Origin of the sequence: Burkholderia sp. AU27893, from assembly GCF_002223205.1 — a bacterium.
In the GTDB taxonomy this organism is placed as follows: Bacteria; Pseudomonadota; Gammaproteobacteria; order Burkholderiales; family Burkholderiaceae; genus Burkholderia.
On the sequence record NZ_NKFD01000001.1, the window covers coordinates 2,393,412 to 2,505,911 of the forward strand.

Annotated in this window: 104 protein-coding genes and 3 tRNA genes (2 of these 107 running past the window's edge); 47 read left to right on the forward strand and 60 right to left on the reverse strand. The window is 66.8% G+C overall.

Annotated features, from left to right (window positions below):
• Positions 1–156, forward strand: the 3' portion of a protein-coding gene (locus CFB47_RS11305) for a BolA family transcriptional regulator (protein ID WP_089440293.1). Its footprint begins 153 nt before the window's first position; only the last 156 of its 309 coding nucleotides appear in the window; the start codon falls outside the window, past its left edge; its stop codon occupies positions 154–156.
• Positions 157–174: 18 nt separating this feature from the next.
• Positions 175–957, forward strand: a complete 783-nt coding sequence (locus CFB47_RS11310; protein ID WP_089425616.1) for a peptidylprolyl isomerase — start codon at positions 175–177, stop codon at positions 955–957.
• 175 nt (positions 958–1,132) lie between these two features.
• Here the strand turns inward: CFB47_RS11310 and CFB47_RS11315 are convergent, their stop codons facing one another.
• A complete protein-coding gene (locus tag CFB47_RS11315) occupies positions 1,133–1,678 on the reverse strand; it encodes a GNAT family N-acetyltransferase (protein ID WP_089461416.1) in 546 nt (181 codons plus the stop codon).
• A gap of 5 nt (positions 1,679–1,683) precedes the next feature.
• The gene (gene purL / locus CFB47_RS11320) at positions 1,684–5,748 is read right to left on the reverse strand and encodes a phosphoribosylformylglycinamidine synthase (protein WP_089461189.1); all 4,065 of its coding nucleotides are present in this window, start codon (positions 5,746–5,748) and stop codon (positions 1,684–1,686) included.
• A gap of 331 nt (positions 5,749–6,079) precedes the next feature.
• Here purL and CFB47_RS11325 point away from each other — a divergent pair, with 331 nt between their 5' ends.
• The 3 genes from CFB47_RS11325 (at position 6,080) to pgi (ending at position 10,712) form a co-directional block, all read left to right on the forward strand.
• Entirely contained in the window at positions 6,080–7,381 is a 1,302-nt protein-coding gene (locus CFB47_RS11325; RefSeq protein ID WP_089461190.1) for an FAD-dependent oxidoreductase, read from the forward strand.
• 52 nt (positions 7,382–7,433) lie between these two features.
• Positions 7,434–8,978, forward strand: coding sequence for an NAD(P)H-hydrate dehydratase (locus CFB47_RS11330; RefSeq protein ID WP_089461191.1), 1,545 nt, complete (start codon positions 7,434–7,436; stop codon positions 8,976–8,978).
• 111 nt (positions 8,979–9,089) lie between these two features.
• Positions 9,090–10,712: a glucose-6-phosphate isomerase gene (pgi, locus tag CFB47_RS11335; protein WP_089461192.1), complete on the forward strand. Its 1,623-nt coding sequence runs from the start codon at positions 9,090–9,092 to the stop codon at positions 10,710–10,712.
• A 70-nt stretch (positions 10,713–10,782) separates the two neighbouring features.
• Here the strand turns inward: pgi and CFB47_RS11340 are convergent, their stop codons facing one another.
• Positions 10,783–11,496 carry an ABC transporter ATP-binding protein gene (locus CFB47_RS11340; protein ID WP_089456377.1) on the reverse strand — a complete coding sequence of 238 codons (714 nt, stop codon included), beginning with the start codon at positions 11,494–11,496 and terminating at the stop codon, positions 10,783–10,785.
• Here CFB47_RS11340 and CFB47_RS11345 point away from each other — a divergent pair.
• Entirely contained in the window at positions 11,495–12,169 is a 675-nt protein-coding gene (locus CFB47_RS11345) for an arylesterase (RefSeq protein WP_089440299.1), read from the forward strand. The genes CFB47_RS11340 and CFB47_RS11345 overlap by 2 nt on opposite strands.
• A 70-nt stretch (positions 12,170–12,239) precedes the next feature.
• On the opposite strand, the gene CFB47_RS11350 is transcribed toward CFB47_RS11345, so the two are convergent.
• From CFB47_RS11350 to tig, 7 genes are all read right to left on the reverse strand, one after another.
• Positions 12,240–14,174 carry a SurA N-terminal domain-containing protein gene (locus CFB47_RS11350; protein WP_089461193.1) on the reverse strand — a complete coding sequence of 645 codons (1,935 nt, stop codon included), beginning with the start codon at positions 14,172–14,174 and terminating at the stop codon, positions 12,240–12,242.
• Positions 14,175–14,607: 433 nt separating this feature from the next.
• Positions 14,608–14,684 (reverse strand) — tRNA-Asp (locus tag CFB47_RS11355).
• Positions 14,685–14,707: 23 nt separating this feature from the next.
• Positions 14,708–14,783 (reverse strand) — tRNA-Val (locus CFB47_RS11360).
• A gap of 204 nt (positions 14,784–14,987) precedes the next feature.
• On the reverse strand, positions 14,988–17,411 hold the full coding sequence (gene lon, locus CFB47_RS11365) for an endopeptidase La (protein WP_011352361.1): 2,424 nt from the start codon (positions 17,409–17,411) through the stop codon (positions 14,988–14,990).
• A 197-nt stretch (positions 17,412–17,608) separates the two neighbouring features.
• Entirely contained in the window at positions 17,609–18,880 is a 1,272-nt protein-coding gene (gene clpX / locus CFB47_RS11370) for an ATP-dependent Clp protease ATP-binding subunit ClpX (RefSeq protein WP_006489345.1), read from the reverse strand.
• A gap of 163 nt (positions 18,881–19,043) precedes the next feature.
• A complete protein-coding gene (gene clpP / locus CFB47_RS11375; protein WP_010092137.1) occupies positions 19,044–19,697 on the reverse strand; it encodes an ATP-dependent Clp endopeptidase proteolytic subunit ClpP in 654 nt (217 codons plus the stop codon).
• A 140-nt stretch (positions 19,698–19,837) separates the two neighbouring features.
• A complete protein-coding gene (gene tig, locus CFB47_RS11380; RefSeq protein ID WP_089461194.1) occupies positions 19,838–21,184 on the reverse strand; it encodes a trigger factor in 1,347 nt (448 codons plus the stop codon).
• A gap of 388 nt (positions 21,185–21,572) precedes the next feature.
• On the opposite strand from tig, the gene CFB47_RS11385 reads away from it, so the two are divergent.
• Both CFB47_RS11385 and CFB47_RS11390 read left to right on the forward strand, forming a co-directional pair.
• Positions 21,573–22,718: a glycerate kinase gene (locus tag CFB47_RS11385; protein ID WP_089461195.1), complete on the forward strand. Its 1,146-nt coding sequence runs from the start codon at positions 21,573–21,575 to the stop codon at positions 22,716–22,718.
• Between the two features lie 62 nt (positions 22,719–22,780).
• Positions 22,781–23,230 carry a MarR family winged helix-turn-helix transcriptional regulator gene (locus tag CFB47_RS11390; RefSeq protein ID WP_039367176.1) on the forward strand — a complete coding sequence of 150 codons (450 nt, stop codon included), beginning with the start codon at positions 22,781–22,783 and terminating at the stop codon, positions 23,228–23,230.
• A gap of 173 nt (positions 23,231–23,403) precedes the next feature.
• Here the strand turns inward: CFB47_RS11390 and CFB47_RS11395 are convergent, their stop codons facing one another.
• Together CFB47_RS11395 and CFB47_RS11400 are read right to left on the reverse strand one after the other, a co-directional pair.
• Positions 23,404–24,402, reverse strand: a complete 999-nt coding sequence (locus tag CFB47_RS11395) for a 2-dehydropantoate 2-reductase (protein WP_089461196.1) — start codon at positions 24,400–24,402, stop codon at positions 23,404–23,406.
• A 109-nt stretch (positions 24,403–24,511) separates the two neighbouring features.
• Positions 24,512–25,657: a helix-turn-helix transcriptional regulator gene (locus tag CFB47_RS11400; protein WP_089461197.1), complete on the reverse strand. Its 1,146-nt coding sequence runs from the start codon at positions 25,655–25,657 to the stop codon at positions 24,512–24,514.
• Between the two features lie 303 nt (positions 25,658–25,960).
• On the opposite strand from CFB47_RS11400, the gene CFB47_RS11410 reads away from it, so the two are divergent.
• From CFB47_RS11410 to CFB47_RS11425, 4 genes are all read left to right on the forward strand, one after another.
• On the forward strand, positions 25,961–27,007 hold the full coding sequence (locus CFB47_RS11410) for a porin (RefSeq protein ID WP_089456384.1): 1,047 nt from the start codon (positions 25,961–25,963) through the stop codon (positions 27,005–27,007).
• Between the two features lie 21 nt (positions 27,008–27,028).
• A complete protein-coding gene (locus tag CFB47_RS11415) occupies positions 27,029–28,255 on the forward strand; it encodes an MFS transporter (protein ID WP_089461198.1) in 1,227 nt (408 codons plus the stop codon).
• A 16-nt stretch (positions 28,256–28,271) separates the two neighbouring features.
• Positions 28,272–29,381, forward strand: a complete 1,110-nt coding sequence (locus tag CFB47_RS11420; RefSeq protein WP_089461199.1) for a class II histone deacetylase — start codon at positions 28,272–28,274, stop codon at positions 29,379–29,381.
• A gap of 114 nt (positions 29,382–29,495) precedes the next feature.
• Positions 29,496–29,726, forward strand: a complete 231-nt coding sequence (locus CFB47_RS11425) for a hypothetical protein (protein WP_089440309.1) — start codon at positions 29,496–29,498, stop codon at positions 29,724–29,726.
• Positions 29,727–29,830: 104 nt separating this feature from the next.
• Here the strand turns inward: CFB47_RS11425 and CFB47_RS11430 are convergent, their stop codons facing one another.
• Both CFB47_RS11430 and CFB47_RS11435 read right to left on the reverse strand, forming a co-directional pair.
• On the reverse strand, positions 29,831–30,124 hold the full coding sequence (locus CFB47_RS11430) for a hypothetical protein (RefSeq protein ID WP_089461200.1): 294 nt from the start codon (positions 30,122–30,124) through the stop codon (positions 29,831–29,833).
• A gap of 192 nt (positions 30,125–30,316) precedes the next feature.
• Positions 30,317–30,403 (reverse strand) — tRNA-Leu (locus CFB47_RS11435).
• Between the two features lie 236 nt (positions 30,404–30,639).
• Here CFB47_RS11435 and hpnD point away from each other — a divergent pair.
• Positions 30,640–31,473, forward strand: a complete 834-nt coding sequence (hpnD, locus tag CFB47_RS11440; RefSeq protein WP_089456388.1) for a presqualene diphosphate synthase HpnD — start codon at positions 30,640–30,642, stop codon at positions 31,471–31,473.
• Between the two features lie 23 nt (positions 31,474–31,496).
• Here hpnD and CFB47_RS11445 read toward each other — a convergent pair whose 3' ends face one another.
• The 3 genes from CFB47_RS11445 to CFB47_RS11455 all read right to left on the reverse strand — a co-directional run bounded on the left by CFB47_RS11445 (position 31,497) and on the right by CFB47_RS11455 (position 34,698).
• Entirely contained in the window at positions 31,497–32,717 is a 1,221-nt protein-coding gene (locus CFB47_RS11445; protein ID WP_089461201.1) for a DUF1501 domain-containing protein, read from the reverse strand.
• A gap of 67 nt (positions 32,718–32,784) precedes the next feature.
• Positions 32,785–34,287, reverse strand: a complete 1,503-nt coding sequence (locus CFB47_RS11450) for a DUF1800 family protein (RefSeq protein WP_089461417.1) — start codon at positions 34,285–34,287, stop codon at positions 32,785–32,787.
• 132 nt (positions 34,288–34,419) lie between these two features.
• On the reverse strand, positions 34,420–34,698 hold the full coding sequence (locus CFB47_RS11455) for a hypothetical protein (RefSeq protein WP_011352385.1): 279 nt from the start codon (positions 34,696–34,698) through the stop codon (positions 34,420–34,422).
• Between the two features lie 258 nt (positions 34,699–34,956).
• Here CFB47_RS11455 and ompR point away from each other — a divergent pair, with 258 nt between their 5' ends.
• From ompR to CFB47_RS11475, 4 genes are all read left to right on the forward strand, one after another.
• Positions 34,957–35,691, forward strand: coding sequence for a two-component system response regulator OmpR (ompR, locus tag CFB47_RS11460; protein WP_006478565.1), 735 nt, complete (start codon positions 34,957–34,959; stop codon positions 35,689–35,691).
• Between the two features lie 40 nt (positions 35,692–35,731).
• Entirely contained in the window at positions 35,732–37,093 is a 1,362-nt protein-coding gene (locus tag CFB47_RS11465; protein WP_043188038.1) for an ATP-binding protein, read from the forward strand.
• Between the two features lie 189 nt (positions 37,094–37,282).
• A complete protein-coding gene (locus CFB47_RS11470) occupies positions 37,283–37,831 on the forward strand; it encodes a peroxiredoxin (protein WP_006478563.1) in 549 nt (182 codons plus the stop codon).
• Positions 37,832–37,907: 76 nt separating this feature from the next.
• Positions 37,908–38,435: a carboxymuconolactone decarboxylase family protein gene (locus CFB47_RS11475; protein ID WP_011352388.1), complete on the forward strand. Its 528-nt coding sequence runs from the start codon at positions 37,908–37,910 to the stop codon at positions 38,433–38,435.
• Between the two features lie 133 nt (positions 38,436–38,568).
• Here the strand turns inward: CFB47_RS11475 and ispF are convergent, their stop codons facing one another.
• Positions 38,569–39,054: a 2-C-methyl-D-erythritol 2,4-cyclodiphosphate synthase gene (gene ispF, locus CFB47_RS11480; RefSeq protein WP_089461202.1), complete on the reverse strand. Its 486-nt coding sequence runs from the start codon at positions 39,052–39,054 to the stop codon at positions 38,569–38,571.
• A gap of 28 nt (positions 39,055–39,082) precedes the next feature.
• Positions 39,083–39,793, reverse strand: a complete 711-nt coding sequence (gene ispD / locus CFB47_RS11485) for a 2-C-methyl-D-erythritol 4-phosphate cytidylyltransferase (protein ID WP_011352390.1) — start codon at positions 39,791–39,793, stop codon at positions 39,083–39,085.
• Positions 39,794–39,900: 107 nt separating this feature from the next.
• Between ispD and mfd the strand changes: the two genes are divergently transcribed.
• The 4 genes from mfd (at position 39,901) to CFB47_RS11505 (ending at position 46,362) form a co-directional block, all read left to right on the forward strand.
• A complete protein-coding gene (gene mfd, locus CFB47_RS11490) occupies positions 39,901–43,371 on the forward strand; it encodes a transcription-repair coupling factor (RefSeq protein ID WP_089461203.1) in 3,471 nt (1,156 codons plus the stop codon).
• 113 nt (positions 43,372–43,484) lie between these two features.
• The gene (gene argE / locus CFB47_RS11495) at positions 43,485–44,705 is read left to right on the forward strand and encodes an acetylornithine deacetylase (RefSeq protein WP_089440315.1); all 1,221 of its coding nucleotides are present in this window, start codon (positions 43,485–43,487) and stop codon (positions 44,703–44,705) included.
• Between the two features lie 60 nt (positions 44,706–44,765).
• Positions 44,766–45,785 carry a threonine/serine dehydratase gene (locus CFB47_RS11500; RefSeq protein WP_089461204.1) on the forward strand — a complete coding sequence of 340 codons (1,020 nt, stop codon included), beginning with the start codon at positions 44,766–44,768 and terminating at the stop codon, positions 45,783–45,785.
• A 145-nt stretch (positions 45,786–45,930) separates the two neighbouring features.
• Complete coding sequence (locus tag CFB47_RS11505) at positions 45,931–46,362, forward strand: DUF3574 domain-containing protein (protein WP_089456392.1); 432 nt, start codon at positions 45,931–45,933, stop codon at positions 46,360–46,362.
• An 86-nt stretch (positions 46,363–46,448) separates the two neighbouring features.
• Here the strand turns inward: CFB47_RS11505 and CFB47_RS11510 are convergent, their stop codons facing one another.
• On the reverse strand, positions 46,449–48,965 hold the full coding sequence (locus tag CFB47_RS11510) for a penicillin-binding protein 1A (RefSeq protein ID WP_089461205.1): 2,517 nt from the start codon (positions 48,963–48,965) through the stop codon (positions 46,449–46,451).
• A gap of 444 nt (positions 48,966–49,409) precedes the next feature.
• On the opposite strand from CFB47_RS11510, the gene CFB47_RS11515 reads away from it, so the two are divergent.
• The 4 genes from CFB47_RS11515 to CFB47_RS11530 all read left to right on the forward strand — a co-directional run bounded on the left by CFB47_RS11515 (position 49,410) and on the right by CFB47_RS11530 (position 52,789).
• Positions 49,410–50,090 carry a PspA/IM30 family protein gene (locus CFB47_RS11515; protein ID WP_044843730.1) on the forward strand — a complete coding sequence of 227 codons (681 nt, stop codon included), beginning with the start codon at positions 49,410–49,412 and terminating at the stop codon, positions 50,088–50,090.
• An 88-nt stretch (positions 50,091–50,178) separates the two neighbouring features.
• A complete protein-coding gene (locus CFB47_RS11520; protein WP_089456394.1) occupies positions 50,179–51,345 on the forward strand; it encodes a M48 family metallopeptidase in 1,167 nt (388 codons plus the stop codon).
• 232 nt (positions 51,346–51,577) lie between these two features.
• On the forward strand, positions 51,578–52,009 hold the full coding sequence (gene mscL / locus CFB47_RS11525; protein ID WP_059233903.1) for a large conductance mechanosensitive channel protein MscL: 432 nt from the start codon (positions 51,578–51,580) through the stop codon (positions 52,007–52,009).
• A 333-nt stretch (positions 52,010–52,342) separates the two neighbouring features.
• A complete protein-coding gene (locus tag CFB47_RS11530; protein ID WP_027784713.1) occupies positions 52,343–52,789 on the forward strand; it encodes a hypothetical protein in 447 nt (148 codons plus the stop codon).
• Positions 52,790–52,855: 66 nt separating this feature from the next.
• Here the strand turns inward: CFB47_RS11530 and CFB47_RS11535 are convergent, their stop codons facing one another.
• Positions 52,856–53,749: an NAD(P)-dependent oxidoreductase gene (locus tag CFB47_RS11535; protein WP_089461206.1), complete on the reverse strand. Its 894-nt coding sequence runs from the start codon at positions 53,747–53,749 to the stop codon at positions 52,856–52,858.
• 135 nt (positions 53,750–53,884) lie between these two features.
• On the opposite strand from CFB47_RS11535, the gene CFB47_RS11540 reads away from it, so the two are divergent.
• Both CFB47_RS11540 and CFB47_RS11545 read left to right on the forward strand, forming a co-directional pair.
• Positions 53,885–54,094, forward strand: a complete 210-nt coding sequence (locus CFB47_RS11540) for a dodecin (RefSeq protein WP_011352399.1) — start codon at positions 53,885–53,887, stop codon at positions 54,092–54,094.
• A 220-nt stretch (positions 54,095–54,314) separates the two neighbouring features.
• On the forward strand, positions 54,315–55,244 hold the full coding sequence (locus CFB47_RS11545) for a LysR substrate-binding domain-containing protein (RefSeq protein WP_006762467.1): 930 nt from the start codon (positions 54,315–54,317) through the stop codon (positions 55,242–55,244).
• A 94-nt stretch (positions 55,245–55,338) separates the two neighbouring features.
• Here CFB47_RS11545 and CFB47_RS11550 read toward each other — a convergent pair whose 3' ends face one another.
• Positions 55,339–56,751 carry an 8-oxoguanine deaminase gene (locus CFB47_RS11550; RefSeq protein WP_089461207.1) on the reverse strand — a complete coding sequence of 471 codons (1,413 nt, stop codon included), beginning with the start codon at positions 56,749–56,751 and terminating at the stop codon, positions 55,339–55,341.
• A 508-nt stretch (positions 56,752–57,259) separates the two neighbouring features.
• Between CFB47_RS11550 and uraH the strand changes: the two genes are divergently transcribed.
• Both uraH and CFB47_RS11565 read left to right on the forward strand, forming a co-directional pair.
• Positions 57,260–57,613, forward strand: coding sequence for a hydroxyisourate hydrolase (gene uraH / locus CFB47_RS11560; protein ID WP_011352401.1), 354 nt, complete (start codon positions 57,260–57,262; stop codon positions 57,611–57,613).
• Between the two features lie 52 nt (positions 57,614–57,665).
• Complete coding sequence (locus CFB47_RS11565) at positions 57,666–58,859, forward strand: urate hydroxylase PuuD (RefSeq protein ID WP_039342830.1); 1,194 nt, start codon at positions 57,666–57,668, stop codon at positions 58,857–58,859.
• Positions 58,860–58,965: 106 nt separating this feature from the next.
• Here the strand turns inward: CFB47_RS11565 and CFB47_RS11570 are convergent, their stop codons facing one another.
• The 12 genes from CFB47_RS11570 to CFB47_RS11625 form a co-directional block, all read right to left on the reverse strand.
• Positions 58,966–59,382: an ACT domain-containing protein gene (locus CFB47_RS11570; protein WP_089456397.1), complete on the reverse strand. Its 417-nt coding sequence runs from the start codon at positions 59,380–59,382 to the stop codon at positions 58,966–58,968.
• Between the two features lie 377 nt (positions 59,383–59,759).
• Entirely contained in the window at positions 59,760–60,272 is a 513-nt protein-coding gene (locus CFB47_RS11575) for an ureidoglycolate lyase (protein ID WP_089440324.1), read from the reverse strand.
• Positions 60,269–61,282: an allantoicase gene (gene alc / locus CFB47_RS11580; protein WP_011352409.1), complete on the reverse strand. Its 1,014-nt coding sequence runs from the start codon at positions 61,280–61,282 to the stop codon at positions 60,269–60,271. The genes CFB47_RS11575 and alc overlap by 4 nt, the downstream gene beginning before the upstream one ends.
• 62 nt (positions 61,283–61,344) lie before the next feature.
• Positions 61,345–61,866 (reverse strand): 2-oxo-4-hydroxy-4-carboxy-5-ureidoimidazoline decarboxylase, encoded by a 522-nt coding sequence (gene uraD / locus CFB47_RS11585; RefSeq protein WP_089461208.1) that lies wholly within the window; start codon positions 61,864–61,866, stop codon positions 61,345–61,347.
• On the reverse strand, positions 61,863–62,816 hold the full coding sequence (gene puuE, locus CFB47_RS11590; protein ID WP_089456400.1) for an allantoinase PuuE: 954 nt from the start codon (positions 62,814–62,816) through the stop codon (positions 61,863–61,865). Before puuE ends, uraD begins: the two co-directional genes overlap by 4 nt.
• Before the next feature lie 148 nt (positions 62,817–62,964).
• Entirely contained in the window at positions 62,965–63,756 is a 792-nt protein-coding gene (locus CFB47_RS11595; protein ID WP_089461209.1) for an aspartate/glutamate racemase family protein, read from the reverse strand.
• Positions 63,757–63,766: 10 nt separating this feature from the next.
• Positions 63,767–65,251, reverse strand: coding sequence for an NCS1 family nucleobase:cation symporter-1 (locus CFB47_RS11600; protein ID WP_089440329.1), 1,485 nt, complete (start codon positions 65,249–65,251; stop codon positions 63,767–63,769).
• Positions 65,252–65,401: 150 nt separating this feature from the next.
• Positions 65,402–66,106 carry a GntR family transcriptional regulator gene (locus CFB47_RS11605; RefSeq protein ID WP_089456402.1) on the reverse strand — a complete coding sequence of 235 codons (705 nt, stop codon included), beginning with the start codon at positions 66,104–66,106 and terminating at the stop codon, positions 65,402–65,404.
• A gap of 308 nt (positions 66,107–66,414) precedes the next feature.
• A complete protein-coding gene (gene ldcA, locus CFB47_RS11610) occupies positions 66,415–67,353 on the reverse strand; it encodes a muramoyltetrapeptide carboxypeptidase (protein WP_089461210.1) in 939 nt (312 codons plus the stop codon).
• A 110-nt stretch (positions 67,354–67,463) separates the two neighbouring features.
• Positions 67,464–68,060: a tRNA adenosine(34) deaminase TadA gene (gene tadA / locus CFB47_RS11615; RefSeq protein ID WP_089461211.1), complete on the reverse strand. Its 597-nt coding sequence runs from the start codon at positions 68,058–68,060 to the stop codon at positions 67,464–67,466.
• The gene (locus CFB47_RS11620; protein ID WP_006478536.1) at positions 68,057–68,458 is read right to left on the reverse strand and encodes a DnaJ family domain-containing protein; all 402 of its coding nucleotides are present in this window, start codon (positions 68,456–68,458) and stop codon (positions 68,057–68,059) included. The genes tadA and CFB47_RS11620 overlap by 4 nt, the downstream gene beginning before the upstream one ends.
• Before the next feature lie 281 nt (positions 68,459–68,739).
• Positions 68,740–69,960, reverse strand: coding sequence for an MFS transporter (locus CFB47_RS11625; RefSeq protein WP_089461212.1), 1,221 nt, complete (start codon positions 69,958–69,960; stop codon positions 68,740–68,742).
• Between the two features lie 324 nt (positions 69,961–70,284).
• Between CFB47_RS11625 and CFB47_RS11630 the strand changes: the two genes are divergently transcribed.
• From CFB47_RS11630 to CFB47_RS11670, 9 genes are all read left to right on the forward strand, one after another.
• Positions 70,285–71,055 carry a GntR family transcriptional regulator gene (locus tag CFB47_RS11630; RefSeq protein WP_089461213.1) on the forward strand — a complete coding sequence of 257 codons (771 nt, stop codon included), beginning with the start codon at positions 70,285–70,287 and terminating at the stop codon, positions 71,053–71,055.
• Complete coding sequence (locus tag CFB47_RS11635; RefSeq protein ID WP_089461214.1) at positions 71,052–72,791, forward strand: fumarate reductase/succinate dehydrogenase flavoprotein subunit; 1,740 nt, start codon at positions 71,052–71,054, stop codon at positions 72,789–72,791. Before CFB47_RS11630 ends, CFB47_RS11635 begins: the two co-directional genes overlap by 4 nt.
• Positions 72,792–72,801: 10 nt before the next feature.
• A complete protein-coding gene (locus CFB47_RS11640; protein WP_089456406.1) occupies positions 72,802–73,047 on the forward strand; it encodes a ferredoxin family protein in 246 nt (81 codons plus the stop codon).
• A gap of 31 nt (positions 73,048–73,078) precedes the next feature.
• Complete coding sequence (locus CFB47_RS11645; protein ID WP_089461215.1) at positions 73,079–74,074, forward strand: HEAT repeat domain-containing protein; 996 nt, start codon at positions 73,079–73,081, stop codon at positions 74,072–74,074.
• Positions 74,071–74,358: a DUF971 domain-containing protein gene (locus tag CFB47_RS11650; protein WP_089461216.1), complete on the forward strand. Its 288-nt coding sequence runs from the start codon at positions 74,071–74,073 to the stop codon at positions 74,356–74,358. The genes CFB47_RS11645 and CFB47_RS11650 overlap by 4 nt, the downstream gene beginning before the upstream one ends.
• A gap of 97 nt (positions 74,359–74,455) precedes the next feature.
• On the forward strand, positions 74,456–75,340 hold the full coding sequence (locus CFB47_RS11655; protein ID WP_089461217.1) for an NAD(P)-dependent oxidoreductase: 885 nt from the start codon (positions 74,456–74,458) through the stop codon (positions 75,338–75,340).
• A 50-nt stretch (positions 75,341–75,390) separates the two neighbouring features.
• Complete coding sequence (locus CFB47_RS11660; RefSeq protein ID WP_089461218.1) at positions 75,391–75,882, forward strand: NUDIX hydrolase; 492 nt, start codon at positions 75,391–75,393, stop codon at positions 75,880–75,882.
• A 116-nt stretch (positions 75,883–75,998) separates the two neighbouring features.
• The gene (locus CFB47_RS11665; protein ID WP_089461219.1) at positions 75,999–76,463 is read left to right on the forward strand and encodes an acetyltransferase; all 465 of its coding nucleotides are present in this window, start codon (positions 75,999–76,001) and stop codon (positions 76,461–76,463) included.
• A 256-nt stretch (positions 76,464–76,719) separates the two neighbouring features.
• On the forward strand, positions 76,720–77,337 hold the full coding sequence (locus tag CFB47_RS11670; protein ID WP_089461220.1) for a PolC-type DNA polymerase III: 618 nt from the start codon (positions 76,720–76,722) through the stop codon (positions 77,335–77,337).
• A 393-nt stretch (positions 77,338–77,730) separates the two neighbouring features.
• Here CFB47_RS11670 and CFB47_RS11675 read toward each other — a convergent pair whose 3' ends face one another.
• Positions 77,731–78,645 carry a LysR family transcriptional regulator gene (locus CFB47_RS11675; RefSeq protein WP_089461418.1) on the reverse strand — a complete coding sequence of 305 codons (915 nt, stop codon included), beginning with the start codon at positions 78,643–78,645 and terminating at the stop codon, positions 77,731–77,733.
• 161 nt (positions 78,646–78,806) lie between these two features.
• Between CFB47_RS11675 and CFB47_RS11680 the strand changes: the two genes are divergently transcribed.
• From CFB47_RS11680 to CFB47_RS11695, 4 genes are all read left to right on the forward strand, one after another.
• A complete protein-coding gene (locus tag CFB47_RS11680) occupies positions 78,807–79,556 on the forward strand; it encodes an SDR family NAD(P)-dependent oxidoreductase (protein WP_089461221.1) in 750 nt (249 codons plus the stop codon).
• Positions 79,557–79,676: 120 nt separating this feature from the next.
• The gene (locus tag CFB47_RS11685; RefSeq protein ID WP_089461222.1) at positions 79,677–80,537 is read left to right on the forward strand and encodes an alpha/beta fold hydrolase; all 861 of its coding nucleotides are present in this window, start codon (positions 79,677–79,679) and stop codon (positions 80,535–80,537) included.
• A gap of 32 nt (positions 80,538–80,569) precedes the next feature.
• Positions 80,570–81,316 carry an SDR family NAD(P)-dependent oxidoreductase gene (locus CFB47_RS11690; RefSeq protein WP_089440344.1) on the forward strand — a complete coding sequence of 249 codons (747 nt, stop codon included), beginning with the start codon at positions 80,570–80,572 and terminating at the stop codon, positions 81,314–81,316.
• 34 nt (positions 81,317–81,350) lie between these two features.
• Complete coding sequence (locus CFB47_RS11695; protein ID WP_089461223.1) at positions 81,351–81,983, forward strand: glutathione S-transferase family protein; 633 nt, start codon at positions 81,351–81,353, stop codon at positions 81,981–81,983.
• A gap of 338 nt (positions 81,984–82,321) precedes the next feature.
• On the opposite strand, the gene guaA is transcribed toward CFB47_RS11695, so the two are convergent.
• From guaA to CFB47_RS11720, 5 genes are all read right to left on the reverse strand, one after another.
• Positions 82,322–83,941: a glutamine-hydrolyzing GMP synthase gene (gene guaA, locus CFB47_RS11700; RefSeq protein ID WP_069248259.1), complete on the reverse strand. Its 1,620-nt coding sequence runs from the start codon at positions 83,939–83,941 to the stop codon at positions 82,322–82,324.
• A gap of 116 nt (positions 83,942–84,057) precedes the next feature.
• Positions 84,058–84,675 carry a hypothetical protein gene (locus tag CFB47_RS11705; protein WP_089461224.1) on the reverse strand — a complete coding sequence of 206 codons (618 nt, stop codon included), beginning with the start codon at positions 84,673–84,675 and terminating at the stop codon, positions 84,058–84,060.
• 6 nt (positions 84,676–84,681) lie between these two features.
• Positions 84,682–86,142, reverse strand: coding sequence for an IMP dehydrogenase (guaB, locus tag CFB47_RS11710; protein WP_011352433.1), 1,461 nt, complete (start codon positions 86,140–86,142; stop codon positions 84,682–84,684).
• A 277-nt stretch (positions 86,143–86,419) separates the two neighbouring features.
• Positions 86,420–87,226 carry a DUF2182 domain-containing protein gene (locus CFB47_RS11715; protein WP_089461225.1) on the reverse strand — a complete coding sequence of 269 codons (807 nt, stop codon included), beginning with the start codon at positions 87,224–87,226 and terminating at the stop codon, positions 86,420–86,422.
• 28 nt (positions 87,227–87,254) lie between these two features.
• Positions 87,255–88,019 carry a DUF899 domain-containing protein gene (locus CFB47_RS11720; protein WP_089461226.1) on the reverse strand — a complete coding sequence of 255 codons (765 nt, stop codon included), beginning with the start codon at positions 88,017–88,019 and terminating at the stop codon, positions 87,255–87,257.
• A gap of 114 nt (positions 88,020–88,133) precedes the next feature.
• On the opposite strand from CFB47_RS11720, the gene CFB47_RS11725 reads away from it, so the two are divergent.
• From CFB47_RS11725 to CFB47_RS11735, 3 genes are all read left to right on the forward strand, one after another.
• Positions 88,134–89,354 (forward strand): helix-turn-helix domain-containing protein, encoded by a 1,221-nt coding sequence (locus tag CFB47_RS11725; RefSeq protein WP_089461227.1) that lies wholly within the window; start codon positions 88,134–88,136, stop codon positions 89,352–89,354.
• A 31-nt stretch (positions 89,355–89,385) separates the two neighbouring features.
• On the forward strand, positions 89,386–90,072 hold the full coding sequence (locus tag CFB47_RS11730) for a DUF5074 domain-containing protein (protein WP_089461419.1): 687 nt from the start codon (positions 89,386–89,388) through the stop codon (positions 90,070–90,072).
• A 136-nt stretch (positions 90,073–90,208) separates the two neighbouring features.
• A complete protein-coding gene (locus CFB47_RS11735; protein ID WP_089461420.1) occupies positions 90,209–91,192 on the forward strand; it encodes a DMT family transporter in 984 nt (327 codons plus the stop codon).
• A 56-nt stretch (positions 91,193–91,248) separates the two neighbouring features.
• Here CFB47_RS11735 and CFB47_RS11740 read toward each other — a convergent pair whose 3' ends face one another.
• Together CFB47_RS11740 and CFB47_RS11745 are read right to left on the reverse strand one after the other, a co-directional pair.
• Positions 91,249–91,572 (reverse strand): RnfH family protein, encoded by a 324-nt coding sequence (locus tag CFB47_RS11740; protein ID WP_089461228.1) that lies wholly within the window; start codon positions 91,570–91,572, stop codon positions 91,249–91,251.
• A 4-nt stretch (positions 91,573–91,576) separates the two neighbouring features.
• Positions 91,577–92,014 (reverse strand): type II toxin-antitoxin system RatA family toxin, encoded by a 438-nt coding sequence (locus CFB47_RS11745; RefSeq protein WP_034188832.1) that lies wholly within the window; start codon positions 92,012–92,014, stop codon positions 91,577–91,579.
• A 98-nt stretch (positions 92,015–92,112) separates the two neighbouring features.
• Between CFB47_RS11745 and smpB the strand changes: the two genes are divergently transcribed.
• Complete coding sequence (gene smpB / locus CFB47_RS11750; RefSeq protein ID WP_089440428.1) at positions 92,113–92,559, forward strand: SsrA-binding protein SmpB; 447 nt, start codon at positions 92,113–92,115, stop codon at positions 92,557–92,559.
• 235 nt (positions 92,560–92,794) lie between these two features.
• Here smpB and CFB47_RS11755 read toward each other — a convergent pair whose 3' ends face one another.
• From CFB47_RS11755 to ppsA, 3 genes are all read right to left on the reverse strand, one after another.
• Positions 92,795–93,730 (reverse strand): SPFH domain-containing protein, encoded by a 936-nt coding sequence (locus tag CFB47_RS11755; protein ID WP_039342757.1) that lies wholly within the window; start codon positions 93,728–93,730, stop codon positions 92,795–92,797.
• 33 nt (positions 93,731–93,763) lie between these two features.
• Positions 93,764–94,198 carry an NfeD family protein gene (locus CFB47_RS11760; protein WP_089440429.1) on the reverse strand — a complete coding sequence of 145 codons (435 nt, stop codon included), beginning with the start codon at positions 94,196–94,198 and terminating at the stop codon, positions 93,764–93,766.
• 252 nt (positions 94,199–94,450) lie between these two features.
• Entirely contained in the window at positions 94,451–96,850 is a 2,400-nt protein-coding gene (gene ppsA, locus CFB47_RS11765) for a phosphoenolpyruvate synthase (RefSeq protein WP_089456420.1), read from the reverse strand.
• A gap of 376 nt (positions 96,851–97,226) precedes the next feature.
• Between ppsA and CFB47_RS11770 the strand changes: the two genes are divergently transcribed.
• Positions 97,227–98,042: a pyruvate, water dikinase regulatory protein gene (locus CFB47_RS11770; protein WP_011352445.1), complete on the forward strand. Its 816-nt coding sequence runs from the start codon at positions 97,227–97,229 to the stop codon at positions 98,040–98,042.
• 96 nt (positions 98,043–98,138) lie between these two features.
• Here CFB47_RS11770 and CFB47_RS11775 read toward each other — a convergent pair whose 3' ends face one another.
• The 15 genes from CFB47_RS11775 to tsf all read right to left on the reverse strand — a co-directional run.
• Positions 98,139–98,921, reverse strand: coding sequence for an RNA methyltransferase (locus CFB47_RS11775; protein WP_069248269.1), 783 nt, complete (start codon positions 98,919–98,921; stop codon positions 98,139–98,141).
• Entirely contained in the window at positions 98,918–99,562 is a 645-nt protein-coding gene (gene rnhB / locus CFB47_RS11780) for a ribonuclease HII (protein WP_089461229.1), read from the reverse strand. Before rnhB ends, CFB47_RS11775 begins: the two co-directional genes overlap by 4 nt.
• Complete coding sequence (lpxB, locus tag CFB47_RS11785) at positions 99,559–100,728, reverse strand: lipid-A-disaccharide synthase (RefSeq protein ID WP_089456422.1); 1,170 nt, start codon at positions 100,726–100,728, stop codon at positions 99,559–99,561. The genes rnhB and lpxB overlap by 4 nt, the downstream gene beginning before the upstream one ends.
• Positions 100,729–100,731: 3 nt before the next feature.
• A complete protein-coding gene (gene lpxA, locus CFB47_RS11790; protein WP_089456423.1) occupies positions 100,732–101,520 on the reverse strand; it encodes an acyl-ACP--UDP-N-acetylglucosamine O-acyltransferase in 789 nt (262 codons plus the stop codon).
• A gap of 58 nt (positions 101,521–101,578) precedes the next feature.
• Complete coding sequence (gene fabZ, locus CFB47_RS11795; protein WP_011352450.1) at positions 101,579–102,046, reverse strand: 3-hydroxyacyl-ACP dehydratase FabZ; 468 nt, start codon at positions 102,044–102,046, stop codon at positions 101,579–101,581.
• A 129-nt stretch (positions 102,047–102,175) separates the two neighbouring features.
• Positions 102,176–103,255: a UDP-3-O-(3-hydroxymyristoyl)glucosamine N-acyltransferase gene (lpxD, locus tag CFB47_RS11800; protein ID WP_089461230.1), complete on the reverse strand. Its 1,080-nt coding sequence runs from the start codon at positions 103,253–103,255 to the stop codon at positions 102,176–102,178.
• 16 nt (positions 103,256–103,271) lie between these two features.
• The gene (locus CFB47_RS11805) at positions 103,272–103,769 is read right to left on the reverse strand and encodes an OmpH family outer membrane protein (protein WP_011352452.1); all 498 of its coding nucleotides are present in this window, start codon (positions 103,767–103,769) and stop codon (positions 103,272–103,274) included.
• Between the two features lie 64 nt (positions 103,770–103,833).
• Complete coding sequence (gene bamA, locus CFB47_RS11810) at positions 103,834–106,143, reverse strand: outer membrane protein assembly factor BamA (protein ID WP_089440436.1); 2,310 nt, start codon at positions 106,141–106,143, stop codon at positions 103,834–103,836.
• A gap of 61 nt (positions 106,144–106,204) precedes the next feature.
• Complete coding sequence (gene rseP / locus CFB47_RS11815) at positions 106,205–107,575, reverse strand: RIP metalloprotease RseP (protein WP_089440437.1); 1,371 nt, start codon at positions 107,573–107,575, stop codon at positions 106,205–106,207.
• An 11-nt stretch (positions 107,576–107,586) separates the two neighbouring features.
• Positions 107,587–108,783: a 1-deoxy-D-xylulose-5-phosphate reductoisomerase gene (locus CFB47_RS11820; RefSeq protein WP_089461231.1), complete on the reverse strand. Its 1,197-nt coding sequence runs from the start codon at positions 108,781–108,783 to the stop codon at positions 107,587–107,589.
• Positions 108,784–108,798: 15 nt separating this feature from the next.
• Positions 108,799–109,620 carry a phosphatidate cytidylyltransferase gene (locus CFB47_RS11825; RefSeq protein ID WP_089461232.1) on the reverse strand — a complete coding sequence of 274 codons (822 nt, stop codon included), beginning with the start codon at positions 109,618–109,620 and terminating at the stop codon, positions 108,799–108,801.
• Positions 109,614–110,396, reverse strand: a complete 783-nt coding sequence (gene uppS / locus CFB47_RS11830; protein WP_006478494.1) for a polyprenyl diphosphate synthase — start codon at positions 110,394–110,396, stop codon at positions 109,614–109,616. Before uppS ends, CFB47_RS11825 begins: the two co-directional genes overlap by 7 nt.
• A gap of 49 nt (positions 110,397–110,445) precedes the next feature.
• Complete coding sequence (frr, locus tag CFB47_RS11835; RefSeq protein ID WP_039342717.1) at positions 110,446–111,006, reverse strand: ribosome recycling factor; 561 nt, start codon at positions 111,004–111,006, stop codon at positions 110,446–110,448.
• Between the two features lie 91 nt (positions 111,007–111,097).
• Entirely contained in the window at positions 111,098–111,811 is a 714-nt protein-coding gene (gene pyrH, locus CFB47_RS11840; protein WP_011352459.1) for a UMP kinase, read from the reverse strand.
• A gap of 163 nt (positions 111,812–111,974) precedes the next feature.
• Positions 111,975–112,500, reverse strand: the 3' portion of a protein-coding gene (gene tsf, locus CFB47_RS11845; RefSeq protein WP_089440440.1) for a translation elongation factor Ts. Its footprint extends 356 nt past the window's final position; the window shows 526 of its 882 coding nt (coding positions 357–882); its start codon lies off the right edge, out of view; its stop codon occupies positions 111,975–111,977.

The window sequence follows — 112,500 nt, forward strand, 5'->3', positions numbered from 1 at the left end:
ACGGTCACGATCGTGTCGTCCGCCTTCGCGGGCAAGCCGCGCGTCGCGCGGCACCGGCTGGTGTATGATGCGCTCGCTGATGCGATGCAGCGCGGCATTCACGCGCTCGCGATCGTGGCTTACACGCCCGAAGAATTCAACGAATCTTCAATCTAGTCTCATTAGGAATTCCCGATGATCCTGAAATCCCCCCGCCTGTGGGTCGCGGCGGCTGCTTTTGCAGCGGCACCGGCATTTGCCCAGAACATCGCCGTCGTCAACGGCACGCCGATTCCGAAGTCGCGCGCCGACGCGATGGTGGCTCAGCTCGTCCAGCAAGGCCAGACCGACAGCCCGCAACTGCAGCAGGCCGTGCGCCAGGAACTCGTGAACCGCGAAATCCTGATGCAGGAAGCGATCCGTGAAGGCATCCCGAACCGTCCGGACGTGAAGGCGCAGGTCGCCGTCGCGCAGCAGACCGTCGTGCTGCGCTCGATGATCGAGAGCTTCCTGAAGAAGAACCAGCCGACCGACGCCGAAGTGAAGGCGCGTTACGACGACCTCGTCAAGGGCGCCGGCGGCAATCGCGAATACCACCTGCACCACATCCTCGTCAGCGACGAGCAGCAGGCGAAGGACCTGATCGCGAAGATCAAGGCCGGCGCGAAGTTCGAGGATCTCGCGAAGCAATACTCGAAGGATCCGGGTTCGGGCAAGAACGGCGGCGATCTCGACTGGTCCGACCCGAAGGCGTACGTGCCGGAATTCGCGGCGGCCGCGCAGAAGCTGCAGAAAGGCCAGATGACCGACACGCCGGTGAAGACCCAGTTCGGCTGGCACATCATCCGCGTCGACGACATCCGCGACATCGCCCCGCCGCCGCTCGAGCAGGTGAAGCAGCAGATCGCGCAGCAGCTCGTGCAGCAGAAGCTGCAGGCGTTCGAGGAAGGTCTGCGCCAGCAAGCCACTGTCAAGTAACGCCAGCACGCACCGCACGCGTATCGAAAGCCGCTCTTCGGAGCGGCTTTTTTATTGCCCGCGCACCCTGCCTGCAGACGCGTCACGATGCGCTTGCAGCCCGGCAAATGAAAAAGGCCGCTCCGAAGAGCGGCCTTTCCCGTGCCGGATTCACGCGCACCGCAAGCGCGGCAGGCTACGCAGGATAGAACACGTCGTGATAGCGAACGTCACCCGACGGCCGCGGCGCCGAAGCGTCGAGCGACAGCGCGAGGAAATACTCGGGCGGTACGCCCGGGAACACGATGTCGCCGGATGGCGCAAAGCCGAACCGCGTGTAGTACGCGGGTTCGCCGAGCAGCACGCAACCGCGCGCGCCAAGCCGGCGCAACGCGTCGAGCCCCGTGCGCACCAGTCCCGCACCGATGCTCTGCCGCTGGCAGTCGGGCAGCACCGCGAGCGGCGCCAGCCCGTACCAGCCCTGGCTGCCGGACGGTTCGCCACCGATCGACACCGGCGAGAACGCAACGTGCCCGATCAGGCGGCCGTCGCGCTCCGCGACGAGCGAGAGGCTCAACGCACCGTCCGCCCGCAGCGTATCGACGATCCGCCGTTCGAACTGGCCACCTTCCGGCTCGCTCGCGAACGCGGCGACGATCACGCGGCCGATCGCGTCGGCCTCGCTGGCACGCTCATCGCGCAGCGTGACGACCTCGACCGGCGCGTTCGGGTCGAACATCATCCCGATCAGCCGATCCAGCGGCGCGCGTTGCGGAACACGCGCATCCACGGGCTCGCTTCACCCCAGCTTTCCGGGTGCCAGCTCATCGCGACCGTGCGATGCACGCGCTCCATGTGCGGCATCAGCACCGAGAAGCGGCCGTCGGCCGTCGTGACCGACGTGATGCCGGCCGGCGAGCCGTTCGGGTTGAACGGATAACGCTCGGTCGCTTCGCCGCGGTGATCGACGAAACGCATCGCGACCGCGACGCGATCGATGTCGCCCTGCTGCGAGAAGTCCGCATAGCCTTCGCCGTGCGCGACCGCGACCGGAATCCGCGAACCTTCCATCCCCGCGAAGAAGATCGACGGCGACTTCTCCACTTCGACGAACGAGAAGCGCGCCTCGAACTGCTCGGACTTGTTGCGCGTGAACTTCGGCCACGCCTCCGCGCCCGGGATCATCGACGCGAGGCTCGACAGCATCTGGCAGCCGTTGCAGATGCCGAGCGCGAACGTGTCGGGACGTGCGAAGAAGGCCGAGAACATGTCGGCGAGGTTCGCGTTGAAGCGGATCGTCTTCGCCCAGCCTTCGCCCGCGCCCAGTACGTCACCGTACGAGAAGCCGCCGCATGCGACCGCACCCGCGAAATCGGCGAGCGTGGCACGGCCGGCGAGCAGGTCGCTCATGTGCACGTCGTGTGCATCGAAGCCCGCGCGGTCGAACGCGTAGGCCGTTTCCAGATGCGAGTTCACGCCCTGCTCGCGCAGGATCGCGACGCGCGGCCGTGCGCCCGTCGCGATGAACGGCGCGGCGATGTCGTCGGCCGGATCGAAACTCAGCACCGGCGAGATGCCCGGATCGGCCGCGTCGAGCAGTGCGTCGTATTCGGCATCCGCACACGCGGGGTTGTCGCGCAGGCGCGCGATGCGCCAGCTCACTTCGCTCCATGCGCGATGGAGTTCGGTGCGCGGTGCGTCGAAGATCTTCTTCGCGTCGCGGTACACCTCGATCACGTCGCGATCGTTGACCGAGCCGATCACGTGCGAGCACGCCGACAGGCCGAACTCGCGCAGCACGCCGAGCACCGCGTCGCGATCGGTCGCACGCACCTGCACGACAGCGCCGAGTTCCTCGGAGAACAGCGCGCGCAGCGTGCGATCCTCGCGGCGGCCGCTCGTCTGCTTCGCCCAGTCCTTCGCGTCGCCATAGTCGGATTCGTGATTCGGGTCGAGCGTCAGCATGTCGACGTTCAGCGACACGCCCGCGTGGCCCGCGAACGCCATTTCGCACACCGTCGCCCACAGGCCGCCGTCCGAGCGGTCGTGGTATGCCAGCAGCTTGTCTTGCGCATTGAGCGACTGGATCGCGTTGAAGAAGCGCTTCAGGTCTTCCGCATCGTCGACGTCCGGCGTCGTGTCGCCGACCTGCTGCGTGACCTGCGCGAAGATGCTGCCGCCCATCCGGTTCTTGCCGCGGCCGAGATCGATCGCGATCAGCACGCTGTCGCCCGCGTCGGCGATGCGGCGCAGTTGCGGCGTCAGGTGACGGCGCACGTCCTCGACCGGCGCGAACGCGGAGATGATCAGCGACACCGGCGACACCACTTCCTTCGCGACGCCCTGCTCGTCCCACTTCGTCTTCATCGACAGCGAATCCTTGCCGACCGGGATGCCGATCCCGAGCGCCGGGCACAGCTCCATGCCGATCGCCTTGACCGTGTCGAACAGCGCGGCGTCCTCGCCGGCCGTGCCGCATGCCGCCATCCAGTTCGCCGACAGCTTCAGCTTGTCGAGCGACGCGATCGGCGCGCTCGCGATGTTCGTGATCGCCTCGCCGACCGCCATGCGGCCCGATGCCGGTGCATTGATCACGGCGAGCGGCGTGCGCTCGGCCATCGTCATCGCCTCGCCCTTGAAGCCCGCGTAGTCGAGCGCGGTGACCGCGCAGTCGGCCACCGGCACTTGCCACGGGCCGACCATCTGGTCACGCACCGACGTGCCGCCGACCGAGCGGTCGCCGATCGTGATCAGGAACGACTTGCTGCCGACCGTCGGGTGCTTCAGCACGTCGACCGCGACCGCCGACAATGCGATGCCCGTCACGTCGACCGGCGCACGCTCGGTCGTCACGCGCGTGACGTCGCGATGCATGCGCGGCGGCTTGCCGAGCAGCACTTCCATCGGCATGTCGACCGGGTATTCGTCGGCGCCCGTCGCTTCGTCGTCGACGAGCTTCAGCTGGCGCTCGTCGGTCGCGACACCGACCACCGCGAACGGACAGCGCTCGCGGGCGCAAATCGCCTCGAAGCGCGGCAGGTCGGCCGGCGCGATCGCCAGCACGTAGCGCTCCTGCGCCTCGTTCGACCAGATTTCGCGCGGCGACAGGCCCGACTCCTCGAGCGCGACCTTGCGCAGTTCGAAGCGCGCGCCCTTGCCCGCACCGTCGACGATCTCGGGGAACGCGTTCGACAGGCCGCCCGCGCCGACGTCGTGGATGCTCAGGATCGGGTTTTCCGCGCCGAGCTGCCAGCAGCCGTTGATCACTTCCTGCGCGCGACGCTCGATTTCCGGGTTGCCGCGCTGCACCGAGTCGAAGTCGAGCTCGGCCGTGTTCGCACCGGTCGCCATCGAGCTCGCGGCGCCGCCGCCCATGCCGATGCGCATGCCCGGGCCGCCGATCTGGATCAGCAGCGAGCCGGCCGGCACGTCGTGCTTGTGCGTATGTTGGTCGGCGATGTTGCCGAGACCGCCCGCGATCATGATCGGCTTGTGATAGCCGTGCACCTTCCCGCCGACGTTCTGCTCGTACACGCGGAAATAGCCGCCGAGGTTCGGACGGCCGAATTCGTTGTTGAACGCGGCGCCGCCGAGCGGGCCGTCGATCATGATCTGCAGCGGCGACGCGATGCGGTCGGGGCGGCCGTACGGGCCGTGCGCCTCGTTCGGGTTGCGCTCGCCGACGGGCTGGGCCGCGTCGCGCGCGTTTTCCCACGACTGGCGTGCGTCGGGCAGATCGAGGTTCGACACGGTGAAGCCCGTGAGGCCGGCCTTCGGGCGCGCACCGCGGCCCGTCGCGCCTTCGTCGCGGATCTCGCCGCCCGCGCCGGTCGCCGCACCCGGGAACGGCGAGATCGCCGTCGGGTGGTTGTGCGTCTCGACCTTCATCAGCGTGTGCGTGAGCTCGGTGTGGCGGCCATAGCGTTCACCCGGCTCGCCGGCCGCGCCTGCGTTGCGCGGGAACCAGCGTTCGGCCTCAGCGCCGACCATGATCGACGAGTTGTCCGAATACGCGACGATCGTGCCCTGCGGGTTCAGCTTCTCGGTGTTGCGGATCATCGCGAACAGCGACATGTCCTGCGGTTCACCGTCGATCGTCCACTGCGCGTTGAAGATCTTGTGGCGGCAGTGCTCGCTGTTCGCCTGCGCGAACATCATCAGTTCCACGTCGGTCGGGTTGCGTTCGAGCTTGCGGAACGCGTCGACCAGGTAGTCGATCTCGTCGTCGGCGAGCGCGAGGCCCAGCTCGACGTTCGCGCGCTCGAGCGCGCCGCGGCCGACGCCCAGCACGTCGACGCGCGCGAGCGGCTTGGCCGGCAGTTCGTCGAACAGGTGCTTCGCGTCGTCGCGTGCCGCGACCACGCTTTCGGTCATCCGGTCATGCAGCGCGGCTGCCACGGCTGCGCGCGCGTCGTCCGACAGCGCCTTCTTGCCGCCGAGCAGGCCCGACTTCAGCGTGACCGTGAATTCGACGCCGCGCTCGATGCGGCGCACCTGCGTGAGGCCGCAGTGCTGCGCGATGTCGGTCGCCTTGCTCGCCCACGGCGAGACGGTGCCGAAGCGCGGCAGCACGACGAAGGTCTCGGCGGTGCCCTTCTCGGTCGCCGGCTCGAACGGCGCGCCGTAGTGCATCAGCGCGTCGATGCGCGCGCTGTCGTCGGCCGACAGCGGCTCGGCCGCATTGACGAAGTGCAGGAACTGCCCGCGCACCGCGACGATGTTGGCGTCGATTTGCTTGAGCGTGTCGAGCAGACGGGTTTGACGGAAATCGGAGAGGGCCGAAGCGCCGGGAAAACACGAGAAGTGAGCCATGGGCTGGACTGACGTCGATGAGTCGCGCGAGGTGGCGACGTGGGGCGAAAGGAAGGCCGTAATTATACCCGGAAGTCGGTCGCCCCAGACCGGCCAATCGGTAGCGTGCATGCACCGCAACGGTGCCACGGTGCGCGCCGCGCACAGCCCGCCCGCCGGGCCGTCCCGCGCGGGCGCGGCAGCCGGCGGCCGTGGCGCGGCTGCACGGTCCGTGCTCGCCCGGCGCCGGTTCGCGCGATTTTGGCGCTATCATTCCGGGTTCACCGGGCCGGGGCCCTCAGCGAATTCTCACCGGGCGGCGCCTGCGCGCCGCCCGTCATCGAAGCAATCCATGGATGTCATCGTCATCGGCGGCGGAATCAGCGGCGTCGCCACCGCCTACCAGTTGCGCGCGGCCGGCCATCGCGTGTGCGTGGTCGAACGTCACGCCACCGTCGCGCAGGGTGCGACCTACGGCGACGGCGGCGCGCTGCTGCCGAGCCCGCTCGACGTCTGGTTCGGCCCGACCTTCATGCGCCAGCGCCAGCCGCGCGACAGCGGCATCGTCTACAAGCCGGGCTTCAACGGCGGCGTGCGCCGCTTCGTCAAGCAGCTCGGCACGCTGCGCGAACCCGACGCGTTCGCCGCCCAGTACGCGCGGCTGCGCCCGCTGATCGATGCGTCGCGCGACACGCTCGCCGACATCGAGACGCGCCTCGAACTCGAATTCGAACAGAAGCCCGGCATCCTGCACGTGGTGCGCGATGCGCGCGACTGGGACGCGATGCAGCCGGCGCTCGACCTGCTGCGCACGCTCGACCAGCCGTACCGCCTGCTCTCCGCCGACGAATGCGCGACGCTCGAACCGTCGGTGCCGGCCGAACCCGGCTTCGCCGGCGGCGTGCTGCTCGAGACCGAACGCACCGGCAATTGCCCGCTGTTCGCGAAACTGGTCAAGCAGACGCTCGACGAGCACGGCGTGCAGTTCCGCTTCGGCGCGGAAGTCGCCGCGATCCGCGTCGACACCGGCCGTGCCGCGGTCGAGCTCGTCCCGCCCGGCGACCGGCGCGCGTCGAACGCACGCGAGGTCGACGTGATTTCCGCCGATGCGATCGTGGTCGCCGCCGGCGCCGGCAGCCTGCCGCTGCTCGACCGGCTCGGCTGGCGTCTGCCGCTGCACCCGGTGCGCGTCCATACGCTCACCGCACCCGTCGCGTACGAAGAACACGCGCCGCACTTGAACGTCATCGATTCGATCAAGCGGATCTCGATCACGCGCACGCACCAGCGCCTGCGCGTCGGCGGCGGCGCCGTGCTGCAGAGCCTGACCGATACCGCGAAGCCGCTCGCCGAGCCGCTGTCCGAGGCCGCGCTCGCGCTGCTCGGCCAGGCCGTCCACGACTGGGTGCCCGGCGCCGCGCGGATCTCGGCCGCGTTGTCGTGGCAAGGCACGCAGTTGCTGTCGCCGGACGGCCTGCCGGTCGTCGGTCCGACCCCGCATCCGCGCGTGTTCGTCAATTTCGGACACGGCCCGGCCGGCTGGGGGCTCGCATGCGGGTCTGCTAAAGTGGTGACCGACTACCTGGGCGGCGACGTGCAGCACTGGCCCGCCGACACGCTCGCCGCGCTACGCGCCGGGCGCTTCACGACCTGACCGCCGCGGGCCCGCTCCCGGCGGCCACCTAGCCAGCCGCCACGAACCCGCGATGACCGTTACCCGCCCGCTCCCCGATTCCGATCCGATCGCGCTGCTGCGCGTCACCGACCTGCGCACGGCAGAAACCGACGCGGCGGCGGCGCTGCCGCCGCATACGCTGATGGGCCGCGCCGGCGCCGCGGCCGCGCACTGGCTGTCCGAGCGCATGGCCGGCGACGACCGTCCCGTGTGGTTCGCGGTCGGCCCGGGGAACAACGGCGGTGACGCGCTGGTTGCCGCCGCTCACCTCCAGCAGCTCGGCGTCGCCACGCAAGCGTGGATGCCGGTGCCGGTGAAACCGGACGACGCGCAATGGGCGCTCGGCCTCGCGCGCGCAGCCGGCGTACCGCTGTCCGCCACACCGCCTGCTTCGCTGGACGGCTTTGCATGGGTCGTCGACGGGCTGTTCGGCATCGGTCTCGGCCGCGCGCTCGACGGCGCATTCGCCGAGCAGGCCCAGCGCATCGCCGCGCATACGCGCAGCGGCGGCCAGGTGCTCGCCCTCGATGTACCGAGCGGGCTCGACAGCGATACGGGCCAGATCGTCGGCGCGGGCGTCGCCGTCGCCGCTACCCATACGCTCACCTTCATCGCCGCGAAACCGGGCCTCTACACGGGCGAAGGCCGCGATCTCGCCGGCGAGATCGACATCGCCTCGCTCGACGTCGCGCCGCCCGCGGCGCCGGCCATCGTGCTGAACGCGCCCGCGCGGTTCGCCGCCGCGCTGCCCGCGCGCGCATTCGCGTCGCACAAGGGCACGTTCGGGAGTGTCGCCGTGCTCGGCGGCGACACGGGCATGTGCGGTGCGCCGATCCTGGCCGCCCGCGCCGCGCTGTTCGCCGGTGCCGGCAAGGTGCACGTCGGCTTCCTCGGCGCCGGTGCGCCGCCGTACGACCCGCCGTTCCCCGAACTGATGCTGCATCCGGCCGACGGCCTCGATCTCGGCGCGATGACCACCATCGCGGCCGGCTGCGGGCTGGGTACGCGCGAGGCGGCGGCGACGCTCGTGCGCGACTTGCTCGCACACGATGCCGCGACGCTGCTCGATGCCGATGCGCTGAACCTCGTCGCGACACATGCCGATCTCGCGACCGCCGTCGCCACGCGCGGTACGCGCGGCAATCCGTGCGTGCTGACGCCGCATCCGCTCGAAGCCGCCCGGTTGCTCGGCAGCGACACGGCGACCATCCAGCGCGACCGCGTGGCGGCCGCGCAGGCGCTCGCGGCTCGCTATGTGGCGAACGTCGTGCTGAAAGGCTCTGGCACGGTGATTGCGGCGCCCGACGGCCGCGTGACGATCAATCCGACCGGCAATGCGGCGCTCGCGACGGGCGGCACCGGCGACGTACTCGGCGGACTGATCGGCGCGTTGCTCGCGCAGCGCGTCGCACCGTACGAGGCAGCGCTCGCGGGCGTCTACCTGCACGGCCTCGCGGCCGACACGCTGACCGCACACGGCACCGGCCCGGCCGGACTCACGGCCGGCGAACTCGCGCCGATGGTGCGCACGCTGATCAATCGCCTTTTTTATGCGTCGCCGCGCGCCGACACATAAGGCCGCTATACTGACTGCCCCGCCGCACGGCGGGCCCTCTCGTCCGCCGGCCTTCCGATCCCGATGAGCCGGCGCGGCATTCCTCCCGATTCACGCTTCACTCGAACCGCCATGACGCTGAATTCGCTCCCCGCCTGGACTGCCCTTCAATCCCACTTCGAGCAAATCCGCCATGCTCGCCTGCGCGACTGGTTCGCGCCGGAAAACGACCACGCGCCGACGCGTGCCGAACGCTTCACGCTCGCAGGCGGCGGCCTCGCGGCCGATTTCTCGAAGAACCGCATCAATGACGAGACGCTGCGCCTGCTCGTCCAGCTCGCGCGCGACGCGGGCGTCGAAGCACGCCGCGACGCGATGTTCGCGGGCGAGATCGTCAACCCGACCGAAGGCCGTGCCGCGCTGCACACCGCACTGCGCGCGACCGATCCGCAAGCGCCGTTCCACGCACAGATCAGCGCCGAGCGCGCGAAGATGGCGACCTTCGCGCGCGCCGTGCGCAGCGGCACGTGGACGGGCTACACCGGCAAGCGCATCCGCCACGTGATCAACATCGGCATCGGCGGCTCCGATCTCGGGCCGAAGATGGTCGTGCATGCGCTGCATCACGTCGCGACGCCTGAAATCTCCACGCACTTCGTGTCGAACGTCGACGGCGCCGATCTCGCGCGCGTGCTCGAGCAGGTCGACCCGGAAGAAACGCTCGCGATCATCGTGTCGAAGACGTTCACGACGCTCGAGACGATGACGAACGCACGCTCGCTGCGCGACTGGTTCGTCGCGCGCGGCTGCCCCGAGGACGCGCTCGCGAAGCACTTCGTCGGCGTGTCGGCAAACCCGGCCGAAGTCGTGAAGTTCGGCATCGCCGCGGACAACGTGTTCGAAATGTGGGACTGGGTCGGCGGCCGCTATTCGCTGTGGTCGGCAGTCGGCCTGTCGATCATGATCGCGATCGGCCCCGAGCAGTTCGACGAGCTGCTGGCCGGCGCGAACGACATGGACCGTCATTTCCGCGAAGCGCCGCTCGAGCGCAACTTGCCCGTGCTGCTCGGCCTGATCGGCATCTGGTACCGGAATTTCTTCGGTTCGCAGAGCTATCTCGTCGCACCGTATTCGGAAGCGCTGCACTACCTGCCGTCGTACCTGCAGCAGCTCGAAATGGAGAGCAACGGCAAATCCGCGCGCCTGGACGGCACCTTCGTCGACTACCCGACCTCCGCCGTCACGTGGGGCGAGCCGGGCACCAACGGCCAGCACGCGTTCTTCCAGATGCTGCACCAGGGGCCGACGATCGTGCCGATCGACTTCATCGCGGTGCTGACGCCCGAGCATCCGCTCGCGAGCCATCATCCGAAGCTGCTGGCGAACTGCTTTGCGCAGAGCGAGGCGCTGATGCTCGGCCGCACGCTCGACGAAGCGCGCAAGGTGGCGGGCCCGGGCAAGGAAGCGCTCGCGCCGCACCTCACGTTCCCCGGCAACCGCCCGACGACGACGCTGCTCGTCGATGCGCTGACGCCGCGCACGCTCGGCGCGCTGATTGCGCTGTATGAACACAAGGTGCTCGTGCAGGCCACGGTGTGGGACATCAATCCGTTCGACCAGTGGGGCGTCGAGCTCGGCAAGATTCTCGGCAAGGTGGTGGAAGCCGACCTGACGGCCGAGTCGGTCGATCCGGCCAAGCATGACTCGTCGACCACCGCGCTGATCGAGCGCGCCCGCGCGGCGCTGAAGCGCTGACGCGCTGAGGTATCGCGGCACCATGCCGATGCCGGCCGCGCAGCCCTGCTTGCGCGGCCGGCCGCTCCATTCAGGTGCCGCGCTGCTCCGCGTGCGGCTCGACGATGCGTCCGGCGTCGATCGTCACGGTCGTCGCACAGCGGCGCGCGAGTTCGACATCGTGCGTGACGAGCACGAGCGTGGCACCGTGCGTGCGGTTCAGTTCGAACATCAGGTCGATAACGGCATGCCCGGTGGCCGCATCGAGGCTGCCGGTCGGCTCGTCGGCGAACAGAATCGCCGGGCGCGTGACGAATGCGCGTGCAAGCGCGACGCGCTGCTGCTCGCCCCCGGACAACAGCTTCGGATAATGCGCGGTGCGCTCACCGAGACCGACCTGCACGAGCAGCGCCCGGGCACGATCGGCTGCCTCACGCGCGCTGATGCCGCCCTGCAGCTCGAGCGGCAGCATCACGTTTTCGAGCGCCGTCAGGTGCGGCATCAACTGGAACGACTGGAACACGAAGCCGACTGCGCCGTTGCGCAGCGCCGCGCGCGCATCCTCGTCGAGCTGGTCGAGCGCGCGACCGAGCAGGCGAACCGTGCCGCTCGTCGCGCTGTCCAACCCGGCAAGCAGGCCGAGCAGCGTGGATTTGCCCGACCCCGACGCGCCGACGATCGCGAGGCTGCTGCCCGGCTGCACGGCAAGCGTGATGCCGTCGAGGATCGTCAGCTCGCCCGTTGCATCGGCGACCCGCTTGCATACGTCATGGACTTCGATGATCGGATCGGTAATCTTGAACATGGACACGACATTTCGCTGGAAAAGACGCGCGGCGGTCGCCGCGCTGCTGGGCACCCTGCTCGCTGCCACCGTGCCGGCGCGCGCCGCAACGACGCCGGCGGCGACATCAGGCCAGCCCGTGATCGTCGTGCTCGGCGACAGCCTGTCGGCCGAATACGGGCTACCGCGCGACACCGGCTGGGTGGCATTGCTGCGGCAACGGCTCGCGACCGAGCGAATCGATTATAGCGTCGCGAACGCCAGCGTCAGCGGCGACACCACGAGCGGCGGCCGCGCGCGGCTGCCCGCGGTGCTGCAACGGCTCAAGCCGTCGATCGTCGTCGTCGAGCTCGGGTCGAATGATGCGCTGCGCGGCGTGCCGCTCGCGACGACCGAGCAGAACCTGCGCGACATCATCGCCGGCGCGCGACAGGCGCGGGCGAAGGTCGTGCTGGTCGGCATGTATGTGCCACCCAATTACGGCCCCGACTATACGCAGAAGTTCCACGCCGTCTATACGCGGCTGTCGAAGGATCTCGGCGTGCCGCTCGTGCCGTTCCTGCTGGCCGGCATCGAGAACAAGCCGGAGTTGTTCCAGGCCGACCAGATGCATCCCGCGCAGCAGGCGCAAGGCATTCTGCTCGACAACGTCTGGCCTGCGCTGAAGCCGCTGCTCGGCAAGCCGCGCGGCTGACGCTGCCGCCCCGCCGGAAAACAAAAAGCCCCGCATGAAGCGGGGCTTTTTGTTGCGTGCGAAACGACGCTCAGTTGTCGCCGTCCTGCGACTGGCTGGCCGTCGAGCCGTACAGCTTCACCTTCGAGCGGTCACGCAGTGCGGCGAGATACGCTTCGCCTTCGCTCTGCGCGTCGACCTGCGCCATCTGCTGCTGCGCGGCGGCCAGTTGCTGCGGATCGACCGCCGACCCCGGGATCACCGCGTTCACGCGGTAGATCGCGTAGCCGTCCGCGCCGAGATCGACACCGACGTACGCCGGCAGCGTCTTCGCATCGACCTTGTACACGGCGCTCAGTGCAGCCGGCGTCAGGCCCTGCGACTGCGTGCGCGACACCTTCTGCGCGGCCGCGAACCCGTCGACCGACTTCGACTTCTGCAGTTCGGCAAGCTTCGCCGCGCCGTCCTTCTTCGCGAGCTCCGCAGCCTGTTCGGCCACGACCTTCTGGCGCACGACGTCCTTGATCGCGTCGAGCGCGGGCACGGCGGCCGGCTTGTAGTCGGTCACGCGCGCCGAGATCAGCGTGTTGTTGCCGACGTCGATCGCCTGCGTGTTGTTCTGGCTCTTCACCGAGTCGTTGGCGAACACCGCGGCCAGGAACTTCGGATTGTTCAGCGGGCTCGTCGGCGGCAGCTGCGGATTCGGCGTCGGCGTGACGGTGGCCGTCTGGATCGTCAGCTTGTACTTGTCCGCGGCCGGCTGCAGCGTCTTGGCCTTTTCATAGACGGTAGACGTGAAGCCTTCCGCGTTGTCCGTGAACGCCTTCGATGCGTACTGCTGCTTGAGCTCGACTGCGATCTGGTCCTTCACGTCGGCGAACGGCTTGACGGCGGCCGGCTTCACTTCCGTTGCCTTCAGGATGTGGAAGCCCAGATCCGACTGCACGACACCGCTCACGTCGCCCTGCTTGAGCGCGAACGCGGCATCGTCGAACGCCTTGCCGCCTGCCGTCGAGCCACGCGTGATGAAGCCGAGGTCGCCGCCCTTCGCGGCCGACGGTGCGTCCTGCGAGCTCTTCTGCGCGATCTGCGCGAACTGGTCCGGATGCGCCTTCACGTCGGCCAGCAGCTGCTCGGCCTTCGTCTTCGCCGCAGCCTTGTCGGCCGCGCTTGCGTTGCCCGGCGCGGCGATGAAGATGTGGCTCACGCGCACCTGTGCTTCGGTGCGGAAGTGCGTCGGGTTGTCGTCATAGAACTTCTTGATGTCCGCCTCGGTCGGCTGCGCGCCTGCGGCCGCTGCGGCGGGCGAATAGACGAGGTACTGGATCGTCGCGGTCTCCGGCGTCGCGAAGCTCTGCTTGTGCGCGTCATAGTACGCGGCGAGCTGCGCATCGGTCGGTTGAACCTTCGCGGCGAAGTCGCTCGTCTTCAGCACGAGCGCCTGCACTTCGCGCTGCTGCGCGGCGAGTTCGGACAGACGTTGCGCGAGGCTCTTCGGCGTGAATGCGCTCGACACGATGCTGGCCGGAATCTGTTGCAGCGCGAGGCTGTAGCGCACGCGCTCCTGGTACTGCTCGGGCGTCATCCCCTGGAACGACAGCAGTTGCGCATAGCGCTCGACATCGATCGAACCGTCGGGCTTCTTCAGCGACGCAATCATCGGGTCGCTCATCAGCGCGTCGCGCACGGCGTTGTCGGATGCGGTCAGGTGCAGACGTTGGGTCTCGTCGGCCAGCACGCGTTGCTGGATCAGGCCGTCGAGCACCTGCTTGCGGTGCTCGGGCGTATCGAACATCTTGATGTCGAACTGCCCGCCGAGCGCCTGACGCGCCTGGTCGATCTGCTGACGGAACGCGCCGTCGAATTCGACCCGCGTGATCTTGTGCCCGTTGACTGCCGCGACGTTCGCGCTGTCGTCGAAGAAGCCGCGGAAGCCTTGGATCCCGACGAAACCCAGCCCCGGCAACACGATCAGGAGCAGGAGCGCCATCATCAGGCGCTGGTGATTACGGAAGAAATCGAGCATGCGTGACGGGAAAATTGGACAAAACGACCGATATTACAACATACGGAGTGGGACGGGAGAAAAGCAGGCGTCGCGTGGGCGACTACGGCGCGGCAAACAGGCGCACAAAACAAAATGCCCGCACGCGGCGGGCACTTTGGTTCGTTTGGCGGAGCGGACGGGAGCCCACATGCTGCAGGCCGCGGCTGCGCTTGCAGGCGCCGCTAAACGCAAATGAAAAAGCCCGCACAAGGCGGGCTTCTTCATTTTCTGGCGGAGCGGACGGGACTCGCCTACATCCTGCAGGCCGCGGATGCGCGTGCACGCGCATCCCTTCGAGTCCCGCCGGAAGCCGCGCAGGCGGCTTCCTCCGCTCCGCAGTCTCGCGCCCGCCAGCGGGCGCAACCGGAAACGCAAATGAAAAAGCCCGCACAAGGCGGGCTTCTTCATTTTCTGGCGGAGCGGACGGGACTCGAACCCGCGACCCCCGGCGTGACAGGCCGGTATTCTAACCGACTGAACTACCGCTCCTTGGTCTGGCTGAATCAGGAAACTGGTGGGTGCTGAGGGGTTCGAACCCCCGACCTACGCCTTGTAAGGGCGCCGCTCTACCAGCTGAGCTAAGCACCCGTTTCCGATTCGTTCTGGCTGCGATCTGCGTTTCGGCATCAACAACCAGCGAGCCCGCAAGTTTAATTCATCCCCGATCATTTTGCAAAGCCCTGACGCGAGTTTTTTAAACGTTCGACCACACGATTCGGCGACGCATAAAAAAACCCGCGGCCATGCCGCGGGTTTCGTGAACAACCGTCAGGAGCGACGATGTCCCGATGCTTAGTGCTTGACGAATTCCGTCGAGCCGGCATCCTTCGCCGCATCGGCGACCGGTGCCGCCGCCTTCGCCTCTTCTTCCGGCGGCAGCGGGGTCGGCGAACGCTCGAGCGCGAGTTCCAGCACCTTGTCGATCCAGCGGACCGGCACGATCTCGATCGCGTTCTTCACGTTGTCCGGAATCTCGGCGAGATCCTTCACGTTCTCTTCCGGGATCAGCACGAGCTTGATGCCACCGCGATGCGCGGCGAGCAGCTTCTCCTTCAGGCCACCGATCGGCAGGACTTCACCACGCAGCGTGATTTCGCCCGTCATCGCGACATCGGCACGCACGGGGATACCCGTCAGCACCGACACCAGCGCGGTCGTCATCGCACCGCCTGCGGACGGACCGTCCTTCGGCGTCGCGCCTTCCGGCACGTGGATGTGGATGTCCTGCTTCTCGAACGCTTCGTCCTTGATGCCGAGACGACGCGAGCGCGAGCGCACGACCGAACGTGCCGCCTCGACCGACTCCTTCATCACGTCGCCGAGCGAACCCGTACGGATCACGTTGCCCTTGCCCGGCATCACCGCAGCTTCGATCGTCAGCAGATCGCCGCCGACTTCCGTCCACGCGAGGCCCGTCACCTGACCGACCTGGTTTTCCTTCGCCGCGAGGCCGAAGTCGTACTTGCGTACGCCGAGGAACGTATCGAGGTTTTCGCCGTCGACCTTGATCGCGCCCGATGCCTTCTTCAGCAGCAGCATCTTCACGACCTTGCGGCAGATCTTCGACACTTCCCGCTCGAGCGAACGCACACCGGCTTCACGCGTGTAGTAGCGGATGATGTCGCGGATCGCCTGTTCGGTGACCTCGATCTCGCCTTCCTTCAGCCCATTGTTCTTCTTCTGCTTCGGCAGCAGGTAACGCTGGGCGATGCTGACCTTCTCGTCTTCCGTGTAACCCGACAGGCGGATCACTTCCATCCGGTCGAGCAGCGGCGGCGGGATGTTCAGCGAGTTCGACGTCGCGACGAACATCACGTCCGACAGGTCGAAGTCGACTTCGATGTAGTGGTCGGCGAACGTGTGGTTCTGTTCCGGATCGAGCACTTCGAGCAGCGCCGACGACGGATCGCCGCGGAAATCCATGCCCATCTTGTCGACTTCGTCGAGCAGGAAGAGCGGATTGCGCACGCCGACCTTCGTGAGGCTCTGCAGGATCTTGCCCGGCATCGAACCGATGTACGTACGGCGGTGGCCACGGATCTCGGCTTCGTCACGCACGCCGCCGAGCGCCATCCGGACGAACTTGCGGTTCGTCGCGCGGGCGATCGACTGGCCGAGCGAGGTCTTGCCGACGCCCGGAGGCCCGACGAGGCACAGGATCGGCGCCTTCACCTTGTCGACGCGCTGTTGGACCGCGAGATACTCGAGGATACGTTCCTTCACCTTCTCGAGGCCGAAGTGATCCTCGTCGAGCACCTGCTCGGCGTTCGACAGGTCGTTGTTGACCTTGCTCTTCTTGCGCCACGGCAGGCCGATCAGCGTGTCGATGTAGTTGCGCACGACGGTGGCTTCCGCCGACATCGGCGACATCAGCTTCAGCTTCTTCAGCTCGGCGTCGGCCTTCTTCTTCGCTTCCTTCGGCATGCGCGCGGCGTTGATGCGCTTCTCGAGTTCCTCGAGATCCGCGCCCTCTTCGCCTTCGCCCAGTTCCTTCTGGATCGCCTTGACCTGTTCGTTCAGGTAGTACTCGCGCTGGCTCTTTTCCATCTGGCGCTTCACGCGCCCGCGGATGCGCTTTTCGACCTGCAGGATGTCGATCTCGGCTTCGAGCTGCGCGAGCAGGTGCTCGAGGCGCTCGATGACCGGGAACATCTCGAGGATGTGCTGCTTCTGGTCGAGCTTCAGCGGCAGGCGCTCGGCGATCATGTCGGCGAGGCGGCCTGCTTCGTCGATGCCCGACAGCGACGTGAGGATCTCCGGCGGGATCTTCTTGTTCAGCTTCACGTACTGGTCGAACTGCGACACGATCGCGCGGCGCAGCGCTTCCGTTTCAGCGCTGTCGGCGTGATCGGGCTCGAGCGGCATCACTTCGCAGGAGAATTGCGTTTCCTGCTCTTCGATCGACAACGCCTTCGCGCGCTGCAGGCCCTCGACGAGCACCTTCACGGTGCCGTCCGGCAGCTTCAGCATCTGCAGGATGTTGGCGATACAACCGACCTCGTACATGTCCTTTTCGGTCGGTTCGTCCTTGGCCGCGGTTTTCTGGGCGACGAGCATGATGTGCTTGCCGCCTTCCATCGCTGCTTCGAGGGCCTTGATCGATTTCGGCCGGCCCACGAAGAGCGGAATCACCATGTGCGGGAAAACGACGACATCCCGCAGCGGCAGCAGCGGGAGCGTGATGCGTTCCGGCGGGAGAAGTTGGGTGCCTGACATTTCATTTCCCCATGAGTGGAATCAATTGTTCGGTAATTGAGGCCGCCACAACGAATTGCAAGCCTTCAAGTGCGGGAAATATTCGGTAAGAAAGTAACCACCGCGTGTCGAGTCAGAGTTACCCACAAGATAAACGAAAAAAAGCCGCCCACGGTCTCATGAACGGCCTTTTTCGCAGAACATCGTCGGCAAGCCGGTCAGTTCGAACCCGCCACCTTCGGCGTGTCCTCGTAGATCAGCAAAGGCTTGCCGTCGCCATCGATGACGTTCTCGTCGATGATGACCTTGCTGACCCCTTTCATCGTCGGCAGCTCGTACATCACGTCGAGCAATGCCTGTTCGATGATCGAACGCAAACCGCGCGCGCCGGTCTTGCGGCGGATCGCCTTGCGGGCGACTGCCTGCAGTGCGCCCGGCCGGATCTCCAGCTCGACGCGCTCCATCGCGAACAGCTTGTGATACTGCTTGACGAGCGCGTTCTTCGGCTCGACCAGGATCTTCATCAGCGCGGCTTCATCGAGCTTGCCGAGCGTCGCGACCACCGGCAGGCGGCCGATCAATTCGGGGATCAGACCGAATTTGATCAGGTCTTCCGGTTCCGTTTCGCGCAGCACCTCGCCCGCGTCGCGTTCCTGCTTGCTCTTGACCGTCGCGCCGAAGCCGATACCGGTTTTCTCGGTACGGTCGGTGATCACCTTCTCGAGGCCGTCGAATGCACCGCCGCAGATGAACAGGATGTTGGTCGTGTCGACCTGGATGAAATCCTGGTTCGGGTGCTTGCGGCCGCCCTGCGGCGGCACCGACGCCATCGTGCCCTCGACGAGCTTCAGCAGCGCTTGCTGGACACCCTCGCCCGACACGTCGCGCGTGATCGACGGGTTGTCCGACTTGCGGCTGATCTTGTCGATTTCGTCGATGTAGACGATCCCGCGCTGGGCCTTGTCGACCTCGTAGTTGCAGTTCTGCAACAGCTTCTGGATGATGTTCTCGACGTCCTCGCCGACATAGCCGGCTTCGGTGAGCGTCGTCGCATCGGCGATCACGAACGGCACGTTGAGCAACCGCGCGAGCGTCTGCGCGAGCAGCGTCTTGCCGGAGCCCGTCGGGCCGATCAGCAGGATGTTGCTCTTCGACAGCTCGACGTCGTCCTTCTTGTCGAGATGCTTCAGGCGCTTGTAGTGGTTGTACACGGCCACCGCGAGGATCTTCTTCGCACGTTCCTGGCCGATCACGTACTGATCGAGGATGTCGCGAATTTCCTGCGGGCTCGGGAGATCCGACCGGGACAGGCTGGCCTCGACGCCGGCGGCAGCCGCCTCGTCGCGAATGATTTCGTTGCAGAGGTCGATGCATTCATCGCAGATGAACACCGACGGGCCCGCGATGAGTTTTTTCACCTCATGCTGACTCTTTCCGCAAAACGAGCAATACAACAGCTTCTCGCTGTTCGAACCTTTTTTGTCCGCCATGAATGTAGAGCCTCCGGACAGGTAAATGACATGATACGCCGATTGCTCCGGACGCCGCGCCTAGGGCGCGACCGGAGCCGGCTGGATGCGCTTGCCGCAGATGCTCAGGGCACTCGGGACGTTTGACGGCGCCGCCCGAATCGGGGCGGCACCCCGTTTAAGCTCACGGACGCTTCAGCAGCACCTGATCGATCAGCCCGTACGCCTTCGCGTCCTCGCTCGACATGAAGTTATCACGATCGGTGTCGCGCGCGATGCGCTCGACGTCCTGGCCCGTGTGCTGCGCGAGCAACTGGTTCAGCCGCTCCTTCAGGTAGAGGATTTCGCGTGCCTGGATCTCGATGTCGGATGCCTGGCCGCGTGCGCCGCCGAGCGGCTGGTGAATCATCACGCGCGAGTTCGGCAGCGCGAAACGCTTGCCCTTCGCACCCGACGCGAGCAGGAACGCACCCATGCTGGCCGCGAGGCCCATGCACAGCGTCGACACGTCCGGCTTGATGAACTGCATCGTGTCGTAGATCGCCATGCCGGCCGACACCGACCCGCCCGGGCTGTTGATGTACAGGCTGATGTCCTTGTCGGGATTCTCGCTCTCGAGGAACAGCAGCTGCGCAACCACGAGGTTGGCGGTCTGGTCGTTCACTTCGCCGACCATGAACACCAGGCGCTCCTTCAGGAGACGCGAGTAGATATCGTACGAACGCTCGCCGCGGCCGCTCGTTTCGACGACGATCGGCACCAGCCCCAGCGCTTGCGCCTCGAAACCCTGCGGCGCGTTCGAAGCAAGCATGTCCAGCAATTCAGCGCGAGTGATCATTCAATGAACCTTGTTCGAATGGAAAATTGAACGGAAGGAAGCCGCCCGCTCAATCGCCATATTAATGGCAACCGTGCGCTTGACGTAAAAACGGCGTGCGGGCCGTCGCTCCGACAGCCGGCACGCCGCTAGAGCAACACTTACGCTTGCGCCGATGCGCTCGCGAGTGCTTCGAAGCTCACTTCCTTGTCCGTCACCTTCGCCTTGCCCAGCACGAAATCGACGACGTTGCTTTCAACGACGAACGCTTCCATCTCGGCGAGGCGCTGCTGGTTCGAATAATACCAGCGGACCACTTCCTTCGGGTCTTCGTAGCTCTTCGCGAACTCGTCGACTTCCGCGCGGATCTGTTCCGGCTTCGCCTCGAGGCCGTTCGCCTTCACGAGCTCGGCCAGCACGAGGCCCAGCTTCACGCGACGTTCTGCCTGCTCGGTGAACATCTCGGCCGGGATCGGTGCGTCCTTCGCATTCGGCACGCCGCGCTGCGCCAGATCCTGGCGAGCCATTTCGACGAGGCGTTGCTGATCCTGTTCGATCAGCGCCTTCGGCACGTCGAGTTCGGAAATCTTCAGCAGCGCGTCCATCACCTGGTTCTTCACGATCGACTGCGTGCGGCGCTTCGCTTCACGCTCGAGGTTTTCCTTGATCTCGGCGCGCATCTTCGTGAGATCGCCGTCTTCGATGCCGAGCGACTTCGCGAATTCAGCGTCGATTTCCGGCAGGTGCGGCCACTCGATCTTCTTCATCGTGACCGTGAACTGCGCCGTCTTGCCCGCGACGTCCTTGCCGTGGTAGTCCTCCGGGAACGCCAGGTCGAACGTGCGCGATTCGCCGACCTTCAGGCCCAGCGCCGCGGTTTCGAATTCCGGCAGCATGCGGCCTTCGCCGAGCACGAACGGGAAATCTTCAGCCGTGCCGCCCTGGAACGCGACGTCGTCGATCTTGCCGACGAAGTCGACCGTCACGCGGTCGCCGTTCTTCGCTGCGGTGTCCGCGCCGCCGTCGCCGTGCTCGCCGGCTTCGCCACGTGCGTGGTAGTGCACGCGCTGCTTGCGCAGGATGTCCAGCGTGCGGTCGATTTCGGCGTCGCCGATCGACGTCGTCGAGCGCTCGACTTCAGCGGTCGCCAGATCGCCGATCTTGACTTCCGGGTAGACCTCGAACGTCGCATCGAACGCGTATGCATCTTCAGCCTGCTCCTGCTTCGGCTCGAAGCTCGGCTGACCAGCGACGCGCAGGTTTTCCGCGCGGCTGATCGTGAAGAATTCCTGGCCGATCTTGTCGCTCAGCACTTCCGCCTCGACCTGACCCGCGTACTGTTGCGCGACCATCTTCACCGGCACCTTGCCCGGGCGGAAACCCGGCATGCGCACGGTCTTCGCGAGTTTCTGGATACGGGCGTCGATTTCCTTCTGCACGGTGTCTTTCGGCAGGGAAATCGTCACGCGGCGTTCAAGCTTGCCGAGGTTCTCAACAACGTTAGCCATGGCTTCAATCGTCCTAAAATTATTCGAGCGAATCGGGTTTTCCTTGCCGTGCCTGCCTGCGGCATGATGTGTGTCACATCCACTCGCCGCGCCGGAGCGCCACGCCATCCCTGCACGCGCCGGATGGCTAGCGCAAGCGGCTCGGAGCACGGCTTTGGCCGGAAGAATCGACTATTCTAGCAAACAATTTTCATCACACCGCCAGATCGGCGCGACGCGCATGCGTCCGCGCCGCGTCAGCCGCCCTTTGCACGGCAATGCAAGCGGATCGCCGCTATGCCGAACGCCGTATCCACCACGGGCCCGCCATCCTGTAAGCTCCAATTGAGAGGTCGCCGCCGTCGCGGCCCCAATATTCGTCACACCAATCACGCCTTCCGGAGACACCATGCCGCAACACCCGTCCGCGCCTGTCGTCGTCATCGCGCCCGATTCGTTCAAAGGCTCGCTTTCCGCCGAGCAGGTCGCGGACGCGATCGCCACCGGCATCCGCCGCGCCCGGCCCGACGCCGTCGTGCGCTGCTGCCCGATGGCCGACGGCGGCGAAGGCACGCTCGACGCGATGCTGGCAGGCGGCGGCACGCGGCGCACGCTGCGGGTGGCCGGCGCGTCGCTCGCGGCACGCGATGCGGCGGTCGGCGTGATCGATGCGCGCACCGCGATCGTCGAGACCGCCGAGATCGTCGGCATTACGGATCCGGTCGGCATGAGCGTGCCGGTCGACGCGCGTAGCACGCGCGGGATGGGCGAGGCGATCCGCACGCTGCTCGACGAAGGCGTGCGCCGCTTCTTCGTCGCGCTCGGCGGCAGCAGCACCAACGACGCGGGCGCCGGGCTGCTCGCGGGCCTCGGCCTGCAGTGCTTCGACGCGGCCGGCCAGCCGGTCGAGCCCGTGCCGTCGCGGCTCGCCGACATCGCGCGCATCGACGCGTCGGGGCTCGACCCGCGCCTGAAGGAAACGGAATTCATCGGCATGTCCGACGTCGACAACCCGCTGACGGGCGCGCACGGCGCGACCGCCGTGTTCGGCCCGCAAAAGGGTGTGACGCCCGGGCAGGTTGCAACCCTCGACGCCGCCCTCGCCCGCTTCGCCGACCTCCTCGAAGCCGCGCTCGACCGTCGCGGCCGCGACTTGCCGGGGGCCGGCGCGGCAGGCGGCCTCGGTTTCGCGCTGCACATGCTCGGCGCGCAGTTCGAAGCGGGCGCCGAAGTGGTCGCGCGGCAGGTCGGGCTGGATGCGGCGCTCGCCGGCGCCGACTGGCTGATCACCGGCGAAGGCCGCTCGGACGTGCAGACGCTGCACGGCAAGGCGCCGTTCATCGCGTGCCGCCACGCGCAGGCCGCCGGCGTGCCCGCATCGCTGCTGTCGGGCGCGGTCGACCCGGCCGCGCTGCCGCGCCTGTCCGAACATTTTTCCGGCTGCTTCTCGCCGGCTCCCGGGCCGATCACGCTCGACGTCGCGATCCGCGACGCGGCCAATCTGCTCGCGAACGAAGCGGAGCAATTGACACGCCTGAAGTACGGCGCACACTGACCGTTGACCCGAGCGCGCGATACAGGAACAATCGGGCCCGCCCTTTTTCTTCAGGATTCGACATGAAAGGCCGTCAAGCCGGGCTCGATCAGTTTCTGACCTATCGCCTCCATGCGCTCACGAAGCGCTCCGACCGCGGGATCGGCGAGGTGTACCGGCACAAGCTCGACATCTCGCTGCCCGAGGCGCGCGTGATCGCCGCCGTCGGCGCCTTCGGCCCGTTCTCGATCATGGACCTCGCGCGCCACACCAATCTCGACAAGAGCCAGGCGAGCCGGGCAGCCGAGGCGCTGCTGCGCCAGGGGCTGCTCGAACGCAGCGCAAGCGAGGAGGATGGCCGGATCGTGCTGATCGCGCTCACCGCCGACGGCCGCGCGCTGCATCGCAAGATCATGCCGATCGTGCGCAAGTGGAACGACGGCTTGCTCGCGTGCCTGTCCGACAGCGAACGCCAGACGTTCGAACGGCTGCTCGACAAGGTCGTCGCGCACGCGACCGAGCGGGACGACTGAACCGCGACACGGGCACGGCGCCCGCAGGTTTGATCCGACGAATTCGACGGGCCGCCCCGGTCGCTTGATCCGCGACGTGGGCGGCCCGCTTTGCGTCATGCCGCGCTACGCGATGCAAACGAACCACAGCGCGCCGCCTTGCCTGCATCGAGCATGCAGCGGCCCGGCCTGCGCTACAGCCCGCTGTTCGTCGCGCGCTGTCGGAGCAGCCCGAGCACCGCGTCGCAATACGGGGTCGGCAAGCCGAGCTTGCGCCCGAGTTCAGGGAACACGCCGAGGATCGGCCCGATCTCGAGCGCGCGCCCCGCTTCGAAATCCTGCAACATCGACGTCTTGAACGCGCCGAGCTTGCGCGTGACCGCGATCCGCTCGGGCCCGCTCATCCCCGTCGACAGACCGAGCTTCGCGCCGATCGCGGCCGCCTCCTCCATCATCCGCAGCGCGAGATCCTGCGTGAACGGATCGTCGAGCAGCTGCTCGGCCGTCGACCCCGTCAGCGCGCTCAGCGGATTCATGTTCATGTTGCCCCACAGCTTCGTCCAGATCTCGGTCCGGATCGCGGGCGTCGACTCGACGTCGAAACCGCCCGCCGCGAGCGCCGCGGCAAACCTGGCCGTGGCGACGTCAAGCCGCGGATCGGGCGCACCGACGATCAGCCGGTTGCCGCGCCCGCGGCGCACGATGCCGGGCGCATCGGTACTCGACGACAGATGCACGACGCAACCGATCGCCTGCGCGGGTGGCAACGCCGCCGACACCACGCCGGCCGGATCGACCGCATCGAGCGGCACGCCGTCGAGCGCGCCTGCGAGCCCGTGCGTGAACCACCACGGCAGCCCGTTCATCGCCGCGACGATCACGGTGTCCGGCCCGACCAGCGGCGCGATGCGCGCGGCCAGCGCCGGCAACGCCTGCGCCTTCAGGGCGATCACCACGTAGTCCTGGACCCCGAGCGCGGCCGCATCGTCGCTCGCCCGCACCGGAACCGACGATGTCTCGCCCGCCTCGTCGATCACACGCACGCCATGCGCATTCAGCGCGTCGAGCGTCGCGCCGCGCGCATACGCGCTCACGGTCATGCCGGCCCGCGACAGCGCGGCCGCGAGCAATCCGCCGATCGCGCCGACCCCGACCACCGCCGCGCGCACCGACCCTGAATTCGTGTCGTTCATGATGAAATTCCGTCTCCTGGGAACTGACGAGCATAGCGCTCAATAGTTGCGGACACAACCATTCGCGCGACCGCATGCAACGTGCGGCGGTCGTGCGACTCAGCGCAACTCAGCGCGGCTCGCCATCGGCTTCCACCGGCTCGTCGTGGGCCGCGCTGCCCGTCGCGCCGAGCACGCCGGCGATCTGGCTCTTGTCGTGCATGCCGAGCTTGCGGTACGCGCAGCGCAGGTAGTGGCGCACGGTCGTCGGCGAAATCGCCATCTGTTGCGCGACTTCCTTGTGCGAGCGCCCGGCGCCGTAATAGCGGATTGCCGCGAGCTCGCGCGGGCTCAAGCGGTCGAGCAGCGAGCGCGGCCGCGCCTCGATCTGGAACAGCCCCGCAACCGGCACGCACTGGATTCGCAGCGCGTCGCCGACGAACGGCTGGCCCGGCTGTCGCCGCAAATGCGCGACGAGCGGCTCCGGCACGCGTGCACCGGCCCATGCCGGCCATTCGGTGCGCAGCACGTCGTCGAAACCGTGATCGGCGTGGTGAAGCACGCCGAAGTTGTCGCACAGTGCACGCGCCGCCGGTGCGACCGTTTCACCGCGTTCGCGCGTGAGCTGCGCGGCGCGATTGATCGTCAGCGCCGCCGCGAGATGCGGAATCACTTCCTCGAAGCGGCGTGCATCGTCATCGCTGAACGGGCGATTCAGGCCCTGGCGATAGATCGACATGAACGTCGTCAGGCCGAACCGGCGATCGAGCGTGCACACGCACATCAGTTGTGCGAGCCCGTACTTCACGCACCAGTCGCGAAACCGGGCATCGAGCCCCGGTTCGACGACCGACAACCGCACCGCATGGCCATACGCGCGCCGCAGCGTGCGGCGCGCGAGCGGGTCGCAATCGCGCACGCGCTTCCAGTCGCTGAAGAACGCGTGCGGCAGACGGTACAGGAAGCTGTTGTGCATCACCGGGCCGGTCGGCACGTGGGTCGCGACGCCCGTCCATGCGGCGTCGAACGGGATGAGCGCCTGCAACAGCGAAAAGAACCGGTATTCGAATTCGCCGATGCCGGACCGGGCAGCAACCGCGTACAGGTCGAGCAGCATCAGCCCGAGTTCGCGCTGCGATGCGTCGCCGCGCGTGACGCCGTCGAAATCGGCGCGCCGGCCCGGCAGCGGCGGCCACGCGAAGTCGTCGAGCACGATGGCGGCCGGCACGTCACGCAGCGCATCGAGATCCTGCCCGAAATCCGTCGTGATCCTCACCTTCCGCTCCCCTGCCCGATCCGGGCTGCTGATGTGCGCAACGACACCGGCCGATTATAGCGATCGGCTTTTTTGACGGGCCACGGTTCCGGAACGGGCGCCAGCCCCATCCATTTGAACGGTGCACGGCACGTTGCTGCTCCGCAGCACGCCGCGCGACGGCTACTCGCCGCTTGCGTGCCGCGCACCCCGGGGTTTCCACCCCGTTCATCTGTACGACTGTTCGACGGTTTTCCCGCTGCGGACACTGCGTCGCGACAACACCAACGACACACCGATGCAGGACGGTACGGAGAACCCCACGTGACGAAACCCCGCTTCCTCCGCACGGCCGCGGCCGTCGCGACATTTGCCGCGTGCGGCGCTGCCGCGCACGCGCAGTCGAGTCTCACGCTGTACGGCGCGCTCGACGCCGGCGTGCAATACCTGACGCACGCCGACGGGCACCACTCGGCCGTGCAGTTGCAGAACTACGGCATCCTGCCTTCGCAGATCGGGCTGAAAGGTCACGAAGATCTCGGCGGTGGCTGGCGTGCGCTGTTCAAGCTAGAACAGGGCCTCAACCTCAACGACGGCACCGCGACCGTGCCCGGCTATGCGTTCTTCCGCGGCGCATACGTCGGCATCGCCGGGCCCGTCGGCACCGTCACGCTCGGCCGGCAGTTCAGCGTGCTGTTCGACAAGACGCTGTTCTACGACCCGCTCTGGTATGCGTCGTACAGCGGCCAGGGCGTCATCGTGCCGCTGAACGCGAACTTCATCGACCACTCGGTCAAGTACCAGTCGCCGACGTTCGCCGGCTTCGACGTGGAGGCGCTTGCCGCGACATCCGGCGTCGCCGGCAATACACGCGCCGGACGCGTGCTCGAACTCGGCGGCCAGTTCACGAGCAACGGCCTGTCGGTCAGCGCGGTACTGCATCAGGCTCACGGCGATGTTTCGGCGGCCGACGACACGTCGGCACGCCGCCGCGAACTCGGCACGCTCGCCGCGCGCTATGCGTTCGCCGCACTGCCGCTCACCGTCTATGCAGGCGTCGAACGCCTGACCGGCGACCTCGACGCGGCACGCACGATCGTCTGGGGCGGTGCGCGCTACCAGATGTCGAGCGAGATCGGCCTGAACGCGGGCGTCTACCACACCGACTCGCGCACGCCGGCAATCGGCCACCCGACGCTGTTCATCGCGAGCACCACGTACGCGCTGTCGAAACGCACCGTCGCCTACGTGAACCTCGGCTACGCACGCAACAGCGGCCAGAGTTCGCAGACCGTCTACGAATACGACCCGACGCCGCTCGCCGGCGCATCGCAGTTCGGCGCGATGGTCGGCATGTACCACCTGTTCTGATTCCCCACACGAGAACCCGCCATGAAAACCCTTTCACCGGATGCAGCACTCCCGTCCGACGGCCGCGCATCGACCTTCGCGCGCTCGACGCTCGTCGCGCTCGTCGTGTTCGCGGCCATCACGCCGCTGCTGCTGCTCGTGGCACCCGCCGTCGCGGGCCAACTCGCGACGCAGCTCGGACTGTCCGCGTCGCAGATCGGCACTTACTTCTTCGTCGAACTCGGTGCGTTCAGTCTCGCAACCGTGCCGTCGTACCTGTGGCTCGGCCGGGTCGACGCGCGCCGCGTCGCCGCATTCGCCATCGCGCTGTTCGGCGCGGGCAACCTGCTGACCGCACTGTGGATGCCGGGTTTCGTCGCGCTGCTCGCGCTGCGCGCCGTCACCGCGCTCGGCGGCGGCTCGCTGATGGTGCTCTGCATGACGAGCGCCGCGACGAGCGAGAACAGCGACCGCGTGTACGGCCTGTGGGTCGTCGGCCAGTTGATTGCGGGGGCAATCGGCCTGTTCGTGCTGCCGCATGTGTTCGCGGCGTTCGGGTTGCGCGCGCTGTATATCGCGCTCGCCGCGCTCGCGCTGTTCGCGGCGCCGCTGTCGCGCGGCTTTCCGTCCACGCTGGGCACGCGGGCCGCACCCGCGCAGAACGCGCGCAACGCTGCAGAGCAGACACCGCAAAGCTTCGTCATGCTCGCGATCGGCGCGGTGCTCACGTTCTATCTCGCGATCGGCAGCGTGTGGACGTTCGCAAGCCGCGCCGCGACCGAAGCCGGGCTCGATCCGCAGTCGACCGGCAACGTACTCGCGATCGCAAGCGTGATGGGCATCGCCGGTGCGGCGCTCGCGTCGTGCGCAGGCGGCCGGCTCGCGCGGCGCGCGATGCTCGCGGCCGGTTACGCGTTGCTGGCGGCCTCGCTCGTCGCGCTCGCGGTGATGCGGCATGCCGGCGGCTACAGCGCGGCGATCTGCTACAGCGCGGCGATCTTCGCGTTCAAGTTCGCGTGGACGTTCGTGTTGCCGTTCATCCTCGCGACCGTCGCGCAGATCGACACGTCGGGCCGCCTCGTGGCCACGCTCAATTTCGTGATCGGCGCGGGCCTCGCGGCCGGCCCGTTGCTCGCCGGGCTGATGCTCGACGCCGGCGGCACGATGCGCGTGCTGTTCACGGCCGCGACGGCCGTCGCGATCGTGTCGTTCGTCGCGCTGCGCCACATCGACCGCCGCACGCGCGCTTCCATTTCCACCCACCCGTGACAGGTCACGCACATCCATGAATCGCACTGCCTTCTTCACCGACGAACGCACTTTCTGGCACACCGGCGGCACGCACGCGCTGTTCTTCCCGGTCGGCGGCTGGGTCCAGCCGCCGTCGAGCGCGGGCTACGCGGAATCGCCCGATTCGAAGCGCCGCTTCCTGTCGCTCGTGCTGGCCTCGGGCCTGGCCGCGCAACTCGACCTGCGCGGCGCCGAGCCGGCCTCGACCGCCGACCTGCTGCGCATTCACCCCGCACACTATCTCGACGCGTTCCGCGCACTCAGCGACGCGAACGGCGGCGACCTCGGCGACCTCGCGCCGTTCGGCAAGGGCAGCTACGAGATCGCTGCGCTGTCGGCCGGACTCGCGATCGCGGCCGTCGATACGGTCCTCGGCGAACGTGCGGCAAACGCCTTCTCGCTGTCGCGGCCGCCCGGCCATCATTGTCTGCGCGACCGCCCGATGGGTTTCTGCCTGCTGGCGAACATCCCGATCGCGATCGAGGCCGCCCGCGCGAAACACGGCATCGAGCGCGTCGCGGTGATCGATTGGGACGTGCACCACGGCAACGGCACGCAGTCGATCTACTACGACGATCCGGACACGCTGACGATCTCGCTGCACCAGGATTGCTGCTTCCCGCCCGGCTACAGCGGCGCCGACGACCGCGGCGAAGGCGCAGGCGTCGGCGCGAACCTGAACGTGCCGCTGCTCGCGGGCAGCGGCGACGATGCATATCGCTACGCGTTCGAACGAATCGTGCTGCCGGCGCTGGAGCGTTTCCGGCCCGAGCTCATCATCGTCGCGAGCGGGCTCGACGCAAGCGCGGTCGATCCGCTCGCGCGCATGCAGTTGCATACCGACAGCTACCGGTTCATGACGCGCGCGGTGAAGGAGGCTGCGCAACGCCATTGCGGCGGCCGGCTCGTGATCGTTCACGAAGGCGGCTATTCGGAGGCGTACGTGCCGTTCTGCGGGCTCGCGATCGTCGAGGCGCTGGCGGGTGTTCGCACCGACGTCGCCGATCCGATGCTCGACCTCGCGATCGCGCAGCAGCCGGGTGCGCGGTTCGTTGCGTTCCAGCGCGAATTGCTCGACGAACTGGCTACGTCGTTCGGGTTGTAGCGCGCGCCGGCGGACGCGACGAGGGCCGGCCGGCGCCCGCCCTCTTGCGCGATCGATGCGGATGGGGTTTCCTGTGCCTTTATCCCCGTTCCGGCCCGAAGCCGCACTCTTCCGATGAAATCGTCCCCGCGCGATCACAATGACGATGCCAAGACGCGCCGCCAGCCTTCGAAGCTGGTCCTGAACATCGCCGCCGTGACGGTCGGCCTCATCACGTTCGCGATCGGCGCCGCGTGGGTGATCTATAGCTGGGTCGTCGATCGCGAAGCGCAATATTTCGCGATCCCGCTGGTGTTCTCGGTGCCGGTGATCGTGGCGGTCGCGATCCGGAGCTTCTGGGAATAGGTGCGCGTCAAATGACGCAGCGCCGCGGGTCGGGCGACGCGCGGCGCTGGTATCCGGCTTGTTTCAGATGAGGCGAGAATTCCCGCGGTGCGCTTGCGGGCCGGTCACAGGCCGGAGGACGCACACGGATCGGGGACTGCGCCCCGAGTCCCGCCGATGACGAGGGTGGGCCCGGTGCCGGTCAGGAACCTGGCGGCCGCTATCAGCACACGTTCCGTCGTAAGCGACTCATCGCTCGAAATCTGCCGCTTCGAGTAGGCGTAACACTCCGGGGGCATGACGAACCGCTGCACAGGCTTGGCGCTCCAGGCTATGTTGTCGGCTGGCGTCGTGGCAAATGTCGGCGCAGCGAGTATCAGCGCCAGTACGGAAATCGGAACGCGGACGGTGTTTTTCATCGTTGGTCCTCGGCGTAATTGTGTTTCTTATAGGGGAAGCGAACACGATATTACACGCGGCACGAATATTCGCGCACCGCTTGCTCGGCTCGCGTGCCGGGAGCCGCACCGACATCAACAAAAAAGCGCTGCGGTCAATCGACCGACAGCGCTTTTGGGTGAACGGCCCCTGACTGAGGCGCATTCGACTTCTGGTGCGTGAGGCCGGACTCGAACCGGCACACCCTTGCGGGCGTCAGGACCTAAACCTGGTGCGTCTACCAATTTCGCCACTCACGCGCATTTCTGTCGCCTGACCACGCGGCACGAAAGATGCGTGACCACGCGCCCGGGACATCGCGCCGGCTTGCAACCGGCACGCCCGATCAGGCGAGCGCGAGATTCTACCCGATCCGCGCGGGCTTGTCTCGCCCCTGCCGGCACCCGTCGTGCAGCGGTGCTAGAATGCCGCGCTCGACGTTTCGGCACCGCGCCGCCGCGCGTCCCCCGAACCCGCCCCCCACACGATTCCGCCCGTGAACTTCGACGACTACTGCCAGCAAAAGGCCGCCCCTGCGGGCTCCAGCGTCTACTACGCACTGCGTCAGGCGCCGCACGCCACGCAGCCGCGCCTGACCGCGCTGTTCGCGCTGCGCCGTGAACTCGAGGAAACCGTCAAGGAAACCAGCGACCCGACCGTCGGACACACGAAGCTCGCGTGGTGGCACAAGGAACTCGCGGCGCTGGCCAACGGGCAGCCGTCGCACCCGGTCACGAAGGCGCTCGCGCAGCATCATCCGGCGATCGCCGCCGAGGCCGATGCATTGCGCACGCTCGTCAACGGCTACGGGATGGATCTCGAACAGGCGCGCTACCTCGATCTGGCGAACCTGCAGCGCTATATCGCGCAGGTCGGCGGCACCTTCGCGTCGCTGGTCGCGCGCGCCAGTTCGGCAAACCCGGCGGACCCGCAACCGTGGGCCGCGGATGCCGGCCGCGCGCTGATGCTCGCGCAGTTCGTGCAGGATCTCGGCAACGATGCACGCCACGGCCGTATCTACCTGCCGATCGACGAACTGCAGCGCTACAACGTGACCGCGGCCGATTTGCTGAACCGCCGCTACAGCCCGGCCTTCACCGAATTGCTGCAATTCCAGACGGCCCGCGCGCGCGAAGCACTCGTGGCCGCCGAAGCGGCGATCCCGGCATCCGAACGCCGCGCCCAGCGCACGCTGCGCGCGCAGATCGCACTGGCTGGCTCACTGCTCGACGAAATCGAGCGCGACGGCTACCAGGTGCTGCATCAGCGCATCGCGCTAACGCCGATCCGCAAGCTGTGGATCGCGTGGCGCGCCGCGCGCCGCCGCTGATCCCCAGCCTCACGCCTCACGCCTCACGCCTTCAACAACGGCAGCGTATCGAAGCGCTGCTGCAGCACGCGCGTCGAATCGAGCCCCCACCACGGCCCGAGCACGGTCGCGTAGAGCTGGCGGAAATCTACCGCGACCGGCAGGTTGCCGTTGCCGTCGAGCCGCCCGAGCGCCGGCGGCGCACCGTACAACCCGCCGGCCACGCGGCCGCCCATCACGAAATGCGGCGCGGCCGTGCCGTGATCGGTACCGTTACTCTGGTTCTCGCGCGCGCGCCGCCCGAATTCCGCATACGTCATCACGAGCGTCTGGTTCCAGCGCCCGAGTTCGATCAACGCGCCGCGCATCGCGCTCATCCCTTCCGCGAACTGCTTGAGCAGCGCGGCCTGCTGCCCCGGCTGGTTCTGGTGCGTATCGAAGCCGTTGAGCGTCAGGCGCAGCACCGCGACACCATCCTGCGCACCCGGCCCGGACGCTTCGCACGCGGCCAGCACCTGCATCGCGGTCTTGACCGACGTGCCGAACGCACCGGCCGGAAAGGCCGTCTTGAATTCACGCATCCCGCCGCGCGGACGCAGCCGGTCGGCCGCCTTCACGATGTCGTTTTCGACGTCGATGATGTGGGCGAGCGCGGGGTTCTGTTCGCGCAGCGACGACGGCTCGGCAAGCCGGGCCGCACGAATGAACTGCGCGGGATTGACGAGCGCGATCGCACGCGCACCGTTCGAGAGCGGCCCCATCTCGGCACTGCCGAGCACGACGCCGTCGGCCGCGAAACCGGGCGGCACGGGTGCCTGCGCGAACGTGCGCGTCAGCCAGCCTTCGTGCAGATATTGATCCGAGCGCGACGCGGTATCCCAGATCTCGATCGAGCGGAAATGCGACAGGTTCGGCTGCGGATAACCGACGCCCTGCACGACCGCGACCTGCCCGTCGCGCCACAGCGGCATCAACGGCGCGAGCGAAGGATGCAGCCCCGTGCGTGCGTCGAGTTGCAGCACCTGCTCGCGCTTGATGCCGATGCTGCGGCGGAACTGGTAATACAGCGGGTCCGCATACGGCACCACCGTGTTGAGGCCGTCGTTGCCGCCCTTCAGCTCGACGAGGATCAGCACGTTCGTGTACCCGGCCGCCGATGGGCGCCCCGCCTGCGCCACGGAAGCCGCCATCGCAGGCGCCTGCCACATCGACACGCCGGCCGCGGCCGCGGCGCCCGTCAGCGTCAGAAAATCACGTCGGTTCATCGCGCATCCTTTGGTTCGCCGCCCGGCGTCGTTGCCGCACCGGCGCCCCGCTTCATCGTCGTTCGAATCATTTCAGTTGATAGGCCGGATCCATCAGCAGCGCCTCGAGATACGCGCTGCCGGTCGAATCCGTGTCGATTGCCGCGACCGGCGACAGCTGCAGCACCGCATGTTGCAGTTGAAGCTCGGTCGACAAACCCGCGATCGCCTGCGGCCGCGCGCGATATTGCGCAAGCCAGCGCTCGAGGTCGAAACGCAGGCCGGCGCGCGCGGGCTTGGCAGGCGTTGCGTGCATGCCGGCAGCGGATGCCGCCTCGACTACCGGCATCGCATGCGCACGGGCATTCGGCGGCGGCACCATCGCATGCGCCGGCGGGTGCATGCCGGCCGTCTCCGTCGCGCGGAACAGTTGCTCGACGAACTGCTTGCGCGCGAGCAGCGTGGTGCTGTTGATCCATAGCGCGCCGCCCGGCCAACCCTTCACGTTCGGCGGATAGAACAGGTTCTGCCCGAGCGTGCGCACGGTGTTCGCGAGCATCTGCGGATCGCCGTATGACACGTCGAACAGCCGCACCGACCCGACGACGAATTCCGCCGGCGACTTGACGAGCACGCCGCGGTTGCGCGGATCCCAGAAGGCGTCGGTCGACCACAGCGCGGCGAGCGCCGTGCGAATGTCGTAGCCGCTCGAACGAAACCGTTCGGCCACCGCATCGAGCGCAGCCGGATCGGGCGTATCCGACACGAACTCGCGCCACAGCTTGGCGGCGATGAAACGCGCGGTACCGGGCCGCTTCAGCAGGATGTCGAGGAAGCCGTCGCCATCGAACGGCCCCGTTTCGCCGAGGATCGTCTTGTCGCCGGCGTCGTGCAGATCCGGCCGAACCTCGAAGCGATACGTATCGGGATCGACCGTCCAGCCCGTCATCGCACGCGCGGCTTCGGTCACGTCGTATTGCGTGTAATGCCCTTCGCCAAGCGTGAACAGCTCCATCACCTCGCGCGCGAAATTCTCGTTCGGGCGCCCCTTGCGATTGCTCGCACCGTCGAGGTACTGCAGCATCGCCGGATCCTTCGCGACCGCATGCAGCAGCACGCCGAAGTTGCCGAGCGCCTCGCGGCGAAACAGTGCGTTCTGCGCCGCCATCGTCTGCGGGTAAGGCACCTTGTCCTGCCCCGACGTGAAGTGGCCGTGCCAGAACAGCGTCATGCGCTCGGTGAGCGGCGACGGCGTGACGATCATCTCGTTGACCCACGCCGCGCGCAGCGCATCGTACCGAACGTTGCGCTCGCGCTGCTCGTCGCGCCGCATGTCGGGCGTCAGCGCCTGGCGCTGCGCGCGCGTCGGCGGCAACTCGGCGATCCAGTCGGGCCAGGTCGTGACGGGGTCGCGGCGAACGTTGCCGAGCGTGTCGGCCACGACTTGCGCACGCGTCATGCCGACGACGCGCGCGACATCGGCGGGCGCGGGAGAAAAACCGCTACGACTCAGGAAAAACAATGCATCGTCGGCGTCGAGCGGCGACTGCATGGCGGGCGACGGCGCCGGTGCGGCAGCGTTCGCTTTCATCGTCATGGACTCCCGGAGCGCACCGGCGGTGCGGATGCCGGTACAACGGCAATCGGCAGGCGAAAGTTGACGGAAAAATTGCTACGAAACTTTTCCGCGCGGTGAATTCCGTGCAGGGAGAAAGACGACGTGTCAGCGCTTGTACAGCTCGCGAACGGCGTCCTCGATGTGCTGGCGCAAAAGGTGGCGTTCCTCGGGCGTCATGTGCCCGTCGCGGCGGCGCTGTTCGAGATCGGGAGGCACGGCGGATCGGACCGTCATCTCGGCGGTACGATCGGACTGCGGCGCTTTGCCGCGCGGCAGCTTGCGCGACGATGCGCCCTGCTCGGGGCGCTGCGCATACGCGAAGTTCGACGCATACGGACCGGCAAGCGCGATCGTCAGCATCAGTGCAATCCGGGCAGATCGCATGACCGTCCTCGCTTCTTTGGTCGATTTGTTCCCTTCGTCACGCGGCAACCGGCTACCTCTGGTACTTGAAAAACCCTGCGGAATTCGGGTGTGCAAAGATGAATGATGGAGTGCAGGGGAGTATCTACCGAATTTCGGCTTCGAGTAAAGGAATCTCTATAGCCTGCCTTTACTCGGCGCGACACTACGGGTAAATTTTGTAACCGACTGTAACGCACGAAAATTCACGGCCGTGCGTCAATTCCCATTCGCGATAAGATGCCGATCATGGAAACGAAAAACCCCTCCAAGATTCTCGTCGTCGACGACGACCCGCGCCTGCGCGATCTGCTGCGCCGCTATCTCGGCGAGCAGGGTTTCAATGTCTACGTCGCGGAAAACGCGACTGCAATGAACAAGCTCTGGGTACGCGAGCGTTTCGACCTGCTCGTACTCGACCTGATGCTCCCGGGCGAAGACGGCCTGTCGATCTGCCGCCGCCTGCGCGGCAGCAACGACCGTACGCCGATCATCATGCTCACCGCGAAGGGCGAGGACGTGGATCGCATCGTCGGCCTCGAGATGGGCGCCGACGATTACCTGCCGAAGCCGTTCAACCCGCGCGAACTCGTGGCGCGCATTCATGCGGTGCTGCGCCGCCAGGCGCCGGCCGAACTGCCGGGCGCGCCGTCGGAAACCACCGAGGTGTTCGAGTTCGGCGAGTTCTCGCTGAACCTCGCGACGCGCACGCTGACGAAATCCGGCCAGGAAATTCCGCTCACCACCGGCGAATTCTCGGTGCTGAAGGTGTTCGCGCGTCATCCGCGCCAGCCGCTGTCGCGCGAGAAGCTGATGGAGCTCGCACGCGGCCGTGAATACGAAGTGTTCGACCGCAGCCTCGACGTGCAGATCTCGCGCCTGCGCAAGCTGATCGAACCGGATCCCGGCAGCCCGCGTTTCATCCAGACCGTCTGGGGCCTAGGCTACGTGTTCATCCCGGACGGCGCCGCCTGATCTTTTTCCTTTCCGGTTTCGCCCGCCCTCGGCCCGTCCCATGCGTATCGACCGGCGCCTCCTGCAGCTCGCGTTCGGCGGGCTGTTCTGGCGCACCTTCCTGCTGATCGCGCTGCTGATCTCGGTCAGTCTCGCCGCGTGGTTCCAGAGCTTTCGCGTGATCGAGCGCGAGCCGCGTGCGCAGCGCGTGGCTCTCCAGCTCGTCGCGATCGTGAAGCTCACGCGCACCGCCCTGCTCTATTCCGATCCCGATTTGCGGCGCGCGCTGCTGCAGGATCTCGAGAGCAACGAGGGCGTGCGCGTTTACCCGCGCGAGAAGACCGACAAGTTCAAGCTGCAGCCCGATGAATCGCTGAACCGCCTGATCGAACACGACATCCGCAGCCGCCTCGGCGACGATACCGTGATCGCCCAGTCGGTCAACGACATTCCCGGCGTGTGGATCAGCTTCAAGATCGACGACGACGATTACTGGGTCGCGCTCGACCGCGACCAGCTCGACAACGTCACGGGCCTGCAGTGGGCCGGCTGGGGGCTGTTCGCGCTCGCGTTGTCGCTATTCGGCTCCGCGTTCATCACCAGTCTGGTGAACCGGCCGTTCTCGCGGCTCGCGCTCGCCGCGCGGCAGATCGGCTCGGGCCAGACACCCGAGCTGCTGCCCGAGCGCGGGATGGGCGTCGCGGCCGACACCAATCGCAGCTTCAACCAGATGGTGCGCGACCTCGAACAGCTCGAGGCCGACCGCGCGCTGATGCTCGCGGGCATCTCGCACGACCTGCGCACCCCGCTCGCGCGGCTGCGGCTCGAAACCGAGATGAGCCCGTCCGACCAGGCGACCAAGGACGCGATGGTCGACGACATCGAGCAAATGGATCGCATCATCGCGGCCTTCATCGACTACGCCCGCCCGTCGCAACGCAAGCCGGAGCCCGTCGACCTGTCGTCGATCGCGCAGGAAGTCGCCGCCCGCGTGTCGGGCGAGGACGGCGTCGAGATCCGCACGCGGCTCGCGCCGAGCGCGGTGATCGAAGCCGACGAGACCGACATGCGCCGCGTGATCGGCAACCTCGTCGAGAACGCGCGCAAGTATGGCCAGAGCAAGCAGGACGGCGTGTCGCGCATCACGCTCGAGACACGCGTGTCGCATGCGCGCGTCGAGCTGTCGGTGAGCGACGAAGGCCCCGGCATCCCCGAGGATCAGCTGCCGCTCGTGATGCGGCCGTTCTACCGCGTCGATACCGCCCGCACCAAGGCGGACGGCACGGGCCTCGGGATGGCGATCGTGCTGCGTCTCGTCGGCCGCTATCGCGGCGCGCTGCGGCTGCGCAACCGCAACCCGGAAGCGGGCCTCGAAGTCACGCTCGAATTCCCCGGCGCCGGCAAGGCGCGTGCGACTGCGTGACGCGCTCGCGCACGCTGCTTGCGCTGCACACTATCGATCCGGTTGAAAAAAGCTATGAGGCTTGTTAGTCAAAATCTATTGAAGTGACTAACTAATAGTGTTATAGTTTTGCCCATGCTGTCACATCATCGTTGCAGCACCGAGGTAGCTTGACTCAGTCTTCTTCCCAACTCATACAGGAGTATCCGCATGAAAACCGTGGGCGATAAACTCGAAGCTTTCACCGTCGTAGCCGCGAAGCCGGGCTTCAACAATCACGAGGAAAACGGCCAGTCGGCGTTCGAGACCGTCACCGAAGCGTCGTTCCCGGGCAAGTGGAAGATCATCTACTTCTATCCGAAGGATTTCACGTTTGTGTGCCCGACGGAAATCGTCGAATTCGCGAAGCTCACGAAGCAGTTCGAAGAGCGCGATGCCGTCCTGCTGGGCGGCAGCTCGGACAACGAGTTCGTCAAGCTCGCATGGCGCCGTGAGCACAAGGACCTCGACAAGCTGAACCACTACTCGTTCGGCGACGTCAAGGGCGAGCTGATCGACCAGCTCGGCGTGCGCGACAAGGAAGCCGGCGTGGCCCTGCGTGCAACGTTCATCGTCGATCCGGACAACACGATCCAGCACGTTTCGGTGAACAACCTGAACGTCGGCCGCAGCCCGGAAGAAGTCCTGCGGATTCTGGACGGCCTGCAAACGGACGAACTGTGCCCGTGCAACCGTGCAGTCGGCGGCGCAACGCTGTAAGCGCATCGATGCACGAAGCCCGCGGCGCACGTCCTGCCTGCGGGCTTTTTTAACGGCCAACCCATAGGAGATATCAATGGAATTCATCGATTCGATTAAGGCACGCATTCCCGACTACGCGAAAGACATTCGCCTGAACCTCGACGGCACGATCTCGCGCTCGTCGCTCGAAGGCACCGACGCGGTCGGCGTCGCGCTGGCGGCGGCCATCGCGGCGAAGAGCACGGTGCTCATCAAGACGATCCGCGAAGCCGGTGTCCTGTCGCCCGAAGAGACGAACGCCGTGCTGACGGCAGCCGCGCTGATGGGGATGAACAACACCTGGTATCCGTATGTCGAGATGGCCGACGATGCCGACCTGAAGACGCAACGCGCCGAGCTGCGGATGGGCGCGTATGCGACGCACGGCGGCGTCGACAAGCGCAAGTTCGAGATGTACGCGCTCGCCGCGTCGATCGTCGGCAAGTGCCACTTCTGCGTGAAGTCGCACTATGCGCTGCTGAAGAACGAGCAAGGGATGACCGTCACGCAGCTGCGCGACGTCGGCCGTATCGCGTCGGTGATCAACGCCGCCGCGCAAGTGATCGCCGCGGAAGGCGAATAAGCGGTCGCCTCACCCGGCCGGCAGCCGCGCCGGCCCGGTCGCCGCGCCAAACGAAAATGCCACGCATCCGCGTGGCATTTTTCATTTCCGCAGCGCGGCGCGGCGGGCGAACCGTGCGCCGCCGCAGCCGGCGTCAGCCGCCCTGCTTCACCAGCAACGCGGCGGCCTGCGCCTCGATCCCCTCGCCGCGGCCGAGATAGCCGAGCTTCTCGTTGGTCTTCGCCTTCACGTTCACGCGATCGAGCGGCAGCCCGAGATCGGCCGCGATGTTCGCGCGCATCCCGTCGATATGCGGCGCCAGCTTCGGCGCCTGGGCGATCACGGTGCTGTCCACGTTCTGGATCGTGAAACCGGCCGCCTTGATGCGTGCGGCGCACTCGCGCAGCAGCACGCGGCTGTCGGCGCCCTTGAACGCCGCGTCCGTGTCGGAGAAGTGGCGGCCGATGTCACCGAGCGCCGCCGCGCCGAACAGCGCGTCGGTGATCGCGTGCAGCAACACGTCCGCATCCGAGTGGCCGAGCAGGCCGCGTTCGTACGGAATCGTCACGCCACCGATGACGAGGGGGCGCCCCTCGACGAGTTGGTGCACGTCGTAGCCTTGTCCAATTCTGAAATCCATGCGTATTCCGATTGTGAGGGGGTGAAAGTCAGGAAGCGTTCGTGGAGCGCGCGAGGATCGCTTCCGCGAGCGCGAAATCTTCCGGGTACGTGACCTTGAAATTGCGCAGGCTGCCCTGCACGACGCGCGGCGTATGGCCGGCCCATTCGATCGCACTCGCCTCGTCGGTCAGGTCGTGCCCTTCGCGCTGCGCGCGCAGGATCGCCTCGCGCAGCATGCCGATGCGGAACATCTGCGGCGTCTGCGCCTGCCACAGCGCGTCGCGCGACTCGGTGCGCGCGATCGCGTCGCCGCCGGCCGGCACGCGCTTGAGCGTATCGGCCACCGGCAGCGCGACGATGCCGCCGACCGGATCGTCCTTCAGCGTCGCAACGAGCGTGCGAATCAGCTCCGGCGTGATGCCGGGGCGCGCGGCGTCGTGCACCAGCACCCAGTCGTGGTCGGTCGCGCCGAATTCGGCCAGTTCGAGCAGCCCGTTCAGCACCGACGCCTGGCGCGAGCCGCCGCCGCAGCGGCGCACCGCGAAGCGCAGGCCCGCGAAGCGGCGCGCATCGAAGTGGGAATCGTCGGGCGCGAGGACGACGAGCGTCTGCGCGAATTCGCTGCACGCGTCGAACGCGGCAAGGGTGTAATGCAGCAGCGCGCGGCCGGCCAGCGTGCGGTATTGCTTCGGCACGGCCGAGCCGGAACGGCTGCCGGTGCCGGCACAGGGAATCAGGGCGAAAAGTCGGGGGGTCACGAAGGGAAACGCCGATAAGATGAAATCGAGAAGCGGATTTTATAATAGGTCTTTCGTCTCGACCGGCGCACCGCGATGCGCCCGTGCACGCCACCCCTGTCGTCCCTATGCCAGATAACGCTTCCACCCCGTCCGCCTCGCCCGTTGCCCGCGTCAAGCCCGGCCAGCGTTTCGCCTTCGACGGCGCGCATGGTTCCGCCGACGCGCTCGCCATCGCCCGTTATCTTGCCGACAACCGCCAGGACGTGCCGCTCCTCGCGGTGATCTGCGCGAACGCGGTCGACGCGCAGCGGCTCTCGCAGGAAATCCGCTATTTCTCGCCCGACGCGCGCGTGCGCCTGCTGCCGGACTGGGAAACGCTGCCGTACGACACGTTCTCGCCGCACCAGGATCTCGTGTCCGAGCGGCTGGCCACGCTGCACGACCTCGGCGAGGGCCGCTGCGACATCCTGCTCGTGCCCGCGACCACCGCGCTGTACCGGATGCCGCCCGCGTCGTTCATGGCCGCGTACACGTTCGCATTCGCGCAGGGCGAGCGGCTCGACGAGGCGAAGCTGAAGGCGCAACTCACGCTGGCCGGCTACGAGCACGTGAGCCAGGTCGTGCGGCCCGGCGAATACTGCGTACGCGGCTCGCTGATCGACCTGTATCCGATGGGCTCGCCGCTGCCGTACCGGATCGACCTGTTCGACGACCAGGTCGACTCGATCCGCGCGTTCGATCCGGACACGCAGCGCAGCCTGTATCCGGTGCGCGACGTGCGCCTCCTGCCCGGCCGCGAGTTTCCGTTCGACGAAGCCGCACGTACGGCCTTCCGCAGCCGCTGGCGCGAGACCTTCGAAGGCGACCCGAGCCGCGCGCCGATCTACAAGGACATCGGCAACGGCGTGCCGTCGGCCGGCATCGAGTACTACCTGCCGCTGTTCTTCGACGAAACCGCCACGCTGTTCCACTACCTGCCGCAGGATGCGCACCTCGTGTTCACCGGCGATCTCGAGACGTCGATCCGCCGCTTCACGGCCGACACGAAGCAGCGCCATGCGTTCCTCGCACACGATCGCGAGCGGCCGATCCTCGAACCGCAGCGCCTGTTCCTGTCCGACGAGGATTTCTTCGCGTTCGCGAAGCCGTTCGCCCGCGTCGTGCTGCCCGCGCAGCCGGCCGGCGGGTGGGCGACGGCGCTGCCCGAGCTCACCGTCGACCGCCATGCCGACGATCCGCTCGCGTCGCTGCGCACGTTCGTCGAATCGTCGGGCAAGCGCGTGCTGCTGACGGTCGAATCGGCCGGCCGGCGCGAGACGATCCTGCAACTGCTCGCCGAACACCATCTGCGCCCCGCGTCGAACGACCACTTCGCCGGCTGGCTCGAGAGCGACGAACGCTTCGCGCTCGGCGTCGCGCCGCTCGCGAACGGCTTCGCGGTGCCGGGCGAAGGCTACGCGGTCGTCACCGAAACCGAACTGTACGGCGCGCTCGGCCGCCGCACGGGCCGCCGCCGGCAGGAACAGGCCAGCAACGTCGACGCGATGGTGCGCGACCTGTCGGAGCTGAAGGTCGGCGACCCGGTCGTCCACGCGCAGCACGGCATCGGCCGCTACATGGGCCTCGTGTCGATGGATCTCGGCGAAGGCGAAACCGAATTCCTGCATCTCGAATACTCGGGCGACAGCAAGCTCTACGTGCCGGTCGCGCAATTGCACGTGATCTCGCGCTACAGCGGCGCCGATCCCGACAGCGCGCCGCTGCACGCGCTCGGCTCCGGCCAGTGGGAACGCGCGAAGCGCAAGGCCGCGCAGCAGATCCGCGATACCGCCGCCGAGCTGCTGAACCTGTATGCACGCCGCGCGGCCCGCGAAGGCCACGCGTTCTCGCTCGATCCGCGCGACTACGTGAAGTTCGCGGAAAGCTTCGGCTTCGAGGAAACGCCCGACCAGGCGGCCGCCATTGCCGCCGTGATCGGCGACATGACGAGCGGCAAGCCGATGGACCGCCTCGTGTGCGGCGACGTCGGCTTCGGCAAGACCGAGGTCGCGCTGCGCGCCGCGTTCATCGCGGTGCTGGGCGGCAAGCAGGTCGCGCTGCTGTCGCCGACCACGCTGCTCGCCGAGCAGCACACGCAGACCTTCGCCGACCGCTTCGCCGACTGGCCGGTGCGGATCGTCGAGCTGTCGCGCTTCAAGACCACGAAGGAAGTCAACGCCGCGATCGCGCAGATCAACGAAGGCAGCGTCGACATCGTGATCGGCACGCACAAGCTGCTGTCGTCGGACGTGCAGTTCAAGCGCCTCGGCCTCGTGATCATCGACGAGGAACACCGCTTCGGCGTGCGCCAGAAGGAAGCGCTGAAGGCGCTGCGCGCGGAAGTCGACGTGCTGACGCTCACCGCGACGCCGATCCCGCGTACGCTCGGGATGGCGCTCGAAGGGCTGCGCGATTTCTCGGTCATCGCCACCGCGCCGCAGAAGCGGCTCGCGATCAAGACCTTCGTGCGCCGCGAGGAGGAAAGCGTGATCCGCGAGGCGATGCTGCGCGAACTGAAGCGCGGCGGCCAGGTGTACTTCCTGCACAACGAGGTCGAGACGATCGAGAACCGCAAGGCGATGCTCGAGGCGCTCGTACCCGAGGCACGCATCGTGATCGCGCACGGCCAGATGCACGAACGCGAGCTCGAACGGGTGATGCGCGACTTCGTCGCGCAGCGCGCGAACGTGCTGCTGTGCACGACCATCATCGAGACCGGCATCGACGTCCCGAGCGCGAACACGATCATCATGCACCGCGCGGACAAGTTCGGCCTCGCGCAGCTTCACCAGCTGCGCGGCCGCGTCGGGCGCTCGCACCACCAGGCGTATGCGTACCTGCTGGTCCACGATCCGCAGGCGCTGACCAAGCAGGCGCAGCGCCGGCTCGAAGCGATCCAGCAGATGGAGGAACTCGGCTCGGGCTTCTATCTTGCGATGCACGACCTCGAGATCCGCGGCACCGGCGAAGTGCTCGGCGACAAGCAGTCCGGCGAAATCCACGAGATCGGCTTCCAACTCTATACGGACATGCTGAACGACGCGGTGAAGGCGCTGAAGAACGGCAAGGAGCCCGACCTCACCGCCCCGCTCGCCGCGACGACGGAAATCAACCTGCATGCGCCAGCGATCCTGCCGGCCGACTACTGCGCGGACGTGCAGGAGCGGCTGTCGCTGTACAAGCGTCTCGCGAACTGCGAGCACGGCGACGCGATCGACGGCATCCAGGAAGAGCTGATCGACCGCTTCGGCAAGCTGCCGCCGCAGGCGCACGCGCTCGTCGAGACGCACCGGCTGCGGATCGCCGCGAAGCCGCTCGGCATCGTGAAGATCGACGCGAGCGAGGTGGCGATCGGGCTGCAGTTCGAGCCGAACCCGCCGATCGATCCGATGCGGATCATCGAGATGGTGCAGAAGCATCGGCACATCAAGCTCGCGGGCCAGGACAAGCTGCGCATCGAGACGCGCTCGCCCGATCTCGCGATCCGCGTGTCGACGATCAAGGAAACGCTGCGCGCGCTCGGACCGAAGCAGGGAGCAGCTGCCGCGGTGCGCTGATGCGCTGATGCGCTGGCGGCAGATGCGGCGTTGCTGCACCGCACTGCGCCCGACGCGGGCGGGCCGTCGCGTTTTTGAGTATGATTTTCCCATTCATCAGACGGAGTTTTGCCATGTCCACTCTCGACGCGACAGCGCCGTCCGCCGCACCCCAAGGCGACGCGTCGCTCGTCAGCCTGCCCTGGATCAAGCAACTGGTGTCGATGGACACGACGAGCCGCGTGCCGAACCTCGGCCTGATCGAAACGGTGCGCGACGCGCTCGCCGCGAAAGGCATCGCATCGACGATCACGCACGATCCGCGTGAAGGCTGGGCGAACCTGTTCGCCACCGTGCCCGCGCACGACGGCTCGACGAACGGCGGCATCGTACTGTCGGGGCATACCGACGTCGTGCCGGTCGACGGCCAGCAATGGGACAGCAACCCGTTCGCGCCGGAGATCCGCGATGGCCGCCTGTACGGCCGCGGCACCTGCGACATGAAGGGCTTCATCGGCGCCGCGCTCGCGCTGCTGCCCGAGATGCAGGCGACGAAGCTCGCGAAGCCGATCCACTTCGCGCTGTCCTACGACGAGGAAATCGGCTGCGCCGGCGCGCCGCTGATGATTGCGGATCTGGTCAAGCGCGGCGTGCAGCCGTCCGGCTGCATCGTCGGCGAGCCGACCAGCATGCGGCCGATCATCGCGCACAAGGGCATCAACGCGTACCGCTGCTGCGTGCGCGGCCACGCGGCGCATTCGTCGCTGACGCCGAAAGGGCTGAACGCGATCGAGTACGCGGCACGCCTCATCTGCCATATCCGCGACATCGCCGAGCGCTTTCGCGCCGAAGGCCCGTTCGACGAACTGTACGACGTGCCGTTCACGACCGCGCAGACGAGCACGATCCAGGGCGGCAACGCGATCAACACAGTGCCGGCCGAATGCCGGTTCGACTTCGAGTTCCGCAACCTGCCGACGCTCGATCCCGAGCAGATCTTCACGCGCATCGAAGCGTATGCACGGGAAACACTGCTGCCGCAGATGCTGCGCGAGCATCCGAATGCCGCGATCGAATTCTCGAAGATCGCCGCGGCGCCCGGCCTCGACGCCACCGAACAGGCCGCGATCACGCAGCTCGTGCGCGCGCTGACGGCCGACCAGGACAAGCGCAAGGTCGCGTACGGCACCGAGGCCGGTTTGTTCGAACGCGCGGGCATCCCGAGCGTCGTGTGCGGGCCCGGCAACATCGAGCAGGCGCACAAGCCGAACGAATATGTCGAGCTCGCGCAGCTCGCCGGCTGCGAGCAGTTCCTGCGCAAGTTCATCCGCAGCATGTCGGTCGACGCGCACTGACTGCCCCCCGCCACGCCGGCCTGCGTGTGCGGGCCGGCCCACTTCGCCACCCGCCACGTCATGTCGACTGAACAACAGGGCACTGCCCATAAGACGATCGACGGCGAGCCGATCCCGACGCTCGACGAAATCGCCGCGCAGCATTTCGCGCTGTCGCCGTGGGTCGCGCGCACGCCCGTGTTCGAACGCGCCGACCTGCCATCGCTGGAAGGCACGCACGTCAACTTCAAGTTCGAGTTGCTGCAGGTCAGCGGCAGCTTCAAGGCGCGCGGCGCATTCACGCACCTGCTCGCGCTCGACGAGGCACGCAAGAACGCCGGCGTCACCTGCGTGTCGGCCAGCAATCACGCGGCGGCCGTCGCGTACGCGGCGATGCGGCTCGGCAGCAGCGCGAAGGTCGTGATGTTCCATACCGCCAGCCCGTCGCGCATCGCGCAGTGCAAGCAGTACCGCGCGGAAGTCGTGCTGGCCGGCAGCGCATCGCAGGCATTCGATCTGGTCCGGCGAATCGAGGCCGAGGAAGGCCGCTTCTTCATCCATCCGTTCAACGGCTATCACACGATCCTCGGCACCGCGACGCTCGGCTACGAATGGGCGACCCAGACCCCCGACCTCGACGCGGTGATCGTGCCGATCGGCGGCGGCGGGCTCGCGGCCGGCATGGCGACCGCGCTGCGGCTCGCGAATCCGCGTGTGCACGTGTACGGCGTCGAGCCGGAAGGCGCGGACGCGATGAGCCGCAGCTTCGCGGCGAATCACACGATCAAGATGAGCGCGATGCAGACGATCGCCGATTCGCTGATGGCGCCGCATACCGAGGAATACAGCTACCAGCTGTGCCGGCGTCACGTCGACCGCATCGTCACCGTGTCCGACGACGCGCTGCGGGCCGCGATGCTGTTCCTGTTCTCGCAGCTGAAACTGTCGGTCGAACCGGCGTGCGCGGCTGCGCTGGCCGCCCTGCTCGGCCCGCTGCGCGAAACGCTGCAGGGCAAGCGCGTCGGCGTGCTGCTGTCGGGCACCAACACCGACCCGGCCACGCTCGGCATGCATCTCGCACACGCGACACTACAGCACTGACCCCACATCGGGCACGCGCGGCCAAACCTAGGGTTATCCCCAGATTATGTTGACAGCCCTGTTGATAACCCGCCGGACAAGCACGCAAGTGGTTGAGCGCGCAGTGTTTTGCGCGCGGGGAGGTCGATCGTCACGAAATGGGCAGATGCGGCCGCTGGCCGCCTGCGTCATGGCGATCGCCCTGCTCGCCGGTTGCGCGGCACCGCCGTCGCCCGTCGTCAACGCACTGCCGGTTTGCACGCAGCCGGGCGAAAACCGCATGCTGCAGGCCGACCTGCTGTTCGGGCGCGACATCACGGGGCGCGGCCCCGTCACCGATGCGGAGCGCGCGGCATTCCTCGCCGACACGGTCACACCACGCTTCCCCGACGGCCTCACCTACTGGGACACACACGGCCAGTGGCGCGACCAGACAAGCGGCCGGATCACGCGCGAAGACAGCTTCGTGATCCGTATCATCGCCGACGATACGCCCGAGACACGTGCGCGACTCGCCGCGATCCGGCAAGCGTACATGCAGCGATTTCACCAGCAATCGGTCGGCATGACGGTCGTGCCGGCCTGCGCATCGTTCTGATCCACGCGTCTCCGTTTGCCGGCCGTTCGCACAAAAAAACGGGCGCCCGAAGGCGCCCGTCGCATGCCGGAACCGCGGCGTGCCGCTTACTTGTTCTCGAACATGTCCATGATCTGCCGCTTCTCCTGCGGCGTGACGGGCGGCGGCGCAAGCCCCGCCGCGCCAGCCGAGCCGAGCGCATCGTTCGCGCTGATCGAATTCTCGGCCGGGTTGATGTCGACGTTGGCGACGAAGCCATTGCCCGGCGTGCGATCGGCGTAGTACAGCTCGCCGTCGATCGACGTCAGGCCGTCCGGCATCGGCATCTGCTGCTCCGGCACGCCGTTCAGCGCGGTGCGCATGTAGTTCACCCAGATCGGCAATGCGAGTTGCGCGCCGAACTCACGACTGCCGAGGCTCTTCGGCTGGTCGAAGCCCATCCACGCGACCGCGACGAGCGATTGCTGGTAGCCGGCGAACCAGCCGTCCTTCGCGTCGTTCGTCGTACCCGTCTTGCCTTGCAGGTCGCTGCGGCCCAGTACGTTGGTGCCCGCGCCCGTGCCGGCCGTCGCGACCGAATGCAGCAGGCTGTTCATCACGTATGCATTGCGGCCTTCGATCGTGCGCGGCGCCGTGCTGCCCGCGAGCACCGGCTGCGATTTCTGCAGCGCCTGGCCGCGTGCGTCGTCGACTTCGGCGATCAGGTACGGATCGACCTTGTAGCCGCCGTTCGCGAACACCGCATAGCCGGTCGCGAGCTGGAGCGGCGTCACGAGGCCCGCACCGAGTGCCATCGGCAGGTAAGGCGGCGTCTTCGCGGGATCGAAGCCGAAGCGCTGCGTCACGTACTGCTGCGCATACTGCGTGCCGATCGACGCGAGGATCCGGATCGACACGAGGTTCTTCGAACGCTGCAGGCCGGTGCGCATCGTCATCGGGCCGTCCGGCTGGTCGTCGTCCTTCGGCTCCCAGGCGGTGCCGCCCGGCACGCTCGGCGGGAAGTACAGCGGCGCGTCGTTGATCATCGTCGCCGGCCCGAGCCCCTTGTCGAGCGACGCCGAGTAGATGAACGGCTTGAACGACGAGCCCGGCTGCCGCCAAGCCTGCGTCACATGGTTGAACTTGCTCTTGTTGAAGTCGAAGCCGCCGACGAGCGAGCGAATCGCGCCATCCTGCGGCGCGATCGCGACGAGCGCGCCTTCGACCTGCGGCAGCTGCACGACCTGCCAGCCCGTCTTCCCGTCCTTCAGCACGCGCACGACCGAGCCCGGCTTGATGCGCAGCGTGTCGTTCGCGCGGGGGCTGAGCGCGCCCGCGACGAAGCGCAGCCCGGCCGGGCCGATCGTCGTGGTCGCGCCGCCGACGAACTGCACCTCGACCGCGTTCGGCGATGCCGACAGCACGACCGCCGACTGCAGGTCGCCGTTGTCCGGGTGATCGGCAAGCGCGTCGTCGATCGCCTCGTCGCGGTCGTCGCCGGCCGCGGGCAGCTTGATCGACGCTTCCGGCCCGCGATAGCCATGGCGGCGCTCGTAGTCGAGAATGCCGCGACGCACGGCCTGGTACGCGGCTTCCTGGTCGGACGAGTTGATCGTCGTCGTGACGGTCAGCCCGCGCGTATAGGTTTCGTCCTTGTACTGCTGGTACATCATCTGCCGCACCATCTCGGCGACGTACTCGCCGTGCACCGCGTACTGGTTGCCCGGCGTGCGCACGTGGATCTCTTCCTTCACGGCCGCGTCGTACTGCGGCTGCGTGATGTAGCCGACCTCGAGCATGCGCTTCAGGATGTATTCCTGGCGCACCTTCGCACGCTTAGGATTGACCACCGGGTTATACGCGGACGGCGCCTTCGGCAGCCCGGCGAGCATCGCCGCTTCCGCGAGCGTGATGTCCTTCAGGTCCTTGCCGAAATACACGCGCGCGGCGGCCGCGAAGCCGTACGAGCGCTGGCCGAGATAGATCTGGTTCATGTACAGCTCGAGAATCTGGTCCTTCGTCAGGGCCTTCTCGATCTTGTACGCGAGCAGCATTTCGTAGATCTTGCGCGTGTAGGTCTTCTCGCTCGACAGGAAGAAGTTGCGCGCGACCTGCATCGTGATCGTGCTCGCGCCCTGGCGCGCGCCGCCGTGCATCAGGTCGGCGACACCCGCGCGCAGGATGCCGACGAAGTCGACGCCGCCGTGTTCGTAGAAGCGGTAGTCCTCGATCGCGAGCACCGCCTTCTTCATCACGTCCGGAATCTCCTGGAAACGCACGAGGCTGCGGCGTTCCTCGCCGAACTCGCCGATCAGCACATGATCGGCCGTGAACACGCGCAGCGGCACCTTCGGCTGGTAGTTGGTCAGCGCGTCGAGCGACGGCAGTTGCGGCGCCATCACCACCAGCGCGTAGCCGACGATCAGCGCGCCGACGATCGCCAGCGTCGCGAAGAGGCCGGCGAACCACAGCATGACGCGCGAGCCGAACGAGCGGCCGCGCCCTCCGCCGCCGCTGCGCTGGGTGCGGCGGTCGCCGTCGCGATCGTCGTCATCGGGGTAATAGGCTCCGGACGGCGAACGGCGCAGCGTGTAGTGGGGTTCGTTCCTGTCGGAAGAAGAAGACGGTCGTTTGATAATTGGCATGTCGGAATGGCGGGCGGTCGTGGCACCCTCGGACGCATGCGGAAATGCAGGCGAATGAATCAGAGCGGATACAGCGTGATGCGGCTGTCACGTCGACAGACCCCGCCGCGCGGCGATCCGTTCCCGCGACGTGACAGCGCATTTTAATGAAATCGACCGGGGGCCTTCGCGATTTTTTGTAAAAATTCCCGCAATGCCGTGATTTGAGGAACGTATTGTCGGCATCCTCTGCCTATCATGGACACGCAATATCGCGCGCATGCGCCGGCTTTCTTTCAATCGCGAAAGGTTCGGCATCGTGATGCGCAAGCCGCTTGAACTCGCGCGTTTAAGCCGTATTTAAGTGAACCGGTGGTGTAATATCCGCCGGCTCATGCGGGTCGGAACCGGCTCGCAACGGGCACTGCCGCTCTCATGCGGCGCCTTTCAACCACGGAGGATTTCATGTCGCTTTTCGACTCTGTTTCGCGCACGATCAAAGGCCTGCTGAACGATGCGGCCGATTCGGTACAGGATCCGTCGCGCGACGCACGGCAGATCGTGCGGGAGCTCGACGACAGCATCGGCCGTGCCGAGAATTCGCTGATCGAGATCGAGGCACAGGTCGCGACCCAGCGCAGCAAGCGCGATGCGGCCGACGACAAGGTGAAGAAGTACGAGGACGGCGCGAAGCGCGCGCTGCAGGCCGGTGACGAAGCGCTCGCCCGCGAGGCCCTCGCCGCGCAGTCGAACGCGGAAGCCGAGCGTGACGCGCTCGCAGCCGAATTGACGACGCTCGAGCCGTCGGTCGACAAGCTGAAGGGGCAGATCGCCGACATGCGTCAGCGCCGCAACGACCTGAATGCACGCTCGAACATCCTGCAGGCCAAGCAGGAAATCGCGCAGGCAAAGGACGTCGCGGCCAGCGCCCTGGGCGGCATCGGCGGCAAGAACCTGTCCGAGGATTTCCAGAAGCTCGAGGACAAGGTCGCGCTGCAGAACGCCCGCTCGGACGCACGCCTGAATTCGGCCGACACGTCGAGCGGCAAGGCGCTCGACGACAAGCTCGCCGCGCTGAACAAGGGCCCGTCGGTCGAGGATCGCCTCGCCGCGCTGAAGAAGCAACTCGACACGCCCGCGCAGTAACGGCCGCTGCGGGCCACCGCGCCGCCGCCCGCCCCGGGCGCGGCGCGAACCGATCGTCAGGAGACGGGCGCCTGCGCCCGGTTCGACCATGAAGAAATCTCTCGCCGCACTCGGCCTCTCGCTGATGGTGCTGTCGTCCGCCGCGTTTGCGGTCCCGTCGCTGCAGCAGGTCGAGCAATCGATCGCGCAACGCAACTGGCAGCAAGCCGACACGCAGCTGTCGCAAGTCATCGACGCCCACCCGAACAACGCGCATGCGCGCTACCTGTACGCACAGGTGCTGGACCGCGAAGGCCGCGCGTCCGACGCACTCGAGCAGCTGCAGCGCGCGAAGTCGCTCGATCCGCAACTCAAGTTCACCGACGCATCGCGCTTCGCGCAGACGGAGTCGCGCATCCGCGCCGACGCCGCGCGCGTGAGCGGCAACGTACCGTCGGCCACGCAGGCCGGCACGCTGCAGCCGGGGCTCGCTCCCGCTGTCGCGCCGGCCGAAAAACACGGCCCGTCGACCGGCATGTGGATCGGCTTCGGGGTGCTCGCCGCGGTGATCGCGCTGGTGCTGCGCTGGACGCTGCGGCGTGCACGCACGGCAGACGACAGCCGCGCCGACGAAGAACGCCGCACGCAGCTCAAGCGCGCCACCGACGTGCTGAACGACATCCGCCCGCTGAAGCTCGACGCGAAGCTGTCGACGGCGCCCGGCGCCGCGGCGCTCACGGGCGAACTCGAAGCGATCGAGACCGATGCGCGCACGCTCGTCGAAACGCTGTCGAACGGCAAGAATCCGGTGCCGCCGTATCGCGTCGACGAACTCGAACAGCGTCATGCGAGCGTGAAGGCACGCGTCGAAGGCCGTCCCGACCCGGCCGCGCAACCCGCGGCACCGGCGAACGGCAGCGGTTCCGTGTATGCGCAGGAAGCCGATCGCATGACGGGCGCGCCAGGCCAGCCGTATCCTCAGCAGCCCTACCCGCAACAGCAACCGCCGGTGGTGATCCAGCAAGGCGGCGGCGGGTTCGGCGGCGGCATGGGGGGATTACTGACCGGTGTGTTGCTCGGCGAGGCGATGTCCGGCGGCCGCGAGCGCGTGGTCGAACGCGACGTGATCGTCGACGGCGAACGCCGCCGGCAGGAGAACGACCCGGGCTTCGACCTCGGCCGCGGCGACAGTTCGAACTGGAGCGACGGCAACGGTGGCGGCGGCGGCATGGATCTCGGCAGCAACGACGACGGCTGGACCGACGACAACACCTGACGCGACGCAGCGCGTCGACGCCCCCGCGACGCGCTGCAGTGCACGCCACGCTCCCCTGCAGGGCCGGCCGCGCCGACGCGCGGATTTGTCAATCATTTCAAGATGGACTACCGGCAATGGGGAGCGTTCGCTATCATGCGGCCATCGGCGTGCCACCGACCCTCATTCGACGCTCTGCATCCCTGCGCGTCGCGGCACGCCTCCCCTCGCCCCACACAGGAGAAAGCCGCTCATGAGCATCATCAAGGAATTCAAGGAGTTCGCCGTCAAGGGCAACGTCATGGATCTCGCCGTCGGCGTGATCATCGGCGGCGCGTTCTCGAAGATCGTCGACTCGGTCGTGAAAGACCTCATCATGCCGGTCATCGGCGTGCTGACCGGCGGCCTGGATTTCTCGAACAAGTTCGTTCTGCTCGGCACCATCCCCCCGACGTTCAAGGGTAATCCCGATTCGTTCAAGGACCTGCAGGCCGCGGGTGTCGCCGCGTTCGGCTACGGCTCGTTCATCACGGTGGCGATCAATTTCGTCATCCTCGCGTTCATCATTTTCCTGATGGTGAAATTCATCAACAAGCTGCGCAAGCCGGACGAAGCCGCACCGGCCGCGACGCCGGAAGATACGGTGCTGCTGCGCGAGATCCGCGATTCGCTGAAGCAGCGCTGATCGCCCGGCGCCCCGCCAGCCAGGCCCGCCCCGTGCGGGCCTTTTTATTGCGTGCGCGATGCGCCGCCGCATGCGGCCTATCTCACTTTTTTGTGACGGGCGAATGCACGCGCGGGGAAAGCAGGTCTATGATGGAGACTAAACGACAGTACGGGCGCCAAGACGCTGGCTGTGTCGATCATGGCGAGCAGGTCGACGGGAGACATTGATCGTCGTACTGCACGAAGGCAGCATTTTCGTGTGCTATAAAGGATCGACATGCGGCGTACATAGCCGGGAGTGGGTCGCATGAAAGTGCCGCATTTCTTGCAATTGTTTTTGAGGCGAGTGTTTATGTCCTTCCCGAAAAAACGTCGGCGTGCCCAGCAGGATGGCCAGGAGTCATTCCTCGCGGTATTGCGCCACTCGAAACCGTTTGCCCAGCTCGACACCAAGATTGCCCGCGCCCGCGCGCAGGACGAACCCGTCCTGTACGCACATGTGCTGCCCGGTCTCGACGTGCTCCTGTGCAGCGTACGCGGCGCCCAGCCGCCTTATCCCGCCATCGCCGAGTTGCGCAAGCGCTGCATCGAATCGATCGCCAACGCGCTCGAGCAGCCGCTGGACGGCCTCGAGAACGGCGGATACTGGTATGAAGCAAACGGCTTCGGCTTCCTCGTGTTCGCGAGCCGTGCGCGTGCGCGCATCCTGCCCGAGTTTGGTGCAGGCACGAAAGCGAGCCTGCGCGGCGGGCTCGGCCGCCAGAACGCCGGCGACACGACACCACGCTCCCTCGGCTGATCACCCTGCCATTCGATGGGCCGCCTCCGGGCGGCCCATCTGCCATTCACACGCCCCGCTTGCCCGTCACGACACCTGCTGACGCCCGTTGCCGGGCCGCACGATGTCGATGAATGCGGCGAAATCGGCACCGGCGAGCCCTTGCGCGGCGCCGAGCCGCAACACCTGCTGCACGGCGGCCGATACGGGCATCACGGCGCCCGTGTCGCGCGCCGCGTCGGCGATCGCATCGACGTCCTTCTGGAACGTGCCGAGCGCGCCGATCGGCGGATGGCCGCCCGACGTCATGCGCGGCACGAACGTCTGCAACAGCACCGAATCGGCCCAGCCGCCGGCCAGCGCTTCGGCGAGCCGAGCGGCATCGATGCCGCTCGCCTGCGCCAGACCGACGGCTTCGGCGATCGCGGTCACCGTCGCGGTGACGATCGCCTGGTTGCACAGCTTCGCCGTCTGCCCCGCGCCCGCGTCGCCCATGTGCGTGATCCGCGACGCGTAGGTATCGATCAGCGGCCGCACTGCGTCGAGATCGGCCGCACGGCCGCCGGCCATCACCGCGAGCGTGCCGGCCTGCGCGCCGGGCACGCCGCCCGACACAGGCGCATCGACCCAGCCGACGCCGAGCGCCGCGGCACGCGCCGCGTAATCACGCGTGGCGGCGGGCGCAATGCTCGAATGATCGACGATGCGCTGCAGGCGACGCGCACGCGCATCGCCGGAGAGCAGGCCGTGCTCGCCGAACACGACATCGCCCACCGCGCGGCCGTCGAGCACGCACACGAATACCGTCTCGACGCGCTCCGCCAGTTCGCGCGGCGTGCCAAGCACCTGCGCGCCGTCCTTCACGAGCGCCTCGGCCTTATCGCGCGAGCGATTCCACACGCTGACCCGATGCCCTGCCGCCAGCAAATGCCGAATCATCGGCGCGCCCATCAATCCCGGTCCGCAAAATCCGACTTCCACGATGCTCCTCGTCTCCGATATGGGTTGAACTTGCCGCCCATCATACCTATCACTCAAGAAGCCGGGCACGCGCGGCGCCGCTTCAGGACCACGGCTTGCGCCGGCCATTTATACCGACATCCCAGGGAGCGCATCATGAGCGACCACGTGTACAAGATGATCGAGCTGACCGGCTCGTCGAAGCAATCGAGCGACGACGCGATCCGCAACGCGATCTCGAAAGCCGGCAAGACACTGCACAACCTGCACTGGTTCCAGGTGACCGAGACGCGCGGCCACATCGAAGGCGACCAGGTCGTGCACTGGCAGGTCACGCTGAAGGTCGGCATGCGCATCGACGACTGACGCGCCCCCTGCGTCACACGCCGCGCCGCTGACCGGATCCGTGCAACGCGCTTTCCGCGCGGCGCCGCGCGCTTCACTTCGCCCCCCGTTCGGGCCCCTTCGCGGCCCGGCCGACGGGTACCTGCGGGTATCCATCTCTTGACGCTGATTTTCATTCATATTAAAAACGATATACCCACCCCACCCCTCGATCAGCCCAGCCATATAAACCGGAGATAACATGAGTCAGCAACGCGAGGCGATCGACACGTACCTCTTGCGCGTCTTGCACACCTTGTTGATGGAGCGCAGCGTCACGCGCGCGGCCGTCAAACTGAACCAGTCGCAACCGGCGATCAGCGCCGCGCTGCGTCGCCTGCGCGACATCACCGGCGATCCGCTGCTGGTGCGCGGCAAATCCGGCATGGTGCCGACCGAATACGGGCTGCGCCTGCTCGAGCCCGTGCAGAACGCGCTGCGTGAAATCGAGCGCATCAAGTTCCAGCAGCACAATTTCGACCCGGCCACGTCGATCCGCTGCTACCGGATCGGCTGCCCCGACTACCTGAACGTGCTGTTCGTGCCGACCGTGGTCGAGCGCTTCCGCCAGGCCGCGCCGAACGCGACGCTCGAATTCCATTCGCTCGGCCCCGCGTTCGACTACGAGCTCGCGCTGGAAGACGGCAAGCTCGACATCGTCGTCGGCAACTGGCCCGAACCGCCCGAGCAGCTGCACCTGTCGAACCTGTTCGTCGATGAAATCGTCTGCCTGATGAGCAACACGCACCCGTTCGCGAAGCGCGGCGGGCTCACGCTCGACCAGTACCTGAACGCCCCGCATCTCGCGCCGACGCCGTACTCGGTCGGCCAGCGCGGCGCGATCGACGTGCATCTCGCGCGCGAACGGCTCAAGCGCCACGTGGTCGTCACGCTGCCGTACTTCAACCTCGCACCGTACGTGCTCGTGAAGTCCGACCTGATCTTCACGACGACGCGCCTGTTCGCCGATCACTACGCGAAGTTCCTGCCGCTGTCGGTCGTGCCGGCGCCGCTCGACTTCCCGCCGATGCAGTACTACCAGCTGTGGCACGAGCGCTGCCATTACTCCGACGAAGTGCGCTGGCTGCGCAGCCTCGTCGCCGAAGCCACCCGCACGCTGATCGAGGCGTAACGGCGCGCGCCGCCCGCGCCATTTCGGCAGGGCGTGGCGACTGCCGGCGGCCTGTCCGGCGGCAACGCGGCCGCCGGATGGCGCCGGCCGTCCTTTAGCGCGATGCCTCGACCAGTGCCTGCGCGAGCGCGTTGTGGCGCGCGATGACGGGCGGCAGGTCGAGCGTCGCCAGACGCCCTTCCCGTACCACCACCTTCCCGTTCACCACCGTGTACGCCGTCTGCGACGGCGCGCAGAACACGAGCGCCGCGACCGGATCGTGCAGTGCGCCCGCGAACAGCGGCTGGCGCAGGTCGAATGCGGCGAAGTCCGCGGCCATGCCGGGCTTCAGCGCGCCGATGTCGTCGCGGTTCAGCACCTTCGCGCCGCCGAGCGTCGCGATCTCGAGCGCTTCGCGTGCAGTCATCGCATCGGGCCCGAAGCCGACCCGCTGCAACAGCAGCGCCTGCCGCACTTCCGCGACCATCTGCGCGCCGTCGTTCGACGCGGAGCCGTCGACGCCGAGGCCGACCGGCACGCCCGCGAGACGCATCTTCTTCACCGGCGCGATACCCGACGCGAGCCGCATGTTCGAGCATGGGCAGTGCGCGACGCCCGTGCCGGTGCGCGCGAACAGGCTGATACCCGCATCGTCGAGCTGCACGCAGTGCGCATGCCATACGTCGTGGCCGACCCAGCCGAGATCTTCCGCATATTCGGCCGGCGTCATCCCGAACTTCTCGCGGCTGTACGCGATGTCGTTGACGTTCTCCGCGAGGTGCGTGTGCAGCGACACGCCGTATTCGCGCGCGAGCACGGCCGCGTCGCGCATCAGGTCGCGGCTCACCGAGAACGGCGAGCACGGCGCGACGACCACGCGCAGCATCGCGTAACGGCCTTCGTCGTGATAGGTCTCGATCAGGCGCTGCGTGTCGCGCAGGATGTCGGGCTCGCGCTCGACGACCGAATCGGGCGGCAGCCCGCCGTCGCGCTGGCCGACGCTCATCGCGCCGCGGCTCGCGTGAAAACGCATGCCGATCCGCTGCGCGGCGCCGATGCTGTCGTCGAGGCGGCTGCCGTTCGGGTAGATGTACAGATGATCGCTCGACGTCGTGCAGCCCGACTGCAGCAGTTCGGCCATCGCGGTGAGCGTCGACACCTCGATCATCTCGGGCGTCAGATGGGCCCAGATCTTGTACAGGTTCGTGAGCCAGCCGAACAGCTCGGCGTTCTGCGCGGCCGGCACCGCGCGTGTGAGGCTCTGGTACATGTGGTGATGCGTGTTCACGAGCCCCGGGATCACGAGATGGCCGCGCAGGTCGAGCACTTCGTCGGCCGTCTCGGGCAGCTCGGCGGTCGGGCCGACCGCGACGATCCGGTTGTCTTCGATGTAGAGCCCCGCGTCGCGCAGCTCGCGGCGCGTGTCGTCCATGGTCACGAGCACGTCGGCGTGCTTGACCAGCAGGGTTGTCGGGCGGGATGAGGAGGGGTTCGGCGCGCGTGCGCCAGCGTGCTGCTCGAGGTTCATGCGTTCTCCGCGTCGGTCTGCCCCCAGGGGCTGTCCTGGAGGCGGTCACACAGCCGTTCGAACGCTGAATCGCGGCACGCGCCGGTGCCTGCGTCCGTTCGAACGCCCTGGCCCGGTTACCCGGCGTGCTCGCCGTCTTCGGGGTACGCGCGGGCCACGGGCCGACGCGCACGGCGGGAGGATCGCCCAAGCGCGCGCAGCACACAATGCGCGATCCGGAATACCGCGTTTCACGGTTTCGATATGGTACGCCGCGCAACACCCCGCCGGCGGTCCGAAATACCCGCCGGAAGCCGCCTCCGGCGTGCCGTCGACAGCCGCTCATGCGCGGCGCATTATCTTTGATATCGCGCCCGTATTTGCGTGGGGAACCTTTTTACAATGCCTGCACGGCGCTCGCTTCAATCTCGCCGACGGGTATGTAGCCACGTGACGTGGAGCCTCGATCCGCCGCACAGTCATGGATCGAGTCGCCGCCGAACCTCGCATTCACACAAGGACACAACGAATGGGAAAGCTCACTACCCACGTACTCGATACGGCGCACGGCCGTCCCGGCGCTGCAATCAAGGTGGACCTCTACGCGCTGGACGGCGAATCGCGCCGCGCGATCAAGACCGTGCTGACCAATAGCGACGGCCGCTGCGACGAACCCCTGCTCGAAGGCGCCGCGCTCGCCGCCGGCGAATACGAACTCGTGTTCCATGCCGGCGACTACTTCGCGTCGCTCGGCGTGAAGGTGCCCGAACCCCGCTTCGTCGATCGCGTCGTGCTCCGCTTCGGCATCGCCGACACCGGCTCGCACTACCACGTGCCGCTGCTCGTGTCGCCGTGGTCGTACAGCACCTATCGCGGCAGCTGACATTCGAATCAGCGCCCGCATCAAACAAACGATTTGAGTCTGGAGGAGTTTCATGGAAGGCTTCATCACCGACTGGCTGAACCTCGCGCTGCGATGGCTGCACGTCATCGTCGCCATTGCGTGGATCGGCGAGTCATTCTATTTCGTCGCGCTCGACAACAGCCTGAAACCGCCGACCGACCCGAACCAGCGCAAGCGCGGTGTGTTCGGCGAGCTGTGGCACGTCCACGGCGGCGGCTTCTACAACATGCAGAAGTACACGGTCGCCCCGCCGGAAATGCCGGACGACCTGCACTGGTCGAAGTGGCCGTCGTACACGACCTGGCTGTCGGGTTTCTCGCTGTTCTTCGTGCTTTACCTGCTCGCGCCGAACACCTACCTGATCGACAAGAGCGTGCTCGACATGGGCCCGGTGGTCGCCGTCGCGTCCGCACTCGGCTTCCTCGCGGCCGGCTGGATCGTCTACGACTCGCTGTGCCGCATCCTCGGCACCAACGACCGCGTGCTCGGCATCTGCGTCGGCATCTACGTGGTCGCCGCCGCGTACCTCGCGTGCCACATCTTCGCGGGTCGTGCCGCGTACCTGATCGTCGGCGCGATGCTCGCGACGATCATGTCGGCGAACGTGTTCTTCGTGATCATCCCCGGCCAGCGCAAGATGGTCGACAAGATGCTCAAGGGCGAAGAGCCGAACCCGATCTACGGCAAGCGCGGCAAGCAGCGCTCGGTGCACAACACGTACTTCACGCTGCCGGTCGTGTTCGCGATGCTGTCGAACCACTATGCGATGACGTACACGAACAAGTTCAACTGGGTCGTGCTCGTGCTGATCATGCTGGCCGGCGCGCTGATTCGCCAGTTCTTCGTGATGCGCCACCGCGGCAAGCAGCTGTGGTACCTGCCGATCGGCGGTGTCGCATTGCTGGCCGGCGCACTGGTCTGGACGACGCCGAAGCCGGTCGCGCCGGAAGCGCAGGCCGCGAACGCGCCGAAGGTCGTGATCAACGACATCATGCCGATCCTGCAGCAGCGCTGCGTCGAGTGCCACTCGGCGAAGCCGACGCTGATGGGCAGCGCGCCCGCGGGCGTGATGTTCGACACGCCGGACGAAGTGTCGAAGAATGCGCAGCGTATCTATGAACAGGCCGTGCGCCTGAAGGCGATGCCGATCGGCAACGTCACGCACATGACCGACGACGAGCGCACGAAGCTCGCCGCGTGGTTCGAGGGTGGCGCGAACAAGTAAGCCGCCGTGCGCCGGGGTCGTATTCCGATGCAATCCTTTCCGTTCGCGGGCCCGTTACGGGCCCGTTTTTTTTGCGTGTTGCAGCGGCGTTGCCAACGCTCAGCGCTCAGCGCTCAGCGCGCATCGCGTCGCGCTGGAGCGCGACGAGCGCATCGAGTGCGCGCGGGCCGTCGTCGAACGGCACGAAGATGTGGTCGTGGCACGCAGCCGCCATCACGTTGCAACTGATTCCGGCCGCGCCCAGCGCGCGTGCGAACGCCGCCGTAAGGCCGACAGCCGCAAGGTCGGAATGCACGGTCAGCGTGATCCAGGCCGAGCGGAACAGCACGGGCCAGCCGTGACGCGCTGCCGTCTCCTCTTCGACCACGACCGTCAGCCCTTCCGCTTCGCGAAACGTTGCGATTACTTCGGATAACGATACGCCTGCGTCGGTCGGCAGCGAGACGAAGGCGAACGCGCCCGGATGCAGTTGGGGCTGCATCGTGCGCAGCAGGATCGCGAGGTCGTTTTCAGGTTGGCTCATCGGAGGAACATGCCCGGAACCGGGCATCGCGCGGTCAAGATTCGGGCACGATAGCACGCGCAGACGCCACCACGACGCGCGCATCGTCGCAACGCATTCATCTGCGAGCCGGTCGCACAGCGCACGGTAGGCGGATCGTCCAGGATGCGCTCCGGATACACGACGTGATACTGGCCGTGCGCCGGTTCGGCGCGACGACGCTGCCCGACGCATCGTCGTTCGTCGCGCTGCTGCATCGCGCATACGAACAGGAGCCGCCGGCCGCGCCGTGACGCGCGCAAAACGCGGCGACCTGAATCCCGCCGAATCGGCCACGCATAAAAAAACCCGCGCATGATGCGCGGGTTTCGTCAGACGCCGGCAGCAACGCCGGCGACTCAGGCCGTCACCGCATCCAGTGCATCCTCGGTGAGCCACAGCGATTCCTGCAGGTCCTGCTCGTTCAGGTTCAGGCCGTCGCCACCGCGATCGACGACGATGAAGTCGCTGACGCCGCCGAGCGCGATCAGCGGGTGATGCCACACGCCCTTCGCATAGTTGACACCCTGCCAGCCGCTCGTCACGAACGCGCGGATCTTCGCCGGATCGAGATCGCCCGCGGGCGCGACGACGACGAGATACGGCTGGTCGTTCAGCGGCACGAACGCCTGACTGCCGAGCGGGTGCCGCTCGAGCATCTTCACTTCGAACGGCAGCGTGCGCGGCTGGCCGCGGAACAGGTTGACGAGCGTGCGGCCGCCTTCATCGGTCACGTCGACTTTCGCGAGATCGTGAAAGCGGATCGTGGTGCCGAGGTTGATCGGGATCTGCTTCGCCCCTTGCGTTTCGATCACGTCGCCGAACGGCGCGAACGCTTCCTTGGTCAGCGGTTCGATGGCAAGCGTCTTCATTTGTCGAGCGTCCCCCACAGACGCAGGCGCGACACGCCACCGTCCGGAATGATGTTCAGTCGCACGTGCGTGACGGGGCCGAGCGACGCGATGTCCTGTTCGAAGTAGTGCTGCTTGTCCATCTGCAGCTTCTGCTCGCCGAGCAGCACGGGCCAGAACATCGATTGCGTGATCAGCGAGCTGTCCGTACCGCCCGACACGTACGCGGCCTGGATCGAGCAGCGATCCGGGTAGTTGCCCTTGAAGAACGCGGTATCGACTTCGATCTTGCGGATCACGCCCGGCTGCGCAAGCGCGATGATCGCCCAGTCGTTGCCCGGTTCGCGGCGGCGGCGGGTTTCCCAGCCGTCGCCCATGTTCACGCCGCGGCCCGGCAGCAGCAGGTTCGACGCGACGCCGAAGTGCTGGTTGTTCGCGGCCACCACGTAACCGCCGTTTTCCATCGCCGCGAGATCGAACTGCTCGGTCGCGCTCGCGCCGGCCCAGTCGAGCTGCGGCTGGCCGTACACGCGCAGGCGTGCAATGCCGCCATCCGGATAGATGTTCACGCGCAGGTGCGTGAAGGCGCGCGCATCGCTCGCTTCGACGTAGTGATGGCTGTTGCCCTGCAGCGTCGTCGACGGCACGATCTCGACCCACTCGGTCGCATGCGTCGGCGCGCCGTCGGCCACGAACGCGGCCTCGATCGATGCAGCCGGCGGGAAGTTGCCGGTGAAGTGGCTCGTGTCGATGTCGAAGCCCTTGATCACGCCCGGGCGCGCGAGCTTGACGATGCACCAGTCGTAGCCCGTCGTGCGCTTGCGGCGCGTTTCCCAGCCGTCCATCCACTTGCCGTGGTCGTCGTACTTGCCGGGGATGAACACGGCAGGCTCGGGGTTCAGCATCCGGTCCTTCGGCGCGAAGAAATCGTCGCTGGCTTCGAGCGCCTGCGCACCGAGACGCGGGTCGGCCAGGTTCACGTAGCGCCGCGTGAAGTCGGGTGCGTTGGGATCGAGAAGCGGAACAGCCATGATGTTTCCTTGTTTCAGTGAGGCGATCAGGCCGCTGCGACGCAGCAGGCCGTATTGCGATGTCAGGCGTCGATCAGGTCGTCGAGGCGAAAGCGCGCGATCCGGTAGATCTGGTCGAGGCTCGCCCGCAGTTCCTCGGTGCGCGAATGATTCACGCGCGACTCGAAGTTCGCGATGATGCCGTGCCGGTCATAGCCGCGCACCGCGAGGATGAACGGGAAGCCGAACTTCTCGCGATACGTGCGGTTCAGCGTCAGCAGCTTGTCGAATTCTTCCTGCGTGCACTGGTCGAGGCCCGCGCCGCTCTGCTCGCGCGTCGACTCGGCGGTCAGCTCGCCACGCACGGCAGCCTTGCCGGCCAACTCCGGGTGAGCGTTGATCAGCGCGAGCTGGCGCACTTCACCGCTCGTTTCCACCGCACCCGACATCGTCTTGTGCAGCGCATCGATGCTCGCGAACGGCCGCTGGCCCGCGGCGACTTCCGCCACCCACGGCGAATGTTCGAAGATCCCCGACAGTGCCGCGACAAATGCGCTCGGCGCCATCGTGTTCAGTTGTTCCAACGTGTAGCGCATCGCCTTCATGCTTTCCCTTCGTTTCGATGATTGGGCTGATACGGATGATGTTCACGCCAGTGACGCGCGATATCGACACGGCGCGTCACCCATACGCGATCGTGCTTCTCGATGTGGTCGAGGAAACGCTGCAGCCCGCGGAACCGGCCCGGCCGGCCGAGCAACCGGCAGTGCATGCCGATCGACAGCATCTTCGGCGCTTCGTCGCCTTCCGCGTACAGCACGTCGAATGCATCGCGCAGGTAGTCGAAGAAGTGATCGCCGGTGTTGAAGCCCTGCGGCGTCGCGAAGCGCATGTCGTTCGTGTCGAGCGTGTACGGCACGATCAGCTGCGGCGTTTTCTTGCCGCCCGACACTTCGACGTCCATCCAGAACGGCAGGTCGTCGCCGTAGTTGTCGGAGTCGTACAGGAAGCCGCCGTATTCCGCGACCAGGCGGTGCGTATTGGGGCTGTCGCGGCCGGTGTACCAGCCGAGCGGGCGCTCGCCCGTCACGCGCTCGATCGCTTCCATCCCGAGGCGCATGTGCTCGGCCTCGAGTTCCGGCGTCATGCTCTGGTAGTGGATCCAGCGCCAGCCGTGGCACGCGATTTCATGGCCCAGTTCGACGAACGCGCGCGCGAGCTCCGGATGGCGTTCGATTGCCATGCCGACGCCGAATACCGTCAGCGGCAACCCGCGCTTTTCGAATTCGCGCAGGATGCGCCACACGCCGGCCCGCGAACCGTATTCGTAGATCGACTCCATGCTCATGTGGCGGTCGGGATACGCGGCGGCGCCGACGATTTCCGACAGGAACTGCTCGGAGCCCGGATCGCCGTGCAGCACGCAGTTCTCGCCGCCCTCCTCGTAATTCAGCACGAATTGCACGGCGACGCGGGCGCGCCCCGGCCAGTTCGCCTGAACGGGATGGCGGCCGTAGCCGATCAGGTCGCGAGGATAGTTGGGATCGAGTGACATGGTTCGAAGTGCGGCGAAAGCTCGCTGAAATAATGGGTTCGCATCGACTGCACGGGGGCCGGAGGCCGGCTGCGCAAGCCGATGCGATGACGGCCCAGTTTAGCGAAAACGCCCATACGCGCCCATACAGCGGCGCAGATAGTGCGTGTCAGACGGTGTGTATGTGCGGTTGCGGCAAATTCGGCACCGGTTCCGCCTGATCCCCGTCCGGCGGGCTGAAGCGGGCGAACGCGCCGTCGTAGCGCTTCGGCAGCGGGCGCGCGTAGTCGCCGCGCTTCGCGGTCGCGAGGCGCAGCGCGACGAGCGCCTCGGCCCACTTGACGGCCGCCGTGACGCCCTCGACCACCGGCGCGCCGATCTGCTGCTCGATCTCGTGCGCGAACTCGGCCATCCCCGCGCAACCGAGCACGATCGCGTCGGCGCCGTCCTCGTCGAGCGCGCGCCGGCATTCGTCGACGATGATCCGGCGCGCGGCCGAGCCCGGCCGGTCGAGCTCGAGCACCGCGACGTCGGTCGCGCGCACGTTGCGGCAGAACCGTTTCATCCCGTAGCGTTCGGCGAGATGCCATGCCATCCCGCAGGTGCGCGCGAGCGTCGTGACGACCGAGAAGCCCGGCGCGAGCACGCTCGCCGCATGCATCGCGGCCTCGGCGATGCCGATCACCGGCCCGCGCGCGAGCTCGCGCGCCGCGTACAGGCCCGGATCGCCGAAGCACGCGATCACGTATGCATCGCAGCCGTCGCGCTCGCCCTGCACGATCTCGGCGAGCAGCCCCGGCGTCGCGAGCGCCTCGTCGTAATACCCTTCGATCGACGGCGGCCCCATCGGCGGGCTCACCGCGACGATCTCCGTGCCGGCGGCCGCGACCTCGCGCGCGCAGCAGCCCATCGCGTCGGTCATCCGCTGGGTCGTATTCGGATTGATCAGTCGGATCTTCATCGCATGCTCCTCAGGCCTTCGCGCTCACGAGCAGCCGGTAGAACACGAAGCCGAGCCCCGCGCCGATAAACCACGAGAAGTTCGCGACGCCCTGCCAGCCCGGCACCATCACGCAGACAATCGCGATCACCGCGGCCGGCAACAGCGCGGCAAGCGCGCGGCGGTTCACGCCGCCTGTGTACCAGTACGTGCCGCTTTCCGACATCGTGTACAGGTCGTCGCGCACGAGCCGGCCGCGCTTGACGAGGTAGAAGTCGGCGATCAGCACGCCGTACAGCGGGCCGATGAACGCGCCGAGCACGTCGAGCGTGTAGTGGATCACGGCCGGGTTGTTGAACAGGTTCCACGGCGTGATGAAGATCGACGCGACGGCCGCGAGCATCCCGCCCGCGCGCCAGCTGATCAGACGCGGCGCGACGTTCGAGAAGTCGAACGCGGGCGACACGAAGTTCGCGACGATGTTGATGCCGATCGTCGCGATCGTGAAGGTCAGCGCGCCGAGGATCACCGCGGTCGGATGGTCGATGCGGCCGACCGTCTCGACGGGATCGGTGATCAGTTCGCCGAACACCGGCAGCGTCGCGGCCGTCGTGATCACCGTGACGAGCGAGAACGCGAGGAAGTTGACCGGCAGCCCCCAGAAATTGCCGCGCTTCACTTCGCCGAACGAGCGGCAGTAGCGCGAGAAATCGCCGAAGTTCAGCATCGGCCCGGAGAAGTACGACACGACCAGCGACACGGCCGTGATCATCACCGGAATCACTTCCGCGCCGTGGTACTTCACGCCGCCGAGGTTGAGGCCGATGTTGCGCCAGCCCGCGCGCCACACCATGTAGCCGGCGAGGATGAACATCACGACGTAGACGGCCGGCCCCGCGAAGTCGATGAATTTCTTGATCGTCTCCATCCCGTTCCAGAACACGAACGCCTGGAGCACCCACAGCAGCATGAAGCCGGCCCAGCCGACCGCCGAGAGCCCGAGGAAGCCGTAGCGATGCACGTCCGCGTACGGCAGCCATTGCGGGAAGAATTTCAGCACGACGATCACGAGCGCGCTCGACGCGAGATAGGTCTGGATCCCGTACCACGCGATCGCGATCAGCCCGCGGATCACGGCCGGCACGTTCGCGCCGAGCACGCCGAACGTCGCGCGGCATGCGACCGGATACGGCACGCCGATCTGCTGGCTCGGCCGCGCGATCAGGTTGCACAGCAGGTTCACGAAGCCGATCCCGACGATCAGCGCGATCAGCACCTGCCAGCTCGTCAGCCCTAGCGCGAACAGGCTCCCCGCGAACACGTAGCCGCCGACGCTGTGCACGTCCGACATCCAGAACGCGAAGATATTGTACGCGCCCCATGTCTGATTTTTCAGGGGTGCCAAATCTTCGTTGTACAGACGTTCGCTGTAACCCTTCGGCAGTGTCGGGTCGCCGCCCTCGCCGCCTTCATCCGCCGGATAGGCGCTGTCGTGCGCCACACTGAACTGAGCCATGACTTCTCCTTGACGCGGCCGCAAGGCCGCTCCACCGTCATCGATATCGCTCCGGATCGACGCCCGGAGTCGGACCAGCGGCCCGCGGCAAATGCCGCGGGCCTGCATTTCGCTCGTTCTTGTGGCGCGTGGCCGGGTTCGCGTCGCCGCTCAGGCGCCGCCGAACACTTCGCGCAAATCGACCTGCCCTTGCGCGGGCCGGTCCAGCATCTTCAGTTCGACATGCTGCAGGTGGTGCGCCATCAGCGTCACCGCCCGCTTCGGATCGCCGGCCTCCAGCGCACCGAGAATCTCGTCGTGGTCGTCGCACGAGCACGGGCTGCGCCCGTGCGACTCGTACAGCGCCGACATCAGCGTCGAGCGTGCGACGAGCCCTTCGAGGCACGCGCTGAGCGTCGCATTGCCCATCAGCGTCGCGAGCGCCGTATGGAATTCGCCCGACAGGCGAATCCAGGCCGCGAAGTCCTGCCGCTGGAACGCCTTGCGTTCCTTCTCGATCAGCGCGGCGACACCCTTCAGCCGCTTGGCGCCGGGCCCGGTCGCGAGCCGCTCGACCACGGCGAGCTCGATGATCCGGCGCATCTCGAACACCTCGTGCACGTCCTGCAGCGTCGGGCTCGCGACGAACGCGCCGCGGTTCGGCTCCAGATCGACCAGCTTGTCGGTCGCGAGCTGCGCGAGCGCCTGGCGGATCGCCCCGCGCTTCACGTTGAACACCTCGCAGAGCTGCGCTTCCGTCAGCTTCGCGCCCGGCGCGAGCCGATGCTCGAGGATCGCCGTGCGGATCCGCTCGGCGATCGCTTCGGGACTGGCTGCACCGGACAGGTGGGATTCGGGCTCGTTCATGATCGGCATCGTGTGATGATCCTCATCCTAGGGCGGACATAAAGATTGTCAACAATTCTTTTCCGGCATTGCGCACAATCGGCGTGCATCGCCGCGACCCGGTTCGGTGCACGATGCGTCGAATCCATGCACAGCAAGGCCAAGACGTATGACAGACATGCTTCTCGTCGTATACCCGCCCGGTCATTTTGTTGACAAAACTGGTGCAAGATCCGGCGACGAGCGTGCTGATGTCGACGAAAATATTTGACCGTTAGTTGCGCGCTTACATAAAGAAAAAGGCGGGAACCCCCGCCTTTCGACCGGCTGCGCCCGCCTCAACCGAGGTGCGGATAGTCCGACACGGTGAGCCGGAAACCGTGCGCATTCGCGACCAGTTGCGCCTGCGCGCCGAACGGCAGCGTCAGCAGGTCGGGCACGTGGCCGAACTGAAGCCCCGTCACGACCGGAATCCCGATCACCGCGCGCACCTGGTCGATCATCGCCTGCATGTCGTAGCCGTTGTCGTACTCGAATGGTCGTGCACCGGTGAACTGGCCGAGCACGAGCGCCTGCTGGCGCGCGAGCAGCCCCGACAGGTGCAATTGATAGATCATCCGTTCGATCCGGAACGGCTGCTCGTTGACGTCCTCGATGAACAGGATGCCGCCTTCGATGTCGGGCATGTACGGCGTGCCGACGAGCGACGTGAGGATCGCGAGGTTGCCGCCCCACAGCGTGCCCGTCACGTTCACGGTCTGCACCTGCGGTGCTTCGGCGATGATCGTCGTGCTCGGCTGCGTCAGCGTCTGCCAGAAGTGCTGCATCGTGAAGTCGCTCGGCGTTTCCGCGCCGAAGTCGGCGGACAGCATCGGGCCGCCGAACGTCTTGATGCGCGCCTTCGCGTACAGCGCGAGCTGGAGCGCCGTGAAATCGCTGTGGCCAACGAGCGCGACCGGCTGGTCGCGCAGCCGGCGTTCGAGCCCGCGATAATCGAGCCCGTGCAGGATGCGCGCCGCGCCATAGCCGCCGCGCACCGCGAGCGCGATGTCCGGCAGCGGCCGCTCGGGATCGGCAAGACGGTTCAGGTCGCCTGCCCGCTCGCCGTCGGTGCCGCCGAACCGCTGGAAGCGCCGCTGCGTCGCTTCGATGTTCTCGATGCGATGCTGCGCGGCGCTGAGGCGTTCGAGCGCGCGATTGATCGCGTCCGGATCGTGCGGATAGCCGGACGGCGCAAGCAGGCGGATGGTGTAGGACGCGGCAGGCTGGAAGGACATGGCGAAGAAAGGTGTCGGGTCGTCAAACCCCTTAGAGGGACCGAACCGTCTCCGGTTCACGGAACCGTGCACGCCCGGCTCGCGTCGAGCGATGGGCGCGCCGAGCGCGCCTATGACGCGCCGGAGTCGGCGTCGCGGGCGAGCCGTGCTTCGCGCAGTGCGCGACGGCGCTCGGCGAAGAACGACTTCAGCGCGGCGCCGCACTCGTCGGCGAGCACGCCGCCGGTCACTTCGGTATGGTGGTTCAGTTGCGGATTCGCGAATGCGTCGATCACGCTGCCGCACGCGCCCGTCTTCGGATCGGCGGCACCGTAGACGACCCGCGCGATGCGCGCATGCATGATCGCGCCCGCGCACATCAGGCACGGCTCTAGCGTCACGTACAGCTCGCAGCCGGGCATCCGGTAATTCTGCAGATGCTGTGCGGCCATGCGCAGCGCGGCCATTTCCGCATGGGCCGACGGGTCGTGCCCGCTGATCGGATGGTTGAAGCCGCGTGCGATCACTTCGTCGCCACGCACGAGCACCGCGCCGACCGGCACTTCGCCGGCCGCGCGCGCCTCTTCGGCGGCAGCCTGGGCGAGACGCATGAAATGCAGGTCGCGCGCCGATACGGGCGCGGCTTCTGGAACGGGAGATTCGGCGGCAGGTTCGGCCGCCGGGGCGACTGTCGACCGGGCTGCGTCGTGCAGCGCGTCGGACGTCACATCGGCCCCGCTTCGGCGGACGCTTCGTCAAGCCCGCGCTCGCACAGGCGCTCCGCGATGCGCCGGCAGTAGTCGCGCGGCATCACCATCGGGCCGCCGCGCAGCGATTCGAGCGCCATGTCGAGTGCGAGGATCTTCGCCTGCAACCGGCACCGCGCGGCGCGATCGCTGACCGCCTGCACTTCGTCATGCAGGTTGCGCAGCGCGCGCAATTGCTCGACGGCCGGCGGCACGAAGCCCGCATTCTTCAGGATACGGTTGGCCACCCGCACCTCCTCGGGCACGAGCAGGTCGTCATCCAGCGCCTGTGGCGCGCCGGTACCCGGCAAATCGTCGAACTCGCCCCGCGCGGCGGCGGCGGCAATACGTTGTTCGACCAGGGCGTCAAGCAATCTCATCAGTCAATCGGAACAATGCGGCAGGCCGAATTCTAGCAGGGTGACGCGGGTATGACAGGCCCTTCGAATATATGCTCGATATTGTGCTTTTTAGGGGCCGAATCGCGGGGCATGCGCGCCGATCGGTCTCATTTGCCGCTCTGCTGCGCTGCAGCGGGCTGTGGGCCATCTGGACACCGGTCATCGCGCCGCGTGTCGGGCTCCGTTTTGGTGTGGGACGACGCCAACGGAACCGCGCCGCCCCGGAAAAACGACGCGGCCCTGTTTCCCGTTTTCCCGGTTCAGGCAGCCGCCGCTTCCCGCCGCGCGTTCGCGAACGGACGGAACATCGTCGCGATCAGGAACGCGCCGAGACCGATCGCAAACGAGCCGAGATACAGCCAGCCATAGCTGCCGAACGTATCGACGATCAGGCCGCCCGCGACCGGCCCCGCGGCCATCCCGAGGCTGCCGGCCATCGCGCAGCCGCCGATCACCGTGCCCATCATCTGCAGCGGGAAGTTCTCGCGCGCCAGCACCGCATACAGCGGCATCACGCCCGCGTAGATGAAGCCGAACACGATCGCGACCGCGTAGAACCCGTCGAGCGTGCGCACGAAGTAGTACCCGAGCGCCCCCAGCGCCTGCGCAAGCAGCCCGGCCACCAGCATGCGCTTCGCGCCGAGGCGGTCGCCCAGGATCCCGAACGCGATCCGGCCGCCCATGCCGGCGAGCCCTTCGACGCTGTAGATCGACACCGCGGCGATCAGCGGGATCCCGCACGTCACCGCGTAGCTGACCGTATGGAAGATCGGGCCCGAATGCGTCGCGCAGCAAAAGAAGTTGGTCAGCAGCAGCACGACGAACTGCGGCGAACGCAGCGCGGCCGCGACCGACATCGCCGCCGGCTCGCCGGCGGGCGCCGGCACCGCTGAAGCCGCCCGCACGCCGTCGAGCGCGGGCGCCCGGCGCACCAGCAACGACACCGGAATCATCACGACGGCCGCCAGCACCGCAATCAGCAGCATCGACGTGCGCCAGTCGCGCACCGACACGAGCCACGCGGCCAGCGGGGCCATCGTCATCGGCGCCATCCCCATGCCGGCCGACACGAGCGACACCGCGAGGCTGCGGTGCGTGTCGAACCAGCCGGTCACGCACGCCATCATCGGCGCGAATATCGCAGCCGTCGCGCCGCCGACGGCGAGGCCGAACGTGAGCTGGAACGCGAGCAGCGACGGCGCGCGGCTCGCCAGCGCCAGGCTTGCCGACAGCAGGACGGCGCCCGTGATGACGACCGGGCGCGTGCCGATGCGGTCCGACAGGCTGCCCCACGCGATGCTCGCGAAGGCCATCGCGATGAAGCCGAGCGTCATCGCGCCGGAAATGCCGGTCACCGACCAGCCCGTGTCGCGCGCGATCGCGCGCAGGAATACCGGCAGCGAAAACATCGCGCCGATCGCGATGCAGCCCATCAGGCCGCCCGCGGCGACGATGACCCAGCGGTATCGGGAATCCGGCATGGGGTGCCTCCTTGTCGTGATGGCGATCCTCGGGAACCGGGCGCCACCTGCTTCGCGCGAGGCCCGGTCGACATGGATACGACGGGCGACACATCGGGAAATCGACATGCGCGGCACACACGCCGGCGAATTTTTTGATTGTCCGCCGATCCGTTGCGCCCGTAACGGGCGAAGCGAGCCGACACCACATGGCGGATGGTCCGTTCGGTCTGCCCCCTGCCGCCGCGCTTTTCCGGAATCGGAAAGTCGAAATCAGAAATAGTTGGTTGGGCCGCACGATCCGGCTGACTACACTCGAGCGATCTTGTCATAACAAGTTGACCGATGACCTCCCCCAACGTCGTGCCGCTGTCGGCGGCTCCCCTCTACGTGCAGATCAAGGACACGCTGCGCGCGCGCATTCTCGACGGCACCTATGCGCCGCACAGCCGGATGCCGTCCGAGCACGAACTCTGCGCGATGTTCGACGTCAGCCGCATCACGGTGCGCCAGGCGCTCGGCGATCTCCAGAAGGAAGGACTGCTGTTCAAGCTGCACGGCAAGGGCACCTTCGTGTCGAAGCCGAAGGCGTTCCAGAACGTGACGTCGCTGCAGGGCTTCGCCGAGGCGATGTCGTCGATGGGCTACGAGATCGTCAACCAGGTGCGCAGCTTCCGCACCGTCAAGGCCGACCGCCATCTCGCGACGAAGCTGAACGTGCCCGAGGGCGCGCCGCTCGTCGAGATTCATCGCGTGCGGCTGCTCAATCGCGAGCCCGTGTCGCTCGAACAGACGTGGGTACCGGAAGCCCTCGGCAAGCGCCTCGCGGGCGCCGACCTCGCGACGCGCGACATTTTCCTGGTCCTGGAAAACGACTGCGGCATCCCGCTTGGCCATGCCGACGTGTCGATCGACGCGATCCTCGCCGACGACGAGATCGTCGACGCGCTGCACGTCGAGGAAAGCAGCCCCGTGCTGCGCATCGAGCGCCTCACGCATGACGCGTCGGGCGCACCGATCGACTTCGAATACCTCTACTTCCGCGGCGACGCCTTCCAGTACCGGCTGCGCATCGACCGGCAGAAACCGCGCAAACCTGCAAGGAAACAGCAATGACTACCCATGTGCTCGAATACGACATCGTCGTGGTGGGCGGCGGCACGGCCGGCCCGATGGCGGCGATCAAGGCGAAGGAGCGCGACCCGTCCCTGCGCGTGCTGTTGCTCGAAAAGGCCAACGTGAAGCGCAGCGGCGCGATCTCGATGGGAATGGACGGCCTGAACAACGCCGTGATCCCCGGGCATGCGACGCCCGAGCAGTACACGCGCGAGATCACGATCGCCAACGACGGCATCGTCGACCAGGAGGCCGTGTACGCGTATGCGACGCACAGCTTCGAAACGATCGAGCAGCTCGACCGCTGGGGCGTGAAGTTCGAGAAGGACGGCACCGGCGACTACGCGGTGAAGAAGGTCCATCACATGGGCTCGTACGTGCTGCCGATGCCGGAGGGACACGACATCAAGAAGGTGCTGTACCGGCAGCTGAAGCGCGCGCGCATCGCGATCACGAACCGGATCGTCGCGACGCGCGTGCTGACCGACGCGCAGGGCCGCGCAAGCGGCGTGCTCGGCTTCGACTGCCGCACCGCCGAATTCCACGTGATCCGCGCGAAGGCCGTGATTCTCTGCTGCGGCGCGGCCGGTCGCCTCGGCCTGCCGGCCTCGGGCTACCTGATGGGCACCTACGAGAACCCGACCAACGCGGGCGACGGCTACGCGATGGCGTATCACGCCGGTGCCGCGCTCGCGAATCTCGAATGCTTCCAGATCAATCCGCTGATCAAGGACTACAACGGCCCCGCGTGCGCGTACGTCACCGGCCCGCTCGGCGGCTTCACCGCGAACGGCAAGGGCGAACGCTTCATCGAATGCGATTACTGGAGCGGCCAGATGATGTGGGAGTTCTACCAGGAACTGCAAAGCGGCAACGGCCCCGTGTTCCTGAAGCTCGACCATCTCGCGGAAGAAACGATCCAGACCATCGAGCAGATCCTGCACACGAACGAACGGCCGAGCCGCGGCCGCTTTCATGCCGGGCGCGGCACCGACTACCGCAGCCAGATGGTCGAGATGCACATCTCCGAGATCGGTTTCTGCAGCGGGCACAGTGCATCCGGCGTGTACGTGAACGCCCGCGCGGAGACGACCGTGCCCGGGCTCTACGCGGCCGGCGACATGGCGGCCGTCCCGCACAACTACATGCTCGGTGCATTCACGTATGGCTGGTTTGCCGGGCAGAACGCGGCCGACTACGTGGCCGGCCGCGCGCATGCGCCGGTGGACGACGAACAGGTCGCCGCCGAACGCACCCGTGTGCTTGCCCCGCTGCTGCGCGAGCGCGGCCTGGCGCCGGCGCAGGTCGAATACAAGCTGCGCCGCATGGTGAACGACTATCTGCAACCGCCGAAGGTGACGCGCAAGATGGAAATCGGGCTGCAACGCATTGACGCCATTACTGAGGATATCGAAGAGATAAAAGCGAACCATCCGCACGAACTGATGCGCGCCGCCGAAGTCCGTGCGATCCGCGACTGCGCGGAAATGGCCGCGCGCGCGTCGCTGTTCCGTACCGAGAGCCGCTGGGGGCTGTACCACCACCGCGTCGACTTTCCGCATCGCAACGACGCCGAATGGTTCTGCCACCCCTGGCTGCGCAAGGACGCCGCGGGCGCGATGCGCAGCGAGAAGCGGCCGGTCGAACCGTACGTCGTGCCGCTTGCCGACGACGAACGCGGCGCCTACACGAATCTGCGCATCCGCGAACCGGCCGCGCTCGCGGCCGCCCTCTGAGGAACCTGCCATGTCCCATACGCCGCACGACATCTTCCAGCGCAGCAGCGCACCCGTGACGATCGACGAGAACCTCTGCATCGCCGACAAGGGCTGCACCGTCTGCGTCGACGTGTGCCCGCTCGACCTGCTCGCGATCGACGTGACCAAGGGCAAGGCCTACATGCAGTTCGACGAATGCTGGTACTGCATGCCGTGCGAACGCGATTGCCCGACTGGCGCGGTCAAGGTCGACATCCCTTACCTGCTGCGCTGACCGTGTCCTTCAACGCTTTCTCCCGTCGCCCATGACCGACTCCCCCTTCGCTGCCGCGTTGCCCCGCGCACATGCCTCCGACGAAGCCGCACTCGTCGCCCGCCTCGCCGCGCCCGATGCCGCCGTACGTCGCGTCGCCCTGTTCGAACTCGCCGACCTCGAGGACCCGGGGTTCGTGCCCGCGTTCGTCGTCGCGCTGCGCGACGATCCGTCGGCCGACGTGCGCGGCGAAGCTGCCCGTGTGCTCGGCGCATGGGAGCAACCCGACGTCGTCGATGCGCTGTGCGGCGCATTGCTCGATCCGGACGACGACGTGCGCGCCGCCGCCGCGCAGAGCCTGTCCGAACTGAAGGACGCGGCATCGGGCGCCGTGCTGTGCCGATGGACCGAACGGCCCGAGCCGTTCGTGCGCCGTGCCGTGCTGCGCGGATTGCGCGAGTTGCGCGACCCCGGCGCGTTCGCGCCCGCGCTGCGCGCGCTCGATGCCGAACACGCCGAGGTGCGCGCCGAAGCCGTGGCGGTGCTCGGTTGGCTCAAGGATCCGCGTGCGCTGCCACCGCTTGCAGGCATCGCGACAACCGATGCCGCAGCGGACGTGCGACGCATCGCGGTCGGCGCGATCGGGTTCGCGACACCCGACGACGCGACCGTCATCCACGCGCTGTTCGCCGCGCTGCGCGACCGCGAATGGCAAGTGCGCGAGGAAGCGGCCACGACGCTCGGCAAGCTGCGCGTCGCGACCGCGCGCGAACCGCTCGTCGCCGCGCTCGACGACGACTACTGGCAGGTGCGCCTGCGCGCCGCGCGTGCGCTCGGGCAACTGCGCGATGCGGCCGCGGCGCCGGCCGTCGTCGCGCTGCTTTCTCACGCGATCAGCAACCTGCGCAAGGAAGCGGCGCTTGCGCTCGGTGAATTGCGCGACCGCGCGACGTTGCCCGCGCTGACCCACGCGCTGGAGGACCACGATCCGGAAGTGCGCAAGGCCGTGCGGATCGCGATCCGGCAGATCGACGAGGCGTCGCGATGATCTCCCCGACCGAAATCGTGCTCGATCATCCGGCGCGCACGTTGACCCTCCGCTGGCCGGACGGTCACACGCAACGCGTCAGCTATGCACGGTTGCGCGGTGATTGCCCGTGTGCGGAATGCCGAAGGATCCGGCACGACGGCGGTCGTGTCGATGCACGGCCCGACCTGACGCTGGACAGCCTGGAAACGGCCGGCTACGGCATCCGCATGGTGTTCGGCGACGGTCATGCGCGCGGCATCTATCCGTGGCCGTATCTGGCGGGCATGACAGCGCGGCCGTGACGTAGCGCCCGCGGCTGCGCGGACGAAATAGCAGGCGTGCGGAAACGCTGCGATACTGACGCCCACGATCGTCTCCACCCACCGTGGGAGCCAGAACATGCAAACCGCAGTCGGATTCATCGGCCTCGGCGTGATGGGCACGCCGATGGCGCTCAATCTTGCGCGGGCCGGCACGCCGCTCGTCGTATGGAGCCGGTCGCACGGCAGCGACGATGCGCTGCGCGACGCCGGTGCACGTGTGGCCGAGCACATCGACGACGTGTTCACGGCCTGCCGCACCGTAATCCTGATGCTCGCGAACGACGCGGCGATCGACGGCGCCCTCGCGCGCGGCACGCCCGGTTTCGCCGCCCGCGTCGGCGGGCACACCATCGTGAACATGGGCACGAACGCACCCGAGTATTCGCGTGCACTGGCCGACGACATCGCCGCCGCGTCGGGCCGTTACGTCGAAGCACCGGTGTCGGGGTCGCGCAAGCCGGCCGAAGCCGGGCAACTCGTGGTGATGCTCGCCGGCGCACCGGACGACGTCGACGCCGTCCGTGCGCTCGTGAAGCCGCTGTGCCGAGACAGCTTCGTGTGCGGCGACGTACCGTCGGCGCTGACGATGAAGCTCGCCGTAAACCTGTTCCTGATCACGATGGTCACCGGCCTGACCGAAGCCACGCATTTCGCGCAACGCCACGGCATCGATCTCGCCCGCTTCGCCGACGTGCTGAATGCGGGCCCGATGGCGAGTGACGTGTCGCGCGTGAAGCTAGGCAAACTCGTCGCCGCCGACTTCTCGGTGCAGGCCGCGATCACCGACGTGCTGAAGAATGCGCGCCTCGTCGCCGAATCCGCGCGCGGCATCGGCGTCGCGTCGCCACTGCTCGACATCTGCCATGCGCTGTACGGCGAGACCGAGCGGGCCGGGCATGGCGCGGACGACATGGTCGCCGTGATCCGCGCGATCGAGCAGCGCACCGACGGCGCGCAATGAATCGTCGCCGGCCGCCCCAACCACTCGAACGCACCCGCACGTAGCATCCGATGTCCGACTCAACCCGCTCCCCGACCAGCGTCCCCGCTTCCGTCCGCCCGGTTCCTGCCGTGATCGGCATCGTCCTGCGGGAGCGCGACGTGCTGCTGGTGCGTCGCGCCAATCCGCCCGATGCGGGCTGCTGGGGCTTTCCCGGCGGCAAGATCGAAGCGGGTGAATCGATTGCGCACGCGGTCGTGCGCGAGATCGCCGAAGAGACGACCGTCGACGTCGAGGCGCTCGACACCTTTACCGCGCTGGATGCGTTCGACTATGATGCCGGCGGCGACGTGCGCCAGCATTTCGTGATGGTCGCGGTGCTGTGCCGATGGCTGCGCGGCGCGCCTGCCGCCGGCGACGATGCACTCGACGCGCGCTGGTTCGATCTCGCCGAACTCGATCGCGATGACTTGCCGATGAGCGCAGGGGTTCGTGATGTCGCGCGACGCGCGATCGAGCGTGCGGCGGCACTTGGTCATGCGCAGCGTCCGGCCAATACTTGAATGCGTGAAGCACCGCTGTCTTTCTCGCAGCGCTTGCGCGCGGCCCGATCGGAACCATGACGGTGCCGGCTACGCGCCGACGAACCTCCAATTACAAATCAAAGATGGGCCAACCCATGATCAGAATTCGCAAGTCGACTCCGGCCGACGGCGCACGCGTGCTGGATATCTGGCGCAACGCGGTCGACGCCACGCACCACTTCCTCAGCAACGACGACCGTCGTGCGATCGAATCCGAAGTCGTCGCGTTCCTGCCCGGTGCGCCGCTCGATCTCGCCGTCGACGAAGCCGACCGCGCAATCGGCTTCATGTTGCTCGACGGCAGTCACATGGAAGCACTGTTCGTCGATCCCGCTCACCACGGCGCGGGTGTCGGGCGCCTGCTCGTGGAAGACGCGCTCAAGCGTCACCCCGACCTGTCGACCGACGTCAACGAGCAGAACGAATCGGCAGCGGGATTCTATGAACGGCTCGGCTTCGAGCGCATCGGGCGATCGGCGCTCGATGGGCAGGGGCGCGCCTATCCGTTGATCCACCTGCGCTATCGCGCGAAACCGTCGTCCTCGCCGCAGCACGCATAACGGTGGCCGGCGCGGGATAGCACGCCGCCCTCCACGTCATGCGCTCCGGGCACGCGAACGCGGCGACCTGATACCAGGTCCGCTCCACGCATGCCGCATGCGGCCACGTGACGCGTCATGCACGACGCACCGGTACCACGCGCTCGACCCTTGCACGGATGATCGTTTCCCGGACTGAACGAGCCTGTCGCGGGCCCGGAGATGCTAACCTCTCGGCCACTCTAAACGACATCGCGTGAAGCAACAGGATTCGACCATGCAAACCGTTGCGGTACTGGACTTCGAAACAACCGGACTTTCGCCGAACATGGGCGACCGTGCGACCGAAATCGCCGTCATCCTGCTCCGGGACGGTGAAATCGTCGACCGTTTCCAGAGCCTGATGAATGCAGGCAGACGCATACCGTCCGATGTCGTCGCGCTGACCGGCATCACGAACGAGATGATCGCAGCGGCGCCGCCGGCGTCGAAGGTCATGAAGGAAGCCGCGGCGTTCGTCGGCAAGCATGCGGTCGTCGCCCACAACGCCGGGTTCGACAAACGGTTCTGGCAGTCGGAACTCGGGCTGCTTGGCGTGTCGGCCGAGCATGCCTTTGCGTGCACGATGCTCGTGGCAAGACGTATCTATCCGGATGCCCGGAGTCACCGCCTGTCGAGCCTGGTGGATATGCTGCGGCTGCCGAAATCGGGCCGCGCACACCGGGCGATGGTCGATGCCGAGATGGCCGGGCACCTGTGGTGCCGGCTGCAGCAGGACATTGCGCGGACGTACGGACTGAATCGCATCGATCACGCGCTCATGGCCCGTGTGCAGGCAACGGCCAAGGCGAAAGTGCCGACGTACCTGCGTTCGCTCGTGGGCGCACACGCGTGAGCATCCGGGTCGCGATGCTTCCGACTCGCGCGATCCATTGATGAAAAACGGCTTGGCAACCTGCCAGGCCGTTTTCTTGTCGCAGCAGTCTTCCGGTTGATTCCAGATACAAGGCAACGGCAGGACGGCCGTCTTGTGGCCGCCCACGCCGCTGACTGACTGAGCTGCGATGTGTTCGTGTCATGCAAGGCCTCTCCTTGCACATGGTGATGCAGATGGACAGGCTCTCGTCGTCCAGACGCGCCTGCGCGCGCTTGCAGCGCGACATGATGAGCAGGGTGTGCGCCCAACCGATTTCTCCAACCCGTGCGCGGGGCGTGGGCTCGGCACGGTATTGCAAAAAAATTGAGGCAGCACCACAGGTTCTGCGCCGAACATGGCAAGCCTCCGTCCTTACGACACTCTCGGCTGCATGGCTTGTTTGGCGGCCGCTGGCACCAGTTCGCTCAACCGGGACAGGAACAGCTTGAGGATTGGAGAGGTGTTGGAACGGCTGTGACCGACAACGAGGTCGATTGTCGGCACGTCTCCCGCCAACGGGCGGCTCACCACGGACCACGGCAGCAGGTTCTCGACGTAGTCGGGAATCAACGTCAGCCCGCGCGTCGACGCCACGAGCGACATCACCATCGCTGGGTTGTCCACGCCCTGGGTGGGCGTAAGCGTCACACCTTCGCGCTGCAGGTACGTGTCCACCACGGAACGCAGCACGCGCGCCTTGTTGGCCATGGCCACGAAGGGCTGTCCCACGAGTTGTTGCGGTCGGATGCTCTCTTGCGAGGCCAAGGTGTGATCGCTCGGCATCAGCACGACCAGCGGCTCTTGCCCAACCGTCGTGTAGTCCAGATCGAAGCCCGGCTCGGCGCGCAGGAAGGCCAGGTCCAGCCGGCCACGTGCCAATGCATCCGCCAGGTCCGGTGAGTAATCGCTGGAGACCGTGACGTCGATGCTCGGCAACTCGTCGCGCAGCAAGTTCAGCGCCTTCGGCAACCAGGTCATCTCCTGTCCGGTCAGGAAGCCCAGTGCAAAACGCTGCTTGCTCGGCTGCGCCGCCCGGCGCGCGGCCTCGATCGCCGCATCGACCTGACTCAGGGCCAGTCGCGCGTGATCGATGAAGGCTTTCCCCGCCGGCGTCAGTTCGACGCCGCGCGTGCTGCGGCTGAGCAGATCCACGCCGACCTGATCCTCCAGGTCGCGGATCTGCCGGCTCAGCGAAGGCTGGGAGGTATGCAGCCGCCGCTCGGCGGCCACCGTCAGACTGCCCGTCTCCGCCACGGCGATGAAGTAGCGCAGATGTCTCAGCTCCATGCTTGCTCCCATGCTTTTTAGGCATCCCCACCCGCTTACAAAGTCTTTTTGTTTTTGAGGGGAGGCCCCTAAATTCTCACTCATGGCGGCGGGGAAAGCAGATTCGGAACGACAGCAACCCCTCGCCCGTACGTCAACCGTCATACCTCAAGGAGCATATCATGAGCCACCACCCCGTCATTCTCATCACCGGCGCGCTGACCGGCATCGGTCGCGCCACCGCCTTGGCGTTCGCAGACAGCGGCGCCCGTCTCGTCATCTCCGGCCGCCGGTCGGCGGAAGGCCAGGCACTCGAGTCCGAACTCCGTCAGTTGGGCGCCGAGGCCCACTTCATCCAGGCCGATGTCCGGCATGACCAGGAGGTTCAGGATCTGGTGGACCAGACCGTGGCTCACTTCGGCCGCCTGGACGTGGCCGTCAACAACGCCGGCACCGAAGGCCAGCCCGGCCTGATCGTGAACCAGACCGCCGACAGCTACGCCGCCACCTTCGACACCAACGTGCTCGGCACGCTGCTGAGCATGAAGCACGAACTGCGCGTGATGACTGCCCAGGGCAGCGGCAGCATCATCAACATCTCTTCGACTTACGGCCATGAAGGCGCGGCCTACGCGTCGGTGTACGCCGGCAGCAAGCATGCCGTCGAGGGCATGACCAAGTCCGCAGCGCTGGAAGTGGCGGCCGCGGGCGTTCGCGTCAACGCCGTGGCTCCCGGTCCGACCGACACCGGCATGCTGGACCGCTTCACCGCCACGCCGGAGAACAAGGCTGCGCTCGCTTCACGCGTGCCGCTGGGCCGCGTCGGCAAGCCGGCCGAGATTGCAGCGGCCGTGCGCTTCCTGGCTTCGGACGCCGCAGCGTTCGTGACCGGCCAGATCGTCACCGTCGATGGCGGCAAGACAGCCGGCTGATCAGGGCCGCGCCGAGACGGCGCGGCCCTGTCCGTCACCCAGGCAACGCCCGGCTTTTCACCGAGGCGGGGCAGCACCTTGCCCGCTCAAGGATCCGTCAGCCTCATAGGGAATACGACCATGCACACCTTCACTCATCACACCGCCCCGACCCAGTACATCGAGGCCAATGGCATCCGCTTCGCCTATCGCCGATTCGGTAAGTCAAGCGGCGTGCCAATCGTTTTCAACCAGCACTACACCGGAACGATGGACTATTGGGATCCGGCCGTGACCGACGGCTTCGCAGAGACGCGCGAGGTGATCCTGTTCAACAACGCCGGCGTGTCCAGCTCGTCCGGCGAGACGCCGGCAAGCTTCCCGGAAATGGGCGCCAACGCCATTGCCTTCATCCGCGCGCTCGGCCTCGACCAGGTCGATGTGCTGGGCATCTCGATTGGCGGTTTCGTCGCGCAGGAGATCGCACTTCAAGGCGGGGATCTCGTGCGCAAGCTCATCCTCGTCGGCACCGGCCATCGCGGCAACGACATGACGGCCAGCCGCTCGGCCGAGATCTTCGCGGGCCGCTACGAGCCGCCTGAACATCTCTGGCTGTCGGTGCACTTCGCGCCGTCCGAGGCCAGCCAGAAAGCCGGCATCGCCTTCCTTCAACGCAAGTGGCGCCGCCAGGATCGCGACCCGGAAGTGAGCGCGCAAACCGTTGCCGCCCAAGGCGCCGCCATCGGCAAATGGATCGCGCCGGACGAGAATGCGCTGGCCTACCTGAAGTCGATCCGGCAGCCCACGCTGATCGTCCAGGGCAGCAACGACGCGATCATCCCGACTGCGCACTCCGTCACGCTGCAGCAGCACCTGCCGAACGCCCAACTGGTGCTCTATCCGGACGCCGGCCACGGCTCGATTTATCAGTACCCGGAGCGCTTCGTCGCGCACGCCGTTCAGTTCCTGAACGAAGGCCCGGCCGGCATGGCCCGCGCTTGAGCGACCTCGCAACCTCTTTGGAGACGGACGTCATGAACTCACTCACGGGCAAGACCGCGCTCGTCACCGGTGCTTCGCGCGGCATCGGCCGCGCCACCGCCTTGACGCTGGCCGCGGCCGGAGCTCAGGTCCTGGTTCACTACGGCAGCGGCGAGACGGAGGCGACCGCCGTGGTCGACGAAATCCGCCGGGCCGGCGGCAAAGCCGAGACGATCGCCACCGACCTGCGTTCGCCGGACGGTCCGCACCAGCTCGCCGAACGCGTTCGCACCATCATCGGCGGACGGCTGGATGTCCTGGTGGCCAATGCGGGCATCGCCAAGGCCGCGTCGATCGAGGAGACGACGGTCGAGGACTTCGACGCGCTCTTCGCCGTCAACGTGCGCGCACCATTTTTTCTCGTGCAGCAACTACTGCCTGCTCTGTGCAAAGGAAGCAGCATCGTCCTGCTGTCGTCGCTGGCGGCACACGCCTCGGTCGGCACGCTCTCTGCCTACTCGGCCACCAAGGGTGCGATCGATACGCTGGTGAAGCACTGGGCCGCGGCTCTCGGCTCGCGTGGCATCCGCGTCAACGCGGTGGCACCGGGCGTGGTGGAAACCGAGATGTCGAGTTTCACCAAGACGGACGCGGGGCGCGAGGCAACCCTCGGCATGCAGGCCTTGCAACGCGTGGCCCAACCCGAGGACATCGCCAGCGTCGTCGCGTTCCTGGCCTCGGACCAGGCGCGCTGGATCACCGGTGACACGTTGCGCGTGGATGGCGGCTCCAAGCTCTGAGCCCACACCCATTCAATCTCTCAAGGAAATTCAAATGAAGCTCTATCACTCCACGTCGTCGCCCAATTCCCGTCGCGTGCGCATCCTGCTCGCCGAGAAGGGCCTCACTCCCACCCTGGTCCCGATCGACCTGGGCAAGGGCGAACAACACGGCGACGCCTACCGCGCCATCAATCCGCGCCGCGTCGTGCCCACGCTGGTGCTGGACGATGGGACGGCACTCGGCGAAGTGCCCGTCATCAGCCGCTACCTCGATGAGGTGTACCCGACGCCCTCGCTCTTCAGCACGACGCCCGCGGAGCAGGCCGTGGTCTCGATGTGGGATCGCCGCATCGAGCAGGAAGGTTTCGCGTCAGTGATGGAAGCGATTCGTAACAAGGCGCCCGGCCTGAAGGGCCGGGCGATCGCGGGACCGCACGACTACGAGCAGATCCCTGCACTGGTCGAGCGCAGCACGCGGCGCGTGAAAAATCTGTTCGCGGACATGAACGCGCGGTTGGCCGAGTCGCCCTTCGCCGCTGGCGAGAACTTCTCGGTAGCGGACATCACGCTGCTCGTCACGGTGGATTTCGCCGCCAAGGCGATCGACTTGTCGATTCCGGAAGAATTCCGTGCGCTGCGACGCTGGTACGACGCCGTCTCGCTTCGCGACAGCGCAACCGCTTGAACGCAGTCCGTTTCGCATATTGCGAAGCGTTCACCGCGTCCAATTTTTTGACGGCGTTACCGTCGGTTTTACCGTCAGGGATCGGGAGAACTGTGGATGCCCGGAAAGCCGCGTAAAACTAGCTTCCCCGGGAAGACTTTTACCGTCAAGGACGGTAAAAGTCTGAATAGTGAACGAGAATGTCTTGATCCGGCCTCGACTTTTACCGCCAACTCTGCCGTCAACTTGTTTTGCAGGCCGACGATAGCCACCGATAGACTCCGCGACGTATTGATTTGAAAGTCAAATCGTTACGGCAGTTTTTCGATGGCTGGCGATAATCATCGAAGGACGTCAATTCACTCCCACTCGATCGTCGCCGGCGGCTTGCCCGAGATGTCGTACACCACCCGGTTGATCCCGCGCACCTCGTTGATGATCCGGTTCGACGCGCGGCCGAGCAGCGCGTACGGCAGGTGCGCCCAGTGTGCGGTCATGAAGTCGGTCGTCTGCACCGCGCGCAACGACGTCACGTAGTCGTACGTGCGGCCATCGCCCATCACGCCCACCGACTTGACCGGCAGGAACACCGCGAACGCCTGGCTCGTCAGGTCGTACCAGCTCTTGCCGACATCGGCTTCGCCGCACAGGCCGGCGGCCGCATCCTGCGCGGTCGCGGTCGTGTTGCGCAGTTCCTCGATGAAGATCGCGTCCGCGCGGCGCAGCAGGTCCGCGAACTCGCGCTTCACTTCGCCGAGAATCCGCACGCCGAGGCCCGGGCCTGGGAACGGATGGCGGTACACCATTTCCGGCGGCAGGCCGAGCGCAACACCCAGCTCGCGCACTTCGTCCTTGAACAGGTCGCGCAGCGGTTCGAGCAGCTTCAGGCCGAGCGTTTCCGGCAGGCCGCCGACGTTGTGGTGGCTCTTGATCGTCGTCGCCTTCTTCGTCTTCGTGCCGCCCGATTCCACCACGTCCGGGTAGATCGTGCCCTGCGCGAGCCACTTCGCCTTCGACAGCTTCTTCGCCTCGGCCTGGAATACCTCGACGAACTCGCGACCGATGATCTTGCGCTTCGCTTCCGGATCGGTCACGCCGGCCAGGTGGCCGAGGAACTGGTCGGACGCGTCGACGTGCACGACCTTCGCATGCAGGCGGCCCTCGAACATGTCGAGCACCATCTTGCCTTCGTTCAGGCGCAGCAGGCCGTGGTCGACGAACACGCAGGTGAGCTGGTCGCCGATCGCGCGATGGATCAGCGCAGCGGCGACGCTCGAATCGACACCGCCCGACAGGCCGAGAATCACTTCCTCGTCACCGACCTGCTCGCGGATCTTCGCGACGGCTTCCTCGATGTGGTTGCTCATGATCCAGTCGGGCTTCGCACCGGCGATCTGCAGCACGAAGCGTTCGATGATCTGGCGGCCCTTCACCGTGTGCGTGACTTCCGGATGGAACTGCACCGCGTAGTAGCCGCGCGCCTCGTCGGCCATGCCGGCGATCGGGCAGCTCGGCGTCGACGCCATCAGCGCGAAGCCCGGCGGCAGCTCGGCAACCTTGTCGCCGTGGCTCATCCAGACCTTCAGCATCCCGTGGCCTTCGTCCGTCTTGAAGTCCTCGATGCCGTCGAGCAGGCGCGTGTGTCCGTGTGCGCGCATTTCCGCGTAACCGAATTCGCGGTGGTCGCTCCATTCGACCTTGCCGCCGAGCTGCACGGCCATCGTCTGCATGCCGTAGCAGATGCCGAGCACCGGCACGCCGAGATCCCACACGGCCTGCGGCGCGCGCAGCTGATGGTCTTCGTACGTGCTCGCGTGGCTGCCCGACAGGATCACCGCCTTCGGCGCGAACTCGCGGACGAAGTCGTCGGACACATCGTTCGGATGGATTTCGCAGTAGACGTGCGCTTCGCGCACACGTCGCGCAATCAGTTGGGTGACTTGCGAACCGAAGTCGAGAATCAGGATTTTGTCGTGCATGGCTGCGGACGGGATGAAGAGAATAAGAAAAGCAGCGCATCATTTTCATCATGCGCTGCGTCAATAGCATGGACAGCGGCGTCGGGCGGAAGGCAGCACGCTCGACGCATGGCCGGTCAATCCTGCATCGGCGGGCGCTCGTCGAGTGCGACGGTGCCGGACGACGATGGGCCGGATGCGGCCGGTGACGACGATGCAGCGGACGCCGCGGGACGGCTGACGACGGGTTCGACACGCTGCGGCGCAGATGACGACGCGGGTGCCGTCGCCGGCTCGGCCGGACGCTGCACCGGCGCGCGCGCCTCGAGCGCCTGCTCCAGCGCCTGCTCTTTTTCGCGCCGGCGCACAGCCGATGCGAGCCGCACGCCGCCGAGGCCGAGCACGATCAGCGCGACGCCGGCCACCGCCGACAGCACGCGGCCGGCGGCCGCGAGCGCGGGACCGCTGCCGGTGCCGATCGACCAGACGATCGTCAGCGCGCCGGTCAGCCAATACACATGGCCGACCGAACGCGCGACCGGCGCCGTGAGATCCCCGTTGAACGCTGCATGAAACGCGAGCCACGCGAGCCCGAGCAACGCGATGCCGAACGCCTGGCCGAGCATCGCCGGCTGGACGTTCGCAAGCTGCAGCGCGTTGAAGAGCGACTGCCAGGGCGTCAGCACGAACAGCACGCCGAACGCCAGCAGCAGCACGGCATCGATGACCAGCACGGCTCGCAGCAGCGGTTTCATCGGCGATCAGTCCACGTGGTAGTTCGGCGCTTCCTTCGTGATCTGCACGTCGTGCACGTGCGACTCGCGCATGCCCGCCGCGGTGATCTGGACGAATTCAGCCTTGTCGTGCAGCTCGTCGATCGTCTTGCAGCCGCAGTAGCCCATGCTCGCGCGCACGCCGCCGACCAGCTGGAACAGGATCGCGTTGACCGAGCCCTTGTACGCGACACGGCCTTCGATGCCTTCCGGCACGAGCTTGTCGATGTTCGCCGAGTTGTCCTGGAAGTAGCGGTCTGCCGCGCCGTCCTTCATCGCACCGACCGAACCCATGCCGCGATACGACTTGTACTGGCGGCCCTGGTACAGGAACACGTCGCCCGGCGCCTCTTCGGTGCCTGCGAACATGCTGCCCATCATCACCGCGTTCGCGCCGGCCGCGAGGGCCTTCGACACGTCGCCCGAGAAGCGCACGCCGCCGTCGGCGATGCACGGCACGCCCGTACCCTTCAGCGCTTCCGCGACGTTCGCGATCGCGCTGATCTGCGGCACGCCGACACCGGCGACGATCCGCGTCGTGCAGATCGAGCCCGGGCCGATACCGACCTTGACCGCATCCGCGCCGTATTCGACGAGCGCCTTCGCGGCGGCGGCCGTCGCGATGTTGCCGCCGATCACTTCGACGTGCGGGAAGTTCTGCTTGACCCAGCGAACGCGCTCGAGCACGCCCTTGCTGTGGCCGTGCGCGGTATCGACCACGATCACGTCGACGCCGGCCTGCACCAGCAGCTCGACACGCTCTTCGTTGTCGGGACCGACGCCGACCGCCGCGCCTGCGCGCAGCTTGCCGTGTTCGTCCTTGCACGCGTCCGGGTGCTCGGTCTGCTTCGTGATGTCCTTGACGGTCATCAGGCCGCGCAGTTCGAACGCGTCGTTGACGACCAGCACGCGCTCGAGGCGGTGGCTGTGCATCAGCGCCTTCGCTTCGGCGAGCGGCGTGCCTTCCTTGACCGTGACGAGACGCTCGCGCGGCGTCATGATCGACTTGACCGGCTCATCGAGGCGGGTTTCGAAACGCAGGTCGCGGTTCGTGACGATGCCGACGAGCTGCGGGCCTTCGACGACCGGGAAGCCCGAGATGCCATGCTGGCGCGACAGCGCGATCACGTCGCGCACCTTCATTTGCGGCGGCACCGTGATCGGATCGCGGACGACGCCCGATTCGAAACGCTTGACCTTCGCGACCTCGCGGGCCTGTTCGGCCGGCGTGAGGTTCTTGTGGACGATACCGACGCCACCCTGCTGGGCCATCGCGATCGCAAGGCGACCTTCGGTGACCGTGTCCATCGCGGCGGACACGAGCGGCATGTTCAGGGAGATGTTGCGGGTCAGCTTGGTCTTGAGGCTGGTGTCGCGCGGGAGAACGTCGGAGAAGGCGGGAACGAGGAGCACGTCATCGAAAGTGAGTGCTTTTTGGATCAGACGCATGGCAAATCCTATGGGCGCAAAAGCGAATTATACGCGAAGCGCCGTGAATTTTCACAACACGAACAACGGCTTAGCCGGTTTCGGCCGTTCGGGGGCCGAATCGTTCGGATCGCCGTTCGGTTCGTTTTCGATCGCCTTTCGTTTCACCGCCGCATCGAGCCATTCGCGCAGCCGGCCGCGAAACGGCCCATCCGCCTGTTGCGGACGGGCCACGCAGCGGTAGCGGCGGCGGTAAAGCGCGGCCCGGCAACGGGCCGAACGGGCCCGCCGTCCCGCCTCACGGCAGCCCGGCCGCGCGGACGATCATCACCACGCCGCCGCCGACCGCAACGCAGCCGACGAGCCGCGCTACCCGCCCACCGGCCGGCGCGAGGCGCTCGGCGGCGATCGCGACCGTCACGACCGCCATCACGCGCAGATCCATCATGCCGGCCGCCAGCGCGACCGCCATCAGGTTCCCGCAACACGCCCCGCATCGGATGGCGGCTCGCACCCCGTGCCGCCATGCCGCACCGGCCCCCGCGTGCGGCGGATGCACGCCGGTCGCCGCACGCCGGCAGCACGTCAGCCGGCGCGTCTTCCACCCGCAGAATTGCAGGACGCCTGCGGCCAATACGACCGCGCCGGCCACGAACGGCATCGCACGGCCGAGCACCGGCAGCCGTGCGGCTGCGCTCGTCAGCACGGCGCCGGCCGGAAACACGAGCGCGCCGACTGCCATCCAAACGGCGAAATACCCGGCGCCCACCACCGCGACGAGCCAGGACGAACGCGCCGCCGCCAACGGACCGGCGCCCTGCCGGTATCGCCACAGCACCGGCGCCAGCACGGGCAGCATCATCGTCACCGTCATCGCGCCCCACATGCCGGCGAACGCCGCGAACGTGCGGCCGGCGCCCCATCCGCACGGCCGCTGCCATACCGCCTGCGTCATCCAGCCGCCGGATACCGGTGCGCCGCCCATCGCGGCCATCGACGCGTGCTGCGCCACGGTCGCAACAACGGCAACCGCGAACACGGCCGCGAGCGCCACCGCGAAGGCCCGCGGATCGGGGCCCGCAGCGCCGGCCGCTGGCCGAGTCATCGCCCGCCCCCACCCGTTGCCGGCGCGCTCAGCCACGGGCGTACTCGTCATGACGGCGCCACCACGGGCCGGTTTCGTTGCGCCCGCGCGGCGCGCGATCGAGCCACTGGTACATCCCCCACAGCCCGTCGAGGCCGCGCGCATAGGTGGAATACGTGTGATAAACCGCGCCGTCCTCGCGCACGAACGCGCTCATCCCCGGCCGGTCGAGCGAATACGTAAGCGCGTCGGTGCCGCACGTCGCCGCGAACTGTACGACGGGTGCCGGCGGCGGATCCATGTCCATCGCGTGGCCGGCCCGTGCGTAGTTGTACTCGACGTCGCCCGCGCGCTGCTGCGTTTCGGTGAACGACACGTTGAAGTCGAAGTTGAAATCGCTGCCGACCGACGACGCCCACGGAAAGTGCCACCCCATGCGCTGGCGGTACGCGAGCAGCTTCGCGAGCGGCGCGCGCGACACGGCGGCGAGCGTCACGTCGTGGTTCGCCAGGTGCACGGCGAAGCCGTCGAAACCGTCGGCAATCGACGAACACGACGGGCAGCCGGCCTGGTAGTCGGGGCCGAACATGAAGTGATAGACGAGCAATTGCGAGCGGTCGAGAAACAGGTCATCGAGCGTTGCCTGCCCGTCTTCGGTGTCGAACCGGTAGGTCTTGTCGACGCGCACCCAGGGCAGCACCTGGCGTCGCCGCGCGAGTTCGTCGCTTTGCCGCGTCAGCGCCTTTTCCGCGTCGAGCAGCGCGCGGCGTTCGGCCAGCCATTCGTCGCGGGTTCCGGTGAGATGGGTCGTCATGGCGGGTTCCTCCTTCCGATGGGTATCCGGGCACGGCGTCCGGTGCCGTGTGCGTGGTGCTAGATTAGGGGCGGGCATCGGACCGGAGGGAGTGACAAGTGTGTCGGGATTCGGATGGATTCGCTGATCACCGCGGCCGCGCGCGCGCTCGCGGCCGGTGACGCGCTCGGCGCGCTGAACCGCGTCGCGCTGCGCGACGATGCGCCGGCGCTCGCGCTGCGCGGGATCGCCATGGCGCAGCTCGGTGATTTCGAACGGGCTCGCGCACTGGTGCGCGGCGCCGCGCGTGCGTTCGGCGCCAGGGAGGCCGTGGCGCGTGCGCGCTGCGTCGTCGCGGAAGCGGAGATCGCGCTCGCGTCGCGCGACCTGCGCTGGCCGACGCGCGCGCTCGATGCCGCATGCGCGACGCTCGACGCGCACGGCGACCGCGCCAACGCCGCGCATGCGCGCTATCTCGGCGTGCGCCGGCTGCTGCTGATCGGCCAGCTCGACGACGCCGAGCGGATGCTCGCGAATCTCGATCCTGCGCCGCTGCCGGCTGCATCGCGCGCCGCCCATGAGCTGATCACGGCCGGCATCGCGATGCGCCGCATCCGCACGTACGCGGCCCGCGCAGCGCTTGCCCGTGCGCGCGCAGCCGCCCGCGACGCCGGCATCGCCGCGCTGACGGCCGAGGTCGAGGCCGCGGCACGCGTGCTCGACGCCCCGGCCGCGCGCCTCATCGCGCGCGGTACATCGCGGCTCGTGCAACTCGATGAAGTCGAGACGCTATTCGCGTCGAACGCGCTCGTCGTCGATGCGTGCCGTCACACGGTGCGCGATGCGCGCACGATCGTGTCGCTCGCGCGGCGGCCGGTGCTGTTCGTGCTCGCCCGCGCGCTCGGCGAGGCCTGGCCGGCCGACGTGTCGCGCAACGCGCTCGTCGCCGTCGCGTTCCGCGCGAAACACGCGGACGAATCGCATCGCGCACGACTGCGCGTCGAGATCGGCCGGCTGCGCGCGGTGCTGCGGCCGCTCGCGAACGTCGTCGCCACGCCGCGCGGCTTCGCGCTCGAACCGCTCGGCATACGCGAGACCGTCGTGCTGGCGCGCCCGGTCGACGATCGCCACGCGGCCGTGCTCGCGCTCCTCGCCGATGGCGAAGCGTGGTCGAGCTCCGCGCTGGCGCTGGCCCTCGGCGCAAGCCAGCGCACCGTGCAGCGCGCGCTCGACGCACTCGCCGAAGCCGACAAGGTCCAGGCGCTCGGCCGCGGCCGCGCGCGCCGATGGATGACGCCGCCATTGCCCGGTTTCGCGACGACCTTGTTACTCCCTGCCCCGCTGCGGGCCGATTAGGATGACCGCATCGAACGACGAGGTAACGAACATGAAACGCTCCCGAGCAGACATCCTTCGCGAATACGGCCCGTTTCCGGGCGTCGACGGCGTACACGGCGTCACGTACGACGGGCAGTACGTGTGGTACGCGTCCGGCGACAAGCTGAATGCGCTCGACCCGGAACGCGGCACGACCGTCCGCTCGCTCGACGTCGCCGCGCATGCGGGCACGGCGTTCGACGGCCGGCACCTGTACCAGATCGTCGAGGACCGCATCGAGAAGATCGATCCCGAATCGGGCCGCGTGCTCGCGACGATCCCCGCTCCGGGCAACGGCGGCGATTCCGGGCTGGCCTGGGCCGAAGGCGCGCTGTGGGTCGGCCAGTACCGCGAACGCAAGATTCACCAGGTGGATCCGCAAACGGGCGCCGTGCTGCGCACGATCGAATCGAACCGCTTCGTCACCGGCGTGACGTGGGTCGATGGCGAGCTGTGGCACGGCACCTGGGAAGCCGACCAGGCCGACCTGCGGCACATCGATCCGCGCACCGGCCAGGTGCTCGAGCAGATCGACATGCCGGCAGGCGTCGGCGTATCGGGGCTCGAATCCGACGGCCACGACTGCTTCTACTGCGGCGGCGGCAACAGCGGCACGTTGCGCACCGTGCGTCGGCCCGCGCGGGCCGGGGCGTCGGGCAACAAAGCAGGCGCCTCGCCCGATTCGGCTGACGAATGATTCGCAGCCTGCCGTGATCGCTCCCGGGCGCGGCACGCCCGCACTCCGCCCTGCGCCGAGTGCAGGAATGAACAAGACGACGTGGCGGCCGCATCGCTAAGCTGCGCGCTCGTCAGTCATGTGTTCGGAGCGGTCGATGCGACGCGGTGTGGTCTATGGTGTTTTGGCAGGTGCCCTGTGGGGCATGGTGTTTCTCGTTCCTCGGCTGCTGACCGACTTCTCGCCGCTGCTGCTGAGCGCCGGTCGCTACGCGATGTACGGCCTCGTGTCGCTGGCGGCCGCGCTGCCGGCCGCCCGCTCGCTGCTCGCGCGGCTGACCCGCGAGGATCTCATCGCGCTGGTCAGGCTCGCCGTCGTCGGCAACGTCGCGTACTACATGCTGCTGTCCGGCGCCGTGCACCTGATCGGCATCGCGCCCAGTTCGCTGATCGTCGGCGTGCTGCCCGTCACGGTCACGCTCGCGGGCCTCGGCGACCACGGCGCCGTGCCGCTGCGGCGGCTCGCCGCCCCGCTTGCGCTGGTGATCGCGGGCATCGTCTGCATCAACGTCGACCTGTTCACGTCCGAGGCCGCGCATGCGACGACGCTCGGCCAGAAGCTCGCGGGCATCGCCTGCGCGGCCGGCGCGCTCGCGAGCTGGACCTGGTATGCGGTCGCGAACGCACGCTATCTGCAGCGCCATCATCATTTCGGCGGCAACGAGTGGTCGGTGCTGTGGGGTGTCGTGACGGGCCTGATCGGCGGGCTCGTCTGGATCGCGATCGTCGCGCTGCCGGCCGGCGCCGTGCAGGCGTCGGTGCCAGCGTCGCGCTGGCAGCTGTTCTGGCTGCTGAACCTGGTGCTCGCGATCGGCGCATCGTGGCTCGGCAACGGGCTGTGGAATGCCGCGTCGAAGCGGCTGCCGCTCACGCTGTCGGGCCAGCTGATCGTGTTCGAAACCGTGTTCGCGATGCTTTACGCGTTCGTGTACGACCAGCGGATGCCGCATGCACTCGAGATCGCCGCGCTGGTGCTGCTGCTCGCGGGCGTCTACGGATCGGTGCGGCAGCACGGCGACACGCCCGCCGGCAGCGATACGTCGGGAAGCGCTCCCGCAAACGCGAATGCCGCGGCCCACTGAGCGCCGCGGCGTTCGATCAGACGCATCGCGAGCCTGAAGCCTCGAACCGGCCCGCGTCAGCGCGCGTCCTTGTGCATCCACTTGCGGCCCTCGATGGAGCCGGCGCGGCGCGACTTGTCGACGCGCCGCTGGCGCGCGAGCTTCGGATCGACGATCAACGGGCGGTAGATCTCGACGCGGTCGTGGTCGGCGAGCGGTGCATCGAGCGGCGCCAGCTTGCCGTACACGCCCGTCTTCGCGTTCGCGAGATCGATTTCCGGGTGCAGCGCGAGCACGCCGCTCGCATCGATCGCCGAACGAATGGTCGCCCCGTCGGGCAGCGACAGCGGAATCAGCGTCTGGCGATCCGGCAGCGCGTAGCAGACTTCGATCGACAGCATCGCGTCACCCCTTCCCGTAGCGCTGGTCGGCGCGCTTCACGAACGAATCGACGAACGTGTTCGCGATATGGCTGAACACGGGCCCGATGATCTTCTCGAGCAGGATGCTCGAGAACTCGTAGTGCAGCGCGAATTCGATCTTGCAGGCATCGGCACGCAGTGCCGTGAAGCGCCACGAGCCCGTGAACTTCTTGAACGGGCCGTCCGTGAACTCCATGTCGATCCGCGTCGGGCGCTGCTGCGTGTTGCGCGTCGCGAAATGCTGCTTGATGCCCTTGAAGTTGATGTCGATGCGCGCTTCCATCCCGCTCTCGTCCTGACGGCGAATCTCGACACCGCCGCACCAGGGCAGGAAATTGGGGTAGTCGGCCACGTCGGTGACGAGGTCGAACATCTGTTCCGCCGAATGACGGATCAATACGGTTTTCTGGACATCTGCCATAAATCGCGCGGCATCGCTCAAAGTGAGAACGCAAGCCGGGCGATTCCCGCCCCGCTTTGCTAAAATCGTGATTTTAAACGAGTTGGCCCGATCCTTTCATGAGCATCATCGACAACAGGAAAGCGCACTTCGATTATCACATCGAGGAACGCTACGAGGCGGGGCTCGTGCTCGAGGGCTGGGAAGTCAAGGCGCTGCGCGCCGGGCGCGGCCAGATCAAGGAAGGTTACGTCGTGATCAAGCACGCCGAGATCTTCCTGATCGGTACCCATATCAGCCCGCTGCCCGAGGCTTCGACCCACATCACGCCCGACCCGGTTCGCACGCGCAAGCTGCTGCTGCACCGCGAGGAAATCAAGAAACTGATCGGCAAGGTCGAGCAGCGCGGCTACACGCTCGTGCCGCTGAACTTCCACTACAAGGGCGGTCGCGTGAAGTGCGACATCGCGCTCGCGAAGGGCAAGAAGCTGCACGACAAGCGCGAAACCGAGAAGAAGCGCGACTGGGAACGCGAAAAGGCACGCATCATGCGCGCCGGCACCTGACCCGCGCGACACGCATCACACACGACACGGCCCGCTCGAAGCGGGCCGTGTTGCTTGGGTGTCAGGTGAATCGGGCACGCCAGGGACAAGAGCGATCCCAGGCACGCCGCCGGTTGCGGCCGAAGAAAGGTGCCGACGACGGCACCGCACGGGCATCATCCGCCTCCCGCTGCGCGACGATTCGTCGCACGCCGATCACACGCGGCGGCCGCCGGCGGCCCGCGCCGATCCGGACTCAGGCCTTCCCGCCCGACGCGGCCCCCGCGCTCTTGACGATCGTCAGCGCCGACGAGATCGCCGTGCCGAGATCCGACAGGTTCGCCGGCACGATCAGCGTGTTGCCCTGCTTCGCGAGATTCGAGAATGCGCTGACATACTGCTCGGCTACCTTCAGGTTCACCGCATCCATCCCGCCCTGCGATTGCATCGCGTTCGCGATCTTCTGGATCGCCTGCGCGTTCGCCTCGGCCACCGCCAGGATCGCGGCGGCCTCGCCCTGCGCCTGGTTGATCGCAGCCTGCCGCTCGCCTTCGGATTTCTGGATCGCCGCTTCGCGCGCACCCGACGCGAGGTTGATCTGCTCCTGCTTGCGGCCTTCGGATGCGGCGATCAGCGCACGCTTTTCACGTTCCGCGGTGATCTGCGCCTGCATCGCGTGCAGGATTTCCTTCGGCGGCGTCAGGTCCTTGATCTCGTAGCGCAGGACCTTCACCCCCCAGTTCGCCGCGGCCTGATCGAGCGCCGACACGATGTTGTGGTTGATGAAGTCGCGCTCCTCGAACGTCTTGTCGAGCTCGAGCTTGCCGACCACCGAGCGCAACGTCGTTTGCGCGAGCTGCGTGATCGCGAGCACGAAGTTGCTCGACCCGTACGACGCCTTCATCGGATCGGTCACCTGGAAATACAGCACGCCGTCGACCTGCAGCTGCGTGTTGTCGCGCGTGATACAGACCTGGCTCGGCACGTCGAGCGGGATTTCCTTCAGCACGTGCCGGTATGCGATGCGATCGACGAACGGCAGCACGATGTTCAGGCCGGGCGACAGCGTCGCGTGATAGCGCCCGAAGCGTTCGAGCACCCACGCATGCTGCTGCGGCACGATCTTCACCGTCTTCGACACGATCACGATCGCGATGACGAGCAGGACAACCCAGATGATCAGCGAATCCATGAAATATTCCCTCCTTGTTGTATCGGCGGACGATCAGCCCGCGGGTTTCGCCACGACCACGAGACAATTGCCGCGCACGGCACTCACCTGGTACACGTGCGCATCGTCGCGCTCGCCGTTCTCGAGCTCGACGTCCCAGTCGGCGCCGCGATACTGCACGCGCGCGCGGCGATCACGCCACGCGTCGACCGTGACGGTCGCGCCGATATCGAGATTGACGTCGGGATTCGTCGACGTGTCGCGCTTCTGCTTGCGGCCAAGCCCCGAACGCCGCAACACGACCATCGCGACGATCGCGACCACGGCCGCCGCACCGAACTGCACGTGCGGCGCGAAACCGGCCAGCTGCAGCAGCCCGCCCGCGAGAAAGCCGAGCGCGATCATCAGCAGGTAGAACGTGCCCGTCAGCAACTCGGCCACGACCAGCACGCCCACCGCGACCCACCAGAACAGATGCCCCGACATCATTGTGGTCTCCAGAAAAACATCTCCCGCGCTTACTTGCGTGGCATGGAACCAGAATACGCGCTGAAGCGCTGTTCCGGATCGATTTGTTCGTGGCTCCCGGGCGTGCGGTCGACAGGCTCGGGCAGCCCGGTTCGTACCGACAAACAAAAACACCCCGGTGGCTACCGGGGTGTTTATAGCATGAACCTTGCAATTTGCCTTCACTGAAGGAGCGGCAGCGCCGCTCCTTCGTCGATGGCACGTTACCGACCGTTACTTCCGGTTGGCGAGCGCCTGCCACGTATCGATGATCGTGTCGGGGTTCAGCGAGATCGACACGATGCCTTCGTCCGTCAGCCATTGCGCGAAGTCCGGGTGATCGGACGGGCCCTGGCCGCAGATGCCGACGTACTTGCCCATCTTGCGGCAGGTATCGATCGCGCGCTTCAGCAGGAACTTGACGGCCGGGTCGCGTTCGTCGAAGTCGACAGCCAGCAGTTCCATGCCCGAGTCGCGGTCGAGGCCGAGCGTGAGCTGCGTGAGGTCGTTCGAGCCGATCGAGAAGCCGTCGAAGAACTGCAGGAAATCTTCGGCGAGAATCGCGTTGGTCGGGACTTCGCACATCATCACGAGACGCAGGCCGTTTTCGCCGCGCTTCAGGCCGAACTTCTCGAGCAGGCCGACGACGCGCTCCGCCTGCTTCACGGTACGCACGAACGGCACCATGATCTCGACGTTGGTCAGGCCCATCTCGTCACGCACGCGCTTCAGTGCACGGCACTCCATCTCGAACGCCTGCGCGAAGTCTTCAGCGATGTAACGCGACGCGCCGCGGAAGCCCAGCATCGGGTTTTCCTCGTCCGGCTCGTAACGCGAACCGCCGATCAGCTTCTTGTACTCGTTCGACTTGAAGTCGGACAGACGCACGATCACGGGCTTCGGATAGAACGCCGCCGCGATCGTCGCGACACCTTCCGTCAGCTTGTCGACGTAGAACTGACGCGGCGATGCGTGACCGCGCGCGACGCTCTCGACGGCCTTCTTCAGGTCCTGGTCGATGTTCGGGTACTCGAGGATCGCCTTCGGGTGAACGCCGATGTTGTTGTTGATGATGAACTCGAGACGCGCGAGACCCACGCCGCCGTTCGGCAGTTGCGAGAAGTCGAACGCGAGCTGCGGGTTGCCGACGTTCATCATGATCTTGACCGGGATTTCCGGCAGTTCGCCGCGCTGCACTTCCGTGACTTCCGTCTCGAGCAGGCCGTCGTAGATCTTGCCTTCGTCGCCTTCCGCGCACGACACGGTGACGAGCGCGCCGTCCTTCAGGATGTCGGTCGCGTCGCCGCAGCCGACGACTGCCGGCACGCCGAGTTCACGCGCGATGATCGCCGCGTGGCAGGTCCGGCCGCCACGGTTCGTGACGATCGCGGCTGCACGCTTCATCACCGGCTCCCAGTTCGGGTCGGTCATGTCGGCCACCAGCACGTCGCCCGGCTGCACGCGTTCCATTTCCGACGGATCCTGGATCACGCGCACGGGGCCCGCACCGATCTTCTGGCCGATCGCACGGCCCGTTGCCAGCACCTGCGACTGCCCCTTCAGCTTGAAGCGCTGCTCGGCCTTGCCGCTCGCCTGGCTCTTCACGGTTTCCGGGCGTGCCTGCAGGATGAAGATCTTGCCGTCGCGGCCGTCCTTGCCCCACTCGATGTCCATCGGACGCTGGTAGTGCTTCTCGATGATGACCGCGTACTTCGCGAGCTCGATCACGTCTTCGTCGGTGATCGAGTAGCGGTTGCGCTGCTCGTGCGGCACGTCGACCGTCTTCACGCGGCCCGGCTCGCCCGGCTGCGTGAATTCCATCTTGATCAGCTTCGAGCCGATCGAGCGGCGGATGATCGGGTACTTGTCCTGCGCGAGCGTCGTCTTGAACACGTAGAACTCGTCCGGGTTCACTGCGCCCTGCACGACGGTTTCGCCCAGGCCGTAGCTCGACGTGATGAACACGGCGTCCTTGAAGCCCGATTCGGTGTCGATCGTGAACATCACGCCGGCCGCGCCGACGTCCGAGCGGACCATGCGCTGCACGCCGGCCGACAGCGCGACTTCCGCGTGCGTGAAGCCCTTGTGCACGCGATACGAGATCGCGCGGTCGTTGTACAGCGACGCGAACACGTGCTTCATGCGGTCGAGCACGTCGTCGATGCCGACGACGTTCAGGTACGACTCCTGCTGGCCGGCGAACGATGCGTCGGGCAGGTCTTCCGCGGTCGCGGACGAACGCACGGCGAACGACAGCTCGCCCGGCGAGCTGTTCTTCAGGGTTTCGAACTGCTCACGAATTTCCTGCTCGAGACGTGCCTGCATCGGCGCCTCGACGATCCACTTGCGGATTTCGGCGCCTGCTTCGGCGAGCGCCTTCACGTCGTCGATGTCGAGCGACTCGAGACGCTTGGCGATGCGGTCGGTAAGGTCGTTGTGCTTGAGGAAATCGCGGAACGCGAGCGCGGTCGTGGCGAAACCGGTGGGTACGCGAACGCCTGCCTCGGAAAGCTGGCTGATCATTTCGCCCAGCGACGCATTCTTGCCGCCGACGATCTCCACATCAGTCATCCGCAACTGCTCGAACGGAATTACATACGCCTGGTCCTTTGCGACGTTTGCTGCGTTAGTCATACAAGCCCCTAAGTGTGAAAAAAATGCTCGATTGCGCAAGTGGGCTTGGACGCGGGCGCTTGCAAAAAGGCGCGGCGCGTCTTGCGCAACCTGTTGGAGAAACAATCGCAGCGGCGGATGATCTTCCGACCCGATTTGCAAAAATCCCGGCAGAAGAGCGATATTTTCAGACAAATCGCCAAACTTGCCGGGAATTTTGGAATCGATCGGCGAAGCCTGGGGCGCCGTACGCGCCCTGCCCCCGCAATTGCTTATCCAACAGGTTGCCGCTATTCTACCGTGCCGGCTGCCGGATGTGGCGCGACCTTGTCACTGCGTCTGGAGGCGAACCTCCAGCCGCCCGCGCAACCGCCCTTCACGCTCGACGCCCAGATTCATGCTGCCTACCGTATTCATCGTCTCCGACGGCACCGGGATCACTGCCGAAACCTTCGCGCATTCGATCCTCTCCCAGTTCGACCAGAAATTCCGTCTCGTGCGCGTGCCGTTCGTCGACTCGCTCGACAAGGCCTATGCGACCGTCGAGAAGATCAACGAGGCCGCCGTGCACGACGGCCGCCGCGCGATCGTGTTCACGACGCTCGTCGACAGCGAGTCGAACGACATCGTCAAGCGCTCGAACGCACTCGTGCTCGACATGTTCCAGCGCTTCGTCGAACCGCTCGAGCAGGAACTGGAGCTCAAGTCGAGCCACGCGATGGGCCGCGGCCACCAGAACGCGGACACCGAGGAATACAAGACCCGGATCGAGGCGATCAACTTCTCGCTCGCGCACGACGACGGCCAGTCGAACCGCAATCTGTCGGAAGCCGACGTGATCCTCGTCGGCGTGTCGCGCAGCGGCAAGACGCCGACGAGCCTGTATCTCGCGATGCAGTACGGCGTGAAGGCGGCCAACTATCCGCTGATTCCGGAAGATTTCGAGCGCGGCAAGCTGCCGTCGGCGCTCGCCGCGTACAGCGAGAAGCTGTTCGGGCTGTCGATCGACCCGCAGCGCCTGTCCGAGATCCGTAACGAGCGCCGGCCGGGCAGCAAATACGCGGCGCCCGAGAACTGCCGCTACGAGATCAACGAAGCCGAAGCGATGATGCGCCGCGAGGGGATCAAGTGGCTGTCGTCGACGCACAAGTCGATCGAGGAAATCGCGACGACGATCCTGCAGGAAATCCGCCTCGACCGGCAGTCGTACTAAGCCCGAGCGCTGGCGGCCGCCTGGTCGCCACTGGAAACGAAAAGGCCGCGTTCGACGCGGCCTTTTTCATGGTGTTGAGCGATCACGCGTGTGGCGTCACGCACGCCGCTGTTGACGCACCTGCTCGAACAGGCAGACCGCGGCCGCGGCCGCGACGTTCAGCGACTCCATCCCGCCCGGTTGCGGGATCGTCACGCGATGCGTGGCCGCGTCGCGCCAGAACGCCGACACGCCCGCCCCCTCGTTGCCGAACACCCAGGCAACCGGCCCCGACAGGTCGCAGTCATAGACTGCCTGCGCGCCGTGCGAGTCGGTCAGCGCCACCGGCACCGCGAGGCGCTCGGCGAGCGCGCCGGCTTCGACGTCCTCGTGGATCGACAGCAGGAAATGCGCGCCCATGCCCGATCGCAGCACCTTCGACGACCACGCATACGCGGTGCCCGGTGCACAGAACACGTGACGCACGCCTGCGGCCGCCGCGCTGCGCAGGATCGAACCGACGTTGCCGGCGTCCTGCACACCGTCGAGCACGACCGACGACTGCGTCACGCGCGCCGGCAGCGGCTGTGCCGGCCGGTCGACGAGCAGCAGGAAGCCGACGCCGTTGACGACGTTCGACAACTGCCCGAACAGCGCATCGGGCAGCGTGACGATCCGTTGCGCATCGATGCGTGCGACGATCGCCTGGGCCTCCGCGTGGCCGAGTGCGCCTTCGGTCGTGACGCACAGCTCGGGCGTCGCGCCCGTATCGAGGTATGCGCTCGCGAGATGGAATCCTTCGAGCAGCGCCTGGCCGCCGCGGCGCTGATGGGACGTCGAACCCGCGAGCGCCTTCAGGCGCTTGTACAGCGGATTGTCGCGGGAAGTGATGCTTTTCATCGAATCAGGTCGAGTGCCGCACGAACCGGCGCGAACGAGCGCCGATGCGCTTCGCACGGGCCGTGCTCGCGCAGCGCGGCAAGGTGTTTCACGGTGCCGTAGCCCGCATGCACGTTGAAGCCGTACACCGGGAAACGTTCGTGCAGGTCGACGAGCATGCGGTCACGGGTGACCTTCGCGAGGATCGACGCGGCCGAGATGCTCGGCACGAGCGCGTCGCCGCTGACGATCGCCTCGGCACGCACGGTCAGCGTCGGGCAGCGGTTGCCGTCGATCTGCGCGAGCGTCGGCAGGACCGACAGCCCTTCGACCGCCCGCTTCATCGCGAGCATCGTCGCGTGCAGGATGTTCAGCGTGTCGATCTCGTCGACGCTCGCCGACGCGACGCAATACGACACCGAGCGCGCGACGATCAGCTCGTACAGCGCATCGCGCTTCTTCGCGGACAGCGCCTTCGAATCGTCGAGCCCGACGATCGGCTGCGCCGGATCGAGGATCACCGCGGCGGCCACCACCGGCCCCGCGAGCGGGCCGCGGCCCGCTTCGTCGACACCGCAGACGATTTCGTCGGGACGGCTGAAATCGAAACCGCCCTGCACGTCGCTCGACGCGCGGCGGCGTGGTGCACGGACTGCTGTCATGCGCGCCCCTTGCGTTGTTCGAGCACGCGCACGACCGCTTCGGCCGCCTTCGCGGCCGTGTTCTGCCGCAGCGAAAGATGCATTTCGGTAAAGACTTCGGTCAGCGTACGGCGGTTCGCATCGTCGCGCAGCTGCGTGAGCGTCGCATCGGCGAGCGCCTCGGGCGTCGCGAAATGCTGCAGCAGCTCGGGCACGACGAAACGCCCCGCCAGGATGTTCGGCAAGCCGACGTACGGCAGGTAACCCTGCCGGCGCATGATCTGCCCGGTCAGCCAGGGCACCTTGTACGAGATCACCATCGGCTTCTTCAGCAGCGCAGCTTCCAGCGTGACCGTGCCGCTCTTCACGAGGATCGCGTCGGCAGCCGTCATCGCGACCTGCGAGCGGCCGTCGGTGATCGTCAGCGCGAGCTGCGGATGCGCGTCGACGAGCGGCTGCAGCAGCGCACGCAGCGCGGGCGTGGCCGCCGGCATCACGAACCGTACGCCGGGCTCGCGCTGCTGCATCAGCGCCATCGCCGCGAAGAAGGTCGGGCCGATCAGTGCGATTTCCGAGCGCCGGCTGCCCGGCAACACGGCGATCACCGGGCCCTCGGCCGGCAGTCCGAGCGCGATGCGCGCGCCGTGCGTGTCGGGCTCGAGCGGAATCTCGTCGGCGAGCGGATGGCCGACGTAGGTCGAGGCAACGCCTGCCTTGTCGAGAATCGCCGGTTCGAACGGGAACAGGCACAGCATGTGATCGACGGACTTCGCGATCTTCTTGATCCGGCCGCCGCGCCACGCCCAGATCGACGGGCACACGAAGTGGATCGACGGTATGCCCGCGTCGCGCGCCGCCTGTTCGACGCTGAAGTTGAAATCGGGCGCATCGACGCCGATGAACGCGTCCGGCCGCTCGGCGAGCAACTGGCGCTTCAGCTCGCCGCGAATCCGCAGGATCTCGGGAATCTGGCCCAGCGCCTCGACATAGCCGCGCACGGTCAGCTTGTCCATCTGCCAGTGCGAGTCGAAGCCCTGCGCGATCATGCGCGGCCCGCCGATCCCGTAGTACTGGGCCGATTCGGGCAGGCGCTCGCGCAGCCCGCCGAGCAGCGACGCGCCGAGCAGGTCGCCCGACGGTTCGCCGGCCACCATCGCGAGCCGGAGCTGAGTGGTCGGAAGCGGCATCGCTTAGCGGATGATGCCGCGTTGCGACGCGTCGATGAACTCGACGAGCGCCTTCACGGGTGCGTCGCCCTCGCCGCCCGCCGCCGCCAGCTCGCGCAACTGCACTTTCGCTTCCTCGAGCGACAGGCCGTTCTTGTACAGCAGGCGGTACGCGCTGCGCAGCGCGGAGATCGCGTCGGGCGAGAAACCGCGCCGGCGCAGCCCTTCGACGTTGATCCCGTGCGGTTCGGCCTTGTTGCCGGCCGCGATCACGAACGGCGGAATGTCCTGCACGAGCGCCGATGCGCCGCCCAGCATCGAGTGCGCGCCGATGCGCACGAACTGGTGGACGCCCGACATCCCGCCGACGATCGCCCAGTCGCCGATCTCGACGTGGCCGGCCATCTGGGCGTTGCTCGACAGGATCACGTGGTTGCCGACGGTGCAGTCGTGACCGATGTGCACATAGGCCATGATCCAGTTGTCGTCACCGAGCGTCGTCACGCCGCCGTCCTGCACGGTGCCCGTGTGGATCGTCGTGAATTCGCGGATCGTGTTGCGGCTGCCGATCACGAGCTTCGTCGGCTCGTCCTTGTACTTCATGTCCTGCGGACGACCACCGACCGACGCGTAATGGCCGATGCGGTTGTCCTCGCCGAGCGTCGTATGGCCTTCGATCACGCTGTGCGAGCCGATCGTCGTACGCGCGCCGATCGTGACGTGCGGACCAATGATCGCGTACGGGCCGATCTCGACCGATTCGTCGATCTGCGCGCCCGGTTCGACAATCGCGGTGGGATGAATCCTGGTCATGCGCCGTTGCCTCTCGATGTGATGTGTCGCGTTGCGTTGCCTGTCCGTGCCGCGTCGCTCAGGGCGCCACGTCGGTCGTCTTGACCGTGCACATCAGTTCGGCTTCCGCCGCCACCTTGCCGTCCACTTCCGCCACCGCCTTGAACTTCCAGATGCCGCGGATGTAGCGTTCGAACGTCACGTTCAGAATCAGTTGGTCGCCCGGCTCGACCGGACGCTTGAAGCGCGCGCCGTCGATCCCGACGAAGTAGTACAGCGTGTTCTCCGGATCCTTCGGCTGCTCTTCCGAGAAGGTCAGCAGCGCCGCGGCCTGCGCGAGCGCTTCGAGGATCAGCACGCCCGGCATCACCGGCCGCTTCGGGAAATGCCCCTGGAAGTACGGCTCGTTGATCGACACGTTCTTCAGCGCTTTGATGCCCTTGTGCGGTTCGAGTTCGAGCACGCGATCGACGAGCAGAATCGGGTAGCGATGCGGCAGCAGCGTGAGGATCTTGTGGATGTCGAGATTGATTTTTTCAGTGCTCATGATGGTTCGTCTCACGCAGAGGCTGCGCGGTGGTGATGCAAAGGCTGAAGCGGGCCGGCGTGCGGCCCAGTCTGGCAAACCGGGCCGGTTGCGCTGGCCGTGCCCGGTTCGAGGTCTCGCATGATGCGCTCAGGCGTCCGTGCCGCCCTGGGCGGCGAGCGCGGCTTCGAGCGCCTTGATGCGCTCGCGCAGCTTGTCGAGGTTGCGCACGAGCGCGGCGCTCTTGTTCCACTCGCCGTGGTCGACGGCCGGGAACGCGCTGGTATAGATGCCGGCCTTCGGCAGCGACTTCGATACGCCCGACTTCGCGGTGATGATGACATAGTCGCCGAGCGTCACGTGGCCGGCGATCCCGGCCGCGCCGCCGATCATGCAGTGGCGGCCGATCGTCGTGCTGCCCGCGATCCCGGCGCTGCCGGCGATCACCGTGTAGGCGCCGATCCGGCAGTTGTGGCCGATCTGCACCTGGTTGTCGATCTTCACGCATTCCTCGATGACGGTATCCGCCATCGCGCCGCGATCGATCGTCGTGTTCGCGCCGATCTCGACGTCCGGGCCGATCGTGACGCCGCCGACCTGCGGGATCTTGACCCAGCTGCCGGTGCGCGCATCGCCGTCGCCGACGAAATCCGGCGCGAAGCCGAAGCCGTCGGAGCCGATCACGGCGCCCGCATGGATGATCGCGCGCGGGCCGACCTTGCAGCCGTGGTACACCGACGCGTTCGGATACAGGCGCGAGCCCGCGCCGATCGTCGTGCCGCGGCCGATGAACACGTTCGCATCGAGCTGCACGCCATCTTCGATCACCGCACCGGCCTCGACCGTCACGTGCGGGCCGATCACCGCAGTCGCGGCGACCTGCGCGGCCGGATCGATCGTCGCGCTCGGATGCACGCCGGCGGCGCGCTGCGGCGTGGCCAGGTCGATGAACATCTGCGCGACGCGCGCGAAGTACGCGTACGGATTCGGCGTCACGATGAAGTTGCGACCGCTTGCGGCCGCGCCCAGCTTTTCCAGATCCTTCGGCGCGATCAGCACCGCGCCGGCGCGGGTCGACTCGACCTGCGACAGGTACTTCGGATTCGCGAGGAACGCGAGTTGCTGCGGGCCTGCCTGGTCGAGCGGTGCGAGCCCGCCCACCTTGCACTGTGCGTCGCCGGCGATCTCGCCGCCGAACCGCTTTACGAGTTCCTCAAGCGTCAATGCCATTCGTCGTCTGCTCCGTTCAGTTCGTCGAGCCGGACGCGAGCGCCTTGAGCACCTTGTCGGTGATGTCGATGCGCGGGCTGACGTACACGGCTTCCTGCACGATCAGGTCGTAATTCTGCTGCTCGGCGATCTGCTTGATGACCTTGTTCGCCCGCTCGAGCACGGCCGCCAGCTCCTCGTTGCGGCGCTGGTTCAGGTCTTCGCGGAACTCGCGCTGCTTGCGCTGGAAGTCGGTGTCGAGCTGGGCGAGATCACGCTGCTTCTGCGCGCGGTCGGCCGCCGACAGCGACGCGCCGTTCTTGTCCAGCGAATCGGACATCGACTTCAGGCGCGCCGCCAGATCCTGCAGATCCTTGTCGCGCTTCGCGAACTCGGCTTCGAGCTTCGTCTGCGCCGCCTTCGCGGGCACCGACTCGCGCAGGATCCGATCCGAATTGACCGCCGCGATGCGGGCGACGTCCTGTGCGTGCACCGTCGCCGCGCCCAAGGCCAGCGCAACGGTCAGCGCGCACATCACTCGTTTCGAAAACTTACCGGTTAGCAAAATTACCCTCTCGTTGCTGTTGTCATGCGTTCGGTCAGAACGCCGTCCCGATCTGGAACTGGAATTTCTGGTACTGGTCGCCTTCGTGCTTCTGCAGCGGGAACCCGAGGCTCAGCTTCAGCGGGCCGATCGGCGAGATCCACGCGAGACCCACACCGTAGCCGTAACGCAGGCCGTTGGCGCCCGTACTCGTGCCGCCCGGCGCGTTGCCCCACACGTTACCGCCGTCGAGGAACGTGAACACGCGCAGCGTGCGGTCGTAGCCCGTGCCCGGCAGCGGGAACGTCAGCTCGATGTTGCCGACGACCATCTTCGAACCGCCGATCGGGTCGTTCGTCTTCGTGTCGCGCGGGCCCAGCGAGCTCGGCTCGTAGCCACGCACGGAGCCGATACCGCCCGCGTAGTAGTTCTTGAAGATCGGGTACGGGTTGCCGATACCGTTACCGTAGCCGCCTTGCAGGTTCAGGCCCAGGATGAAGCCGCGCGAGAACGAATAGTAGTACTGGGCCTGCAGGTCGGCCTTGTAGTACTGGATCTTGCCGACCGGCACGCCGTACTCCATGTTCGCCTGCGTGAAGTAGCCGCGGCTCGGAATCAGCGCGCTGTCACGCGCGTCGCGCGACCACGCGACCGTCAGCGGCACCGTGTTCGACACGCGGCCGAACTGGTTCACGTAATCCTGGTAGCTCTGCGGCGTGTTCGAATCGACGTCGAGACGGTTCTGCTCGAAGCCCGCGCCGAAGTAGACGGTGTCGACTTCCGAGAACGGAATGCCGAACTTCAGGTTGCCGCCCGCGCTGATGATCCGGAAGCTCGAGCTCGTCGAATAGTAGAGCGGCTGGTACGTGCGATAGTAGACGTCCGTGATCCGCTTGATGCCGTCGACCGTGAAGTACGGGTCGACCTGCGTGACGGTCAGCGTACGGTAGCTCTTCGCGGTGTTGACGTTCACCGACAGGCTGGTACCCGAACCGAACACGTTGTCCTGCGACACGCCCGCCGACAGCACGACCTTGTCCGTCGACGAGAAGCCGGCGCCCAGCGTGATCGCGCCGGTCGGCTTTTCGTCGACCTTCACGTTCACGTCGACCTGGTCGTTCGTGCCTTCCACCGGCAGCGTCGTCACGTCGACGTTGGTGAAGTAGCCGAGACGGTTCACGCGATCCTTCGACAGCGCGAGGCGGTTCGAATCGAACCACGAGCTTTCGAGCTGGCGCATTTCGCGGCGCACCACTTCGTCGCGCGTGCGCGTGTTGCCGACGACGTTGATGCGGCGCACATACACGCGGCGGCTCGGATCGACGACGAGGTTCAGGTTCACCTTGTGGTTCGCCTGGTCGATGTCCGGCTGCGCGTTGACGGTCGCGAATGCGTAGCCGTACTCGCCGAGCTTGTCGACGATCGACTTGGTGGTCTGCTGCAGCTTTTCGGCCGAGAAGCGATCGCCCGGCTTGATCTTGATCAGCTTGTTGAGTTCGGCTTCGCGATCGAGCAGGTTGCCCGACAGCTTGATGCCCGACACCGTGTACGGCTCGCCTTCGTGCAGCGTGACCGTCAGGTACATGTCCTTCTTGTCGGGCGAGATCGACACCTGGGTCGAATCGATGTTGAACTCGAGATAGCCGCGGTTCAGGTAGTACGAGCGCACCGCCTCGAGGTCGCCGGTGAGCTTTTCCTTCGAGTACAGGTCGTTCTTCGTGTACCAGGAGAACCAGTTCGGCGTCGACAGCTGCATTTCGTCGCGCAGCGTGCTGGTGCTGAATGCCTTGTTGCCGATGAAGTTGATCTGGCGGATCTTCGCGCTCGGGCCTTCGGCCACCGCGAACAGGATCGACACGCGGTTCGCGTCGACCGGCGTGATCGTCGTCTTGACCTCGGCCGCGTAGAAGCCGCGCGTGAGGTACTGGCGCTTGAGTTCCTGCTCCGCCTTGTCGACGAGCGCCTTGTCGTAGTAACGGCCGTCGGCGAGGCCGACTGCGCGCAGCGCCTTCGTCAGGTTGTCCTTGTCGAATTCCTTCGTGCCGGTGAAGTCGATCGACGCGATGGCCGGACGCTCCTGCACCTGCACGATCACGACGTTGCCCTGCGTGGCGATGCGTACGTCGTTGAAGAAGCCCGTCGCGTACAGCGCGCGGATTGCTTCGGATGCCTTGTCGTCCGTGAAGGTATCGCCCTGCTTGATCGGCAGGTAGGCGAACACCGAACCCGCTTCGACGCGCTGCAGCCCCTCGATCTTGATGTCTTGCACCACGAACGGTGCCGCTGCATGGGCCGCGAGGCCGTGCGCGGCGAGCGCGGCCGCTGCAACTGTCTTAGGTACAAAGCGATGAGGTTTGAACAACATGCATCCCCAATATTTAGCTGCATCAAATCAGGCGGCTGCCCAGCGGCCGCCGCCTGACGCTTCAGAAATGGATTAACCGAGCCAGATCGTTGAACAGCGCGATCGCCGACAATGCGACGATGCAGATCAACCCGGCTCTTTGCAGAATCAGCTGCCAGCGCTCCGAGACGGCTTTCCCGGTCGCGGCTTCAACCGCATAATATAACAGATGCCCCCCGTCCAAAACGGGAATCGGCAACAAGTTCAGGACGCCAAGGCTAATGCTGACAAGGGCGAGGAACGACAGGAACGCCGACGGACCGAGCCGCGCGCTCTTGCCCGCGTAGTCCGCGATCGTCACCGGGCCGGACAGGTTCTTCAGCGACGCGTTGCCCGTGATCATGCGCCCGAACATCTTCAGCGAATACACGGAGATGTCCCACGTCCGGTGCGCGCCGAGCTGCAGGCTTTCGATCGGCCCATATCGCACGTCGACGGACGGCGCATGCATCGACAGCGCCGCGCCGATCCGGCCGACCTGCTGCCCCGATTCGTCGTCGCGCTGCATCTGCGGCACGATCGATACCGTCTGCGCGGCGCCGTCGCGCTCGATCTGCAGCTCGAGCGGCTTGCCCGCATGGTGTTTCACGAAATCGATGAAGCGCGACGCGCCGCCGATCGGCTTGCCGTCGAGCGCGACCAGCTTGTCGCCGGCCTTCAGGCCCGCCTGCTCCGCCGCGCTGCCGGGCTGCACCGACGCGACCGACAGCGTGCCGCCGCCGGTCTCGAAGCCCAGATGGGCCATGAAATCGTCGTCGAGCTGACTGTCGGGAACATGGCGGAGGTCGACGCGGAAATCGAACGTCGTGTTGCCGTCGCGTGCGCCGAGCACGATCTCGCGGTGATCGAACGCAGCGGCCAGCAGCTTCCAGCGCAGGTCCGACCACGACCGCACCGGCTCGGCCTCGCCGCCCTGCGCGTTGCGGATCGACACGATCTGCTCGCTGCCGTCGAAGCCCGCGCGCGCCGCCACCGTGCCGGTGGCCGGCGGTGCGACGATCGCGGCCGGTTCGGTTACGCCGGTGGCGAATACGACGGAAAACAGCACGATTGCCAACAGGAAGTTGGCAATCGGCCCGGCTGCAACGATCGCGATGCGCTTGTAGACGGACTGCCGGTTGAACGCCTGGCCGAGCTCCTCGGGCGCGATGCCGGGGCCGGGATCGCGCTCGTCGAGCATCTTCACGTAGCCGCCGAGCGGCAGCGCCGACAGCGTCCACTCGGTGCCCGTCCTGCGGCTGACCCAGCGCGCGACGGGCTGGCCGAAGCCGATCGAGAAACGCAGCACCTTCACGCCGCACCAGCGCGCGACGCGATAATGTCCGTACTCATGCACGACGACCAGCACCCCGATCGCCACCGCAAACGCGATCAGTTCGACCAGCACGTTCATGAGCACTCCATTCAGACAGTGCGCTCCACGCGTGGCGCAGGCGCTTTCGCAATGATCTCGGCGGCGAGGCGGCGTGCCTCGGCATCCGCCGCCAGGACATCCTCGAGCCCGTCGGGCGTACGGTTCGGCAGCGCGTTGAGCACGGCGTCGACCGTCGCCGCAATCGCCATGAAGCCGATGCGACGCTCGAGAAACGCTTCGACCGCGACTTCGTTCGCCGCGTTCAATGCGGCGCTCGCGATGCCGCCTTCCTCGAGCGCCTTCAGCGCAAGCGCGAGACACGGGAAGCGCGCGCAATCGGGTTTCTCGAACGACAGCTGGGCAATTTGCGCGAGATCGAGCTGTTCGACGCCCGCATCGACACGCTCGGGGAACGCGAGCGCATGCGCGATCGGCGTGCGCATGTCGGGATTGCCGAGCTGCGCGAGCACCGAGCCGTCGCGATACGACACGAGCGAATGGATCACGCTCTGCGGGTGGATCAGCACGTCGATGCGCTCGCCCGGCAGCCCGAAGATCCAGTGCGCCTCGATCACCTCGAGGCCCTTGTTCATCATCGTCGCGGAATCGACCGAGATCTTGCGGCCCATCACCCAGTTCGGGTGCTTGCACGCCTCATCCGGCGTCACATCGACGAGCGTGGCCGGTTCGCGCGTGCGGAACGGGCCGCCCGACGCGGTCAGGATGATCTTCGAGATCCCGCCATGCTCGGCCGCGTCGCGCGGCATGCACTGGAAGATCGCGTTGTGTTCGCTGTCGACCGGCAGCAGGATCGCGCCATGGTCGCGCACGGCGTCCATGAAGATCGCGCCCGACATCACCAGCGCTTCCTTGTTCGCGAGCAGGATGCGCTTGCCGGCGCGCGCGGCCGCGAGGCTCGGCGCCATGCCGGCCGCCCCGACGATCGCCGCGACCACCGTGTCGCAGCCGTCGCTCTTCGACACGTCCACGAGCGCCTGCGGCCCGTGCAGCACGGTCGTCTTGCTGCCCGCCGCGCGCAGCTTCGCGTCGACCTGCGCGGCCGTCTCGGCATCGCCGACCACCGCCACCTCGGGCGCGAAGCGCAGGCATTGCTCGACCAGCTTGTCGCCGTTGCGGTGTGCGGTCAGCGCATAGACCGAGAAGCGCTCGGGATGGCGCGCGACCACGTCGAGCGTGCTGTCTCCGATGGAGCCCGTGGAACCGAGCAATGTCAGGCGTTTTTGCATAACAGAATGAGTGGTTTAACCAAGCAGCAGCATCGCGAGCGGCAGCACCGGCAGCAGCGCGTCGACACGGTCGAGCACGCCGCCATGGCCTGGCAGCAGTCCGCTCGAATCCTTCACGCCCGCCTGCCGCTTCAGCAACGATTCGAACAGGTCGCCGATCACGCTGTATGCGACCAGCAGCGTCAGTGCGGCCCATGCGCCGGGCATCCCGTAGCGCACGGCGAACGCGGAAAACAGGGTCGGCTCGAATGCATGCGCGACCATCGCGACGCCGGCGACGACCATCACGGCGAGCCAGCCACCGATCGCGCCCTCCCAGCTCTTGCCGGGGCTGATCGTGATGGCCAGTTTACGCTTTCCGAACGCCTTGCCGGCGAAGTATGCGCCGATATCGGCGAGCCAGACGACCAGAAGCAGCGACAGCACGAACGGTACGCCCTGCGCACGCGCCGCGACGAGCGCATGCCAGCAGGCCGCGAAGACCACGAGGCCGGCCGCGAGCAGGAACGGCCGCCATACGCCGCCCGCGAGCGCCGGCTTGCGCCGCAGCGTGAACGGGCCGACCAGCAGCCAGAACACGCCGGCTGCCATGAAAAGGGGACGGGACGAAGCCGCATCGACGCCGAGCGGCGCCGTTGCCGCGAGCGCCAGCGCCGCGACGACTGCATAGACGACCGGGCCGACGCCGCCGAGCTTGAGCAGTCGCGCCCATTCCCACGCGGCAAACACGAGCACGACGCCGATCAGCGCGCCGAACGCGGTGAGCGGCGCGAACAGCGTCACCGGCAGCAGGACCGCCAGCATCACGATCGCCGTGATCACACGGGTTTTCAGCATGAAAGGGAGTCGGCGTTCTGCGATTGCGGTTCGAGCTGTGCGCTCGTGCGGCCGAAACGGCGCTCGCGCTCCGTATACGACGCCATGGCGTCGGCCAGCGCCGCGCCGTCGAAATCCGGCCAGTATTTGTCGGTGAAATAGAATTCGGCGTACGCGAGTTGCCACAGCAGGAAGTTGCTGACGCGCTGCTCGCCACCGGTACGGATGAAGAGATCGGGCTCCGGCGCATAGGCCATCGCCAGGTGCGGCGCGAACGCGTCCTCGGTCACTTCGACCTCGCGACCCTCGCGCACGGCCTGCTCGACGAGCTTCTTCGTCGCCTGCAGGATGTCCCACCGGCCGCCGTAGTTGGCTGCGATGGTGAGCGTAAGACGGGTATTGCGCGCCGTCTTGGTTTCGGCGCGGCGAATCAGCTCGCGGATGCGCGGCTCGAAGCGGTCGAGATCGCCGACGACACGCAGGCGGATCCCGTTCGCGTGAAGCTTGCCGACCTCGCGCTCGAGCGCGGTGATGAAGAGGCGCATCAGGAACGACACTTCGTCGTTCGGACGGCGCCAGTTCTCCGAACTGAACGCGAACAGCGTCAGGTATTCGACGCCGGCGCGCGCGCAGCCTTCGACCACCGCCCGCACGGCATCGACGCCGCGGGTATGCCCCGCGACGCGCGGCAAGCGGCGTTCGGTCGCCCAACGGCCGTTGCCGTCCATGATGATCGCGATGTGACGCGGCACGACGCCGACGTCAGGCACGCGAACGGTAGAGCTGGTATAGGTCATGGCCGTTGAGACAGTAATGCGGGAAGAAGGCGGCGCGCGAGGACGGTCGTCAGACCGTCATGATCTCGGCTTCCTTGCTCTGCACGAGCTTGTCGATTTCGGCAACGTGCTTGTCGGTCAGCTTCTGCACGTCGTCGCTTGCACGACGCTCGTCGTCTTCCGAGATTTCCTTGTCCTTCACGAGCTTCTTGAGCGCTTCGTTCGCGTCGCGGCGCAGGTTACGGATCGCGACCTTGGCCGTTTCGCCTTCGCTCTTGACGACCTTGGTCAGCTCGCGGCGGCGCTCTTCCGTCAGCGCGGGCATCGGCACGCGGATCAGGTCGCCGGCGGTGGCCGGGTTCAGGCCCAGGTCGGCTTCGCGAATGGCCTTCTCGACCTTCGCGACCATGTTCTTTTCCCACGGCTGCACGCCGATCGTGCGCGCATCGACGAGCGTCAGGTTGGCGACCTGCGAGATCGGCACCATCGAGCCGTAGTAGTCGACCTGCACGTGATCGAGCAGACCGGTGTGTGCACGGCCCGTACGGATCTTTGCCAGATCGTTCTTGAACGCTTCGATCGAGCGCTGCATCTTTTGCTCGACGCCCTTCTTGGTATCAGCGACACTCATTTCAACCTCCGAACCTTCTAACCTTCAAATAACACGGGCCCTGCCCGGCGCAGCGGATGCGCCGCGGCCGATGGCCCGCATCCGCGGGAGTTTACACGTGGACGAGCGTACCTTCGTCCTCGCCCAGCACGATGCGCTTGAGCGCGCCCGGCTTGTTGATCGAAAACACGCGAATCGGCAGCTTCTGGTCGCGGCACAGCGCAAAGGCGGTCGCGTCCATCACCTGCAGGTTGCGGCTGATCGCCTCGTCGAAAGTGATCGTCGTGTAACGCGTGGCCGACGGATCCTTCTTCGGATCGGCAGAATATACGCCATCGACCTTGGTCGCCTTCAATACGACCTCGGCGCCCACTTCCGAACCGCGCAGCGCGGCGGCCGTGTCCGTCGTGAAGAACGGGTTGCCCGTACCGGCCGCGAAGATCACGACGCGGCCTTCCTCGAGCTGGCGGATCGCGCGGGGCCGGATGTACGGCTCGACGACCTGGTCCATCCGCAGCGCGGACTGCACACGCGCCTCGATGCCGGCGTGGCGCATCGCGTCCTGCAGCGCCAGCGCGTTCATCATCGTCGCGAGCATCCCCATGTAGTCTGCCGTCGCGCGGTCCATGCCGGCCGCGCCACCCGCGACACCGCGGAAAATATTACCGCCACCGATCACGACCGCGAGCTGCGTACCGAGACGCACGACTTCGGCGATATCGGCCACCATCCGTTCGATCGTCGCGCGATTGATGCCGAAGGCATCGTCGCCCATCAGCGCTTCGCCGGAGAGTTTGAGGAGGACGCGTTTATAGGCATTGGACATAGGGGCTTCCGAGCGACGAGAGGATGACAACCACGAACTGTAGGGGCGAAATACTGATTCGGGCAAGCGCCGACGGTCGGACCGGGTTTCCCGGCCGGCCGGCGGCGGCGCCGACCGCGGCGGAGCGGACGCCCGCCGCGGATACTGCCTGACTGCTTACGGCTTACTGCTGCTTTGCTGCTGCGACTTGCGCGGCCACTTCGGCGGCGAAGTCGTCCTGGCGCTTCTCGATGCCTTCGCCGACGACGAACAGTGCGAACTTCTGCACTGCGGCATTGGCTGCCTTCAGCATCTGCTCGATCGACTGCTTGTCGTTCTTCACGAACGTCTGGTTCAGCAGCGACACTTCCTTCAGGTACTTCTGGACGCTGCCGTCGACCATCTTCGCGACGATTTCAGCCGGCTTGCCCGATTCCGCAGCCTTCTGCTCGGCCACGCGGCGTTCCGTCTCGATCAGTTCCGCCGGCACGTCGGCCGACGACAGCGCGACCGGCTTCATGGCCGCGATGTGCATCGCGACGTCCTTGCCGACCTGCTCGTCCGCGCCCGTGTACTCGACGATCACGCCGATACGCGCGCCGTGCAGGTACGTGGCGATCTTGTTCGCGGTTTCGAAACGGACGAAACGGCGGATCGAGACGTTCTCGCCGATCTTGCCGACCAGCGCAAGACGCACTGCGTCGACCGTC

What these genes read in the sequence shown, in the direction of transcription:
- CFB47_RS11310 (WP_089425616.1), top strand. Translation starts at nt 175, where the DNA reads ATGATCCTGAAATCCCCCCGCCTGTGGGTCGCGGCGGCTGCTTTTGCA.
- CFB47_RS11315 (WP_089461416.1), bottom strand. Translation starts at nt 1,678, where the DNA reads ATGATGTTCGACCCGAACGCGCCGGTCGAGGTCGTCACGCTGCGCGAT.
- purL (WP_089461189.1), bottom strand. Translation starts at nt 5,748, where the DNA reads ATGGCTCACTTCTCGTGTTTTCCCGGCGCTTCGGCCCTCTCCGATTTC.
- CFB47_RS11325 (WP_089461190.1), top strand. Translation starts at nt 6,080, where the DNA reads ATGGATGTCATCGTCATCGGCGGCGGAATCAGCGGCGTCGCCACCGCC.
- CFB47_RS11330 (WP_089461191.1), top strand. Translation starts at nt 7,434, where the DNA reads ATGACCGTTACCCGCCCGCTCCCCGATTCCGATCCGATCGCGCTGCTG.
- pgi (WP_089461192.1), top strand. Translation starts at nt 9,090, where the DNA reads ATGACGCTGAATTCGCTCCCCGCCTGGACTGCCCTTCAATCCCACTTC.
- CFB47_RS11345 (WP_089440299.1), top strand. Translation starts at nt 11,495, where the DNA reads ATGGACACGACATTTCGCTGGAAAAGACGCGCGGCGGTCGCCGCGCTG.
- CFB47_RS11340 (WP_089456377.1), bottom strand. Translation starts at nt 11,496, where the DNA reads ATGTTCAAGATTACCGATCCGATCATCGAAGTCCATGACGTATGCAAG.
- CFB47_RS11350 (WP_089461193.1), bottom strand. Translation starts at nt 14,174, where the DNA reads ATGCTCGATTTCTTCCGTAATCACCAGCGCCTGATGATGGCGCTCCTG.
- lon (WP_011352361.1), bottom strand. Translation starts at nt 17,411, where the DNA reads ATGTCAGGCACCCAACTTCTCCCGCCGGAACGCATCACGCTCCCGCTG.
- clpX (WP_006489345.1), bottom strand. Translation starts at nt 18,880, where the DNA reads ATGGCGGACAAAAAAGGTTCGAACAGCGAGAAGCTGTTGTATTGCTCG.
- clpP (WP_010092137.1), bottom strand. Translation starts at nt 19,697, where the DNA reads ATGATCACTCGCGCTGAATTGCTGGACATGCTTGCTTCGAACGCGCCG.
- tig (WP_089461194.1), bottom strand. Translation starts at nt 21,184, where the DNA reads ATGGCTAACGTTGTTGAGAACCTCGGCAAGCTTGAACGCCGCGTGACG.
- CFB47_RS11385 (WP_089461195.1), top strand. Translation starts at nt 21,573, where the DNA reads ATGCCGCAACACCCGTCCGCGCCTGTCGTCGTCATCGCGCCCGATTCG.
- CFB47_RS11390 (WP_039367176.1), top strand. Translation starts at nt 22,781, where the DNA reads ATGAAAGGCCGTCAAGCCGGGCTCGATCAGTTTCTGACCTATCGCCTC.
- CFB47_RS11395 (WP_089461196.1), bottom strand. Translation starts at nt 24,402, where the DNA reads ATGAACGACACGAATTCAGGGTCGGTGCGCGCGGCGGTGGTCGGGGTC.
- CFB47_RS11415 (WP_089461198.1), top strand. Translation starts at nt 27,029, where the DNA reads ATGAAAACCCTTTCACCGGATGCAGCACTCCCGTCCGACGGCCGCGCA.
- CFB47_RS11420 (WP_089461199.1), top strand. Translation starts at nt 28,272, where the DNA reads ATGAATCGCACTGCCTTCTTCACCGACGAACGCACTTTCTGGCACACC.
- CFB47_RS11425 (WP_089440309.1), top strand. Translation starts at nt 29,496, where the DNA reads ATGAAATCGTCCCCGCGCGATCACAATGACGATGCCAAGACGCGCCGC.
- CFB47_RS11430 (WP_089461200.1), bottom strand. Translation starts at nt 30,124, where the DNA reads ATGAAAAACACCGTCCGCGTTCCGATTTCCGTACTGGCGCTGATACTC.
- CFB47_RS11445 (WP_089461201.1), bottom strand. Translation starts at nt 32,717, where the DNA reads ATGAACCGACGTGATTTTCTGACGCTGACGGGCGCCGCGGCCGCGGCC.
- CFB47_RS11450 (WP_089461417.1), bottom strand. Translation starts at nt 34,287, where the DNA reads ATGAAAGCGAACGCTGCCGCACCGGCGCCGTCGCCCGCCATGCAGTCG.
- CFB47_RS11455 (WP_011352385.1), bottom strand. Translation starts at nt 34,698, where the DNA reads ATGCGATCTGCCCGGATTGCACTGATGCTGACGATCGCGCTTGCCGGT.
- ompR (WP_006478565.1), top strand. Translation starts at nt 34,957, where the DNA reads ATGCCGATCATGGAAACGAAAAACCCCTCCAAGATTCTCGTCGTCGAC.
- CFB47_RS11465 (WP_043188038.1), top strand. Translation starts at nt 35,732, where the DNA reads ATGCGTATCGACCGGCGCCTCCTGCAGCTCGCGTTCGGCGGGCTGTTC.
- CFB47_RS11470 (WP_006478563.1), top strand. Translation starts at nt 37,283, where the DNA reads ATGAAAACCGTGGGCGATAAACTCGAAGCTTTCACCGTCGTAGCCGCG.
- CFB47_RS11475 (WP_011352388.1), top strand. Translation starts at nt 37,908, where the DNA reads ATGGAATTCATCGATTCGATTAAGGCACGCATTCCCGACTACGCGAAA.
- ispF (WP_089461202.1), bottom strand. Translation starts at nt 39,054, where the DNA reads ATGGATTTCAGAATTGGACAAGGCTACGACGTGCACCAACTCGTCGAG.
- mfd (WP_089461203.1), top strand. Translation starts at nt 39,901, where the DNA reads ATGCCAGATAACGCTTCCACCCCGTCCGCCTCGCCCGTTGCCCGCGTC.
- argE (WP_089440315.1), top strand. Translation starts at nt 43,485, where the DNA reads ATGTCCACTCTCGACGCGACAGCGCCGTCCGCCGCACCCCAAGGCGAC.
- CFB47_RS11500 (WP_089461204.1), top strand. Translation starts at nt 44,766, where the DNA reads ATGTCGACTGAACAACAGGGCACTGCCCATAAGACGATCGACGGCGAG.
- CFB47_RS11505 (WP_089456392.1), top strand. Translation starts at nt 45,931, where the DNA reads ATGCGGCCGCTGGCCGCCTGCGTCATGGCGATCGCCCTGCTCGCCGGT.
- CFB47_RS11510 (WP_089461205.1), bottom strand. Translation starts at nt 48,965, where the DNA reads ATGCCAATTATCAAACGACCGTCTTCTTCTTCCGACAGGAACGAACCC.
- CFB47_RS11515 (WP_044843730.1), top strand. Translation starts at nt 49,410, where the DNA reads ATGTCGCTTTTCGACTCTGTTTCGCGCACGATCAAAGGCCTGCTGAAC.
- CFB47_RS11520 (WP_089456394.1), top strand. Translation starts at nt 50,179, where the DNA reads ATGAAGAAATCTCTCGCCGCACTCGGCCTCTCGCTGATGGTGCTGTCG.
- mscL (WP_059233903.1), top strand. Translation starts at nt 51,578, where the DNA reads ATGAGCATCATCAAGGAATTCAAGGAGTTCGCCGTCAAGGGCAACGTC.
- CFB47_RS11530 (WP_027784713.1), top strand. Translation starts at nt 52,343, where the DNA reads ATGTCCTTCCCGAAAAAACGTCGGCGTGCCCAGCAGGATGGCCAGGAG.
- CFB47_RS11540 (WP_011352399.1), top strand. Translation starts at nt 53,885, where the DNA reads ATGAGCGACCACGTGTACAAGATGATCGAGCTGACCGGCTCGTCGAAG.
- CFB47_RS11545 (WP_006762467.1), top strand. Translation starts at nt 54,315, where the DNA reads ATGAGTCAGCAACGCGAGGCGATCGACACGTACCTCTTGCGCGTCTTG.
- CFB47_RS11550 (WP_089461207.1), bottom strand. Translation starts at nt 56,751, where the DNA reads ATGAACCTCGAGCAGCACGCTGGCGCACGCGCGCCGAACCCCTCCTCA.
- uraH (WP_011352401.1), top strand. Translation starts at nt 57,260, where the DNA reads ATGGGAAAGCTCACTACCCACGTACTCGATACGGCGCACGGCCGTCCC.
- CFB47_RS11565 (WP_039342830.1), top strand. Translation starts at nt 57,666, where the DNA reads ATGGAAGGCTTCATCACCGACTGGCTGAACCTCGCGCTGCGATGGCTG.
- CFB47_RS11570 (WP_089456397.1), bottom strand. Translation starts at nt 59,382, where the DNA reads ATGAGCCAACCTGAAAACGACCTCGCGATCCTGCTGCGCACGATGCAG.
- CFB47_RS11575 (WP_089440324.1), bottom strand. Translation starts at nt 60,272, where the DNA reads ATGAAGACGCTTGCCATCGAACCGCTGACCAAGGAAGCGTTCGCGCCG.
- alc (WP_011352409.1), bottom strand. Translation starts at nt 61,282, where the DNA reads ATGGCTGTTCCGCTTCTCGATCCCAACGCACCCGACTTCACGCGGCGC.
- uraD (WP_089461208.1), bottom strand. Translation starts at nt 61,866, where the DNA reads ATGAAGGCGATGCGCTACACGTTGGAACAACTGAACACGATGGCGCCG.
- puuE (WP_089456400.1), bottom strand. Translation starts at nt 62,816, where the DNA reads ATGTCACTCGATCCCAACTATCCTCGCGACCTGATCGGCTACGGCCGC.
- CFB47_RS11595 (WP_089461209.1), bottom strand. Translation starts at nt 63,756, where the DNA reads ATGAAGATCCGACTGATCAATCCGAATACGACCCAGCGGATGACCGAC.
- CFB47_RS11600 (WP_089440329.1), bottom strand. Translation starts at nt 65,251, where the DNA reads ATGGCTCAGTTCAGTGTGGCGCACGACAGCGCCTATCCGGCGGATGAA.
- CFB47_RS11605 (WP_089456402.1), bottom strand. Translation starts at nt 66,106, where the DNA reads ATGCCGATCATGAACGAGCCCGAATCCCACCTGTCCGGTGCAGCCAGT.
- ldcA (WP_089461210.1), bottom strand. Translation starts at nt 67,353, where the DNA reads ATGTCCTTCCAGCCTGCCGCGTCCTACACCATCCGCCTGCTTGCGCCG.
- CFB47_RS11620 (WP_006478536.1), bottom strand. Translation starts at nt 68,458, where the DNA reads ATGAGATTGCTTGACGCCCTGGTCGAACAACGTATTGCCGCCGCCGCC.
- CFB47_RS11625 (WP_089461212.1), bottom strand. Translation starts at nt 69,960, where the DNA reads ATGCCGGATTCCCGATACCGCTGGGTCATCGTCGCCGCGGGCGGCCTG.
- CFB47_RS11630 (WP_089461213.1), top strand. Translation starts at nt 70,285, where the DNA reads ATGACCTCCCCCAACGTCGTGCCGCTGTCGGCGGCTCCCCTCTACGTG.
- CFB47_RS11635 (WP_089461214.1), top strand. Translation starts at nt 71,052, where the DNA reads ATGACTACCCATGTGCTCGAATACGACATCGTCGTGGTGGGCGGCGGC.
- CFB47_RS11640 (WP_089456406.1), top strand. Translation starts at nt 72,802, where the DNA reads ATGTCCCATACGCCGCACGACATCTTCCAGCGCAGCAGCGCACCCGTG.
- CFB47_RS11645 (WP_089461215.1), top strand. Translation starts at nt 73,079, where the DNA reads ATGACCGACTCCCCCTTCGCTGCCGCGTTGCCCCGCGCACATGCCTCC.
- CFB47_RS11650 (WP_089461216.1), top strand. Translation starts at nt 74,071, where the DNA reads ATGATCTCCCCGACCGAAATCGTGCTCGATCATCCGGCGCGCACGTTG.
- CFB47_RS11655 (WP_089461217.1), top strand. Translation starts at nt 74,456, where the DNA reads ATGCAAACCGCAGTCGGATTCATCGGCCTCGGCGTGATGGGCACGCCG.
- CFB47_RS11660 (WP_089461218.1), top strand. Translation starts at nt 75,391, where the DNA reads ATGTCCGACTCAACCCGCTCCCCGACCAGCGTCCCCGCTTCCGTCCGC.
- CFB47_RS11665 (WP_089461219.1), top strand. Translation starts at nt 75,999, where the DNA reads ATGATCAGAATTCGCAAGTCGACTCCGGCCGACGGCGCACGCGTGCTG.
- CFB47_RS11670 (WP_089461220.1), top strand. Translation starts at nt 76,720, where the DNA reads ATGCAAACCGTTGCGGTACTGGACTTCGAAACAACCGGACTTTCGCCG.
- CFB47_RS11675 (WP_089461418.1), bottom strand. Translation starts at nt 78,645, where the DNA reads ATGGAGCTGAGACATCTGCGCTACTTCATCGCCGTGGCGGAGACGGGC.
- CFB47_RS11680 (WP_089461221.1), top strand. Translation starts at nt 78,807, where the DNA reads ATGAGCCACCACCCCGTCATTCTCATCACCGGCGCGCTGACCGGCATC.
- CFB47_RS11685 (WP_089461222.1), top strand. Translation starts at nt 79,677, where the DNA reads ATGCACACCTTCACTCATCACACCGCCCCGACCCAGTACATCGAGGCC.
- CFB47_RS11690 (WP_089440344.1), top strand. Translation starts at nt 80,570, where the DNA reads ATGAACTCACTCACGGGCAAGACCGCGCTCGTCACCGGTGCTTCGCGC.
- CFB47_RS11695 (WP_089461223.1), top strand. Translation starts at nt 81,351, where the DNA reads ATGAAGCTCTATCACTCCACGTCGTCGCCCAATTCCCGTCGCGTGCGC.
- guaA (WP_069248259.1), bottom strand. Translation starts at nt 83,941, where the DNA reads ATGCACGACAAAATCCTGATTCTCGACTTCGGTTCGCAAGTCACCCAA.
- CFB47_RS11705 (WP_089461224.1), bottom strand. Translation starts at nt 84,675, where the DNA reads ATGAAACCGCTGCTGCGAGCCGTGCTGGTCATCGATGCCGTGCTGCTG.
- guaB (WP_011352433.1), bottom strand. Translation starts at nt 86,142, where the DNA reads ATGCGTCTGATCCAAAAAGCACTCACTTTCGATGACGTGCTCCTCGTT.
- CFB47_RS11715 (WP_089461225.1), bottom strand. Translation starts at nt 87,226, where the DNA reads ATGACTCGGCCAGCGGCCGGCGCTGCGGGCCCCGATCCGCGGGCCTTC.
- CFB47_RS11720 (WP_089461226.1), bottom strand. Translation starts at nt 88,019, where the DNA reads ATGACGACCCATCTCACCGGAACCCGCGACGAATGGCTGGCCGAACGC.
- CFB47_RS11725 (WP_089461227.1), top strand. Translation starts at nt 88,134, where the DNA reads ATGGATTCGCTGATCACCGCGGCCGCGCGCGCGCTCGCGGCCGGTGAC.
- CFB47_RS11730 (WP_089461419.1), top strand. Translation starts at nt 89,386, where the DNA reads ATGAAACGCTCCCGAGCAGACATCCTTCGCGAATACGGCCCGTTTCCG.
- CFB47_RS11735 (WP_089461420.1), top strand. Translation starts at nt 90,209, where the DNA reads ATGCGACGCGGTGTGGTCTATGGTGTTTTGGCAGGTGCCCTGTGGGGC.
- CFB47_RS11740 (WP_089461228.1), bottom strand. Translation starts at nt 91,572, where the DNA reads ATGCTGTCGATCGAAGTCTGCTACGCGCTGCCGGATCGCCAGACGCTG.
- CFB47_RS11745 (WP_034188832.1), bottom strand. Translation starts at nt 92,014, where the DNA reads ATGGCAGATGTCCAGAAAACCGTATTGATCCGTCATTCGGCGGAACAG.
- smpB (WP_089440428.1), top strand. Translation starts at nt 92,113, where the DNA reads ATGAGCATCATCGACAACAGGAAAGCGCACTTCGATTATCACATCGAG.
- CFB47_RS11755 (WP_039342757.1), bottom strand. Translation starts at nt 93,730, where the DNA reads ATGGATTCGCTGATCATCTGGGTTGTCCTGCTCGTCATCGCGATCGTG.
- CFB47_RS11760 (WP_089440429.1), bottom strand. Translation starts at nt 94,198, where the DNA reads ATGATGTCGGGGCATCTGTTCTGGTGGGTCGCGGTGGGCGTGCTGGTC.
- ppsA (WP_089456420.1), bottom strand. Translation starts at nt 96,850, where the DNA reads ATGACTAACGCAGCAAACGTCGCAAAGGACCAGGCGTATGTAATTCCG.
- CFB47_RS11770 (WP_011352445.1), top strand. Translation starts at nt 97,227, where the DNA reads ATGCTGCCTACCGTATTCATCGTCTCCGACGGCACCGGGATCACTGCC.
- CFB47_RS11775 (WP_069248269.1), bottom strand. Translation starts at nt 98,921, where the DNA reads ATGAAAAGCATCACTTCCCGCGACAATCCGCTGTACAAGCGCCTGAAG.
- rnhB (WP_089461229.1), bottom strand. Translation starts at nt 99,562, where the DNA reads ATGACAGCAGTCCGTGCACCACGCCGCCGCGCGTCGAGCGACGTGCAG.
- lpxB (WP_089456422.1), bottom strand. Translation starts at nt 100,728, where the DNA reads ATGCCGCTTCCGACCACTCAGCTCCGGCTCGCGATGGTGGCCGGCGAA.
- lpxA (WP_089456423.1), bottom strand. Translation starts at nt 101,520, where the DNA reads ATGACCAGGATTCATCCCACCGCGATTGTCGAACCGGGCGCGCAGATC.
- fabZ (WP_011352450.1), bottom strand. Translation starts at nt 102,046, where the DNA reads ATGAGCACTGAAAAAATCAATCTCGACATCCACAAGATCCTCACGCTG.
- lpxD (WP_089461230.1), bottom strand. Translation starts at nt 103,255, where the DNA reads ATGGCATTGACGCTTGAGGAACTCGTAAAGCGGTTCGGCGGCGAGATC.
- CFB47_RS11805 (WP_011352452.1), bottom strand. Translation starts at nt 103,769, where the DNA reads ATGTGCGCGCTGACCGTTGCGCTGGCCTTGGGCGCGGCGACGGTGCAC.
- bamA (WP_089440436.1), bottom strand. Translation starts at nt 106,143, where the DNA reads ATGTTGTTCAAACCTCATCGCTTTGTACCTAAGACAGTTGCAGCGGCC.
- rseP (WP_089440437.1), bottom strand. Translation starts at nt 107,575, where the DNA reads ATGAACGTGCTGGTCGAACTGATCGCGTTTGCGGTGGCGATCGGGGTG.
- CFB47_RS11820 (WP_089461231.1), bottom strand. Translation starts at nt 108,783, where the DNA reads ATGCAAAAACGCCTGACATTGCTCGGTTCCACGGGCTCCATCGGAGAC.
- CFB47_RS11825 (WP_089461232.1), bottom strand. Translation starts at nt 109,620, where the DNA reads ATGCTGAAAACCCGTGTGATCACGGCGATCGTGATGCTGGCGGTCCTG.
- uppS (WP_006478494.1), bottom strand. Translation starts at nt 110,396, where the DNA reads ATGACCTATACCAGCTCTACCGTTCGCGTGCCTGACGTCGGCGTCGTG.
- frr (WP_039342717.1), bottom strand. Translation starts at nt 111,006, where the DNA reads ATGAGTGTCGCTGATACCAAGAAGGGCGTCGAGCAAAAGATGCAGCGC.
- pyrH (WP_011352459.1), bottom strand. Translation starts at nt 111,811, where the DNA reads ATGTCCAATGCCTATAAACGCGTCCTCCTCAAACTCTCCGGCGAAGCG.